Below are 115029 nucleotides of genomic sequence, written 5' to 3'. Positions count from 1 at the left end.
GAGGAGAACTACGGCGCGACGTTTACTCTCGACGTGCCGGTCGACGGCCGGATCCGGAGGTCGTGATCATCGCTAGTGCCCCTTCTCCAGAGCAATATGACCGCCACCAGACCGGCCACGCTAGGTAGCACGCCGACGAGCCCATACAGCGTCGGCAGCAGCCTTCCGTAGCCGTCTTCGGAGCCAACGAGATTGAACAACGCGATGCACGCGGCTAAGACGAAGATTAGTGTGCTGACCGCGCGCGCCCAACGTTTCCCCTTCGTCACCGCCCATGCCATCCATAGCCAGCAGGCGATGCCAATGACGGCGATCGAGAGCAGATAGGTCAGAAGTATCGACTTACTATCAGCCATTTCGACGTGGTTGTAATCGACCGAGTAGGTGGCGATCATGTGCCGCCAGAGAGTGTCGCTTGTTGCCTGGTCGATGATCACCACAGCAGCGGCAGCCGCCGAGAGGGCGAGTCCCACGTACATGGCGAGTACGGCGAGCTGTCGAGCCGAACGAACCGTTCGTTGCGGCGCGAGTGTTGTCATTTGTTTCATCCTTCGGGTCGCGAATTTTCCTGAGGCTCCGGGGCGCCAGCTACAGTCAAGGTCGATGAGCCTTGAAACTTGGTACTTGAGACACCATATCCCAAAGAGGTGAACATGCAAGTGAGTTCTTCGGCCGATGACTCCCGGCAGTCCGGATTCGGGCGTCGCCGGCAGCGGCTGTCCGACGCCGAGACCGAACAACGAATGCTGCGATCCGCGGCCGACGCCGTCGCGGCCACCGGCCTGACGGTGAGCCTCGATCACATTCGCCTCGAAGACGTCATCCGCGACGCGGGCGTCTCGCGCAGCACCGTCTACCGCCGCTGGCCCAACAAAGACCTCTTCTTGGGTGACTTGCTCCTTGACCTCGCGCGCGCCAACGCGCCCAAGTCGGCGACCGGCAGCAAGGAGATCACCGAGCTCGTCCGTCGTAGCGTGCTGGCGAGGCTCGATGCGATCCGATCCCCCATCGATCGTCTACAACTTGCTGCGGAGCTGGTCCGCGATACCGGACAGCAAGACTTCCAGCACATCAACGAGTCTCGCGAATGGCGCACCTACCTCGCCCTGACGGTCACCTTCATCGGCTTGCCGCCGGGCGACCTCCGCGACCAGATCCAGGAAGTGCTCGCCGAGTCCGAACGCGCATTCACCGCGCGCATCGCCGCTAGCCACCGGACCATAGCGGACCTGCTCGGGTTGCGGCTACGCGCCGGCATCGACGTAACGTTCGAAACGGTCGGGCATTTGGCCAACGCGATGATGCGCGGGCTAATCGTAAAAGCACTTGCCACGCCGAGCATCGCCACCGAACGCGTCGCGGGCGACCTGTACGGCGCAACTGGGGACTGGTCCTTAGCGTCGTTGGGGCTGATCAGCGTCGTGATGACCTACCTCGAGCCAGACCCTGATGTGACGTGGGACGACAAACGGGTCACGCAGCTGCGTCAGCAGCTCGAGGAGACGGACGACCTGTTCGAGTAATTGCCGACCCGCGAGCGACGGGCCGCCGTTTCGATGTACTTCCGCAGAAAGTGGCGTAAATTTCAGTCCACACGGATACCCGCTCAGGATGGGAGTTGTGTCATGGCTGATGGAAACGGCGACACCGGTTACGCAGACGGTATCGACGGTGTCGATGAGATGGACGCAGTCGGCACACTCACCGGAGAGGATGCGGACGAGCCCTACGAGACGTCGTACTCGCCGCCCGACTACGAACCCAGCGACGCAAAATTCGGCATGACCCACAGCGAAGAGCTTGCGGGCGAAGGCCTCGAACGCAAACTGTCGCGCGAGTTACCCGATCTGTGCGAGACCGACGCCGCGGACGACGTACAGGACAGCCGAGCCGGCCGTCTCGTCGCGCCCGATGGAGGAATGGGCGAGGACACCACTCCCGAGGAATTGGCCTGGGACGCAGGCATTGCCGGCGCCGCGGCCAGTGCGGAAGAAGCCGCCGTGCACATCGTGAGCGATCCCGATCGGCCGTACGACGATGAAGACACGGAGAATCCGTACGACGACACGCTTGAGCGCGCATAGGGGCCGACGACCTTGACCGCACGCCTGGACGACCTCCGCACCAGCATCCACGACGGATTGAGCACCATCCGCGGCGAGCTTGCAGCACTCGTCGCGATTCGCTCGATCGCCGATCCGCGACAGGCACCACCAGAGGAGTGTCGTCGTGCCGCAGAATGGGTGCGAGATGCCTTTCAGAGCGCGGGAGTCGGACAGATCGAACTCATCGACACTTCCGACGGCAGCACCGCGGTCGTCGGGCATCAACCGGGGCCTACTGGTACGCCGACGGTTTTGCTCTACAGCCACTACGACGTACAGCCCGCAGGTGACGAGAGCCTCTGGGCCAGCCCGCCTTTTGAACTCAGCGAGCGCGACGGTCGATGGTACGGCCGGGGCGCCGCGGACTGCAAAGGCAACATCGCCATGCATCTGCTCGCGCTGCGCGCGCTCGGAGAATTTCCGGTCGGCGTTCGGGTTGTGTCCGAGGGTTCAGAGGAGATGGGCGGCGGCGGCCTGGAAGACCTCGTCCGGCAGCGGCCAGAGCTGTTCGAGGCGGATGTCATCCTCATCGCGGACACCGGCAACTCGGCCATCGGTACGCCGACCGTCACTACCTCCCTGCGCGGGATTGCCAACCTCGTCGTGCATCTCGAGACGATGACCGGTGAGATCCATTCCGGCATGTACGGCGGACCAGCGCCGGACGCATTGGCCGCGATGGTGCAACTGCTGTCCACGCTGCGCAACGAGGACGGTGACACCGCCGTCGACGGCCTGGATTCCCATCAGATATGGGATGGCGTGGACTACCCGGAAGCACAGTTCCGCGCGGACGCGGGCGTGCTGGACGGCGTCGATCTGGTCGGTGCAGGTTCCGTCGCAGACCGTGTATGGGCACGGCCCGCCGCGACCGTGCTTGGCATCGATTGCCCACCTGTAGTCGGATCTGCCGCCGCGATACAGCCCCGCGCATCGGCGCGGATCAACCTGCGGGTGCCTCCCGGGATGGATCCGCAGGCGGCACTAGATGCGTTGAGCGCGCATCTAAAGAGCCACGCGCCGTGGGGCGCGCGTGTCACCGTCGAACCCGAAGCGATCGGCGCGCCGTTCTCCGCACGCACCAGCGGTCCGGCGTACGCCACGCTGGGTGGGGCGATGGAAGCGGCGTACGGGAAGCAAATGGTGACCGCCGGGCAGGGCGGTTCGATTCCGCTGTGCAACGTGCTTGCTGACCAGTTCCCTGAAGCGGAGATCGCGCTCATCGGCGTCGAGGAGCCGACATGCCGGATCCACGCCCCCAATGAGAGCGTGGATCCGGGCGAGATCGAAAACCTCGCGGTTGCCGAGGCGTTGTTTCTCGAACAACTCGGCGCCTAGGTCCGGCCTTAAGCGCGCTTAGGCATCGACGCTCTGACCGGCGCGCTCGGCCTCGAGCTTCTTCATCTCTTCCTTGACGAGCGCTTCGTGACGCTCCTCGTCCTCGCGTGCCTTCTTCGGACTCCATCGACCGGCCATCACAAAGACGAACGGGAGGAACAGCACCTGCGCACCTACGCAGATCCACCACCAAACCCGCCACTGCTGCGCAGTGTCCTTGGCCGCCTGCGTCACCTTGGCGCCGTTATCGGCCAGATACTTCGCGTCCGCAGCGGGGATCGGGTCGGTGCCCAGTTTCTGGAGACGGGCGACCGCTTCGGCCGGGTCCTTGGCGAGTTTCGCCTCGATGATCTGCTTGACTGCGGCCGCTCCGGCTGCCGGATCGGTCGGATCCTTCTGCAGTGCGGCAAGCGTGTCGGGCGCGATCGCTCCGGCAGTCGCGACCTGATCGGGGTACTGCGCGACAATCGCGGACACTTTCGAGTCCTGATCGACCAGTACCGCGGTCGCGGGTACGGCGAAGATAAATCCGACCAGCGACAAGGTGACGACGATCCGCACGATCCAGCCCCACACCGCGAGCCCGGTGGCGGTCGCCGCGGGGTTGTGCTTCTCGATCGTCTCGGTGAAGCTCGCCATCCACGCGGTGTATGCCAACCCGCCACCCGCAGAGATGAAGATCATCAGCACGGCGAACGTGTAGTACGACGTATTCGGCTCAACCGCCTTCTCTGCAAAGATCGCCGCCCCCACGAGGCTGACCACGCATCCGATGATCATGAACGGTTTGCGGACTCGGAACTTGTCGGAGATGAACCCGGCAGCGACAAGTGCAATCGCGTTGCTGATCCAGTACCAGTTCGCTAGCCCGTTCGCCTTCGCACTGGAGTAACCGAAGATCGTCACGAAGTAGATCACGAAGAAGCCGACGGCGATGTAGTAGAACATCAGGAAGATGGCGATCGCGAACGCCGAACCGACGATGTCGAGGTGCATCATCTGCCGCCAGTGGCCTTGTGCTGCCTTCTCGGTGTCGATGTTCTTCGCCCGCGCCTCGATCAGCATCTTGTCTTGCATGCTGACCATGAGCTGATCGCGAAGCGCCGGCGAGAGCTCACGAAGCGCGAAGATCGCGATGACCGCGACGACGAGTCCAATGCCACCACAGAGGTAGAACTGGAACTGCCAGTCCGGGTGCGACACGAGAGTGTGGCTCGAGATCTCCGTAACAAGAAGACTGCCAAGCACCGGACCAAGGGTCCAGAACCCCATCGCAGATGCCCGCCCGAGCTGCGGTGAGAAGTCCCGGATGAGCGCCGGCGTGGCGACCAGGATGATTCCCTCGACGATGCTCAGGATCCCGAAGAAGATGAAGTACCACGCCGTGTTGGGCGCATTCGGCAGAGCGAACGCGATGAGAACGCCGGTGACCACGAGACCGAAGGCCACCAGATTGGCGCGGCCCCAGCGATCGGCGAGACCCGCAACCAAGGACGCGAACGCGCCAAGCAGGTTACCGATAACCGAGACCATGACGAACTGGGTAAAGGTCATTCCGAAGCCGGCGATGATCTGAGTCGCGACGGCGCCACCGATATACAACTCGTAGTAGAGGATCACGGTCGCGAGGACCGTGATGGCTAAGTAAATGTAACGCCGGCCGTTGGACGGGTAGCTGTGTAAACGGCGATCCCACAGCGTCTGGATGCCACGCGCCGGTGTGTCGGCGGGCTTCGGCCGCCCTGGCGCGACGACCTTCGGGTCTCTCGCATCGAGGGCTACATCGCCGATGACGCGAGGTCCCTCTCCTGCCGAGCTAATTGTCTGATCACTCATTCGTTGCAATTGGCCTTTCCGGTATACCGATCTGGCTTCTGCTAGCAGTTCTGGGCTGTATTTGGCAGGCCGGACCGCTAGTGTGGCATCGGACACGGTGAGTTTGTTTTCTGACACTAACGACCAATGGGGGTGCGCAGCGGTGACGAGATCGGCCACGAAATTGACAGATTCGGCCACAAGTGTCTTAGAGTCTGTCCGCGGCCCGAGCAGCGTCGCGCTCATGCACCGACTGGCCGTGCGGCGTGGCATCGACGGCGCCCGATGCCTCGACGTAGCCGGCATAGATGCAGCGACGTTGGTCGACCCAAACGGCCTGATCACGATGCGTCAGGAGCTTGCATTCATCGCAGAAATGCTCCAGGCGGTCGACGCACCAGCAGAATTCGGTCTTGAAGTCGGATCTCGCTACCGGCTGACGATCTACGGCGTGTGGGGCCTCGCGATCATCTCCAGCGCCACGGTCCGCGAGTCAATCAACGTGGCCAATCAGTTCATCGACCTCACATACGCATGCACCCGCGTGCAACATCGAGTCGGTGGGTCCAAACTCTTCATCGAGTACGGCGACTTCGACGTACCGGAGAACGTACGTCAGTTCGTCCTCGCTCGTGATATCGCCGGCGCGCACGTCATCTGGGCCGAGTCGTTCGACCCCGTCCAGATCGACCGATGCGAACTCCGACTTCCGCGGCCGGCCGATACCGCGCCGTACGAACGCATATTTGGAGTCTTGCCCGAGTTCGATTCTTCATACACTCGTTTTACTTTTGATGGCCGGTGCCTCGACATTCGCTTGCCCTCCGCAAGCCCGCTTACCGCCGAACAAAGCCTCATGAAATGCCTGGACACGCAGATGCGACTGCGTGCCCGGCGCACTGTCGCCGGCCGCGTCCGCGAGGAGCTTCAGGGCAACCATTACAACCAGTCTCAGGAACGCGTCGCCGCCGCGCTCAACCTCAGCGTCCGGACGCTTCGTCGGCAACTCGCCGACGAAGGCACGAGTTTTCGGCTGGTCGGCGAAGAAGTGCGCATGCGGCAGGCCGAGCAGTACCTCGCCGCCGGTCTGTCCGTGCAACAAGTGTCCAACCGAGTCGGGTACGGCGATCCGTCGAGCTTCATCAGGGCTTTCATCCGCCGAAACGGTGACTCGCCGCGGCGCTGGACGCGGTCGCATGAGGATCGGCACGTCGACGCATAGGCGCCGAGGCGAGGTAGGCCGCTCGAGCTCGGCGCTCGAACAGCACGACCCAGCAACCCGAGCGCCGTAGGAACAAGTGCGTCGGGATCTGCAACGCGACCACGGTGCCGATCGTGACCGCTATGTCCAGCACCGGCACCGTCGCGACTGCGAGAGTGTAGGAGAAGTAGATCCGCAGTCCGGCATCGACCAGGCCGAGAATCCCCCACATAGCAGTGATCTGGCGCCAGGCCCGCCGGAAGCGGGGGCGCTCCACCCACAGCCGGTCCATGGCGGGGGCCAGCTGCGGCATCAACGTGCGAGTGACCTCGAAGGAGATCGGCGTACCACGCCACACCGTGACAAGCACCCAGATGCCCAGCGGGGCGCTGACCAATGCGTTGCGCACGAGCAGGTCACGGGGGCTCCCCGCGAGGAGTGAGGCGATCAATGACAACACCATCGCGGCGAGGACCAACATGCCAAAGGCATCCGTCCGACGAGTGCGCGCCAGGCTGTATAGCGCGCTGCCGAGCGGCGGGACCATCCCTACGATGAGCGCGACCATGTCGCTCACGCCGCCGGCGCGCAGTCCGTAGAACAAGACCAGCGGGGCGGCGATGTCGATCAGGATTCCACGGCACCGCTTGATGATTGATTGCATGCCAACGACTATCGCGCAGATCGCTTGCGTCCCACATCGGTCGCACGTCTCGCGGCAGCGCGCCGAAAGGCGCGTCGCTACCTACTTTGGTATGACTCGGGATAACGACCTTCAGCGGCAATACTTCGGGCACACCGAAGTGCTAACGCCGCTGCCAATCTGAGCGGCTGCGTCGCCCGGACCCAACGTGCTGCCGGGCGTGCTACGGTCGATTTCCCGAGTACGCCTGGAGGTTCGGAAATGACGATGACACCGGGCGCAGCGCCCTGGAAACTCGACGAGATCAACCTGTCGGACCAGGAATTCTGGGCCCTACCGTGGTCGCGCAAGATCGAGGCAATGAAGCTCTTACGCAGCGAGGCACCGTTCGCGTTCTTTGAGGAGCCGGAGCCACTTCTCGGCACCGAAGCCGGGCCGGGCTACTACGCGATCACCCGCCACCAGGACATCATTGAGATGAGTCGACATACCGAGACCTACAGCTCTGGCCAAGGGGCGACTTCGATTCTTGACTTGCCCGTTGAGATGCTTGAGTTCTACGGCTCGATGATCAACATGGACGATCCGCGGCACGCGAAGATCCGCCGGATCGTCTCCCGCGCATTTACCCCTAAGATGCTTGGTCGGGTCTATGACGACATCGCCGAGGTCGTGGCCGAGCTCGTTGGCACAATTGCGGTCGAGCCGTCGGGAACGGTCAACATCGTCGAACGACTCTCGAGCCCGTTTCCGCTGACCATCATCATGCGGATGATGGGCATCCCCAAGGACAAATACGACGTATGCCTGCAGATGACCAACATCATCCTGTCTGGCGGCGACCCCGAGTTCATGCCACCCGACGCTGAGAACCCAATTGGCATCTTTCTCGAGGCGGGCGCCACGCTGGCAGGCATCATGCACGAACTCGCCGCCGAACGCCGCGGAACGCCTACCGACGATCTGACATCCGCACTCGTGAATGGCTCGGTCGACGGTGAGCAGCTGACCGACGACGAGCTCGCGTCGTTCTTCATCCTGTTAGTCGTCGCCGGCAACGACACGACGCGCACCGCAATCTCGCACGCGATTTTGGCCCTCACCAAGAATCCCGACCAGAAAAAGATCTGGATGGACGACGTCGACGGCATCACACCGACCGCTGTCGAGGAAATCGTGCGCTACGCCAGCCCGGTGCAATGGATGCGGCGCACGCTCACTCACGACGTTGAGTACCGCGGCCACGCCTTCAAGGAGGGCGACAAGGTCCTCATGTTCTACGGCGCCGCCAACCGCGACACCGAAGTCTTCGAAGACCCGGATACCTTCGACCTGCGCCGCAGCCCCAACCCGCACCTGGGATTCGGCGGCCCCGGCCCGCACTTCTGCCTCGGCTCAAGCCTCGCCAAACGTGAATTGGGCATCGTGTTTCAGGAGCTCTTCAGGCAATTGCCCGATCTTGAGGTCGAGGGGGAGCCCGAGATGCTCGTCTCGTCGTTCATCAACGGCATCAAACGGATGAACGTCCGGTTCACGCCAACTGCGTGAACGCCGCAGCGCCGCATTCATAGCGACGCTTCGTAGCCGCACTACCTATTTTGGGTGTGACCGCGGCCAACTATCTTTCCCACGCCGTCAACCCAAACCGGGCACCCGTCGTCTTAGCGGGTATATCGGTTGATGTTGGTAGCGGCGAAAGGAAGTGCCAGCGATGAGGCTCAGCATGAAGGGCGGTCGGCGGCCAGCGGAGTGGACCATCGGGCTCGTCGCAGCGACGGTGCTGTTGACGGCGTGCACTAGTGGCGGCGGCAGTTCGCAACGCGATACGCCCGCCAGCGGCGAATCGTCGACCGCCACAGCGACAACGAAGTCGACGCCGGAAACCTCTTCGACGCCGAACATCGCTGCCGGGGCAGGCACCTCGACGGAGGCACCCTCAAGCACGGCAACGGCACGGGCGCCAGGCTCCTCGGGCAACACCTCGACGGTGACCCCTGCGACCACTGCGGCAACGATGGCTAACCCATCACCAGCATGCGGATCGATGACGCCGCAGCAGGCGGCACAGACCGCCGCCGAGAAACTTCCCCGACCCTTCAGCGACCCCACCATGAGCTACGTGAAATGGGACCCGTCTACCGCCACGACGGACGGATACAACCCGTGCGCCACCCTCGGCTGGATCGTCATGCCAATCGAGGGCGGTACCGCGTCGTCGCCGTACGCCATCGCGCTGTTCCATATGGGTAAGTACATCGGCCGTGCGACCGCGAAGTCATACGGGTTCTTTCCGACTGTGACTCGGGTGGACGACGCCACGATCTCGGTGACGTACCACTGGCCACGGCAGAACGAGACAAACGCCGAGGCGAGCGGTACCAGCCTCGCTCAGTTCCACTTCGACACCGCCAGCGGCACCGTGAAGATGACGGGCAACGCACCGGCAAATTAACCTACTTTGGTCGGTATCGGAGCGGTGACCGCCTGACATACGTTGCTCTGGTGACACATCCGCATCGGTCGCAAGCGACGTATCGACTCCTCAGTCTCGGTGTCGTCATCGCAGTTGCCATACAGGTGGCCCTCACCGCTTTCGGCCAACTCAGCGCGACGCCAGCGATCTCGACGACCGCGCTGGTTCTGGATATCGTGGTCGGTGTCGCTGGATGCGCGGCCATGCCATTCGTCGTACGTCTGCTGCGGGTGCCGATGTATCTCGTCGCGGCCCTGTCTATGGTCGCACCCACCGGCACGCCACCCGCGGCCGTGACGGTAGTGATCGCCGGCCGCACACAGCCGTTTCGGGTCGCGCTAGGAATAACGGTCACGAGTTTCGTCGCACATTTACTGCGCTGGATCTGGTTTCCAATCACCGCACTGCCTTTCGGGTGGTGGGTCGTAATCGATTTCGCCGCGAATGCCGCGTTGCTCGGTTGGGGCGCCAACGGTCGCTGGCGCGCGGAGGTGCTGGCGTCGTACCGGGAGCGGGCGCACCGCGCCGAGACCGACGGCGCCCGCCGGGTAGCCGAAGCCCAGAGCCTCGAACGTTCGCGCATTACGCGCGAGATCCACGACGTACTCGGGCATCGGCTTTCGTTGGTCGCGACGTACGCCGGGGCGCTGGAGTTTCGCCCGGATGCCTCGCCTGAACAAGTTGCACAGGCGGCCGCCGTCGTACGCGCGGGCCTGCATCAGGCGCTCGAGGAACTGCGCGAAGTCATCCGAGTCGCCAACGACGAATCCTCATCGTGGCGACCGCAACCAACCCTCGCCGATATCGACCAACTCGTCGCCGAGGCACGCAACGCCGGTGATGACATCGCCTCCAGGATCACCGTCGCCACGGGAGCACCTACCGGATTGGGGCGTACGGCGTACCGCATCGTGCAGGAGGCGCTCACGAATGCCCGCAAGCACGCCTCCGGAGAACCGGTCGAGGTCGTCGTCGAGGGCGGCCCCGAGAGCGGTCTCGAGGTGACCGTGCGCAACCCGCTGCCGCCCCGCCCGGACACCACTCCCCCTGGCGTCGGACTCATCGGGCTGGCCGAACGGGTCGGACTCGCAGGGGGCACATTTCGTCACGGCATCGGCACGGACGGCAACTTCGAGTTACAGGCATCGCTACCCTGGCCTGGTGAACAGACCGTTGCGAATACTGATCGTTGACGACGACGCGCTGGTCCGCGCCGGCCTGAAGATGATGCTTGACGGCGCCGACGGCATCAGCGTGTCCGAGGCAAGCGACGGGGAGGAAGTGCCAGCGGCCGTGGACAAGAACGACCCGTCCGTCGTACTCATGGATATCCGGATGCCGCGGATGAACGGGATCGCCGCACTACGTCGGCTCCGCGAGCGGGACCGGTCGCCGAAGGTGATCATGCTGACCACGTTCGACACCGACGAGCACATCATGCAGGCGCTGCGTGCCGGCGCCGACGGCTTCCTCCTGAAGGACACGCCTCCGCGTGAGATCGTGGAGGCCATCGTCCGGGTCGCGCGTGGCGAGTCGATCCTCTCGCCCACCGTCACCCGCCGGCTGATGGACAAGGTCGCCGACGGCGCGTCGACGTACGAACGCGCATCAGAGGCCATCGCAAGCCTCAGTCCGCGCGAACGCGAAGTCGTCGTCGCGATCGGGCGCGGCCTCAGCAACGCGGAGATCGCGGCCGAGCTCTACCTCAGTATCGCCACGATCAAGGCACACGTCTCACACATTCTGACTCGGCTAACCCTCGACAACCGCACTCAGCTTGCTCTGCTCGCCCACGACGCCGAGCTGTTGTAGCTGCGAACTAATTCAGCACGCGCGCAAGCACGAGACCGGTAGGGATACTGACAAGAAGTACGACGACGACGAACCAGTAGCAATACCGGAGCAATTTCAGGCCGGCGGACCCGCGCGCCCCCAGCATGAAGTAGACAAGCGCGACGATGAGTGCGATCCCGCCGACATCAACGAGCCAGGGCATCTCAAGGACGGTCCCGATCAGGACGCCGGCGTTACCAAGATTGAACAAGACCAGCTCGGCGATAGTCACTGACCAGCGCGGCGGACGTTCGGCTAGCAGCGCCTGACCCGCGCCGAGGCAGAGCTGCGCGACACCCACCACGAGCACGAGGTAGGCGACCGCCCACGCGATGTGTCGGGTAGGTGCAGAGGCGGTGGCCGCCGACAGCAATCCGCCCGCGAGAACGCCCAGCACCCCGACTACGAGAATGGGAGATGCTGTCGATAGCTCGCGTCGGGTCACGCGACCCATTCTATGAGGATCGACCAGATCGCTTAGGTGAAGCAGATTGACTCACCATTGAGTCGATCTGTTACACCTAAGCGAACCGCACTACCGCGAACCGTCGTCGTACGCGCGGATAAGCGTTAGGTTGGGTGAGACCGCTCGTCCCCGTGCAAGCAATGAAGAGGAACGGCTCTATGAAGACACAGATGACCGACATGCTCGACATCGAGATTCCGCTGGCCGCGTTCAGCCACTGCCGCGACGTCGTCGCCGCCGTGACCAACGCCGGCGGAATCGGCGTACTCGGGGCCACCGCCTTTACGCCGGACCAGCTTGAGCTGGAGCTGCGATGGCTTGACGAGCACACCGGCGGCCGGCCGTACGGCGTGGACCTGCTCGCCCCGGCGAAGTTGTCGTTCACCGACGAGACCCCCGAACAGCTGCTCGCCATGGTGCCGGCACAGCACATCGCATTTATGCAGGACATGCTGCACAAGTACGGCGTACTGGACAGCGCTGACGACTACACGCTCAACCCGTCCACGCCGTCGGTCGCGCCGGACCAAGTCAGCGCCGCGCTCGAAGTCGCCTTCAAACACCCGATCAAGCTCATCGCCAACGCGCTGGGCGTACCGCCTCAGGAGATGATCGACCTAGGTAAAAAGAACGGCGTACCGGTTGCCGCGCTGGTCGGGAAGGTCCGGCATGCCGAGAAACAGCAAGAACGCGGCGTGGACCTGATCGTCGCGCAGGGTTATGAGGCAGGCGGTCACACCGGCGAAATCGCGACCATGGTGCTGACTCCCGAGGTCGTCGATGCCGTGAGCCCCACGCCCGTTCTAGCCGCCGGAGGTATCGCCACAGGACGCCAGTTCGCGGCGGCCTTGGCGCTCGGCGCGGCGGGCGCGTGGACCGGCTCGGTGTGGCTGACTACGGATGAGGCCGAGACCGATCCAGTGGTCAAGCAGAAGTTCCTCGATGCCGGTTCTTCGGACACCGAGCGTTCGCGCGCGCGAACCGGAAAGCCTGCGCGGCAATTGATCACGGCGTACCACGAGGCATGGGCCAGCAGCAACAATCCCGACCCGCTACCGATGCCCCTGCAGGGCGTGCTCGTCAACCAAGCGTGGGGCCGCATCGCTGCTGCGTCGACGAAGGGCGTACCCGGCGCGGCCGAACTCGACTCCTACTTCGTCGGGCAGGTCGTCGGTCTCATGCGGCAGGCGCAGCCAGCCCGCGAAGTCGTGCGCAACTTCATGGACGGCCTCGTCGAGGCGTACTCCGGCCTACAAGAGCAGCTTGAGGGCTAGCTCTACAGAACTCAGGTAGTACACGGAGCCGATGTTGGTTACGGTCGACGTACGCGACCCTTAGGAGCCCCATCTTGAAGATCGATCTGCTCGTCACGAACGCCAACATCCTCACCATGGACGACAACCAACCGACCGCCTCGAGTGTCGGCGTACTCGGTGGCCGGATCGTCGCGGTCGGACCGGACACCGAAGGGCTCGACGCGCGCCGTACGGTCGACCTCGGTGGAAAGACCCTGGTCCCTGGCTTTCACGACGCCCACAATCACATGGTCGGCTATGGGATGGCGCTCGACGAGATCGACCTGAGGGCGCCAGCGGTCAACTCCCTCGACGAGCTCTACGACGCGGTCGCAGCGCGCGCTGCCGACACCCCAGCAGGATCATGGATCGTCGGTTCCGGCTACGACCAGAACAAGCTAGGCGCGCAGCATCCGCACCGCGACGTGCTCGACCGGATCGCGCCGGACCATCTCGTCTGGCTGAAGCACACCTCCGGGCACATGTGCGTGGTAAACGGCAAGGTCCTCGACTCGGTCGACCTGGACTCGGTGCCGCCGGGCGGCGCTATTGTCCGCGACTCCTCCGGCGTACCGACCGGACTCCTGCAAGAACAAGCACAGGGTCTCGTCCGAACCCTGGTATTTCCCTATTCTCAAGCGACTCTGGTCGACACGATCTCTCGCGCATCTGCCGTCTATGCCACCCAAGGACTCGTCGGCCTCACCGAGGCCGGGATCGGCGGCGGATGGGTCGGCAACAGCACCGTCGAGTTTGCGGCGTACCAGGCGGCCCGGGACAGCGGCGCTTTGCTGCAACGTACGACGCTCATGATCGTCTCGGATTCGCTGCATCCGCTAGATCGCAATGTCGAGGACGGTCCGGCGTACGGCCTCGAGCTCGGGATCCGGACTGGTCTTGGCGACGACCGTCTGCGGATCGGCGCTATGAAGGTCTTCTCGGACGGTTCGCTCATCGGGCACACCGCCGCGATGTGCCACGACTTCAGCAACGACCCGGGGAATGTCGGCTTCCTACAGGACGAGGTCGACCACATGCGCTCGGTGATTACCGGTGCGCATCTCGCCGGTTGGCAGGTCGCGACCCACGCGATCGGCGACAAGGCGGTCGGCACCGTATTGGATATCTACGAAGAGGTGCTGTCCAAGTATCCCCGCGCCAACCACCGGCACCGGATCGAGCACACCGGCGTCTGCCCACCGGCCGACGTCGAGCGGATCGCCCGCCTGGGCGTGATTCCAGTGCCACAGGGGCGCTTCATCGAGGAACTCGGCGACGGGATGGCAGATGCGCTCGGTCCCGAACGCACCGAGTGGTGCTACCGGTTCAAGGGATTCCTCGACGCTGGAATCACCGTGCCGGGTAGCTCGGACCGCCCCGTCGTACAGGGCGCTCCCCTGCTCGGAATGCAGTCGATGGTCACTCGGCGTACTCGCTCGGGAGCTGTATTCGGTGCGGCAGAGCGGGTTTCAGCCCTCGAGGCTCTGCGGTGCTACACGATGGGATCGGCGTACGCCTCGTTCCGGGAGGACTCGACGGGCAGCATCACACCGGGCAAGCTCGCCGACTTCGTCGTACTGGCAGAGGACCCGACCGCGATCGATCCCGAAGGCATCGGGTCGATCGACGTACTCGCCACTGTCATCGGCGGCGACACCGTATACGGCAGCCTCTAGCTCACCGCGTTGAGTGACGCCCGGAACTGATCGACCATCCACGCCATCTCGTCGTCGGTCATCACGAACGGCGGCGACACCTGCAGCGCGCTCCCGTCACCGATCTTGCGGGTAATGACGCCGCGCTCAAGGAGATCTGCTTCCATGCGCGCGCCGAGCTGCGGGGAGGACACCACCACCCCACCGATAAGCCCTACGCCAGAACGGATCTGTACGACGTCCGGGTGATCGTCAAGGCTGTTGAGCGCTTCAGCGAGTGGCTTCTCGAGATCGGTGACGCGCTGCAGCAGCCCGTCGTTTTCGAGAATGTCGAGGTTAGCCATCGCCGCCGCGCAGCAGCTCGCATGGCCCGAATAGGTCATCCCGTGCTTGAAGGGAATCTCACTGCCGTCATCCCAGAACGGCGCGCCGACCTTGGGCGAGATGACGACACCACCTAGAGGCAGGTAGCCAGAGGTGACGCCCTTGGCGAAGGTGATCATGTCGGGGTCGAGGTTAAAGCGTTCGGAGGCAAACCACGTGCCGGTGCGACCGAAACCGGTGATGACCTCGTCGGCGACGAAGAGAATGTCGTGCTGGCGACACAACTCGCGCACCTTGGTCAGATACTCCTGACCCGGGAAGATCGCACCGCCGGCGCCGATGATGGGCTCGCAGAAGAACGCCGCAATGAGCTCGGGACCTGTGTTCGCGAAGACCTTCTCTACGTCGGACCAGTCGGTTGCCGACGCTCTGATGATGTCCGGATCGAGGTCGCCGTACCCGGCCCGGTTGCCTTCCATCCAACCGAGCGCGGTGCCGAATCCGTGCAGCCCGTGGTAGGCGTTTTCACGTGAGACGATGACTCGCTTTTCGGGGCGGCCGGTCGCGGTGAAGTAGCGACGCGCGAGCTTGGCGGCCGTGTCAATCGCGTCGCTGCCACCGGACACCAGGAAGACCGATGCGTCCGGGCCCATCGGCGCCAGCCCGACGATCCGCTCGCAGACGTCTTTCGCCATCGGGTTGGCGAAGGCGCCGAAGGTGTGGAACGTTTCGAGCTCATCCATCTGTTTGCTCACCGCTTCGGTGACTGCCCGCTGCCCGTGCCCGATGTTGGCATACCAGAGCCCTGCCGTCGCGTCGAACAGTTTCGTGCCGTTGTCGGTCCATACATGCGATCCCTCGCCCCGGACAAGGACTATCTCGGAATTCTTCACGGTGGACATCAGTGCCTGCGGGTGCCAAAACTTCGTCGTCATGCATCTCACTCTTGCACGACGCGCAGTACCGCGGCAGCAATGGTCTCTCCGACCCACTTTTCGAAGGCGTCAAGCGTGTAGGTCGCGCGTTCGACAAGCAGTTCATACATGTCCGGGCTGGCAATAGCCCAGGCGGAATCGACGGCGACCGGCCGGGCAACGCGAAGGTCACGATCGGAGACCGATTGAAGGAGGATGTCGAACGTGCCGCGACGCAGCATCTGCAGCTGTTGCCAGTCCGCGGCGATCTCGGGGTCCACGGCGGCCGCATCCCGGTAGAGCCGCCACGCTGGACCGCTGCGTTCGGCGACCGCTCGGAACAGGTGAGCGATCTGACTGACGACTTCGCGCGGGTGGCCAGGGCTTATGGCGCCGGAGAAATCGACTCGCTCCGTCCCCGGCGCTATCGCGGACTCCAGATACGCGCGAAACAGCGCTGACTTGCTGCCCCAGCTGGAGTAGATCGATTGCACGGTGACACCCGCGCGTGCGGCGATCCGCGCGACGGTTGCGGCGACGTACCCGACCTCGGTGAATTCCTCTTCAGCAGCAGCGAGGACACGAGCACGGGTCCGCTGACGCACGACCGCGCCCACCTTTTTTTGTCTGCTCACTGCCATAGACACCACGGTACCCGATGAGTTAGAGTGTCATTCTAAAGCACCACGCGGGGGGACGAGGGCACCAAATGTCACGGGAGTTGGATCGACCGTGGCATCGGCCGGGCGCAGTGGGATATGCGCTCGGCCGGGTGCGAGGAATCGTGCGACCATCGGTGAAGGTGTCGCAGGCACCCACAGAAACGTTCGTAAAAGACACGAGCGTCGAGGTGCCCATGCGCGACGGGGTCATACTGCGCGTCAACCTCTATCGCCCCGCAGGTCGCGGGCCATTCCCGGTGATCCTGTGCGCCCATCCCTACGGTAAAGACGCCCTACCGAAGCGTCGCGGTCGCCGGTGGGCATTCAGTGCGCAATATCGAATCATGCGTCAGCCATCAGAGGTAGCGTTCTCGGATCAGACGGGCTGGGAGGCCCCCGACCCCGCGTGGTGGACGGCCCGTGGGTACGCCGTCGTAAACGCCGACCTTCGAGGCGCCGGCGTCTCTGACGGCGTCGGTTCAACTATGTCGGACGACGAGGGCGAGGACGTGTACAGCCTGATCGAGTGGGCCGGTACCCAGTCGTGGTCAACCGGCTCTGTCGGAATGCTCGGCGTCTCGTATCTCGCAATATCGCAGTACAAGGCGGCGGCGCTGCGTCCGCCACATCTGCGTGCCATCTGCCCGTGGGAGGGCCTCACCGACGCTTACCGCGACCTATTCTCACCGGGCGGAATCAGCGAGCGCGGGTTCTCATCGATCTGGCTGGCGGGCCTCAAGCGCAAGACCCGCAACGCGGTCGATCTTCGCGCCGAGCGCAACGCTCGCCCATTGCGCGATGAGTGGTGGCGCTCGCTCGCCCCGCGACTGAGCGAAATCCAGGTACCGATGCTGGTGTGCACGAGCTTCTCCGATGGCAACCTGCACACCGTCGGCTCGTTTCGCGCCTTCGAACAGGCCGGCTCGTCTGACCGCTTCGCGTACACCCATCGGGCGGGCAAATGGCAGACTTTTTACAGTAACGATGCGAAGGCGGTGCAACTCGCCTTCTTCGATCGCTATCTACGGGATCTTGACGTCCCACCACCGCCACGCGTGCGGCTTGAGGTTCGTGCGAGCAGAGACGAGATCGTCGAGGTGCGCAGCGAACACGAGTGGCCGCTGGCCCGGACCCACTGGCGTTCGCTCTATCTTGGGGACGGCGGAACGCTGAGTGACACTCCATCCGACCGTGCTGGCGAGATCAGCTTCGCTACCCGCAAGGACGCGGCGGCCTTCACCTTCATTGTGCCCAGGGATATCGAACTCACCGGACCGATGAACCTCCTGCTCTGGGTATCAGTCGTCGGCGCCGACGACGCGAGCTTGTTTGTCGGGGCCGAAAAATGGGACCACAACACATGGGTGCCTTTCGAGGGGTCCTACGGTTACGGCCGGGACCGCATCGCGCTCGGCTGGCAGAAGCTGTCACTCCGCGAACTCGATCCCGCGTCCTCCAAGCCACATCGTCCCGAGCATTTGTTCACGACGCCTCAACTCCTGCGGCCCGGCGAGATCGTCCCGTGTCAGATTCCGCTAGGACCGTCTTCGACACTGTTACGCACTGGAGAGTCCCTCCGGCTTCTCGTTGCCGGGCGCACGATCGCACCGCGTAACCCACTCACCGGGCATTTCCCGGCGCATTACGCGCCGAGCGCCCGGTGTCGCGTCACGCTCCACTGGTCGCCGGCGATGCCCGCCGCGCTCGAGGTGCCAGAGATTCCACCGGGCTGACGCCGCCTCTCGGACGGCATCCCAGGCCGACCTCGGGGACTTTGTGACGGATCGCCGCGGACTTTGTGACGGACCGCGGCGGACTTTGTGACGGATCGCGGGTGATTATGTGACGGATCGCGAGGTGGTGGCGAACTGAGTGCGGTAGAGCTCGGCGTACCGGCCCTCGGCACCGATGAGTTCCTCGTGCGTGCCACGTTCTGCGATCCGGCCGTCCTCGACGACAAGGATCTGGTCGGCGGCCCGAATTGTAGATAGCCGGTGCGCGATCACGATCGCCGTGCGGTCGGCCAGTACGTCGTCCAACGCGGCCTGCACGGCGGCCTCCGACGTACTGTCCAGGTGCGCCGTCGCCTCGTCGAGAATCACCACTCGCTGCTGGGCGAGCAGCAGCCGAGCGATTGTCAGGCGCTGACGCTCGCCGCCGGAGAGGCGATAGCCGCGGTCGCCGACCACCGTGGCCAGCCCGTCGGGCAGTTCCTCGATGACCCGGTCGAGGCGAGCTCGGCGCAGCGACTCCCACAGCATGTCGTCGGTCGCCTTGGGCTGTGCGATCAGCAAGTTGGCGCGGACGGTGTCGTGGAAGAGGTGTCCATCCTGGGTGACCATGCCGACGGTACGACGTATCGATTCGGACTTAAGGTCTCGTACGTCGATCCCCGACAGCTTGATCGAGCCGTCGTCAACGTCGTACAGCCGCGGCAGCAGTTGCGCGATAGTCGACTTGCCGGCACCCGACGTACCGACCAGCGCGATCACCTGCCCGGGAAGCGCCTCGAACGAAATGCCGTGCAAAACCTCGACACCGCCGCGATGATCGAGGGTCGCCACCTCCTCCAGCGACGCGAGCGATACTCGATCCGCTGCGGGATAGGCAAAGTGCACGTCGTTCACCTGGACTGACACTGGACCGCCGGGCATCTCGCGGGCATCCGGCTTGTCCTTGATCAGAGGTTCAAGGTCGAGTACTTCGAAGACCCGCTCAAAGCTGACGAGCGCGCCCATAACGTCGACCCGGGCGTTGGCGAGTGCCGTGAGCGGCGCGTAGAGGCGCGTGAGTAGAAGCGCGAGTGTGACGACGGCGCCTGGCGCAAGGCCGCCGGTCAGCGCGAGGTAGCCGCCCAGTCCGTACACCAACGCGAGCGCCAAGGCAGATACCAACGTCAGCGCCGTCATGAAGACCGACTGCAGCATCGCCGACCGTACGCCGACATCGCGCACCCGGTCGGCCCGCTGCGCGAACCACGTCGATTCCTGACTGGGTTCGCCGTACAACTTGACGAGGGTTGCTCCGGAGGCCGAGAAGCGCTCAGTCATCTGGGTGCCCATCGACGCGTTGTAGTCGGCCGCTTCGCGTTGCAGGCTGGCTAGTTTCGCGCCGATTCGTTTGGCCGGTACGACGAAGATCGGCAGCAGCACGATCGCGATGACCGTGACCAGCCAGGACGTGGCGAGCATGACAATCAACGCGAGGACCAGGGTGACGAAGTTGCTGACGACGCCGGACAATGTGCTGCTGAAGGCGCGCTGGGCGCCGATGACGTCGTTGTTGAGCCGGCTGACCAACGCCCCAGTGCGAGTGCGAGTGAAGAATGCGATCGGCATCCGCTGCACATGGTCGAACACCGCCGTACGCAGCCGGAAGATGAGCCCCTCCCCGATTGTCGAGGACAGCCAGCGGGTCACGATTCCGGTCGCGGCCTCGACTAACGCGATGACGGCGATGAGCACGGCGAGGCCGATGACGACGCCGACCTTCTCGCGCCCAGCAATCGCGTCAATCACTTTGCCGGCCAAGATCGGGGTTGCGACGGTCAGTACAGCCATCACAATGCTCAAGAGCACGAAGCCCAGCAAGCGCTTGCGAAGCGGGCGGGAGAACTCCACGATTCGTCGCAGAATTCCCCTGGAAATCGTGCGCTTGGAACTGTCCGCGGTCATCGCTGAATGCAGCGACATCCACGCGGTGGTTTCCATACTCATCTGACTGGTCCGATCCTTAAGTGTTCTGGGCGCGACGGGTGCCGCCGGGAACCGATTAATGACGGTACGGCTTAAAGCCCACTTCATGCCAAGAGAATTCGGAAGCTGTGACGGACGAGCAGACATTCGTGACGGACGAGCGGACATTCGTGACGGACGAGCGGACATTCGTGACGGACGAGCAGACATTCGTGACGGACGAGCGGACATTGGTGACGGATCAGCGGACATTCGTGACGGATCGCGGGTGAGCAGCGGATCACATCCGAGGCGTTTTACTTGCCCGTAACAGCAATGGCCGCTTCCGGAAACGTCCGAAATACAGACTCCTCTTCGAATCACGCATAGGCGTATGAATCGAGGAGGACCGCAGATGGAGCTGACCGCAGGTCACATATGGGTAATGGTGGCGTCGGCGTTCGTGCTGCTCATGACGCCAGGGGTGGCATTCTTCTACGGCGGAATGACCCGAGCGAAATCCACCCTCAACATGATGATGATGAGTTTCGTGGCGATCGGCATCGTGGGCGTCGTTTGGGTTCTCTGGGGCTACTCAATGAGCACCGGCGACGGTGTGGTGCAGCTGTTCGGCAACCCTGGCAACTCGTTCGGGATGAGCAACATCATCGGCACAGATAGCCTGATCACTGCTGGTTACGGCGCGACGTTCGCGATCATCACGGTGGCGCTGATCAGCGGGGCCATCGCGGACCGCGCGAAATTCTCCGCGTGGTGCGTCTTCGTGCCGATCTGGGTCACGGTCGTCTACTGCCCGTTGGCCTTCATGGTCTGGGGCGGCGGCCTGCTCGGACCCGATGGCGCGATCGGCAAGGCGGTCGGGACCGCGATCGACTTTGCCGGAGGCACCGTCGTACATATCAACGCCGGAATTGCGGGCTTGATCCTCGCACTCATCATCGGCAAACGCCGCGGATTCGGCACCGATCCGAACCATCGCCCGCACAACGTGCCCTATGCGATGCTCGGCGCGGCGTTGCTGTGGTTCGGATGGTTCGGCTTCAACGGCGGTGCTGCCAGCAGCGCGGAGCAGGGTGGCCTGATCTGGATCAACACGATGGTCGCCCCCGCTGCCGCGATGCTCGCCTGGATCATCGTCGAGCGCATCCGTGACGGACGACCGACCTCCCTCGGTGCGGCCTCCGGGGTCGTGGCCGGCCTGGTCGCCATTACTCCTGCCTGCGCGAACGTTAGCCCGCTCGGGGCCATCGCGATCGGCATTCTGTCCGGAATTGGTTCCTGCATCGCTATTGGCTGGAAGTTCAAGCTTGGGTACGACGACTCACTCGACGTCGTCGGCGTACACCTCGTCTCGGGTGTGATCGGCACCCTGGCAATCGGCTTCTTCGCCCTGCAAGAGAAAGGCGCCGGTGGCGGCCTCTTCTACGGCGGCGGGTTCGCGCAGTTGTGGAGCCAGTTCGTGGCGTGTGTCTTCTCGATCGTCTTCAGCGGCGTACTGACCTTCATCATCGGCTACGCGATCCACAAGACCATCGGATTCCGGGTATCGGTCGAGGACGAGGAGCGCGGAGTGGACCTGTCCGAGCACGCCGAGACGGCGTACGTCTTCACCGGCGTCAACACCGGCGGCCGGTTCGACAGTCACCACTCGTTGACTCACAAACCAGCGCAGGTCAAAGAGTCGGCGTCCGTCTAGTCCTCTGGACGGCCGAACGGTCGGTGCGTGCGGGCTGTGGTGGGCCGCATGCACCGGCCGTCTTTGCATGGGTGACCGATCAGGAGAGGTGATGCACCTCTTGCAGACCGTAGACCGGCGTCGGAATCCCTTCGAGCCGCGCCTTGAGCTGTAGCGCAAGGTAAAGCGAGTAGTAGCGCGACTGATGGAGGTTGCCGCCATGAAACCACAGCGCCTCTTGCTGAGTCGGCTTCCACATATTGCGCTGCTCGCCCTCCCACGGACCCGGGTCCTTGATCGTGTCCGAGCCGAGGCCCCAAACCTTGCCGACCTTGTCGGCGACCTCCTGCGAGATAAGCTCCGCGGCGAGCCCGTTCATTGACTGATAGCCGGTCGCGTAGACGACAAGGTCCGCCGGAAGCTCGCGACCGTCGGACAGTACGACGGAATGCTCGGTCAGCCGGTCAACCGCGACGTTGCTGACGAGCTTGATATCACCGTTCGCGACGAGCTCCCCGGCGCCGACGTCGATGTAGTAGCCCGAACCGCGCCGCAGGTACTTCATGAACAGCCCCGATCCGTCTTCACCGAAGTCGAGCATGAACCCGGCCTTCTCAAGTCGGTCGTAGTAGTCACGGTCGCGTTCGCGGATCGCGTCGTACACCGGGATCTGCGACTGATGCATGATCCGGTACGGCAGCGAGGCGAAGATCGTGTCCGCCTTGTGTGTATCGACGCCCGCGGCAACGGCCCGTTCGGAGTAGAGGTCACCGAGCGCGAGGTCCATTAGCGAGTCCGAACGCACGATATGCGTCGAGGACCGCTGGACCATGGTGACGTCGGCATCGTGTTCCCACAATGCCGCACATACGTCGTGCGCCGAGTTGTTGGAGCCGATGACCACGGCCTTCTTGCCCTCGTAACCGTCCGGTCCTGGATGCTGCGACGAATGGTGCTGATCGCCTTTAAACTCATCCATGCCTGGGAATTTGGGGATGTTGGGCTTCCCAGAGACACCGAGCGCAAGCACCAGCTGCTTAGGCCGCAATGTGATGGTCTTGCCCTCGCGTACGACGTTGACGACCCACTCGCCGGCAGCCTCGTCGTACCGGGCATCTGTGCAGGTGGTGCCGCCCCAGTAGTTGAGCTCCATAACCTTCGTGTACATCTCCAGCCAGTCACCGATCTTGTCTTTCGGCGAGAAGATCGGCCAGTTCTCGGGAAACTTGAGGTAGGGAAGGTGGTCGTACCAGACCGGGTCATGCAGAGACAGCGACTTGTAGCGCCGGCGCCAGGAGTCTCCGGCACGCGCGTTGCGCTCGACGATGATGGTCGGTACGCCGAGCTGCCGCATCCGCGCGCCGAGCCCGATCCCGCCTTGCCCACCACCGACGATGACGCAGTACGGCTGCACGCTGTGGCCAAGTTGCGCAGCCTCTTGCTCACGTTTCTCCAGCCACGTCGTACGTTGCTTGTCCGCGCCGTGCTCTGCGCCTTTGATCCGCCGGTCAAATGCGGGCTCCTCGAATCCCTTGAGCTCGTCGAGGGTGGTCAACAAGGTGAAACAAGCGCCGTCCTGTAGCCGAACATGGCCGCTCCCCCGGCCAACGGCGGTATCGAAGGTGATCCAGCCTTCGACTACGCCGTCGGCCTCGGTCGCCGGTTCGCGCTGGCCGAAGTTACTCGGCGTGATGTGCGCGAGCTGCGCGTCAAGCATGTCCTTGATCTCGGCGGGGCCTTCCATGGTTTTGATGTTCCAGGTGAATGACACAAGGTCCCGCCAATAGCTCTCGGAGAGAAACAGCGCCGAGGCCCCGGCCGCGTCACCGGCGCTCAACCTGTCCTCGAACTTTCGCAGCCACGCGGACACTTGGTCGCTGGCCGTCGTACCGGATTCGGTGTGCTCTGCAGTCTGGGTCATGACCCCTCCAAGCGATGCTGTCGCCTAGCCCGGTCCAGTAGCGCCCGCCCCGAGTGGGTGAGGTAATCCCCGAGCCCTTATGAGCCGATCCAATCCGACGCCACCAAGATGGTCAATAGGCTGCCAAGCCCGTCTAAACGCGGGCGGACGTCGGCACCGAGTACGCGCCGGCGTCGATGTCCTCGATGAGGGTCGGTCCGGTCGGTGTCCAGCCAAGAAGCTGCTGGGTCGCAAGGCTAGTCGCGGGCGCGTCCATCGAGAAGAATCCTCCGATCCACCCGAAGTGATCCTGTGCGCTATCGAGCGGGATCGATCGGACCGGCAGGTCGCACACACGACCTATCGCCTCGGCAATATCGCGAGTTCGGACACCGGTCTCGGCCACAACATGCAGAATCGCGCCAGCGGGGGCCTTCTCGAGTCCGAGCGAGACGAGTCGGGCCGCATCCGACCGATGTACGGCCGGCCATCGGTTGGTCCCCTCACCGGGATATGCCGAGACACCCCGCTCGCGGGCGACCGCGGCTATGGCGGCGATGAACCCGTGGTCACCCATGCCATGCACGGTTGGCGCAAACCGCAGACTCACGGTGCGTACGCCGCGATCGGCGTATTCGAGGGCGAGATTTTCGCTGCCGCCGCGCGGTGACTCTGGACCGTGGTACGGCGAGAGGTCACTCTCGGTCGCCGGCCCGCTCTGGTTGAGTCCGGCCACGCCCGAGGCGAGCAGAAACGGACGATCTGTGCCCACCAGCGCATCGCCGATGGTCTGGACGGCCGCGCGTTCGGCGGCGTTCGAGATGGCCGGGTTGGAAAAGTCGTGTTTGTTGGCGAGATGAAGTACGGCGTCGGCGCCCTCGGCGCCGGCGCGGATGCTGTCAAGGTCGTCGAGGTCACCTCGACGTACGGTGACGCCTTTCGCCTCGAGCGCCGCGGCGGACGCATCGGACCTGGCGAGGCCGGCGACCTGATGTCCCGCGGCGAGTAGTTCATCGACGGCGGCGGCGCCGATCCATCCGGAGGCTCCGGTAACAAAAACAAGCATGAGGGTGATCTCCTTTACCGACCATCAGTCGGTCGAGTCGTGATGTCTGAGACTGACGTCAGTCACAGACATCACGGTACACCGCCACGGCAGTCACTGTCATCACCTAGAATCGTGAATATGGCGAGATGGGAACCGGGCACTCCAGAGCGCCTGCAGACGGCGGCGCTCGAGCTATTCGCCGCGCAGGGTTTCGAACAGACGACGGCCGCACAGATCGCGCGGTCTGTCGGCCTCACCGAGCGCACGTTCTTCCGCCATTTCAGCGACAAACGCGAAGCGCTGTTCTACGGACAGGACCTGTTCGCCCAGGCGTTCCTCGATGGAGTCGCCGAAGCGCCACCGGACGCGGCCCCGCTCGACATCGTCGCCGCAGCCCTTCGGTCGGCGGCAACATTGTTTCCGGACGAGCGCCGTACTCGCTCGCGCATACGGCAGTCCGTGATCGAGCAGAACCCCGCGCTCCAGGAACGCGAACGGCACAAGATGTCGGGAATCGCCACGACGATCGCCGACGCCTTGCGCGCACGCGCCATCACCGATCCCGCGGCGACGCTTGCGGCCGAATCGGGCGCGACAGTGTTCGGAATAGCGTTCACCCAGTGGCTCGTCGAGGGCGAGAAACGGTCTCTCGCCGACATCACGGCGGACGTGCTTCGCGAGCTACGTAACCTGAGCGGCGTGCCGACTACGTCGCCAAGCGTCTCGTAGCACGGCGGCTAGCCGAACTGGAACGAACGCTTGGACAGGCCGTACCAGTAGCCCTCGATGGTGCTGTGCGCGCCGAGCTTCAGCTCGGAGGCGGCGCCGAGGCTCACGAATAGCGGCGCGAAATGCTCGGTCCGAGGGTGCGCGAGTTGCGCGGCCGGCGCGACATCCAGGAAGTTGAGCGCAGAGTCGACGTCCATCCGCTCCACCACCTCGTCCGCCCAGTGGTCGAATTCCTTGGTCCAGCCCTCGGCCCAACCGGTGGTGTCGCCGAACCGTGCGCGCTGCAAATTGTGCGTCGTAAAGCCCGACCCGATGATCAATACGCCCTCATCGCGTAGCGGCGCGAGCTTGCGGCCGACCTCGAATAGCTCCTGTGGGTCGAGAGACGGCATGGAGATCTGAAGGACAGGCACATCGGCGTTCGGGAACATCTCGACGAGCGGCACATACGCGCCGTGGTCGAGGCCTCGCGCGGGATCCTGGTGCACGGGGTTACCCGGTCGGCTCAACAACTTCGACACCTGGGAGGCGAGTGCCGGCGCGCCGGGAGCGGGGTACTTCACGTCGTAATAATGCTGAGGAAAGCCCCAGAAGTCATAGGTCAGGGGCACCGTCTCGGTGGCGCCGACGGTCAGCGGCGCGGACTCCCAGTGCGCCGAAACGATCAGGATCGCGCTTGGACGGGCGATGTCGGCACTCCAACCGGCAAGCTGCTTGGTCCAAACCTCGTCATCGGCGAGGGGCGGCGCACCGTGAGACAGATAGAGGATGGGAGGCAGGGACTCGCTACTGGTCATGACTCGACGATACGCTCCTTTTAGTTGATTGTTCAAATATTTAGAATTGGCTCCTTGTCTCGCGATTCTCTTCCTTGACGCGGCACAAAAGCGCGACAGCGCGGAGTTTGCCGCGACAAGGTCCGCGAGATCGACGGGGCCCGAGCCTGCGACAAGAAGGGCCGCGGCGGGTGTGGTGTCGCACGAGAGTCGGCGGCCGGCGAGCCGATACCGGGGCTACTTTGCCTAGCCGGAGATGCCCATCGCGGCGGCAAAGGCGGTGAGCTCGCGGCGTACGTCGCTACCTGATGGCTGATAGGCGAGTTCGGTCACGCCGCGCTCGGCCAGCCGACCCACTCGCTTGCGCACCTCGTCCGGCGTACCGGTCATCGTCAGCTTCGGTGTCCGGTACTCGCTCTTGCTGATGACCGACTCGTCGAGCGCGTTGGTGCGCATCATGTGGCCGTCGTGGATGGCGAGGTGACGCTCCGGCTGTGGCACCTGCTCGGCGGCGCGACGCCATTCGGCGCCGCCGGGCAGCTGGTCAACGGCCTCGCCGCCATGCTCATACGCGTAGTGATAATTGACCATCAGTCCCCCGCCGTAGGCATCGACGGCGCGCGCGGAGTCTGCGGACTCGCCCTCGTCCAGAACGGTGCCGTTGGCGAGCATGGCGCGCCAGGTCAACGACTCCGGCACCGGCGCGGTCGGCTTGCCGAACACGCCATCCCCAAGCTCCGCGGCGATCGCGAGACCCTTCGCGCCTTCCCCGGCAATGAGGATCGGTACGTCGATCGGGCGGACCGGGGCCGACTGCTCGTCGTGCAGCATCCGGATGGTTTTGCCTTCCCACTGCGCATCGTCGCCGCGCAGCAACGCGCGCAGCACCCGGACGTAGTCGGCGACCTCGGCCCATTTCATGCTGCGCTGACCGAAGACCATCCGGCCGGTGAAGCCGGTGCCGACCGCGACGACGGTGCGACCCGGCGCGTAGGCCTCCAGGCCGGCGATCGCGGCTGCGTTGGTCATCGGGTGCCGCATGCTGGGCACCAGTACGCCGGGGCCGAGTTCGATCGTGCTGGTCCGGTGCGCCGCCAGCCCGAGAATCATCCACACATCTGGATAAAGACCAGGCGAGTCGTAGCACCAGGCACGCTTGTAGCCGAGTTGCTCGGCCAGCGCGACGTGGTCGGGAGTCTCAAGGGACGTGGCGAAGGCGCAGGAAATATCCATTGAGACTCCAGGGTTTTAGGGAAGGCCAGCGTGCGGTACGTCGACTGTAACGACCTCGATCGCACCGCTCGTCGCTTGGGAGGCGACCGCCTCGCGGGAGTCCGGGGCAGTCACGATAAATAGATCGCGCCCCTCCAGACCGCCGAGCATGCAGGCAAAAGTCTTCTCGTTGGTCTCGACGCGATCGGTGATCTCGCCTCCTTCGATGACGCGCACACAGTGCGCCTCGCCCGGGTTGGCCACCCAGATCCCGCCGTCGGCATCGAGGCAAATACCGTCCGGCGCGACATTGTCTGACGCCAAGTCGGCCCAGACGCGCCGATTCGAAAGATCGCCATCGGTAGATACGTCGTACGCCGTCAGCCTTCGTCCATACGTTTCCGCGACGATCAGCGCGCTCCCGTCAGGCGTGATCACCGCGCCGTTGGGAAATTTCAGGCCGTCCGTCGCCACCGACACGCTGCCGTCGGGATCGACCCTGGCCATCACCGTGCCGGGCACGCCCGGCTCACCGAACAGGGCCTCGCGCCCGTACTGCTCCTTGAGAGCGTCGAGGTTGCAGCCGAAGTTTCCGACGTACGCCCGGCCCTGGTCGTCGACAACCATGTCGTTGCCGTGCGACGGGAAAACGTCCGTCAGGTCGGCGTACGGCGCGAGGACCGAGCCGTCCCAGGTGACGAGCTTGCGGTCCTTGCGCGCGACGATGAGTAGTCGTCCGTCCGGCAGCCAGCCAAGACCCGCGGGCTGACCCGGGACTTCGACAATTCGTTCGTCCACGCCATCGAGGTCGATCGCGTGGACGGCACCGTCGTAGAAGTCGCTGTACCAAAGCCGATCGTCGTACCACCGTGGGCACTCGCCAAAGTGCAGGCCTTTACGCAGGACACGAGTAGTCGCGGTCAAGGTGTCACCAATCTGTAGTTATGCCGGGGGTTGTCATGCGCGGGCGAAACGGGCCTCGCTGCGCGCCTTGGCCTTGGCGCGCTCTTCCTCGCGGTCCTTGGGCTGGGTCGTCGCGACCAGCGAGTCAAGCAATCGCTGGGTGGCGGCCGCGATTTCAGCGACCGCCACGTCGTACGCCGCCGCGTTGGCCTGCGACGGCTTGGCCGATCCGCCGATCTTGCGAACGTATTGAAGCGCGGCCGACTGGACCTCGTCTTTGGTCGCCGGTGGCTCAAAATTGTGGAGAGTACGAATATTGCGGCACATGCCATCGACACTAAGCCCACGGATAGCAATCCCGCCACCATCGGCGGCCAACTCGACCGGCCTGCAACCGGACAGCCGTTATCCGCCGCCTGGTCAAATGGGCACATCCGCGGGGCGTTCGGGATCGACCTACCCGAGGGGCTGGCGAACGCCGTATTTGATGGTCCCACCAGCCATGTTCTCATCGAACAGAGCGAGCATGCCGTCTGAGATTGCGTCAGGCTCCCGCACAACGGGCAGGCCGCCTCAGCGCTCGCTGTCCAGGTTGGACATCAACGCCTCCGGATACCGGGTTCCCGCAACGGCATCAGCGGGTACGGCGGAGTCGATCTCCGCCAACTCCTGCGCGCTCAGCGTGACGGCTACCGCCTTGATCGCCGGCTGCACTCGTGACACCTGCTTCATACCGACCAGCGGCAGGACGTCGTTGCCCTGGGCGGCGACCCACGCGATCGCGAGTTGGGCCACACTGATCCCGCGCCGAGCAGCGATCGGGTGGAGGCGAGCGATCAGATCGAGGTTGTGGTCCAGGTTCTCCCCCTGGAAGCGCGGCCACGCTGCGTGGAGATCATCTGCCCCGGATTGCTGCTTGGACGAGCCGATGAGCCCGCGGGAGAGCACGCCGTACGCCGTGACGCCGATTCCGAGCTCACGACACGTGTCGAGAATGTCGTGCTCGATGTCGCGACTGAGCAAGGAGTATTCGATCTGCAGGTCGCTGATCGGATGTACCGCTGCCGCGCGTCGGATCGTCTCTGATCCGACCTCCGACAGGCCGATGTGGCGGACATACCCCCGCTGGACTTGCGCGGCGATCGCACCGACGGTCTCCTCGATCGGCACGTCCGGATCGAGTCGCCCAGGCCGGTAGATGTCGACATGATCTACACCGAGCCTGGTGAGTGTGTAGCCGAGCGAGTTCGCCACGGCCGCCGGTCGTCCGTCGAATCCAGTGAAACCACCCCCGGGTTCGCGCATCCCACCGAACTTGACGCTGAGCACGTACTCGTCGCGGGCACGATCCCGAAGGGCGCGCCCGAGCAGCATCTCGTTGTGTCCAAAGCCGTAGAAGTCGCCGGTGTCGATGAGTGTGACGCCAGAGTCCAGTGCAGCGTGCACGGTGCGGATGCTCTCGTCGTCGTCCGGCGTTCCGTACGCGCCCGACATGCCCATCGCTCCAAGGCCGACTGCAGCCACCGTGGGTCCGGTCCTACCGAGTTTCTTCGTTGTGATTGTCATGCCTCCACCGTGGTCCATCCGGGACGGCTCTGCTAGGCACGAACGCTCCGAGGGACTGGCAGTCCCTGGCTGATTCGCCTTTCGTGCGGCATCGTGGAGGACATGGATCGAATTGCCCTTGCCGACCTGTTGCGCAGCCGCCGCGAACGCCTCGGTCCGGCCGACGTCGGGCTGCCGCCGGGTCTCCGGCGTCGTACGCCGGGGCTCAGGCGCGACGAGGTGGCGGCGCTCGCCTCGATCTCTACCGACTACTACGCCCGCCTCGAGCAACGGCGCGGCCCACACCCGTCGCCCGGCGTACTCAGCGCTCTGGCCCGAGCGCTGCGTATGACGCAGGACGAGCGTGACCACCTGTTCCACCTCGCCGACCAGGCCCCTCCTGCACGACACAGCACCGGCGCCCACGTCAGTCCCGGCGTGCTCTATCTGCTCGACCGTCTCGACGACACACCGGCATTCGTGGTCGACGATCTGAGCCGGGTCGTTGTACAGAACCGGATGTCGAAATTGGTCTCCGGCGATCAGGAGCAGCTAATCGGGCGGGAGCGCAGCCACGTGTGGCGCTGGTTCACCGATGACGCCGGGCGAGTCCGGGTGCCCGAAGACGACTGGGACACACATTCGCGGGTGCACGTTGCGGATCTACGCGCCACGGTCGGGCACCGCGGTGACGATCCGGACGTATCCGCACTCGTCGCGGACCTGCTAGAGGCGAGCCCGGAATTCGCGATGCTGTGGGCGCAGCACGAGGTCGCTGTCCGGCGCTCTGACCACAAGCGGATGCTTCACCCGGAGGTTGGCCTGCTCGACCTGCTGTGCGAGCACCTGACCAGTAGCATCGACGGCTTGACCCTGGTGCTGCTGCACCCGAACCCTGGCAGCGACTGCCGCGAGAAACTCGACCTTCTTGCGGTGGTGGGCACGCAGGACCTGCAGAGCGAGAACGCCGACCACCGCCGCTGACCACTCTGCCCTGCTAGCGCGGGCACAGGCCGCCGTCGACGTGAATCCCCTGGACCTGGATCATCGCGGCGGCATCAGTGGCGAGGTACTCCACGAGGTTGGCGGCTACCGCAGTTGGTCTCGACGGCGTTTGAGATAACTGGTCTCGGCGGCGTTGCCCGCCAGCTCGATGGCTTTGTCATATGCCTTGCGCGACTCCGAGCTGCGGCCCAGCCTGCGCAGAAGGTCAGCGCGGGTGACGTGGTAAGGGCGATACCCGGTCAGCCTCGCCGCAAGACCGTCGACCGTCGCCAGCGCGACTTCCGGCCCGTCGAGCTCGGCGACCGCGATAGCCCGGTTCAGGGCGATGACCGGCGAGGGATCGAGACCGACGAGTTGGTCGTAAAGCGCGACGACCTGCGACCAATCGGTCTCGCGCACGTCACGGGCGGAGGTGTGCACGGCGTTGATCGCGGCGAGGATTTGGTAGCGACCCGGCTTGGCCCCGGCGGCGGCCGCAACGAGCCGCTCACGCACCAGCCGATGCCCCTCCGCGATCAGCGTGGCGTCCCATGCGCCGCGGTCCTGCTCGTTAAGGATGACAAGTTCGCCACCCGCCGAGACGCGAGCCGCCCGGCGACTCTCGGTGAGGAGCATCAGTGCCAGCAGCCCGGTCACCTCGCCGTCCTCGGGCAGGAGTGCATGGACAAGGCGCGCGAGCCGGATCGCCTCGGCGGTCAGGTCGTGGCGCACGGGAGCGGGGTCGGGGCCGGTCGTCAGGTACCCCTCGTTGAAGACGAGGTACAGGACCGCAAGGACGCCGGAGACGCGGGCCGGGAGATCATCCGCCGATGGCATCCGGTACGGAATCCGCGCCGCCTTGATCTTGGCCTTTGCCCGCGTGATCCGCTGCTCCATCGCGGCCTCGCGCACCAGGAAGGCGGCGGCGATCTCGGGCACCGTCAGGCCACCGACCATGCGGAGCGTCAGCGCCACTCGGGTCTCCAGCGCGAGCGCCGGGTGACAGCAGGTGAAGATCAGCCGGAGCCGATCGTCGTCGATGGCGCCGAGCGGTTCGGGTGCCTCATCGCCGTACATCAGCCGAGCCGCTTTCTGCTTGTCGTCGCGCTTGTTTTCGCGCCGAATCCTGTCGATGGCTTTGCGATGGGCGGTGGTGGTCAGCCAGGCACCAGGGTTGGGCGGCACACCGTCGACTGGCCATCGTTCGACGGCGGTCGCGAACGCTTCGGCCGCCGACTCCTCGGCGAGGTCGAGGTCGCCGAGGCGCCTGGTCAGGGCGGCGACCACCCGACCCCACTCCTCGTGATGCGCCCGGGTAATCGCCTCCTCGACATCGCTCACTGGAAGGGACGCACCTCGATCTTCCGATCGCAGATCTTCGACGCCTCGGTCGCAAGCCTGAGCGCAACATCCAGATCGGGGGCCTCCCATATCCAGACGCCGGCAAGGTACTCCTTCGATTCCACGAACGGCCCGTCGCTGACCACGGCCTGCTCGCCCCGGTTATCGATGACGGTGGCCGCGGTGGTGTCTGCAAGCCCGCCCGCAAAAACCCAGTAGCCCTCGGCGATCAGTCGCTCGTTGAACGCGCTGATCAAAGGCTGCCTGTCCGTGCTGCCGGGCTCGCTCTTGTCGTCGATCACAGAAACTAGGTACTGCATCTGAAGATCATCTCCCTTGGTGCCTTCGCGCCGCCTCGGGTGGGCGGCTTCACTCCTTCTACGAACACGATCGCGCCGATCCGACACTGCCTACCGGATTTCTTCAAAAGAACTTCTGAGCCTCCTGCCACGTCAGTCTTCTCCTGGTACCTCCTATGGAGCCAGTCCGGCCCATGGAGCATCAGCGTCAGCATCGCGAGCGGGGAGATCGGCCGCCGACTCGGACCGGCAGATGTTCATCGCGCTTCCATCGTGGGTTCATTCTGCGTCTGCAGTCCCTGGTAGTCGGGCCGATAAGTTTCCTCACGTTGCCCACACGAGGAGTCTTGATGTCAGAGCTGCATGAACGCCGAGCGCTACTTCCACTGCTGTCGGCTCACCCGCCGCGCCGCTCGGCATTGACCTGCCGGATGCGCTGTGGAGACGCATGCTCGCATGACATCCCCAACGCCTCTGACAACCCATACTTCGGCGACGTACTAGCCTCCGCGGTCTCCCGGCGCGGACTGCTGAAGGCGGGCGTCGTGCTCGCCGCAGCCGGGGCCGTCTCGGCGGCCATTGGCGCCGATCCCGTCGCCGCCGCGCCGAATCCGAACTCGACCAAGAAAGCCGCCAAAGGTCTGCGGTTTACGCCGGTCGCCCCCAACACGGCCGACGCGGTCACGATCCCCGAGGGCTACACCCAGCAGGTGGTCATGCGTTGGGGCGACGCGCTTTTCTCCGACGCGCCCGCGTTCGATCTGCACAACCAAACGGCGGCCGCTCAGCAGCGCCAGTTCGGATACAACAACGACTACGTCGGGTTGCTCCCGGTCGACAAGAAGACGCAGCTCATGCTCGTCAACCACGAATACACCGACGAATACATCATGTTTCCCGGTTACGACGCGCAAAACCCGACTAAGGAGCAGATCGAGATCGCGTGGGCCGCTCACGGACTGTCGGTCGTCGCCGTATCGACCCAGAAGAAAGGCGGGCAGCTGACTCCGGTCGTCGATCACCCCCTCAACCGCCGCCTGCACACCACGACCGAGTTCATGCTCGACGGGCCAGCGAGCGGCGCCGATCTGCTGAAGACCTCCGCCGACCCGACCGGTACGACGGTGCTCGGCACCCTCAACAATTGCTCCGGAGGTCTCACACCGTGGGGCACCTGGCTCACCGCCCAGGAGAACTTCAACCAGTACTTCGCGAACGCCGGAACCGTGACCGACCCGGTGACCGCCGCGCGGCTCAGCCGGTACGGCGTCTCCGGCGGCGCGTCCGAGCGCAAGTGGGAAAGGTTTGACCCACGGTTCGACCTCGCGAAGGAGCCCAACGAGGTCAACCGTGCCGGTTGGATAGTGGAGGTCGATCCCTACGATCCGACGTCCACGCCGAAGTTGCACACCGCACTGGGCCGCTTCAAACACGAGGCCGCGCAGCCGCGCATCACCGGCGACGGCCGCGTCGCGGTCTACATGGGCGACGACGAACGGTTCGACTACTTCTACAAGTTCATCTCCAAGGGGAAGTTCGATTCGTCCGGTACGCCGAAAGCCCGCGCGCACAACATGACGCTCCTCGAAGACGGCACGCTGTACGTCGCCCGATTCACCGGCAACTCCCCGGCGTCCGAAATCGACGGCACGGGAAAGCTGCCCTCTGACGGCGCGTTCGACGGCTCCGGCGAATGGATCGCGCTGGCCAGCGGGACCACGTCGTACGTCGAGGGCATGAGCGCCGAGGAGGTCTACCTCTTCACGCGGCTCGCCGGCGACAAGGTCGGCGCGACCAAGATGGACCGGCCGGAGGACATCGAGCCGAGTCCGGTCACCGGCACGGTGTACATCGCGCTGACCAATAACACTCAGCGCGGCACGGCCGGTAAGCCGGCCGCGGACGAGGTCAATCCGCGCAACGTGAACAAAAGCGGGCACATCGTCGAGGTCATGGAGTCTGGAAACGACTCTGGCGCCGGCACCTTCGGGTGGCGGATCTTCCTCGTATGCGGCGATCCTGCGGATCCGAGCACGTACTTCGCTGGCTTCGACAAATCCCAGGTCTCACCGATCTCGTGCCCGGACAATGTCACCTTCGACGAGCACGGCAACCTGTGGATCTCGACGGACGGCAATGTGCTCGGCTACCACGACGGGCTGTTCGGCGTCGCCACCTCGGGAAAGTATCGCGGGCAGGTGCGCCAGTTCCTGACCGTTCCGATCGGTGCGGAGACGTGCGGCCCGTGGGTGACCGAGGACCGCGTGCTGGTCGCTGTGCAACACCCGGGGGAGACGGACGACGCGACGTTCGAGTCGCCGACCTCGCACTGGCCAGATGGTGGCTCCTCGGTTCCGCGGCCGGCGGTCGTCGCGGTGTGGCGCGACGGCAAGAGCGGCAAGACCGGCCAGTAGCCGACCCTAGCGCAGATATAGGCCACCATCGATATGTAGGCGTTGGCCTTGGATCATCGATGCGCCTTCGGTGGCGAGGAACTCCACCAGGTTGGCGACGTCGTCGACCTCGACTCCGCGACCACTCGGGTTGGCCGCGGCTGCGGCCGCGAGTCGGTCGTCCGCGCCGGTCGCGAACATCGACCGAAACGCCTCAGTGTCCATCGGGCCGGCCGACACGGAGTTGATCCGGATGCCCTTCGGCGCGAGCTCAACTGCCAGGTATCGAACCAGTGCTTCGGCCATCGCCTTGGGCGCGCCGAGTGCGGCGTAGTCCGGCACCGCGGCGACACTCCCCTTGCTCGTCAGGAAGACGATGCTGCTGCCGCGAGTGAGCAACGGTAGTGCCGCCTGCGTTAGATAGAGCAGCGCGCTGGCGTTGACCTCGGTGGCGGCCGCGAACTGCGCCGGATCCATGGTCAATGTCGGACCGGTGATCGACTTGACCGCGCCGTGTACGACGAGGTCGAGCCGGTCGGTGGTCTCGGCGACAACGTCGATCACTTGGCGGCAGCCCTGCGGCGTACCGACGTCGACCTTGATCAGCACCGACCGCGCGTTGTGCGCGGTCACCTCGTCCGCGGTCTGCCGCGCGCTCTGTTCGTCGGAGTGGTAGTTGATGAAGATCGTGTTGCCGGGCACGGCAAATCGCAACGCGATGGCACGGCCGATCCCCTTGCTGCCGCCGGTGATCAGGATGTTCATACAGACTGCCCGGGCGTGACGACGTCGTCACCCATCGCGACCGTCATGCTCACCTCGAACTCCTCGATCATCGAACCGGCGTCCTCACGCAGCGCCGTCCACTGCTCGGACTCGGTACTCGCGTCGAAGTCGGCCTTGTTGTCGAAGATCATCTCGGCGACGCGGAAGTACGCCGGGGCACCCCCTTCGAGGCCGTCCGGCGTCCGGGTCGTCACCAAAGTCTTGATGTGCGGAACCTTCGCCGCCAACGGGCCGTGGATCTGGGTGTAATGGTCCTCGAAGGCGTCGGCATCTTCCGACTTCGGGGCCGACCAAAATGCGTAAAGCTTGTACACGTGAGACCTCCATAGGGCTAAAAGTGTCCAAACAGCAGGCTTTTCGATACCTCGGGCCCGCAGGCCGAGCGTAACCAGCGGCGGCCTCGCACGACAAGGTCCGGTCAGTGCGGCAGGTACGACGGTTGGATTCCGCCCTCAGCCGTGCAAGTCTTGTGCGATGGGGACCAAAACGGACGTCTGTATCAGCGGGGGCGGGCCGGCCGGCATGATGCTTGGCCTGCTTCTGGCACGACAAGGCGTGGACGTGACCGTCCTGGAAAAGCATGCGGACTTCCTGCGCGATTTTCGTGGCGACACGGTTCACCCGTCCACACTCAATGTGCTCGATCAGCTTGGGCTCGCGCCGGCCCTCGGAGCGGCTCCGCATCGCGATGTCGATGAGATGCGGGCGACCTTTGCCGACGGCACGTTTCGACTCGCCGATTTCAGTCGGCTGCCCGGCCCCCACCCCTACATCCGCTTCATGCCGCAGTGGGACTTCCTCGACGTGCTCGCCGATGCCGCCGAGAAGCTACCCAACTTTCACCTGCGGCGTAAGCACAAGGTGACCGACATACGTCGCACGAATGGAGTCGTCACCGGCGTAAACGCGCTGAGCCCTGAGGGCCCACTCGAGGTAACTGCCCGGCTCACCGTGGCCGCCGACGGTCGCGACTCCACGGTCCGGGATCGATCCGGGCTCGCTTCGACGTCCTACGGCGCACCGATGGACGTCCTCTGGTTCCGATTGAGCCGCCGACCCGCCGACGCTGAAGGTCTCGACATGCATGTCGGGCCGCGGCGCCTCATGCTGGCCATCGACCGTGACAGCTACTGGCAGATCGCCTTCGTCGTACCCAAGGGTGGCACGCAAAAGGCCCAAGAGGCCGGCATCGAACGGTTGCGGCAGTCGGTGGCCACGCTCGCCCCGGGCCTGGCCGACCGAGTCGCGGAGCTGAAGAGCTGGGATGACGTCAGTTCGCTCACCGTGCGACTCGAACGGTTGGCTCGCTGGCACACACCCGGCCTGCTGTGCATCGGGGACGCCGCCCACGCGATGTCGCCAATCGGTGGGGTTGGAATCAACCTGGCCGTGCAAGATGCGGTGTGCGCCGCACGGCTGCTGCGGAGCCCGCTGCAACAGCACATTTTGAGCAGCGACATACTCGCGGCGATACAGAAGCGTCGCACTTTTCCAACGATCGGTACGCAGTTTGCCCAGCGCACCGCCCAACGGTTGCTCGTCGAACGCATCCTGGCAAGTGATCAGCCGGTCAACGCGCCACGGCCGTTGCGCATCCTCGATCGTTCTCCGCGACTTCAAACCCTGGCCGCTCGGGCGATCGGAATCGGACTACGCCCCGAGCAGCTTTCCTAGCTCCTGCCCAAACGAGTCGCCCGGCGCTCACGACATCAGCATCGAGGCAAGGCGCCGCGCGACGGCCGGCGGACTCGCGCCGGGGCGGCCACTGTCGAGCACGCTCAGCACGACGTGGTCAGCGCCGGCGTCATGATGAGCACGAAGTCGGGCGGTGATGCTGTCGTCGTCGCCCCACGCCACCAACCCGTCCACCAGTCGGTCGCTGAGGTCGGCGATGTCGGCGTCGGCGTAGCCCATTCGGCGGAAGTTTGCGGCGTACCCGCCGACCGTCGTGAGGAAGCGCAACGGCTCACGGGCCGCCCGGCGGGCACGATCTGAGTCCGTGTCCGCGACCAGCATCTGGTGGACGGCGAGGGTAGCCGAATCGCCCAGCAACGCTCGTGCCCGCCGGGTGTCCTCTGGCGTCACCAACAGCGTGATTGCGCCGGCAAATCGTTGTCGGGCGAGTTCAAGCTTGCGCGGGCCGAGGGCCGCAAGCATCCGCCGCTCGGTGACAACCGGAGGGTCGGCGGCATCGAGACGGTCCGCGGCCTCGCTCAGCGCGCGCAGTGCCCCGCGCGCGATCTGCTGCGGTCCGCCCAACCCGATCATGAGCCGACCCCGGGTTTCCTCCTCAGACTCGGCGTAGATCTGAATCACGTCGTCGGGCGAGTGCGCATCCAACGAGATGATGCCCGGCACAACGGCAGCTCTGGTGGTGGCCCGCAATATCTCGGTGAGCGGATCAAGGCTGGCGAGCTCGCCGCCGGCAACCCAGAGGGCCGAGTAACCGTTGCTCTCAAGCTCGGCGGCGCGGTCGAGGTGACCCGGGCCGAGCGCGAGACGTATGCCGAACTGTCCAAGTGGAGTGGTGGTCATTGCGTTATCTCCGTCCGTCGAATGCATTGTGATCGACCGTAGGAGCTCAAGCGCCCTTGAGATCAAGCGCTGGGACGGCCGTAGGTTCCAGATCACAGCCGAGACCGATTGCACTATAGTCTGATTAGTGCAACACTGCACTTTATGAGTGATAGTGCAAATGAGCGGGACGGTCTGCGAGATGCGCGGCGGCGCGAGACCCGCCGACGGATCGTCGACGCCGCCCTTCGCCTGACGGCAGAGCACGGGTTTGACGGGTTCACCATCGACGAACTGGCCGTTGCCGCTGGCATATCCCGGCGGACGTTCTTCAACTATTTCCCGGCGAAGGAGGATGCGCTGTTCGGCGGACCGGATACGCCTTCGGACCGACTGCAACAGCGCTTCGTCGCCGGCAAACCTAGTGGACGGCTCATGGATGACCTCGTGACGCTCTTCCGAGACAGCACTCCCACTCGCAATATCGACCCCGCGCAGATTCGGCTCTTTCGCAAGGTGATGGAGACCGAGCACAACCTGATCCCGATGTTCCGCAAGCGGTTCGCCGATGGCGCCGACAAGCTCATCGAGCTCATCTGCGAGCGGGAGTCCCTCGATCACCCGACGCCACGGGCGCAAATGGCCGTCGACATCCTCGGGTCGCTGATCGGCCGCACTTTCCAGCAGTTCGCCGCTGACGACAACACCGCCGACTTCGATGACCTGCTCACCGAGAATCTCCGCGAGACGAGCGCACTTCTCGCCTAGCCCGCGCCTCCACCGCCCCAACCTCAAAGGACCTCGCATGACCTCCACCCTCACGGCTCCGCCAAAGAGCTCCCCGATGCTGCTGGACAAACGCCGCATCTGGGTCATCTTCTCGGCATTGCTCGCCGGCATGCTGCTGGCCAGCCTCGACCAGACGATCGTCTCCACCGCCCTACCAACCATCGTCGGCAAGCTCGGTGGCGTCGAACATCAGGCATGGGTCACCACGGCGTACCTACTGGCCACCACGCTAGTGATGCCGATCTACGGCAAGCTCGGCGACATACTCGGCCGCCGGCGCCTGTTTCTCTTCGCGATCGCGATCTTCACCCTCGGCTCGGCCGGCGCCGCCTTCTCAGGCAGCTTCTGGGCGTTTATCGCCTCGCGTGCCGTCCAGGGTCTTGGCGGTGGCGGGATGATGATCCTGTCGCAGGCGATCATCGCCGACATCGTTCCGGCGAAAGACCGCGGCAAATACATGGGTCCGCTCGGGGCACTGTTCGGGATTTCCGCGGTCGCCGGTCCGCTGCTCGGTGGCCTGTTCGTCGACCACCTGACCTGGGAGTGGTGCTTCTACATCAATCTGCCGATCGGCCTGATCGCCTTCGCCGTCGCCTACTTCGCGCTGAAACTGCCGAACAAGCGCCCCGAGCGCAAGATCGACTTCGCCGGGATCGTCGCCCTTTCCCTGGCCACCACCGGTTTGATCTTCTTCACCGACTTCGGCGGCAACGCCACCTTCGGGTGGGGCAGCCCCATCACGTGGTTGATCTTCGCCGGGATGGCGGTTGCGGCAATCGCATTCGTCGCGATCGAACGCCGCGCCGACGACCCCGTCATGCCGCTGTCGCTGTTCCGCAGCCGAATCTTCGTCAATGCCACGGCCATCGGGTTTGTCCTCGGCCTGGGAATGTTCGCTGCCCTTGCGTTCCTGCCGACGTTCCTCCAGATGTCCTCTGGCGCCTCGGCCGCCGCATCCGGGCTACTGATGCTGCCGCTGATGGGTGGCCTGATGATCACCGCGATCGGTAGCGGCATCGCGATCAGCAAAACCGGGAAATACCGCATCTATCCCATCGTCGGATCCGCGCTGACGGCCGGCGCGCTCGTGTGGATGACGACCTTAGCCGCGAGTACGCCGATCTGGCTGGTCTGCGTCATGATGTTCATCTTCGGCCTGGGCCTCGGCTGCATCATGCAGGTGATCGTGCTGATCGTGCAGAACTCCGTGCCGCCGCAGGATATCGGCGCGGCGACGAGCACCAACAACTACTTCCGGGAGGTAGGCGCGTCGCTCGGCGTGGCGATCTTCGGGTCGATCTTCACCACGAAGCTGGCCAGCAATCTGCAGGGCGTGTTCACGGCGGCCGGCGCGTCACCCGAGCAGGCCGGCAAAGCGAGCGCATCGCTTGACCCATCGGTCATGAACAGCCTGCCGGGTCCGGTCCGTGACGGCATCGTCACGGCGTACGCCGACTCGCTCGCGCCGGTGTTCTGGTATCTGCTGCCGTTCATGGTGATCGCTCTGATCCTGGCGTTCTTCATCAAGCAGATTCCGTTGTCTGACGTATCGGGAATGGTCGCCCGCGGCGAGGCCGTGACATCACTACCCGAGCCCGACGCGCAGCCCGAGGAAATCTCACCCGCAGAGGCGCTGATCAACGAGCGGCCTGAGGATCCGCGGCTACTCGCCGCTAGTGAACCACGCGGCTAAGAACACGTTTAACGTCCGGCAAAGTGGTCGTCATGACGACCACTTTGCCGGACGCCAGCGGAACTGGGGCTCAGTCGTAGTCGCTGCCGGCGTCGGTGAACCGGGAGAACCGTCCCTGGAAGATCGTCAGCGCGTCGCCGGTCGGGCCGTTACGGTGCTTGGCCACGATCAGGTCCGCCTCGCCGGCCCGGTCGGTGTCGGGGTCGTTGACCTCGGGGCGGTTGATCAGGATCGCAACGTCGCAGTCCTGCTCGATCGCGCCCGACTCACGAAGGTCGGACAGCATCGGCTTCTTGTCGGTGCGCTGCTCGGGGCCACGGTTGAGCTGGCTGAGCGCGATCACGGGTACCTCGAGCTCCTTGGAGAGGAGCTTGAGCGCCCGGGAGAACTCGCTGACTTCCTGCTGGCGCGACTCCACCCGCTTGCCAGAGGTCATCAGCTGCAGGTAGTCCACCACGATCAGCTGGATGTCCGCGGTCTGCTTCAACCGTCGCGCCTTCGCCCTGATCTCCATCATCGTGAGGTTGGGCGAGTCGTCGATATAGATCGGCACCTCGGCGAGCTCGCCGCTGCGGCGCACTAGTCGGGACCAGTCGTCGTCGTTGAGGTTGCCGGACCGGATCGAGCCCAGCTCTATGCTGGCCTCGGCCGAGAACAGTCGCATCGCGATCTCGGACTTGCTCATCTCGAGCGAGAAGATCACCGAGGCCATGTGGTGCTTGACCGAGCAGGAACGGACGAAGTCGAGCGCCAGCGTCGACTTGCCCATGCCGGGGCGGGCCGCGATCACGATCATCTGACCGGGGAAAAGTCCCTGGATAATGCTGTCCAAGGACCGGAAGCCGGTCGGTACGCCGCCCTTGCCCGCGCCACTGCCGATCATGTCGATCTCGTCGAGCGTCGGCTGCACGATCTCCTCGAACAAGACGTAGTCCTCGCCCTGCCGGCGCTCGGTCACGTCGTAGACGGCCGCCTGCGCACGGTCGACGACCTGCTCGATGTCCGACGGCCCCTCAAGCTCGCCGGTGGCCGCGCCGTAACCCATCTGCACGATCCGGGTGCCGGCCTCGACCAGCCGGCGCAAGATCGCTTGCTGGGCGACAATCTCGGCGTAGTACGAGGCGTTCGCCGCGGTCGGAACCAGGTTGATCAGCGTGTGCAGATACGGCGCGCCGCCGATCCGCAGCAGCTGGCCCCGCTTCGTCAGCTCGGCGTTGACGGTGACCGCGTCGGCCGGTTCGCCTCGCGCATAGAGATCGATGATCGCTTCGTGGATGAGCTGATGCGCCGGACGGTAATGATCTTCTGGGCGCAGTACGCCGATCACATCGGCGATAGCATCCTTGGATAGCAGCATGCCGCCGAGCACCGACTGTTCGGCGGCGACATCTTGCGGCGGCGTCCTGTCTAACGAGGCCGGCGCGTGGCCGGACCCTTCGTAGGCCTCTTGTGAAAGCGCGCTCATCGCCGCCGTGTCCTCCTGCTTATCTCGAACTGCTCACCGCGAACCAGCAGCTGTTTCGGTCTCAGACCACCACTGAGTCCAGTAAACGGAGACCCACTGACAATTTCGGCAATTCTGGCAATCTCGGTAAATCCTGATCCTGCGTTTCGACTCGCTCACGCGTTAACCCGCCGCCGCGACGGCCCGCCCTGCAAAGCCCGTCGCAACGATGCCAGAGGGCGGATCGCGCATCAACTCTGCATGTGCACAGACCTGTGGACAGACTGTGGGCGACGCGCCACAAGCTTGTGCCCATCGCTGTGGACAACTCTGTGCATATCAGTGACTTACATCAATCTCGAGACGCTGACCTGGCCCTTAGCGATCTGCGCGTTGTGGACAAGAATTTGTTTTAAGAAATTCTTCCGTGCCGGGACCGGTGGACAGCGAAGATTCCAGCTGTTGCATACTGCGACATCCACCTGTGCCGATACGCGAGCTTCGGGTCGCCAACCGCGTATCGATCGGCATGAATTTCCGATCGCGATTCTTCAAAGTTCGCTAACGGATGGCGGTAGATCGGCGGTCAAGTCTCGCATTTCCCGCTATGCTTCGCAGGTTTGTACACGGGGACCACACGTGCGATGGGGCGCACTCAATGAACGGATCATCATGTCGGCCAAAGAGACACTTGAGGGATCGCCCGGCTCAGCACGCAGCGCCACCGCGCCAGACGGGTCGCCCGAGATAAAGCACCGGCTCCCCTATCGGACACTCATCGCGGCGAGCGCCGGTAACGCGGTCGAGTGGTACGACTGGACCGTTTATGCAACATTTTCAATATATTTTGCAACGCAGATCTTCGATGAGAAGAACGTCACGCTAGCGTTCATCGGCACCTTCGCGACCTACGCGTTGGCCTTCTTCTTTCGCCCGCTCGGCGGTTACCTGATCGGTCGGTACGCCGACCTACACGGCCGCAAGAACTCGATGATGCTGACGATCGGGCTGATGGCCGGCGGTTCGATGATGATCGCCATCCTGCCGACTTTTGCCGTCGCCGGATGGTTAGCACCGATCCTGCTGCTGATCGCGCGCGTCGCGCAGGGCATGTCTCTCGGCGGCGAGGTATCCAACGCTTCGGCGTACCTCGGCGAGATCGCACCGCCCAAGCGCCGCGGCCGTTACTCGTCGTTCTTCTATATCTCGACCGGTTCGGCGGTCCTGCTCGCCTCGTTATTGGGTGCGCTGATGGCCAACACGCTGTCCGACGACGCCCTGAACACCTGGGGCTGGCGAGTGCCGTTCGTCGTCGGTGGTCTGCTTGGGCTTATCGGGCTCTGGCTGCGCCGCGACATGGCCGAGTCCGCGCACTTTGAGGCGAAGAAGGAGGCCGCGAAGGCGACCAAGGGCCCGCTGATGCGTACCGTGCGCGAACACCCGAAGCAGGTCATGCAACTTATCGGATTCACGTTGCTGTCGACGCTCTGCTACTACACGATGTTCTCGGCGCTCACACCGTTCGCGGTCAAGTCCCGTGGCGCCGATGCGGGGGACGTGTTTTGGGCGCTGTCGATCGCGACCGCGTTGTTCGTCGCACTTCAATATCCGTTCGGTGCGCTGTCCGACCGGTTCGGCCGAAAGCCGCAGTTGCTTTTCTGGGCGGCGGCGTACGCGATCGTCATCGTGCCTCTGTCGACGCTCATCGGTCCGAGCTTCGGCAAGCTCCTCGTCGTCTTCTGCGTCGGTCTCGGGCTGTACGCGATCTTCAGCTCACTGGCACCGGCCATCATGAGTGAGCTGTTCCCGACCGAGCTGCGCGCGCTAGGCATTGGGGCCTGGTACAACATCACGGTCGCGACTTTCGGAGGCACGGCGCCGCTAGTGATCGACCTGCTGAGCAATGCCGGGCACGCTAACTGGTTCTTCTGGTACGTCGCGATCGCCGCGGTCATCGCGTTCTGCACGATCCTGACGCTGCGTGAGACGAACGGCGAAGAGCTGACGTAGCTGTTCTGCACCATGCGGGTGCGCATGACCTGACGCGCCACCTCCCGCGGCGCCCCGAGACTCGGGCGGCGCCTGGAACCAGACCGGCAGCCTCACCGCGCAGCGGTGCGCTCGCGCCCGAGCGGGACCACCATCGGCGTACCGGTGACCGGGTCTGGCGCGACAATGCACGGTAGGCCGAACACCTCGTGCACCAACTCGGCCGTGACAACCTCGGCCGGAGTCCCCTCGGCGACGACGTGCCCGTCCTTCATCGCGATGATGTGGGTGGCGAACCTGGCCGCGTGGTTGAGGTCGTGCAGTACGGCGACCAGGGTATTGCCCGCTCGATGAAGATCGCTGAACAGCTCCATCAGCTCCATTTGGTACGCGATATCGAGGAACGTCGTCGGCTCGTCGAGCAGCAGCAAGGGCGTTTGTTGAGCAAGCACCATGGCGACCCAGACCCGCTGGCGCTGCCCCCCAGACAGTTCGTCGACGAGCCGTGCCGACAAGTTGGTGACCCCGGTGGACTCCATCGCGTCAAGCACGGCCGCTTCGTCCTTGTTGCTCCACTGCCGGATCATCTTCTGGTGCGGATAGCGACCGCGGGCGACCAGGTCGCCGACCGTGATCCCGTCCGGCGCGATCGATGACTGAGGGAGCAGCCCGAGCCGGCGTGCGACCTCTTTTGGTTTGTACGACGAGATCGCCTTGCCATCGAGCACGACGTCGCCGGCCGACGGTTTGAGCAGCCGCGAAAGTGCGCGCAGGAGGGTCGACTTGCCACACGCGTTAGGGCCGACGATCACTGTGAACGAGTCGTCCGGGATCTGCACCGAGAGCCTCTCGGAGATCACCCGTTTGTCGTAGCCGATCGTGAGCTCCCGGGCGCTTAACCGGGTGTCGCGATCTTCCTCGATGCCCGGCACCGCGGGGTCGCGGGTCTCGATCATGGTCATAGATACCTCCGGAAGGTGAGAAAACGCCTCATCCGCGTCGCCGTGCTTCGTGGATGAGGAGCCAGATCAGGTAGATGCCACCGATGCACACCGTGACCACGCCGACCGGAACGGTCCGCAGCAGGTGCTGGGCAATGTAGTCGGCGGCCACGAGCAGGAAGGCGCCGGTGAACGCCGCGGGAGCAAGCGTGACGCCTGCACTTCGGGTGAGACGTCGGGCAATCTGCGGCGCGGCGAGCGCAACAAACGCAATCGGGCCGGCCGCGGCGGTGACGCTGGCGGTCAGGCCGACGCCCACCAGGACCAGTCCGAGTCGGGTCGGTTCGGCCGAAAGCCCGAGCGCCCGGGAAGCGTCGTCGCCAAGCTCGAGCTGATGCATCGGACGGGCCATCAGGCTCGCGCAGGCAAGAAGTACGACGACCACGATGATCGCGGGAAAAGCCTGTGTCCAGCCAATGCCGTTGAGTGAGCCGGCGCCCCAGGCGGCGCCGGTCATTGCGACCTCGAGGTCGGCGGTGAGCAGCAGCCAGGTGTTGAGCGATGTGAGCATCGCAGAGATGGCGATGCCCACAATGATCAGCCGGAATCCCTGCACGCCTCGCTTGTAGGCAAGCAGGTAGACCACGCCGGCGGTAGCGATGCCACCGACCAGTGCGCCGGCCGCCATCTGCATGTAACTACCGCCGACGAAGATGATCACGATCAGCGCGCCGGTGTAGGCGCCGGTCGAGAAGCCGATGACGTCGGGCGAGCCAAGCGGATTACGCGTGAGTGTCTGGAAGATCGCGCCGGCGACGCCGAGCGCGGCGCCGAAGATGATCGCGGCCAGCACCCGAGGCAGCCGCCATTCGACGACGACGATGTGGGTGAATCCAGTCTCCTGGCCGGTGAGCGCCCCGATCACTTCACGGACGGTCAGCGGGTAGTCACCCGTCGCGAGTGCGAACAGACCCATCGCCACCATCACCGCGGCCAGCAGTCCGCAGACGACGAGGACCCGCAGATCGAAGCGCATCGATAGTCTGCCGCGCTTAATGCGCACGGTACGACGACCGAAGTCGACCTTTGATACCGGCGGCGCGTCCGACTCGGCGTGGGTGTCCAGAGCCGTCATAGCCCACTCGCCTTCCGTCGGCGAATCAGCACGATGAGTACCGGCGCACCGATGAACGCCGTCACGACGCCGACGGGCAGCTCACTCGGCCGCATGACGATCCGTCCGACCACATCCGAGACCAGTAGCAAGATGGGTGCGAACACAACGGTGTAGAGCATGATCCAGCGTTGGTCCGGCCCCACGATCCAGCGGGCTACGTGCGGAACCATCAGCCCGACGAACCCGATCGGTCCGGCGATCGCCGTCGCCCCACCGGCCAACAGCGTGACCGCGACGATCACAATTACCCGGGTCCGAAACACGCTGGTGCCGAGCGATGCGGCCAGGTCGTCACCGAGGGCGACGGCGTTCAGCGGTCGGGCAACCGAAAACGCGAGCAATAGTCCGATTGCTATTAGCGGCAGCACCGGGGCGATGGTCTCGAGGGAGCGGCCGGTGATTGAGCCGGCGTTCCAGGTGCGCATCTTGTCGAATGCCTGCGGGTCGAGCAGGACCAGTCCCGAGGTGATCCCCGTGAGTACGGCGCCGAGCGCGACGCCGGCGAGCGTAAGCCGGACCGGGCTGGCAGCTCCACGGCCGGCCGAGCCGATGATGTAGACGGCCACGGTGACCACGAGCGCACCGACGAAGGCCAGCCACATGTAGCCACCCACCGACCCGACACCGAGCGCGCCAATTCCGATGACTACGAAGAACGCCGCGCCGGCATTCACGCCAAGGATCCCCGGGTCGGCAAGCGGGTTGCGGGTCATCGCCTGGATCAGTGCGCCGGATACGCCGAGAGAGGCGCCCACCGCAATCCCGACCAGCGTGCGGGGCACCCGAAGGTCCCAGATGATGACGGATGCATCGCCACTGGACGACCCGAAAATCGCGTCCCAGACGGTGCCGAGCGGGATCGCTTTCGACCCAACCGCAATGCTGACCAGCGATACCAACGCGAGCGCGGCGAGCGCGATGAGGAGACCGATCAAGCGCCGCGAGTTAGTGCCCGCCACTCCTGCTGGCCGGCGCTGATCCGCAGTCGCGCTCGTCGCCGGAGTCGACACGAGCGCCGCGAAACGAGCGCGGGGGCTCGCCGCGTTCGGAGTCATGGCTTTACCTCGGCTAACCACTCAGAAGATGTGGCATCGCCAGCGGTAGCACCACTCACGACGCAGGACTTCACGACCGTATCAGTTAGGCTAGGCTAACAGTACTATTGTGGGAAGGATCGCGGTCAGTGCTCCCGATGTTCACCAAGCCGAATCCACGAGAGTTGAGCGTCATAATTTCCACGGCGGTGGTCGTGTTAAATTTGCCGCGGTTCTGTCCAAGAGCGTGTCGAGGAGTCAGAGTTGCATGCCGTCCTGATCGGAGCACTGGTACTGGGCACGGCCATCTGGGTCGGCGGCTTCGTGATGATCATCGTGCTGTCCCGAGCGTCCCGCGCGGTGCTGCAAACCGCGGATCGGGTGGCGCTGTTTCGAGGTTTCGGACGCGGATATCTGCCGGTGGCCGGCGTCGCGATGGTCCTGATCGTGCTCCCTGGCGGCGTACTGCTCGGGCAGCGACCGTGGGACGGCCTGGCGACGACTCTCGTCATTCTCGTGGCCTGCACGGCAGCCGCCACCGCCGTCGGCGTGGTGCAGGCCCGCGCCATGACCCGGCTACGGAAGGCCGCGTTGAAGGCGCCGGACGACCTCGACCGGCGGGTACGCCGCGGCGCGCAGCGCGCATTGGTCCTGCGCGCAACGATCGGCGTGCTCACCGTCGCGATGTACGTCGTCGCGATCGCGTGTGCGGTCACGTAATCGTCTCGACAGACCACAACGCCCGGCACTCATGATCTGAGTACCGGGCGTTATGAGGAGCTAAAAACTACTGAGCGGCCAAACTACTGTGCAGCCAAATTACTGTGCGGCCACAACGTTGAGGTTGACCTTGGCGTCGACGCCATCGTGAACCTTGATGACGACTTCGTGCTTGCCGGTCGCCTTAATGTGGCCGGGCAGCTCGACGCGACGCTTGTCGAGGATCGGACCGCCGGCGGCCTTGACCGCGTTGACGACGTCAGCGGCAGTAACCGAGCCGAACAGCCGGCCGCCTTCGCCGGTGCGGGCCTCGAGCGTGACCGACAGCGACTTGAGCGATGCGGCGATCTCCTGTGCGTGGCCGACGTCGCGGACGTGCCGAACTTCCTGCGCACGCTTGATCTGCGCGATCTGCTTCTCGGCGCCCTTGGTGGAGACGATGGCGTCGCCCCGCGGGACGAGGAAGTTGCGGCCGTAGCCGTCGCGGACCTCGACGACGTCGCCCGGCTGGCCGAGCCCGTCGACTTCGTGAGTGAGGATGAGCTTCATGTGTCGTCTCTCCTTAGCGAGCGGTGCTCGTGTAAGGCAGCAAGGCCATCTCGCGGGCGTTCTTGATCGCCTTGGCAAGCTGACGCTGCTGCTGGGAGGACACCCCGGTTACCCGGCGAGCGCGGATCTTCCCGCGGTCGGAGATGAACTTACGAAGCAGGTTGATGTCTTTGTAGTCGATGTATTCGATCTCAGCCGACATGAGCGGATTAGGCTTCTTCTTCGGCTTGCGAATGACTGGTTTAGCCATGAGCGTTGGTACTCCTGAATTTTGTGATGAAAGTTAGAACGGCGGTTCGTCAGAGAACCCGCCGCCGGCGGAAGGCGCGGAGCCCCATGGATCTTCGGACTGGCCACCGCCACCGCCACCGCTGTTGCCACCGAAACCGCTCGAGCCGCGCGAGGCGCGGGTGACCTTTGCGGTGGCGTACTTCAGCGAAGGGCCGATCTCTTCGGCGTCAAGTTCGACGACGGTGCGCTTCTCGCCCTCTTTGGTTTCGTAGGAACGCTGCTTCAGCCGGCCGGTCACGACGACACGGGCCCCCTTTTGAAGGGACTCGGCGACGTTTTCGGCAGCCTGGCGCCAAATGCTGCAGCGCATGAACAGCGCCTCGCCGTCTTTCCATTCGTTCGCGTTCTTGTCGAACATGCGCGGCGTGGAAGCGACGGTGAAGTTAGCGACGGCCGCACCCGACGGGGTGAAGCGAAGCTCAGGGTCGGCGGTGAGATTGCCGACAACGGTGATGATGGTTTCGCCTGCCATGGGAATCCTCTCGAAGATTCATTGCTTGTCGTCACCCGAACGGTGGCTGATCATCGTGGTCGCGCTTAGGTCGTGATTGCTATTAAAGCGACAACGCCTGACAAAGCGCGAACGTTCGGCGTACTGCCTGTGGACGACACGCGAGGTGTGGATAAACCTAGCGGATCTCGGGACGGATGACCTTGGTGCGCATAACCGACTCGTTGATGTTGAGCTGGCGATCAAGCTCCGCGACGGTTTCCGGCGTGCACTGCAGATCGACGACGGCGTAGATGCCGTCGGTGCGCTTGTTGATCTCGTAGGTCAGCCGGCGGCGTCCCCAGATATCAACCTTGTCGACAGTGCCACCGTCAGTCTTCACGATCGACAGGAACTGATCGAGCGATGGGGCGACGGTACGTTCCTCGAGCTCTGGGTCGAGGATGACCATCATTTCGTAATGACGCACGTGTAAACCCACCTCCTCTGGACTAAAACGGCCACGGAGCTTCCGTGGCAGGAGGGTTTTTGCGTCGACCCGCAAACAAATTCGTAAGAGTGTTGTGCGAGCCGTGAGTGCCGGGCACTCAGGAGAGTGCGGCGACAGATAAGAGTACCGCATCGCCAAACCTCCACGGTGCGCCACCGGCCGCCATCTATCCAACACTCAAAGTTACGGTAGCCTAACCTAAATCAATCCCGGGAGACCTTGTGAAACATAGATTCGCGATCGCTGCGGGCGCCGCCATATCCGCGCTTGCGCTGACCCTCACCGCATGCAGTTCCGGCAACGCCGACGAGAAGTCGGCGACGGACCAGACGGCGCAGGGCGACGCATCCTTCCCTGTGACGATCGACTCCGCGCTCGGCTCGGCCACGATCGAGCAGAAACCCGAGCGGGTGGTAACGATCGGGTGGGGCAGCCAGGACGCCGCTCTCGCCCTCGGCGTCGTACCGGTCGGGATGCAGGACTACTCCTCGGACTGCGGCTGCGACGACGGAGTCCTTCCCTGGGACAGCGCCGCGCTGAACGGCAAGAAGCCGACCCTGATCAAGGCCACGTCGAAAGAGATCCCATACGAACAGATCGGCTCGCTGAAGCCGGACGTGATCCTCGCCGTCAACTCGGGGCTGACCGACGAGCAGTACAAGATGCTGAGCGATATCGCGCCGACCGTCGCTTACCCAGACAAGCCGTGGCTCACCTCGTGGCAGGACCAGATCAAGACCGTCGGCAAGGCGCTGGGCCTGACCGACAAGGCCTCGGATCTCGAAACGAAGGCCAATAAGCTCATCGACGACGCGGCGGCAGCGCACCCGGAGTTCAAGGGAAAGACGATCGCCTTCGGCAGTGGAACCGAAGCCGGCAACTACAACTTCTACTACGAGGATGACTCGCGTAACGAGCTACTCAAGCAGCTTGGGTTCACCCCATCGCCAAGTATCGCCAAGCAGAAAAGCAGTGGCGGAGAGTCCTTCGCCAAGAAGGTCAGCATGGAAACTCTCTCCGACGTCAAGACCGACGTACTCGTTGCCTGGTACCTCAACGACGAGCTACAGAGCGAAATCGAGGGGAACCAGCTATTCAAAGACCTCACGGCGGTCAGCACCGATAGTTACGTCCCCATCACCGATCCGCCGATGGTGTACGCGACGAGCGCGGTGACCGTGTTGAGTCTGCCATGGATGCTAGATAAATATCTGCCGTTGCTGACCGAGGCCGCCAACAACGCCGCCTAGCTGGTCAGCTGCTCGACCACGGAGTCGAAAACACCGTCGGCGTACTCACGCATCTCGTCGTCGGTGCGGTCTTGGACCGGGTGCGGCGTGAAGACACGCGCGATCGTGCCGAAGCCGAGAGCGTCAGCCTGGGTCTGGGCCGCCGTCACGAACCCTGTGGTCGCGATCATGACGCCCGGAAGCCCGCGCTGTTCGAGATCACTGATGTCATGCACACTGCACGACGTACAACTGCCTCAATCGGCGAGCGCTTCGACGACCATGTCGCACTGCGTGGAGATCTCGTAACGCAAGTCCGCCGGCGCCGGTTTGGTAAAGGTGGGCTTCTTGTATCGATGTACCTTGGCGCCTACTCCGACGAGCCGCTGCTCGAGTCGGTCGAGGAATATGTCGCCACGTGGTTTAGAAATATCGAGCAGCCCCACGGTCTTTCCGTCGAGCGACCCTGGTCGCTCGACGCGCTGCCGTGCTACCGGCGAGCGTTCGCCAGTGGGATCGAGGATCGTAGTCATCGGACCCGCCCTTCAGAGACTGGCGTCACGCTACCACTTCCCGAGTGACCGGTCGCGATCCAACGGCGCCATTCGCCCAGCCACCGATGACGGCCGAGAAGAGCCCCGCCTCGCCGCCGGCGTACGCGAGCATGAGACCACCCGGTGCGAACTTGTTGATGCGCTTGCCCGCTAGCGACGCGGGAATCCCTTCGGCGATGCCACCGGCACCGGAGATGAGTTCGTCGGTATCGATATCGACATGCGAACGGATTTCCTGCACGACCCGGTCGTAATCCCAGCCGGCGTCCGCGAAGCGACTACCGTGCTCGGGGCTGAGTACGAGGATGGCATCGAAACCTTGGACCAGCTTCGGATGGTGCACCGACCGCAGGCAGACGGCCATCGAGGCCGCGAGCCCCTCGGGATCACGCGTCTTCTGGTCGACGATGCATCGAGGCGCCTCGCCGGCAAAAACGGTGATCGCGTCGACGCCGGGTGCGACGCCGTGATGTTCGGCGAGTGGACCGAACGGCGTATCGGGACGTTCGGCGAAACAAAACGACAGCTTTCCGGGGTTGCCTTGCGTGGCCCGATCGACGCCGCCCGGGCGGCCACCGCCGACGTTGCGGACGACCAGCTGCAGGGCACGACCAATCGTCAGGTTGGCCCGATTGCCCTGTCCGAGTGCGTTGCCCTCGGAGTTCATCCCGATCCGCCGCGTGCCGGGACCGCTGCACACGATCACCGGACCCACCGGCATCGTCGTGGCGAGTACGCCGTGCATATTGAACTCATCGGTGCACACGGCCTCGACCGCGGTCAGCACCCACGGCAGGTACTCCGGCAGACACCCCGCCATGACCGCCGCGATCGCGACCTTCTCGACAGTCACCGGGACGAGATCGGGCGGAATGACGGCGACGACATCCTGCGGGCCTCGCGTCGTACCGGTGAGCATCCGCAGCACACGCTCCTCGGTGGGAGGTACGACGGGGAGGCCATCGGTCCATCCGCGCGAGAAAAGCGCCTCGAACTCATCCTCTTGCTCCGCCAACTCCACGTGGCGCGAGTGCAGGCTCGACCCCTCGAACTTCACGCGGAGCGCGTCGACCAGGTCAGGGTCGACCGACAGCGACCCGCAACCCGGACGGTGTTCTGGTAGGTCCGGTCCGAGTCCGTCGATACCGGCGACCCGCTCCCATTCACTGCGCATCCATCCGACGGTCCGCTCGACCTCGTGGCCGTCCTTGACCCGGATCAGCGTGGGCACCGTCTCGATGTCCAGATGCCAGCTCACCTCAAGCTCGGTGTCGTCGACCGGATCGACGCCGGCCGGAAACTGCAGATCGTCCTGGGTATAGACGGTCAGTGCGACGTCGTCGCGGCCCGTGAGTGACTGCAGCACCGGCTCGACGAGCTGGCAGGTCGCGCACTCCTGCTTCACGATGGCCACTAAACCATTAGGCAGGTCGATCGAGGTGCTCATAAGTCCTCCAACGTTGCAGAAGTACGGCCGCCTAGCACACTAACGGCCAGTCCATTGTGGCGCGCGTTTCTCGAAGAATGCCGAGACGCCTTCGGTGCGGTCCTCGGACGCGTACACCGCCGTACGCGCCTTCTCGGTGAGCGTCCAGCCCAGCTCGTCGTTAGTAGCGACGGATGCGCGGATCGCCTCGAGCGCAAGCTGTACGGCGACCGGTCCGTTCTGACAGATTTTGTCGGCGAGCGCCTTCGCGGCCTCTAGCGCCGTACCGGTCGGCACCACCTGGTTGGCGAAGCCGAGCTCGGCGGCGCGCTGTGCAGAGATCGAGTCACCCGTCAAGATCAGCTCCGTCGCGATGTTGAGGGGAAGGGCACGCGGTCCACGAAAGAGGCCAGCGCATGCCGGGATCAGTCCCCGCTTGACCTCAGGCAGCCCAAATGTTGCCGTCTCCGAGGCAATCACCAGATCGCAGGCCAGCGCGATCTCCATCCCGCCGCCGAGTGCCATGGCCTCGACGGCAGCGATCAGCGGTTTGCGCCGTTGGCGCCGGATGATCGCATATTCGCCGCCGCGTTCGGTGTAGTAGTCACCCTCCGACTTCAGGTCGCTGCCTGCGCTGAAGGCGACGCTGCTGCCGGCGAGTACGCCGGCCCACAGAGCCGAGTCATCCTCAAGCTCGTTGAACGCGACGTCGAGCTGATCGGCCATCGCCCGATCGACCGCGTTGCGTTTCGTGTCGCGTTGCATCGTGATGATGAGGACGTGGCCGTCGCGCTTCGTGGCGACAAGGTCGGCTGGCATCGGCGTACTCCATGGATTGTCGGGTGGTATCTCGTCTGACCGTACCGCCGCGCTCTGTCGATGGACATCGCACTCATCCTCGTGAGGTATGTGCGGCCAGCCGTGAGGTGGCGACCGCCCACGCTTCCGCGATCCGTTCACCGCCGTGGCCTTCGTCCTCGATGACGATAAGTTCACTGCCGCGCCAGGCATTATGCAAGTCCCACGCAGTCTGGACCGGCCCACTGATGTCGCGCCGACCGTGGATGAGTACGCCGGGGATCCCTGCCAGTTTGGACATCGCGCCGATCAACCCGCCCTCTGGCGCGAAGCCGAGGTTGCTCCAATAGTGGGTCACGAGTGTCGCGAAAACCTGACGGAAGGAGGGGTCGTCGTATCGGGAGTCGCGCTGCTTGTTGGCGCCGGCACCGATCTGGATGTGTACCTCCTCCCATCGGCACCACGCCACTGCGGCGGCGCCCCGTACGTCGGGATCGGGATCGGACAACAGTCGCGCATAGGCGTCGACAAGCCTGCCTTTGCCTGGCATGTAACCGATATCGGCCGCCGCCGCGTATCCGGCGAACTCGTCCCAGGCCTCGGGGAAGACCCGACCTACAGTTTCGGTGATCCACTCGACCTCGGCCGCGCTGGTCGTGGTCACCGCGGTGAGCACGATCCCGCGGACCTTGTCCGGATGCGCTTGCGCATAGGCGAGCGCGAGCGTCGACCCCCATGAGGCGCCACTGAGCAGCCACCGGCGTACGCCGAGATGCCTACGCACCGCCTCCATGTCTGCGATCAAGTGCGGCGTGGTGTTTTCGGCGAGGTCGTAGCCGGCTTTGTTGGCCAACGGACGACTGCGCCCGCAGCCGCGCTGATCGAGCGAAATGATCCGATAGAGGGCGGGGTCGAACATCCGCCGGTAGCCGTTACCCGCGCCGCTCCCCGGACCGCCGTGCAGGTAGATCGCCGGAATCCCGTCTGGATTACCGGACTCTTCCCAGTAGATCTCGTGCCCATTGCCTACTGGCAGCATCCCGGTCGCGGTGGGTTCGCATGATGGAAACACGTGGTGAGTCTATGGCTAGTGCGGTGGGAACGGAATTGCAGACAATGGCGGAATTAGCGTTGCCTCCTCGATGCGCCTCCAACTCGGTGGTCATCCTCGCGAGCGCTCGAGGGCTACGACGGGAAGCGCGCGAGCGACCTTAGCTTGATAGTCGGCAAAACCCGGCGCCGTCTGGACGATGCGCTCGAACAGCTGGCGTCGCTCGTCGCCTTCAGTCGGGATCGCGACCGCGGCGTACGTCTCGGTCCCGACTTCCACCCTGACCATCGGGTGCGCAAGGATGTTGCGGTACCACGCCGGGTGCGCCGGGGACCCGCCCGCCGAACCGACGACGAGAAGCCTTGCGCCATCGCGAATGTAGGCCAGCGGAGAGGTCTGCTCCAGGCCGGTCTTTGCGCCGACTGTTGTGAGCAACAACAGGTCGCCGCCCTCGAACGGGCCGCCGACGCGGCCTTCGTTGGCGCGGAACTCTTCGACAACGGGGCGATTGAAGCCGTGGATTCGTGGTGCGGGCGCGGCAAACGGATGTACGGGTTGGGGCATAGAAACTCCTTGAATAAGTGCAAACTTAGGTAATTGCCAGACAGGAAAACGGCATGAATAATGGCGGCTGCGGGCAGCCGATACGTATCAAAAGGTCCGTTGCAGGACGGAGAACCGCGGCTCTCAAGCCGCGACGGAGGCGTCAGATCAGACGCGTGAAGTGTTGACTCACAATGGCCTCCGGAAAATGTGGGCGCCTCCATGAAGCCGCCTAACTACTCGGCGACCGCACGCGACGCGGCTACATTTATACCTACGAACGAGCGAAATCGCAATGACCGCGCCGAAGCCGGCGAGTAGTCTGCATGGCGTGGCGGCTAAACGTGACCAACCGGCACGCGTCGAAGACATCGCAGAGCTAGCATCCGCGATGCCCGGTGTCGCGGTCGAAATTGGGCCGGCGGGCAATGCGATCTATCAGGTGCGCAAGAAGTCCTTCGTGTTTTTCCGTACGCCGCGGCCGGACGCCGTCGACCCGGACACCGGCGAGCGCTACACCGACGTCATCGTCTTCTGGGTCGAGTCCGAGAAGGACAAGCTTGCGCTGGTCCAGGACGAGTCGTCGCCGTACTTCACCACACCACATTTCAACGGGCATCGGTCCGTGCTGTTGCGCGCGAGCCGGATCGGCGAGATCAGCCGCGACGAGCTGGCCGAGCTGATTCAGGATGCCTGGCTTGCCCGCGCGCCGGTCCGCCTAGCCCGCACCTGGCTGGCCGACCACGGCCTCGGCTAGAAGCGCCCGAGAACGCGCATTGATGCTCGCCGCAGGGTGGCGTGACAAGGAGGGACGTGCGCCGGTCCAGGAGCAGCCGGACTCACACGCTCGCCGTACGACGACGCGACCGTTTCCTGTCGGCGCCCGCTAGTAGCCTTGGACAGATGTCAGGCAATAACGTCATCATCGGTGCTCACGTCCTCGACGACGACCCTCTAAGCGAAGGCAAGGAGCGCGACGCCCAGGTCGTCCAGTTCTTCCTCGCCGATCCGCAAGGCTGGAAGGCGCCGAAGCCGCGCGACGACCAGGACGCGCTCGCCAACTCGTGGGACAACGACAAGATCGCGGTTTTCATCCACTCGCCGTACGTCCTCAACCTCGCCTCGACCAACAACCGGATCCGGATTCCGTCACGAAAGATGCTGGCCGCGCATTCGAAAGCTGCGGCGGCGGTCGGCGCGCGCGGCCTCGTCGTACACGGTGGACACGTCACGAAGGACGACGATCCGGCCAAAGGTGTCGACAACTGGCGCAAAGCGTTTGAGGAGGCCGAGAAGCGCGGCGGTTTCGAGGTGCCGATCCTGATCGAAAACACCGCCGGCGGCAGCTACTCCATGGCGCGCACGCTCGATGAGATCGCCCGGCTCTGGGACGTGATCGGCGACTACAAACCCGGGTTTTGCCTCGATACCTGTCACGCTTTCGCGGCCGGGATCGACCTGGTCAGCGCCGTCGAGAAGATCAAGGCCATCACCGGGCGGATTGATCTCGTGCACTGCAACGACTCACGCGACGAGTTCGGCTCCAGCCGCGACCGGCACACGACGATCGGCGAGGGCACCATCGAACCGGAGCAGTTGGTCGAGGTCATCAAGGCAGCGGACTGCCCCGTCGTGTGCGAGACACCGGGCGACAAGCAGGCGCAGGACATCGCCTACCTCCGCGGACATCTCGGCTGAGGACCGGCCGTCAGTGACGGATCGCCGGGATTTAGTGACGGATCGCGAGATATACGTGACGGATCGGTGGGGCGGGAGCTACGGATCGACCGGATGACGAGTACGGCGAGCACGATCACCGCCGCCGCCCGCACCACCAGCGCAAACCCGAGCCACGGATAGTCCACGCCGCTCAGCAGCCGGGTTGTCTTGTTGTGCGCGGCCAGGTCGACGTTCTGGGCGTTGATATTGCGCTGGATAAGCCACAGCATGGTCATCAGCCACACCACCGCCTCGGTCACCTGCCACGGGATCAGCGCCCGCCAGTCCGGGAGGGCAAGCGCCGCCAGCGGCAGCAGATAGAGCGAATACTGAGCGCTCCAGTCCTTGCTGGTCAGCAGGTACGCCGCCACGAGCAGGAACGCAACCTGCGCGAACGTCGGAGCCGTCGGCGCGGTGAGCACCAGCCAGCCGATCGCGACCACCAGTACACCGAGCGACACGATCACCAGGATGTCGAGGGTGCCCGCGCGAAGCAGAGGTCTGTAGGCAAACTGATCCTCACTCGACAGCGCCCGCTGAGCCATGTCCCACAAGCTCGCCGGGTTGGCATCCCGCCCCCAGCCGCCGGCGTATGCCAATCGCCACCCGTCCCATGCGCCGAGCATCACCGGGACGTTGACCACGAGCCAAGTCACGATCGCGACCCCGATCGCGCGCAGCGCCGGACGCCAACTGCCGGTGCGCCAGGCGAGCAGGGCGAGCGCAATCAAAAGCACGATCGGGTAGATCGCCGCGCTGATCGCCAGCCCGAAGAACAGCCCGGCGAGCCTGGATCGTCGTCGTACCCACAACATCACCGCGACCGACGTCAGCGCGACGGCAAAAAGAGTCCAGTCGGTGAACGCCTGCACGAACACCAACGGTGACAGAGCGACCAATGCCGCGTCCCAGACGCGCCGGCCCGCTGTCTTCGCGGTCGCCCATACCGACGCGTAGTAGCACAGCCCAAGGAACAGACATGCCACGACGAAGTAGCCCTCATAGCCGGAGAGCGCACGGCCCTTGTCAAAAATCGACCCCGACAGCGCATTAACCGGTGCGGCGATGGCGTTGGCGATATACATGACGGCGCCGGTCAGCACGGGGGCTTGCACGGCTCCCGGGTACGACGGGTTACTTGGGTCGGCCGGGTGCTCTCCCGGGTTGTAGTCGAAGTACGGCGTGGCGTTGGCGTCGAGCCCGTCGGTGTGCCACAGCGCCGCGACATCGGAGTAGCACATGTGAGTGAGCTGCGTGTTGTTAGTCCACGGATCGTAGGCGCACGGGCGTTCCTTCACCCACGCGAACAGCAGCGTCAGGGTCGCGAAGGCCAGCAGGATCCGCAACGGCGTGAAGAACCGCGCCTTGCCGACCTCGGCGTGTTTGCCCCATGGGCCGCCAATGATCGTGCTCGCCGCGCGGGCAACGGGATCTTCCCAGGTCGGAATCACGCGTGGCGACCTCTCGTGCGGCTCGCTCACACCTGCCGTCCGCCAGCGATCGACTGCATCGAACGCTAGCCCCCAGGGCCGAGGAGGCCGGGAACGAGCTGACCAGGAGGTTTCGTCGGCGGGCTTGCGGGCGGCGTCGACGGCGATGAAGATGACGAAGCCGGCGGTGGCGTGGTCGGAGGAGTCGTCGGGGGCGTAGTCGGGGTGGTCGGCGGCGTGGTCGGAGGAGTCGTCGGGGTAGTCGAACCTGCCGGCGGGCTCGACGGTTCGGTCGACGGGGTCGATCCACCCGAGTTGCCCGAATTACCGGAGTTACCCGAACTACTCGATCCGCCCGAGCTCCCCTTCGTGGCCTTGATGACCGCCTTGTTGGGCAGCTTTTCGACCGGCTTGCCGTCCAGCGCGGCATCCATGTATTGCTGCCAAATCTTCCCTGGGATGCCTGCGCCGTAGATGATCTTGCCGGCCGACGTCAGGATCGGATCCGAGGCGTCGGTACCGATCCAGACTGCCGTGCTGAGCTGCTTCGGCGTGTAGCCGACCATCCAGGCGTCCTTGTTGTTTTCGTCGCCGAGCTGCACGGTCCCGGTCTTCGTGGCGCTCGGACGACCCTTGGCCAGCGAGTCGTGCGAGTAGCTCGCCACGTCGTCGAGCGCGTACGTCACGTCGTTGGCGACGTCCGGCGAAATGACTTGTTTGCCCGCATTCTTGTGCTCGTAGAGAACCTTGCCGGCAGCGTTGGTGATCTTCTGGACCATGTACGGCGCGTTGTAGACCCCGTCATCGGCGAAGGTCGCGAACGCCGACGCCATGTCCTTGACGGTGACCTCGTACTGGCCGATTCCGATACCTGAGGCGACCGTTCCGTCCGTCTCCTGAAGAGTCGGGGTACCGGTGTCGATCCGCTTCGGCGCGATGCCGAGCAGGTGCGCCATCGCGGCCACCTTCGCGCCGCCGAGGTCGTAGGTCAGCCCATAGAACGTCGTGTTGTAGGAGTGCGTGATCGCCGTCTTGAGCGAGCAGGAGCTACAGCCCGAGCCACCAGAGTTGCGCACCGGTTGCGTGCGGTCTGGGAAGTACTGCGGCGACGAGCCGTCGCGCAACGTGCTGTCGGCGTAACCGTTTTCCAGTGCCGTCGCGAGCACGAATGGCTTGAACGACGAGCCAGGCTGGCGATAGCCGCGGCCGGCGTAGTCAAACCCGGTGCCCTGCGAGTTGCCGTAGTACGCGACGATCGCGCCGCTGGTCGGATCGACCGACACCAGAGCGGGGATCAGGTTTTGCGGCTGCCCTTCGAGCTGTTGCTGTACCGCCGCCACCGCTTGGCTCTGGTACGCCGGCGAGATCGTGGTGGTGACCTTGAGACCTTCGCTGTAGACCTTGTCTTCGTCGTACCCCAGTGCGGCCAACTCGTTCTTCACCCGGTTGACGATGACGCCTTCGGGCCCATTCAGCTGGTTGAGCTTGCCCGGTCCGATCGGCAGCACCTGCGGGTACGCCGCCTCTTTGGCCTGCGCCGAGGTGATCCAGCCCTTCTCCTTCAGCCCACTCATCACATAGTCCCACCGCGCCTTCGCGGCCTCGGGATGGTTCTGCGGGTCGTAGCCGGCGGGGCTGCGGATACTCGAGGCCAATACCGCGCCCTCGGAGACAGTCAGTTGTTGGACGGGCTTACCGAAGTACACCTCGGAGGCTGCTTCTATCCCGTACGCGCCACGCCCGAAGTAGATCGTGTTGAGGTAGTAGCCGAGGATCTGGTCCTTGGTGTATTCCTGCTCGAGCTTCACCGACATGATGAGCTCTTTGAACTTGCGACTGAGCGTCTTCGCGTCACTGAGGTAGGCGTTCTTCACGTACTGCTGGGTGATCGTCGAACCACCCGGTGTCTCGCTGGTCGTGAGGTTGAGCCAGACCGCGCGCAGAATCCCGCTCGGCGAGAAGCCGGGGTCGGTGTAGAAGCTGCGGTTTTCGGCGGACAGCACGGCCTTCTGCACGTGATCGGGCACCGCGCTCAGGGGGACGATCGTGCGGTTTTCCTGGCCGAGCCTGGCCATCTCCGTCGTACCGTCGTTGTAGTAGATCGTGGAGACCTGGCTGGTGGACAGGTCCTCGGGGCGCGGCACGTCGATTGCCTTGTACGCGTACCCGATGAGGCCGGCACCGACAAACGTAATGACCGCCAGCGCGAGCACGATGACTCGGGTGATCTTGAAACTGCGGCTGTACGGGCGCTGCGGCTTGCGGAAGGTATTAGCGAACACCGCTACCCCACCACCGTCTCATCCCGAAAATCAACCGCGCTCCTCCCACATTCCTGATTAGCCGACGCTACTTACGAACGCGTCGCTTACCAGTATCCGGGTCTGCCGGTACGCCGGTGACAAAAGACTCGATCAGGTGGTTCCAATCACAAGTCGTACACACCTCAACGACGTACACGCTGAACTCTGACACTCGGGCCGCCATAGATGCAATCTGCCGCGCTGTCTTGGCCTGACCTGATCCAACTTTCCACTGGTCGCCGTACACGTAATGCACCAGCGTGACGTTTTCCACCCGGCACACCGGGCACGGCCGATCGGTCTTGTCACCGTGGTATCTCGCCGCCCGCACCAAGTAGGGATGCGCGTCGCACACCTCGGTCTGGCCCCGCCTGCCGGCGCGCAGGTCGGCCAACGCGGCGCGGCGCTGGAAGGTGTAGTCGACAAATGCCCGTTGGATCACCCAACCAGGGTACTGCGCATGCCTTGCCGGCGACTTTGATCCGGGTTAACGCCTAGAGTTCCGAGCATGGGTTCGCGCATTTTTCGGTGGTTCGACCGGCACACCTGGGCTGGCGACGCCGTACTCGCAACCATTTTGATCGTCCCGATCGTCGGTGCTTACCTGTTCGCCGCGGGCAGCGGTACATCGTGGGCGGCGCCGCTGATGTCCTTTCTGATGCTCGCGCCGCTGTATTTCCGGCGCCGGTTTCCGGCGTACGTCGTCATCGCCACCGTCATCGTGTGCTTGATCTCGGTGGCGTTCTGGCACGAGCAGACGGCGTTCGATCCGCTGGCGTCGATCATCGCCGTACCGATCGTCGTCCACGCCGCAGTGAAGTACGGGCCGCGTCCGCTGTGGTGGTTTTCGCTCGGCGCCGGCCTCGTCGGATCGATCCTCGCGCCGCTGTACGCATGGCGTAACGCCGATCCACTCAACGGCATCGCGTGTTTCGCCGTCGTACTGGTCGCCTTCCTGGTCGGCCTGCACCAGCGGACGAAGCGCGAGACCCACCTCGCCGAGGTCGCCTCGCTCGCCGAACGCAACCGACTGATGGAGGTCGAGCGCGAGCAGTCGACCACGATCGCGGTCGCCCGTGAACGCGCCCAGCTCGCCGCCGAGACTCACGACATCATCGCGCACACCCTGGCCGTCATCGTCAGTCAAGCCGACGGCGCGGTGATGGCCGTCGAGAAGCGTCCGGAGGTTGCCGCGACCGTGCTCGCACAGATCGCCGACACCAGCCGCGACGCGCTCGGTGAGATCCGCGGTCGGGTCGCGGCGTTGCGCGCCAGCGCTTCGGACCCGAGCGCCGACCTTCATCCGACACGGTCACTCGCCGACCTCGACTCCATGATTGCCAAGGTGCGCGCGACCGGGCTCGTGATCGACGTACGCCGGACCGGGCAGCTCGAGCTCGCGCCTCTCGGCCTACAGCTTGCGACCTACCGGATCGTGCAGGAGGCGCTGACCAACGTCATCAAGCATGCGGGACCGTCCGCCGCCGTGACGATCTGCCTTGAGGTGGCGGGCGACGTACTTTCGGTACGCGTCGACGACGATGGGCGCGGCTCCGCCGCAGCGAGTAACGCTCCGGGTAACGACGGTCTGGGCAACGGGATTACCGGCATGCGTGAGCGTGCCCAGCAGTACGGCGCGACGCTGCGGGCCGGTCCGCGGGTCGGTGGCGGCTTTAGTGTGTCGGCGGTGTTCCCGCTGACCCGAACAGGAGTTGATAGATGAGCATCGGCGTACTACTGGTCGACGACCAGGCGCTTGTCCGCGGCGGGCTGGCTATGGTCATCGAATCGCAAGACGATATGCGAGTCGTCGGCGAAGTCGGAGACGGCGAGGCGGTCGTCGCACAACTTCGTCGCGTGCCGGCCGACGTCGTGTTGATGGACATCCGGATGCCGCGCGTCGACGGGATCTCCGCGACCGAGCAGGTGCTAGAGGAGTTCGGCGACCGCGCGCCCAAGGTGCTGATCCTAACGACGTTTGACACCGACGAGCATTTACACGCGGCACTGCGCGCCGGCGCCGCGGGGTTCATCCTCAAAGGGGCGCCTGCTTACGTAGCGTGTCGGGCTAGGACTTGTTGGCCTTCTCGGCGTGCTCGTCGTACATCTTCATCACCAATGCCGCATGCGTAGCTCCGGCACCGGCACGCAACGCCGCCGCGATGAGGCCGGTCTCGGCGACCTCTTGCTTCGTCGCACCGACCTTGACGGCATTGGCCGTGTGCGCATCGAGGCAGTAAGGGCACTGGGTCACGTGCGCTGCCGCGAGTGCAATCAATTCGCGGTACTTGCGCGGGATAGCGCCGTCCTCAATGCCCACGATGTTGTCCAGCGCGAGCCACGCCGCGAACTCGCGCGGAGCGTTCTCCTTGAGGTCCTTGAGATGCTTCATGTCCGAGTGATCGTGATAAGCAGTCATGCCGTGACTCTACGACCGTGGTCGTACCCACGACCAGGCCGGATCAGACTCTCGTCGTACGCCGTACCCACAAGGTCGAGACGTCGCTCCGATGTGCCCGACCTGGACGTTTTCCTAGCCTCGTAAGAGTTCGACGAAAACCTACGACGTAAGGAAATTTCACCATGCCGAGCGAGGCACGCGCCCTGCAAGATCCCCCTCAAGCCCCGATCGGCGGCCGGACGCTGGCGGCGGTCAGCGCCCGCGATGTGAGCAAGGTGTACGGCGACGGTCAGGGCCGCGTCGTAGCCGTCGACAACGTCAGCATCGCCTTCGGTCAGGGCTCCTTTACCGCGATCATGGGTCCGTCCGGTTCAGGCAAGTCGACGCTGATGCATTGCTTGGCTGGCCTGGACACCGTCGACCAGGGCTCAATCGAGATCGGTGGCCGCGAGATCACGACGCTGCGCGACCGCCAGGTCACCGAGCTGCGCCGCGACCACATCGGCTTCATCTTCCAGTCCTTCAACCTGCTGCCCACCCTCACCGCTCGGCAGAACATCGTGCTGCCGATCGAACTGGCCGGCAAGAAGATCGACAAGTCACGGCTCGACTTCGCCGCGCGCCGGCTTGGCATCGAAGGACGGCTCGATCACCTGCCCAGCCAGTTGTCAGGCGGCCAACAGCAGCGAGTCGCGATCGCGCGGGCCCTGATCACGTCGCCGGACGTCATCTTCGCCGACGAACCCACTGGCGCGCTCGACACCAGGTCCGGGCAGAACCTCCTCGACATTCTGCGCACGGCCTCCCGCGAGGGCGGACAAACCATCGTGATGGTCACACACGACCCGATCGCTGCGACGTACGCCGACCGCGTGGTGTTGCTGTCCGATGGCCAGCTGGTCGGCCAGATCGAGAAGCCGACGTCCGACGACGTACTCGACGCGATGCGCGGACTGGGGGCATGAGCATGCTCAAAACAGCCTGGGCCGAGCTCAAACATCGACCGACGCGGCTGGTCGCCGTACTCGTCGCGATTGCCATCGGAACCGCTTTTGCCTCGGCGGCCGCGGTCTTCGGCTCCACCGCCGGCGCCGCTATCGAACGCGCCGTCGCTCAACCGCTGGCGCCAGCGGATGTCGTGGTCAGCATGGAAACCGACGATCCGGCTGCCGTCGACAAGGCAGGTCAGGCTCTGCGCGATGACCCGTCCGTGAGCGCGTCGGCGATGATCGGGTTGGGCTTCTTCGACATCGTGGATGACAGCGCGGCCACGATGCGGGTAGAAAGCGACCCTGGAGCCGCAAGCTTGCGCACCACCGAACTGTCGGCGGGCGCGTGGCCCAAGGACGCAGCGCAGGTCACGCTCGACCCGGGCACGGCGAAAGCCCGCGGGTTGCACGTCGGCGACCAGTTCGCGATCAAGCCGTATGGCGAGGGCGCGGCGCCCATCACGCTGAAGGTCGTCGGCATCACCAAAGCGGATTCGGGACTGCTCGCGGCCGATCGAGGTACGTCGTATGTCACCGCGGCCTTCTTCCTCGACAACCACGAGCTGACTACGACGAAGTACATCGCGCAGCTGGCGGACGGGGCGTCGGCCGACGCGGCGGTCACCCATCTGAAGACGCAACTCGGCTCGGACGCGACCGTCGTGACCGGTGACACCGCGCGGCAGGACGCCGTACAGCAGGCCTCGGGAGGAACCACGGTCATCTCGACGATCCTCGGGGTGTTCGCCGCGATCGCGCTGGCCGTCGCCGCGATCGTCATCGCTAACACGTTCACAATCCTGCTCACTCAGCGTCGTCAACAAATCGCACTACAGCGGCTAGTTGGCGCGACAAGTGCGCAGGTACGCCGCCAGGTGCTGATCGAAGCGACCGCGATCGGCGTGGTCGGCTCGGTGCTCGGCACCGGTCTCGGCGTCGGCATTGCGGTCATTGGCGCACACCTCACCGGGCTCACGGACGCTGGGATCCGGCTCTCACCTCTCGGTCTCGGCTTCGCGCTCGTCGTGGGAGTCGTCGTGACCGTGCTGGCTGCCCTAGCCCCTTCCGCCCGAATCATGGGTATCGCGCCCATCGCGGCGCTGCGCCCGGTCGAGGCTTCGGTCGGCGGCAAGCAGCTGAGCACCACCCGCAAGGTCGTCTCGTTCGTCCTCACGATCCTCGGCCTCGTGCCGCTGTTATTGGGCGCTTGGACGGGTCAACTGGTGATCGCGACCGGCGGCGGAATAGTGACCGTCATCGGGATTCTCCTTGGTGCGCAGCTGATAGTTGCACCGATGACTCGCCTGCTGGGTGGACCGTTCCGCGCGTCGGGTACACCGGGCAAGATGGCGGTGGCCAATGTCCTGCGCCATCCCGCCCGCGCCACCAGCACCGCTACCGCACTGATCGTCGGTGTGGGGCTCATCGTCACGCTTCAGGTCGCTGCCGCGTCGGCACGCGCGACCGTGCTCCAGCAGGTCGACATGTCCGGCGACGAGCGCAAGTCGCTGAGCAGCGTTCTCGACGTTATGACCACGGTTGCGTCGTCGATGCTGGCGGTCGCCGCCGTCATCGCGGTCGTCGGTATCGCCAATACGCTCGCCCTGTCGGTCATCGAGCGCACCCGCGAGTCGGGTCTGATGCGCGCACTTGGCCTGCAGCGCAGTCAGATGCGCGGCATGCTCATGGCCGAAGGACTGCTCCTGGCACTGGTCGGTACGACGATCGGCGTCGTACTCGGTATCGGCTTCGGGCTGGCCGGGGCTGCGTCCGCCGTTCAAGAACTCGGCCTGGTCGTGGCTATCCCGTGGCTGCAGATGGGTGTGGTCGTCGTACTGGCGCTGGCCGGCGGCGTACTGGCCTCGGTCATGCCGGCCCGCAAGGCGGCCCGCGTCGCTCCGGTCACCGCGCTCGCCACCGCTTAACCGTGATCTAGGCGAGGTCGATGAGTATGCGTGAGCGCGAGGCCTGACTGCGTCGCCAGCGGCTTACTTCGCACTTCTCCCGTTGTAGTCAATGGCAACACCTAACCAAAAGGACAGCTGCTCATCACTCGTAATCGATTCGGCCGATACCGAGATCCAACCGGGTCCCATCGTCCTGCCGGTCCCCATCTCCGCCTGCGACGCTCCAGGCAAACGGGTCAGTTCGTCGTGCCGTTCGGCATCGACACGGACCAGCAGGGCACCGCGTTTCCGTGCGCTGGCGACCATCTTGTTCCTAACCATGAACGACCGGCCGCCGAACATCGGTACCTCTCGTGTCGACGACTCATCGGCGAGCAGTGCGCGCAGACGTTCGACCAGATCAGACTGCGGGGCGTACTGGTTACGCATCGGCAGGCGGGCCGAAGGAGAGGCGGTCGAAGATGAGAACGCTTTCGGTGATCTTCCCGTCGTGGACAGTGAAACACTCGGCGGCCGGCGCCGTACTAGTCGCCGCGGTCTGTGGGTAGTAAAACAGCGCCACGCGGTCCCCGTCATTAAATTGAGCGATGTCGGACAGACCGGTCAGGGCAGGCGCAAAACCAGCGATGAACTGGCGGTAGGCCTCTTTGCCGCTGAGGTCAACTCCCGGTGCGCGGCAGGTGATGTTGTCGGCGACCCGGTTCATGGCCCGATCGATGTCTCCGGTGGTCCACGCCCGGTGATAGTCCTGCACGATGTCGTATGCGGTTGTCTGCGCCATGAAGTGCTCCTTCGTTGACAGTCATTGGCTGCGGCTTCAGCCGCGGATCGGTCGCCAGTGGTCGGGGCCGGCGTCTCCACCTGATGCCGCAGTGCGCAGCCGTTGCAGGAAGTGCTGCCAGCCGTCGGTGTGGCCCTCCACCTCGGTCTCGGGAAGGTCTGAGTGGGTCAAGTGGACTCGCGTGCCGCATTCGATGGCGGTGAGCCGGAACTCGACCGTGGAGGCGCCCGCCGGTAGATCAGCATTTCCAGCGATTCCCCATGAGACGATCACGCGCGTGGGTGGCTCGACGTACAAATATCGGCCCCTGATCGGGTAACCGGCGATGTCGACAGCAAAGCCTCCACCGGGGCGCGGATCGAGTTCGGCGTACTGGCCCATCCAGGCCGTCATTCCTGCCTCAGTGGTCAGATACTCGAAGACCGCAGCCGGGGGCGCGTCGATGTCGATCGAACTCGTGTAGTCAGCCATGACGGCCCAGTTCCCGCGATTCGACCGCGGCCTTGAGGGCCGAAAGCTTCGTGGGCCAAAAATCGTCCAAGTACGAACGCACCGCTGCCAATCCGTCGGCTTTGACGGCGTACAAGTGACGCGTTCCTTCGCGGGTGCTCGCGGCCAGTCCGGCAGCGCGCAGTACGCCGAGATGATGCGATGTCGTCTGTTGCGACAGTCCGACCCGCTCGGCGATGAAGCCCACCGCACGCGGTTCAACACGGATTGCGGCGAGGATCTTGCGCCGGTTCGCATCGGCCAGCGCACGCAGGTCGAGGTCGAGGTCGAGGTCGAGGTCGGCGCCGGCGGCTGGTTCAGCGCTCATCACTATCCCCTCGGTCGGCTAGCGCAACCTTATCACAAGCGCCCACTTGTACTCATGTTCATGAGTACAAGTGATTCGAAGAGTTTCGTGACGGACGGCGGGACATTCGTGACGGACGGCGGGACATTCGCGACGGACGGCGGGACATTCGTGACGGACGGCGGGACATTCGCGACGGACGGCGGGACATTCGCGACGGACGAGCGGACTTTCGTGACGGATCGCCGGGGTTAGGTCGGTGCGCCTTCCGGAGCCTCGGCGGGCGCGGCCGTCACGACCTCCGCTTTCGTCGTATCGCGCGCGGCGTGCCTGCCGGACGTGACGCGGAAGACCACCGCGATCAGCGACATGACACCGATCGCCGTTGCGACCGAGCCGACGGACTCGCCCGCGAAAGGTACGGCGAGCGCGCCGACCGCGAACTGCGTGAGGCCCTGCAACGCCGACGCGGACCCTGCGCGCTTGCCGTGGTTCTGCATCGCGATCGCGATCCCGTTTGGCGAGCCGAAGCCGTGCGAGGAAGTCGTGAGGAAGAAACCGGGCAGGACCAGCCACAGCGGGTGGGACGGCAGCAGCGCCGCGGCGGCAAGAAGCAACGTCGAGGCGACGACGCCACCGATCGCGATCGTCTGCCGTTGCGTCGGGGTCCAGAATCTCGTGAGCCGGTTGAGCTGGCTGAAGATGATGAAACCGGTCCCGTTGCACGCGAAGAACACGGCGTACTGGACCGGGGTGAAGCCGTAAATGTCCTGCAGGATGAACGACGAGCCTGAGATGTAGACGAAGACGGTTCCGCAGACAAATGCGACCGCCCCTGCTCCGTATCGCCATGAGGGGTCTTTGAGGATCGCCTTGAAGTCATTGAGGATCGGCGCGGCACCGCCGCTGCGCCGATTATCGACATGCAGCGTCTCGGGCAAGAAGAGCGCCCCGGCGAGCATGCAGGCCGCAATAATCGACAGTACGACGAAGATGCCGCGCCAGTTGGTGATCTGGGTGAGCAGGCCGCCCGCGAGCGGCGCCGCGATGGGCGCAAGACCGAGCAGCATCATCACGGTCGTGAGCATCTTGACCATCTGCTCGCCCACGCAACGGTCACGAATCACCGCGCGCGCGATCACAACGCCGGCACCCCCGCCGAGGCCCTGAAGAAACCGGAAAGCGATCAATAGCCAGATGTTTGGCGCGACAACACAGGCCGCCGAGAACACCATGAACAGCGAGATCCCGATCATCAGCGGCTTGCGGCGACCGAATGCATCACTGAAGATGCCGGTGACCAGTTGGCCGCACGCCAGGCCGACCATGCACGCAGTCAGCGAAAGCTGCGCCTGCGACGCGCCAATACCCAAGTCGTTGGCGAGCTGCGGCAACGCCGGCAAGTAGAGGTCGAGCGCGAACGGACCGACGGCCGACAACGCCCCTAAGAGCGCAATGACGGCTAAAGGCATGTGGTGATTGTTTCGCACTACTAACAACCACCGGGCCCCGGGTAGTAGTTAGATCGACGGAGCGGTTTTGGCGGGGGTCTTCTTGAGCTCCTTCAGTACGAGGTCGATCGCGAAATCGAGCTGTACGTCGTTGCGGGCCACCAGATCCTGCGGCGCGACCGGCACCTCGATGTCCGGGTCGACGCCGTAGTTCTCGACCGACCAGCCGAACTTCTCAAACCAGAACGCGTAACGCGGCTGCGTCACCGACGTACCGTCGACGAGCGAGTAGCGACCGTCGATGCCGACGACACCGCCCCAGGTGCGGGTGCCGATGACCGGGCCGAGCCCGAGAGAGCGGATCGCGGCGGTAACGATGTCGCCGTCCGATCCGGCGTGCATGTCGGTGACTGCGACCATCGGACCGCGGCGCGCGTCGACCGGGTACGAGTACGGCTCGTAGCCGCGGCTGATGTCCCAACCCACGATCGTGCGGGCCAGCTTCTCGATGATCAACTGCGAGGTGTGCCCGCCGCGGTTGCCTCGTACGTCGACGACGACAGCGTCCCGGCCAATCTCGGTGCGCAGGTCGCGGTGCAGTTGCGCCCAACCGGCCGACACCATGTCCGGCACGTGCAGGTAGCCGACCTTGCCGCCGGTCTTGTCGTGCACGTAGCGGCGCCGGTCGTTGACCCAGTCTTGGTAGCGGAGGCTGAACTCCTCGCCAATCGGCGTGACGACTACACGCCTCGGGCGCGCTCCCCTGCCCTTGGGTTGCAGCGTGATTTCCACCGGCTTGCCGGCCATCCCCAGCAACAGAGACGCCGGCGATACGTCGATCGCCGTCGGGCGACCCGCGACTTCGGTAATCGCATCACCCGGTTTCGCGCCGACACCGGCGGCCAGCAACGGCGAGCGCGCGTAGCGCGCCGAGGACTCTCCCGGGACGATCCGGTCGATCACCCATTTGCCTGCCCGGTAGGAGATGTCGGCGCCGAGTAGGCCTTGCCGGCGTACCGGGTCGGACATCGTGGCGCGAGGCGTGACGTAGGCGTGCGACGAGCCGAGCTCGCCCTGCAGCTCCCAGATGAGGTCGACGAGCTCGTCGTGCGAGCCGAGCCGTTCCAGCAGCGGCTGGTATCGGTCGAACGCGCCCTGCCAGTCGACGCCGCCCATGTCGGCACGCCAGTAGTTGTCGCGCATCAGCCGCCAGGCCTCGGCGTACATCTGGGCCCACTGCTTCTTGGGGTCGATCTGCACCCGGGCCCGGCTGAGGTCGACCTCAAGGTTGTCGGGGCTGTCAGCCTCGACCTTGCGGTTGCTCGGTTGCACTCGCAGTCCCTGGTCGGCGTACACGACAATGCGCGCGCCGTCGCCGGTGACGGCCACCGAGTCAACCGCATCGAGCAGTGTCTGCACCTTGCCGGTAGCAAGATCGAGATGCTGCAATGAGGGTCGCGCCGGCTCGTCCGTGACCGGCGCCAAGTCCTCACCAAGCTCGCCAGTCAGCGGATAGCTCATCCAAATCGCGCCACCCTGGACGCTTTGCAGATAACCATTGCGCCCGGCCTCGACCGGGAACGGCACGATCCGTTGGTCCAGCCCGTCGACGTCGACCGTGGTCTGCGGGATCTTGACCGCGTCCGTCGTATCGGCCTTCGCCACGTGGGTGGTCTTGCGCGGCGCGGCGACGGTCGACTCGGAGTCGTCGACCTCGTCGGTCTCGGGGTCCAGCGCCCGTCCGCCGACGCGGGCGTCGAACGGCGACGGCGTATCGGCCGCGAGTGGCACCAGATATGGCCGGCAACCACCGGGAAACGACAGGTCGAAGACGTACGAGTCGTAGATCGGGTCGAAGCTGCGGTAGGACAAGAACGCCAGATGCTTGCCGTCGCTGGTAAAAGTCGGCGAGAAGTCGTTGAACCGTGGCGCGGTGACGTCGATCGGTGTTGCCCGCGGCGTACCGAGCTGCACCAGCCTGATCTGGGCCAGCGACTCCCCACCGGGATGCGACCAGGCGAGCCACCGCGAGTCCGGCGAGAATGCGAGGTCACCGAGGTCGCCGTTCACGCTCTTGGCGATCTCCTTGGGCCGCACGGCTCGCGATATCTTGGCCGGTACGTCGATGGCCAGCAGGCGACCGTCGTGGCTGGCGACCGCGAGCCGCTTGCCGTCAGGAGAACCGACGAGCTCGGTCACCCGGCCGAGCTGTCCGGCTCGCACCAGCGTCTTGGGAGACTCGTCCGCTCCCGCGTCGACGATCTGCAACGCATCGTCGCCGTCCGCGTCCGTCACCCACACCACGCGGGCGCCGTCGCCGAGCACGATCGGTCGGCGTCGGCGTACGTCGGAGCCTTCGGCCAGCACCCGCGCAGGACCGTCCCGGTGCGGCAGCCAATGCACCGAACCGCGGGCCGCCACAACGGAGGCGCGGCCGGTCTTGTCGGGGCTGATGTCCGAGACGACGCCGCCGAGGTCGAGTACGACGGGCTGCGTCGACGAGCGCGCGCCACCGAGTCGTACGTCGATCTCCACTGGTACGACGCTCTCATCCAGCGACGGCAGCCTCCACAGCGAACCGCCGGCGACGTAGACGATCTGGGTGCCGTCACTGCTGGCATGCCGGGCGTAGAAGTCGTGGTTGGTGTGCCGCACCAGCTGCGCGCTCTTGGCCGTGCCGCGTTGCAGTGGGGCACTGTAGATCTGGCCGCGGTCCTCGTGATCGGAGACGAAACCGATGCGTTGCGCGCGCCCGGTTTTCGTCCACAGCGGGCTGACGAGACTGGACGGCAGGTCCTCGAAAATCCGGGTGAACTGCCCGTCCCCCTTCGAGTCCAGCCACAACTGCGCCGCCGTACCGCCGCGATAGCGCTTCCACCATGCCGGTTCCACGGTCGTCGAGCTGGACAGTAGCGCGCCTTTGTCTGGCCCGAGAGCAATGTCGTGCGCCCAGCCGTACGGCAGCGGCCGCGACGGCGTGCCATCGACGGGTACGGCGTACGCGAAGATTCGGGAGCGATCGGCCTCGCCCTTTGTTGACAAGACGAGGATCTCGCTGTCCGACAGCCAACCACGCACAACCGTGCGGTCCTGTCCCCAGTAGGTAAGCCTGGTCGCGCTGCCGCCATCGATCGACTGGACGTAAACCTCCTGCGCGCCATCGCGAAGCGGGGTCCAGGCGACCTTCGTGCCGTCCGGGGAGATACGCGGTGACCGGATCGGGGTCTGCTCGGCGGTCAGCCGATAGGCACGCCCACCGGAGGTGTCGGTGAGCCAGAGATCGTCTTCCGCGACGAAGACGACGCGGTCGTTGCTGATATGGGGAAATCGAAGATACGAGTCGGTAGCCATGATCGACAGATGCTATCGCCTCGGCCGCAGGTCGCTCAGTGGTCGCCCGGCCAACAAGCCCAACCCAGTACATATGTGACGTTACGCAGCAAGGAACTCCGGAGAACGATGCGGACTGGCACATTTGTACGATTTACTTTGGTTGGGCCCGCACCACCCGAGCAGTCCAGAGCCGTGTTCCCGTGACCGGCGTTCTACTTCTTTTTCTTCTTGCCGCGCTTTTTCTTGCCGGACTTGCCAGACTTCTCCGGCTTGCCAGACTTGCCGGGCTTGCCCACTTTGTCTGCCTTCGCCTGCTTCTGTGTCTTGCCCGGTTTGTCCGATGCCGGCACCTTCACCTTGGGCGCATCGCACTCGGCCGGCGCGATCTCGGCCGGCGCGATCTCGGAGGGCGCGATCTCGGTCGGGCGAGACCTAATCGGCACGCCGTCGATATCCGCATGGCGCGGAGTGGGCGATCGACGCACCGGTCTTGGCATCTGCGCAGGCGGCTGCGCGACAGGCTCGGCCGGGATCAGGCCCGACACGGCCTGCCGCACCTGCGGAGTAAAGCGATAGAACACGAAGGTCGACGTCTTGTGCGCGGTGAGTACGCCGGCATCGCGCAGCACCTTCAGATGGTGGCTGATCGTCGGCTGAGACAGCGCAAACTGGTCGACGATGTGGCCGGCACTCACCTGCCCCTCGGGCGCCGCAGCCACAATCGAAACGATTTGGAGTCGGACGGCATTAGCCAGTGCTTTGAAGATAACGACGTCCCTGGCGGCCTGCGCATCGGATCGAAGCGGTGAGGTCATTGCCTTATTCCAACACAGCACGCGCACTATTCATAGAAAACGAACAGTGCGCGTGCCATGTATGAGGTGCGAATTACTTCTGAAGCGGGCTCTTGTAGTCCTTCGCTTCGGGAGCAGCCGCGAGGTCAGCCACGACCTTCATCCCGCCGGGCGCGGCCGGATCCATCATCTCGATGTACGTCGAGGTGGTCGAGGGCTTGCCTGACTTGGAGTAGTCCAGCGGCGCCGTGATCCCCTCGGTGTCGACCTTGACCTTGGTCGAGAGATCGACCAGGTGTGCGCGGGTCATGTCCTTGTCCTTGCAGCCCTGTTCCAGGACCGCCTGAAGAACGAGCCCGAACGCGTAGCCGGTGTTGACGTGGTCCTCGGGCGGCTCGGTGAAATCGGCCTCGTACGCCGCGTTGATCTTGGTCACCAAAGGCACATCTGCGCCGTACGGCGCAATACCGACCGAGCGGTAGTAGTTGCCAAGGGCAGGAACCGCGGGCGTATTGACGAGCTTCGGGGACCAGGTGGGGTTGCTACCGAGAAGCGGCAGCGCGCCCATGCCCTGAGCCGCCATCTGAGTCGCAGCCGAGCTGAGCTGATTGCCGGTGGAGGTCATGATGACCGCATCGACGTTCTGGCTCTTGAGTTGCGTGACCGCGGCGGACATGTCGTTGTCACCGGAACCGATCTTGACCGGGACGATCGTCTGGTTGTGCTTCTTTGCGTAGTACGACGAGCCGTTGAACCCGCTTGTCCCGTATTCACCTTCGATGTAGATGTGGCCGAACTTCTGGCCATCCTTAATCAGGCCCTGCTTCTGGAGGTAGGACAGCCCGTTGATGATCTCGACGTCGTAGGTCGGACCGACCATCATCATGCCCGGGATGTCGAGGTTGGTCGCCGCCTGAGTGGCCGGAATCGTCACCATCTTGTCGCTGACCAGGCTGTCCTTGAGCGCGGCAACCACCGGCGACCCGATGATCTGAATCATGGCCGCCACCTTGCCGCTCATCGCGGCGTACAGCGGCACGGCCTTGTCGGCGGCGTAACCGGTGTCCTTGGTCTCGATCTTGATCTGCCGGCCACAGATTCCACCTGCGGCGTTGAGCTCTTTGGCCCAGATCTCGTGACCGGCGGAGATCGCAAGCCCGATGTCTTTGAATACACCGGAGGTGTCGGTCAAGTTGCCAAGCGTAATGGTGTCATCTGTGATGCCGAAGTCGGTCTTAAGACCGCCCGAGCCCGTTTTGGCCTCCCCAGAGTTACCGCCCTTGGTGCTACACCCGGCGAAGGCTAGCGAGCACGCGACCATACCGGTCACGAGCACCCGAACTTTTGTCCCCATACTGACGTTCCCCATCCATTGGTCTACTGTCTTTACGCGTGCCCTACGGCACACTTACGTCAAATTAACCGAAGAATGTAGAATATATCTAGGGTGTATTGAACCAGTGTGTTTTCGTCGCCAAAACGAGACACGCTCGTGACCACCATGCGGGCACGCGTGCGCCACGCGCCCATTCCGCTCACCAGTTGCAGGATCTGCCAGACGAGACCGTCAGAGAGTGCTGACCAGCCCGCCGTCGCAGCGCATCGCGATGCCGTTGACGTACGACGCCTGCGCGCTGCACAGGAATGCGCCGACCGCGCCGAACTCGGCAGGATCGCCATACCGTCCGGTCGGGATGGATTTGGCGCCGGCGGCACGGATCTGTTCGACCGACTTACCACTCTGCTCGGCTGCATTGTTGTCGAGGGAGATCAGCCGGTCGGTGGCGATCCGCCCCGGCAACAACATGTTGACGGTGATGCCCTCCGCGGCGACCTCGTTGGACAACGCCTTGAGGTAACCGGCCAGCGCCATCCGGCCGACGTTCGACAGCGCCAGTCCGGTGATCGGCGCGACGACGCCGCTGGACGCGATCGACAGGATCCGGCCCCACTTTTGCTCACGCATGTGCGGTAGCGCGGCTTCGATGAGGCTCTGCTGCACCAGCATCAAGGAGGTGAAAGCGATGGTCAGGTCTTCTGCGTCGACCTTGCTCGCGGTACCGGGCCGCGGGCCGGGCCCGTTGAGCACGAGGATGTCGATCTGACCCACCTCGGTGACCGCCGCGTCATACAGCTTGCGCGCGCCATCGACGCTGCTCAGGTCGGCCTCGATGCCGACGCAGCCGGGGTACGCCGCCGCCTCAGCAGCCGCGGTCTCGCCGCGCCGGCCGCTGAACACGACCTGGGCGCCATCCGCGGCGAGCGCTCGTGCCGTTGCCGCGCCGAGTCCGCCGGTCGAGGCACACACCAGTGCCGTTTTCCCCTTGATTCCAAGATCCATGACCGCTGCTCCTTCGTGGGATTCACGTGAAGTTCGACAATCCGGGATCTTTTTTTCGTGATAGCCGGATCCGGATGTCGATACCGTGCGTCACTGTATCGGTGGCCGACCCCAAGCGGCTGCGCACGCCCCCTCACGACGAAACGGATTTACATGGCTGGCATCGGCATCATCCTGGTCCTTTATGGCTTTGGATCGGCAATCCTTTACTCCTTCGACTACACGTTCTCGCTCACCGAGTTCCTGTACGACGCTCAGCCGGTCGCCGGGATCATCATCGGGATCGTTGGCGTAGGACTCATCGTCGGCGGCATGATGATGGAGAAGCAGAAGAAGGCCAAGAAGGCCGCGCTCGAGGACGCACACCGTACCCAGCAGCCTTACGGTCAGCAGCAGTACGGTCAGCAGCAGTACGGCGCACCGCAGCAAGGCCAGCCCGGATTCGGGGCACCGCAGGGACAGCCGGGCTTCGCCGCGCAGCAGCCTCCCCAGTTCGGTCAGCCGGGCGCGCCTCAGCAGGGTGCTCAGCCGCCGGCTCCAGGCCAGCGTCCGCAGTCACCGGGAACTCCGCCTCAGTTTGGTCAGCAGCAGTCCTAGTTCGCCAGCGCTCTAACCCACGGGCAGCGTTGGTCGTTTTTTGAAGACCCAACCGCGCATGAGCACAAACCGCGCTACCGTCGCCAGTCCGTTTGCGACCGTCAGTATGCCGACCTCGACAATCGGACTCGGTGCCGGATCGAAGCGGTGCAACAGGAACAACGCGGCGCTGGTGATCGCCCAGCCCACCATGAACACGCCAAGTCCCTGGAGCTGGTGGCGTCCGGCTGACACGCGGCCCCGGACCCCGAACGTAAACCGCCGGTTGAGTGCGGTATTGCCGATCGCAGTGATGAGCAACGCACTGAAGTTGGCGACTTGCGAGGACTCAAACGACTTCATCGCAAGGAATATGAACGCATACGCGATAGTGCTGAGTACGCCGATACCCGCGAACTTCACCAACTGACCGACGATCCCGCTGGACGGTGGCTGCGCTGTAATCGGCGGGCTGAAATCCTCACGGATCCGTTGTAGCGCACCGGCATCGCGTCGTAGCGACCGCTGCATGCGCGCGATCCCTTTGAGGTCTTCGATCGCAGTCGACCGGATATGCACCGTCGATTCTGGATCATCGATCCAGTCGACGGGCACCTCGTGAATGCGCATCCCAGACCGTTCGGCGAGCACCAGCAGCTCGGTGTCGAAGAACCATGCGGTGTCCTTGACCAGGGGTAACAGCGCCGCGGCCGCATCCCGCCGGATCGCCTTGAACCCGCACTGAGCGTCGCTGAAATGTACGCCGAGCGTCCGGCGAAGGATGAAGTTGTACGAGCGCGAGATGAGTTCGCGTTTGGGGCCGCGCACGACGTTTGAGGTGCCGGCGAGCCTGGTCCCGATGGCGATTTGCGAGTGACCCGACAGCAGCGGGGCCACTAGCGCGGGAAGCGCATTCAGCCCTGTCGAGAGGTCGACGTCCATGTAGACCTGTACGGCGGCGTTCGATTGCGACCAGACCGCACGAAGAGCTCGGCCACGACCCTTCGCATCGAGGTGATACGCCGACACTTCAGCGAACTCCTCCGCGAGGGCGGTGGCGATCTGCCAGGTGTCGTCAGTGCTTGCGTTATCGGCAACGGTGATCCGGAACGAGTGCGCGAGATTGCTCGTGGCGTAGTCGTGCAGTCGGCGTACGGCGGCAGCGAGGTCCTTCTGCTCGTTGTACACCGGGATTACCAGATCGAGATCGACAACCGCGGTGGGGGTGTCAAGGGCCAAGGAAGCATTAACTGGTTGCGTCGTCATAGTTCGTATCATGCTCCGTCAACCTGAACTGAACCTTTAATCGACCTGTCCGGATGTCGTAGTGTGTCGTCGCGTGGTCAGCGCGGCTTCGTCAGATCGTAGATCTCGATGCCGCCGACGAACTGCAGCGTGAAGGTGTCGCGCACCCATTTGGTGATGATGGCGCTCGCGCGGCTTCCGCCGACCTGGCCGCCGCCAGCACTTCCACCCAGGGGCGGACCATCGGCAAACCATCGGATATCGCCGTGGGCGACGTACTCCTTGAACTGTGCAACCGTCGGATAGGGATCACTGCCGTTGAAGCCGCCAATTGCCATCACCGGTCGATCCAGCGCGAGCTGGTAGCCGGCCGCCCGTTGGGCACCGACCGTGGCCACCAACCAGCGCGCCTCTCCGCCCTGCTTGAGGTATGCCACCAGTTCCGGTGCCGGCTTCGATGCGAACAACAGCCCGCCGGCGTGCTTCGGCAACTGCCCCTTGACTGCCCGGTCCTTGGTACGCAGGGTGTGCATCGGCCCCGACTTCGTGGGCATTGGGCCGGCCGCAACAATCGAGCCCATGTAACCGCTACTGACGGTGTTGCCAACAAACGCCACCGGACCGGCGAGCGCAAGAACCGCGGCCAGCGCAACCAGCACTCGCCCAGGCCGCCGACCGGCCGTCGGTACGACGAAAATCCCGACGGCCACGACAAGTAGCCCGACCAGGACGACCCAACGCAGCGGCGGCAAGAAATAGGCCGACCGCTGCAGAAACACAAACGATGTACCGGCGGTCGCTGCGATGGTGAGCGCTACGGTGAGCCGGACCGCCCGCCGTTCCCGGTGTCGGTACGCCGCCGCGGCTCCGATCCCCACCAGGGCCGCGATAGCGGGCGCCAAGGCGATCGTGTAGTACTCGTGAAAGATGCCCTGCATATAGCTGAACACGACGCCGGTCACGAGCAGCCAGCCGCCCCAGACGAGATAGCCGGCACGCGCGATATCGGTGCGCGGCGCATGCCGGGTCGCCCACAGACCCGCCACCAACGCGACGAGCGCCGCGATGAGGAACCAGCCGATCTGTCCGCCTAGTTTCGGCCCCCACATTCGCAGCAGGCCGAAGTCGCCCCAGCTCCGGTGCGTCGACAGGTGCACGCTGCCAGTCTCGTCGCCGGTCAGCCGGCCGAATCCGTTATAGCCGAATGTGAGCTCGAGGATCGAGTTGGTCTGTGATCCGCCGACGAACGGACGGTCGCCGGCCGGCACCAGGCTGACGGTCAGGATCCACCAGCCGGCGGCGACGATCATCGCGCCGGCGGCGGCTAACAGATGCAACACGCGGCGCGACAACGCCGTACTGCCGGCGACGAGATAAGCGACTGCGAACGCCGGGATGACCAGCAATGCCTGCAGGAGTTTCGTGAGAAACGCAAATCCCAGGATTATCCCGACGATGCACATCCACGCGAGGGCCGTGCGCGGCCAGCGCCGGTTCGGCACCGCCTCACTGTCGATCGCGCGCATCGTCGCGTACGCGCCGCAGGTCATCAGAAACGTAAGCAGCGCGTCCGGATTGTTGAACCGGAACATCAACGCCGCGATCGGCGTCACTGCAAGAACGATGCCCGCGGCGAACGCGGCCGGGGCACCGTACCAGCGACGTACCGCGGCGTACAGTACGGCGACGGTCGCGACGCCCAGCAGCGCCTGCGGCACGAGCAGGCTCCAGGAGCTGAGCCCGAACAACCGGACCGACGCATCACCGATCCACAGCGCCGCAGGCGGCTTGTCGACGGTGATACCGCCGGCAAAGTCGAACCCGCCGTAGAAGGCTGCCTTCCACGAATGCGACCCGGCCTGTACCGCGGCCGCGTAAAACGGATTGGCCCAAACTGACTGGCTGAGGTTGTAGACATAAAGTACCAAGGTGCCAAGCAGGAGGGCACCTAACGCGGGACGCTCCCAGCGCGGCCGCCTGTCTAGCGCTTCGCCACGCCTTGTATCCACGTGGCAACCTTACGGTTGCTTACCTAAGCAGAAACTGTTGCGGTTGCCCTTGACTCAGAGCGCCGCCGTTAGGTCATAGACCGTGGCGCCGCCGACGGTCTGCGCAGTGAAGCTCTTCGCAACCCAACTTGCGATCTGCGACGCGGCGCTGCTCCCGCCGTCCTGCGCGCGACCGCCACCCATGCCACCGCCGATGAAGTAGTGGATCTTGCCGGCGGCGACGTATGCCTTGAACTGCGCGAGCGTCGGCGACGGGTCGCTGCCGTTGAACCCGCCGATCGCCATCACTGGGTCCCCGGTCGCGAGCTGATAGCCCGCCGAACTTTGCGATCCGACGGTCGCGGCAACCCAGGTGTAGGAGTCGGCGCTCTTCTGCAGCAACGCGGTGATCTCGCTGCCAACCGAACCGGCGTCGAGCAACCCGCCTGCCCCGCGGCTTATACGGCCCTGAGCGGTCCCGGTGCCAGGCATCGGGAACGTGCCCTGCGTCGGACGGCCTTGTCCACCTGGCATTCCTTGTCCGCCAGGTCGGCCGCCGCCGGGGCCTCCCTGGCCGCCGATGCTCGGCCCGGCCGACACGATCGAACCGCTGTGACCGGTCGCGACGGTAGAGCCGGTGTACGCCGCCGGCCCGGCAAGTGCCGAGACGATCGCCAGCGCGGCAACGGCGATCACTAGCTTGCGCGGCAGCACGAAGGTCACGACCAGTGCCGCAGTCGCGACCGCCCCGGACGCCACCACGACCCAACGCAGCCAAGGCAGGAAGTCCAAGCTGCGGCCGAGCAACACGAATGACCACGCAGACGTGACCACCATCGTCGCCGCAAGCACGGCTCGGGCCCACCAGCGTTCTCGCCTCGACCACAGTGCCGCCGTACCCATGCCGACCAGAGCCGCGACTGCCGGAGCGAGCGCGACGGTGTAATACGCGTGGAAGATGCCCGCCATAAAGCTGAATACGAGCCCGGTGACCAGCAGCCAGCCGCCCCAGATGATGTAGCCGGTACGTCGTTGGTCGGTTCGCTTCGCGTTCCAGGCCAGCACCACACCGGCCACCAGCAGGATCAGCGCAGCCGGAAGCAGCCAGGAGACCTGGCCACCCATCTCGCTGTTGAACATCCGACCGATGCCGGTCGCGCCCCAGCCGCCGCCGGCGCCTCCCCCGCCACCGCCGACGCTGCCGGTCTCGTTTCCGGTGAGCCGGCCGAACCCGTTGTAGCCCAACGCCAGCTCAAGGACCGAATTGTCCTGCGAACCGCCTATATAGGGGCGATCGGCCGCCGGCACCAAGCTGACGATCGCGATCCACCAACCCGCGCCGATGACCAAACCACTGCCAGCGACGAACAGATCTCTGACCCGCCGCCAGAACGATGTCGGCGCCGCGACCAGGTAGGCGATCGCCAAGGCCGGTACGACGAGCAAGACCTGAAGCATCTTGGTGAGGAACCCCAGCCCGATGAGCAGACCGACCACGAACATCAGCCGCCAGCTGGCCTTCTCGATCGCTCGCACAGTGACATATACGGCGGCGATCATGACCAGCACGAGCATTGCATCGGGGTTGTTGAACCGGAACATCAGCGCCGCAACCGGCGTCAACGCCAGCGTCAGCCCGGCGAGCAGTCCGGCGCCGGCGCCGTACCAGCGACGCACCGTCAGGTAGAGCAGCCCGACCGATGCAACGCCCATCAACGCTTGCGGAACAAGAATGCTCCATGAACTGAGTCCGAAGATGCGCACCGAGATCGCCATAGCCCACAGCGACGCCGGCGTCTTGTCGACCGTTATGGAGTTGGCCGCGTCGGAGCTTCCGTAGAAGAACGCCTTCCACGACTGCGATCCAGCCTGTACGGCGGCGGAGTAAAACGAGTTGGCGTAACCCGAAGCGCTGAGCCCGTATATGAACAGCACCGCCGTACCCAACAGCAGCGCCAGCAGGCTCGGGCGCACCCACGCTGGGTCGTCGGGGCGGCCGCGGACAAGGCTGCGATACCACGGCGAACGACCGACACCTTCTGGCGCAGCGGACGGTGAATCCGGCTCGGTCGTCGGGGCTACCAGCGTTACTGCCATGGGGAGTCTCCAAGGGATAATCGGCTAACTCCTCCAGGCTGTCAGCCGGCTCTAGTAGCCCTCGGTGCCCTCACTGAGAGCGACCTGTGATTGCCCGGCGGTGCTACTGGTCAGCGATGCTATTGATCGGGTCCCGATGCCGACATCGGCGGCACGCCAACCGGAATGGTGATCATGAATCGGGTGGACCCCTGCGCGCTTTGCACCTCCACACGACCGCCGTGTGAAGCGACAATCGCGGAGACGATAGCGAGGCCGAGGCCGGTGCTGCTGCCGTTGCCCCGAGAGCGCGACGAGTCGCCGCGGGCGAAGCGGTCGAAGACATTCGGCAACAGTTCCGGCGAGATCCCGGGACCATCATCGGCGACGGTCATTATCGCGCTGCCGTCCCGGGACTCCACGGACGTTGTCACCGTCGTACCCGCCGGCGTGTGTGTGCGTGCGTTTGCCAGCAAATTCGCCAGCACTTGGTGCATCCGCAGTGCGTCGCCGGTTATCTCAACCGGGTCGTCAGGTATCTCCAACAGCCAGTTGTGGTCCGGCCCGGCGGCGTGCGCATCGCCGACGGCGTCGATCACGATCGCTGATAGATCCACCGTCTCGTGGGCGAGCGGCCGACCAGAATCGAGGCGTACCAGCAGAAGTAAATCCTCGACAAGGGTTGTCATCCGCGCACCTTCGGACTCGACTCGACCGATCGCATGCGCGACCTCGGCGGGAATCGGTTCGGGACTGCGTCGGGTCAGCTCGGCGTACCCGCGGATCGCGGCCAGCGGCGTGCGCAGCTCATGGCTGGCATCGGCGATGAACGTGCGCAGCCTCATCTCGCTGCGGTGCCGCGCATCGAATGCGTGCTGCATGTGACCGAGCATCTGATTGAGGGCCGCGCCGACCTGTCCAACCTCGGTGCGCCCGTCCGCGTCGTGCGGCGGCACACGTTCTGCGAGCAACACCTGCCCTTCGTGCAGCGGCATTTCGCTGACTCGGCGTGCGGTCGCGGTGATCCGGCGAAGTGGCCGTAGCGACCAGCCGACCACTCCGGCACCAGCCAGTGCCGCGATGATCAGGACACTGCCGGCGACCGCAAGCTCGACAATGACCAGGCGTCGTACTGTCGCCTCCGACCCTGACATCGGGATCCCGGTGATTCTGACGTCGTTGCCCGTCTGCACGGCGATCACTCGGTAGTCTCCGAGCCCGCCGAGATGCACCGTCCGGATCTTGCCATCGGCCTTTACGGCGTTCAGCTGGTCGAGCGCCGATCCGGGGATCGGGCCCGGATTGCCGCGCGAATCGAGTACGGCGGCGGAGATCAGTCTGCCGTCACGTTTTAACGCGCCGACAGTGCCCTCGGCCTGGCCCGGCTGCAGAAGGAACTCCGGACCATTTTGGTGCCCGCCCGGGTCATTGGCATTGTCCGGCGGCAGGATGACCACCCGGATCGACCGGTCCGAAGCCGACTGCACCGATTGGTCGACACGGGCGACCAGAAACTGGTGCAGGATGATCGGCGTCGCAGTCCCGATGATGACGATCGCAATCGCGAGCAGGCCGGTCAGCCCGACGACCAGCCTCTTGCGCAGCGTCCACGGCCGGCCGCGACGGACCCTTGAGACCTCCGGCGGCGGTGGGACTGGTGGAGGTGCTACCGGGCCTGGCTGCGCCACGGCTTACTTACTCTGCTGGCTTCAAGACGTAACCGGCGCCGCGCATCGTATGGATCATCGGGGCTCGCCCGGCGTCGATTTTCTTACGCAGGTATGAGATGTATAGCTCGACGACATTCGCCTGACCCCCGAAGTCATAGTTCCAGACTCGGTCCAGGATCTGCGCCTTGCTCAATACTCGCTTGCGGTTGCGCATGAGGTAGCGCAGCAGCTCAAACTCTGTCGCGGTCAGGTTGATTTCCTTACCGGCGCGGCGGACCTCCCGACTGTCCTCGTCGAGCGTCAGGTCACCGACGACAATCAGCGAGTCAGACTCCGCCGCGGCCATGGTCGAGCGACGCAGCAACGCGCGCAGCCGGGCCACTACCTCCTCGAGGCTGAACGGTTTGGTGACGTAGTCATCACCGCCCGCAGTCAGCCCGGCGATTCGGTCCTCAACAGCGTCCTTCGCGGTCAGGAACAGGACCGGGACGGTGGGGCTGTCCGCGCGCATCTGGCGTAGCACCTCAAGCCCGTCCAGGTCGGGCAGCATGATGTCGAGCACGACCGCGTCCGGCCGGAACTTGCGCGCGAGCGCGATGGAGCTTCGACCGTCCGGGGCGCTCTTGACGTCCCAACCTTCATAGCGCAGGGCCATGGACAGCAGCTCGGACAGTGTCTGCTCGTCGTCTACGACGAGCACTCTGGGCGGTTCCCCGTCCGGACGGCGCAGCTCGGCTCGCGACGCACTACTACTCATACTCATGCAACGAGTATCCAGCCATCTGCTGAGTAACAGTTGGCGATTTCCTGTGAATTTTCTATGTTGTCATTCCCTTTGGGACTTTGAAATCCCGTGAACGCCATATTGTGACCACGGTCTCACCGCAGTACAGTTGTCATCGAAGTTTTTAACCTCGCGTCGCGACGGTTGCTTCGCAAGCTTTACAGATACGTCAGGAAGTCCCCCAGATGACGTCAACAATCGCTTCCCAGGCTGTCACCACCACCAACCGGCATGCGCTAGACCCACTGAGCACCGAAGAGGTCGCGGTCGCCGCCCAGACGTTGCGTTCGGAGCGTGAACTCACCGCTTCGGTCCGCTTCGTCTCGATCGCCCTCCAGGAACCGACGAAGTCCCAACTTGCAGGCGCGGATGGATCCACGGTCCGACGGCAGGCATTCGTCGTACTCTACGACCGCGAAACCCACCACACCATCGAATCAGTTGTCTCGCTCGATCCTGCGGCTGTCGAGTCCTGGCGCGAGCTCGACGGCGTACAACCTAGCGTGATGCTCGAAGAGTTCTTCGCTGCTGAGGACTTAGTGCGGGCCGACCCACGGTGGCAGGAGGCGGTACGTAAGCGCGGCGTCACCGATTTCAGTCTCGCCATGCTCGACCCATGGGCCACCGGATACAGCCCGGATACCGACGCCGGACGACGTCTACTTCGGCCGCTGACGTTTATCCGCACCAGCCCGGACGACAACGGATACGCGCGTCCGGTCGAAGGCCTCCTCGCCGTCGTTGATATGGACCGCCGCGAGGTCATCGAGGTGACCGACCACGGGGTGGTCCCGCTGCCGCCACGACCCGGAAACTACACACCGGAGCTAATGACCAAACCGGACAATTGGCCCGACTTCGATGCGCTCCGTTCGGATGTCAAACCGCTGGAGATCACTCAGCCCGAAGGGGCAAGCTTTACCGTCGATGGGCACTTGGTGAACTGGCAGAAGTGGCAGCTAGTCGTCGGCTTCACCCCGCGCGAAGGTCTAGTGCTACACACAATCGGTTACCACGACAAAGGGCGATTGCGTTCGGTGATCCATCGCGCATCGATGTCCGAGATGTACATCCCCTACGGCGACCCCGCACCCACGCACCGTTTCAAGAACGTCTTCGACGAGGGCGAGTACGGCATCGGATTCCTGCTCAACCCGCTCGAGCTCGGCTGCGACTGCCTCGGCGAGATCTACTACTTCGACGCGGTCGTTAACGACAATGACGGCAACCCCCTTACGATCCCGAACGCAATCTGCATGCACGAAGAAGACGTCGGAGCCGCGTGGAAGCACACCGACTACCGCACCGAGAAGGTAGAGGTGCGGCGCTCCCGGCGGCTGGTCATCTCCTGCTACGCCACCGTCGGAAACTACGAGTACGGGTTCTTCTGGTACCTCTATACGGACGGCAACATCGAGTTCGAGGCCAAAGCCACCGGCGTCATCTCCGCTGGCGCACTAGCGGACGGCGTACGCCCAGAATACGGAACCCTCGTTGCGCCCAACCTTTACGGACCCAACCATCAGCACTTCTTCAACGTCCGTCTCGACATGGCTATCGACGGCTCCAACAACTCCGTCTACGAGGTCGACTCGGAGGCCGTTCCAATGGGCCCCGGCAACGAGACCGGAAACGCCTGGCGGACCCGCAAGACTCTCATCGCTACCGAAAGCGACTCGGGGCGGATGATCGACCCGCTCAAGGCCCGCTATTGGAAGATCACAAACCCGGACGTCCAGAATGGCGTCGGTGATCCGGTCGGCTACAAGCTGATGCCGGGTGAGAACACGGTGCCGATGGCCGGTGAGGGTACGCAGACCGCGGCACGTGGCGGTTTTGCTTACAAGCACCTCTGGGTCACCCCCTACGACCCCACTCAGCGATACGCCGGCGGGGACTACCCCAACCAGCACGCGGGCGGTGACGGCCTTCCCTCATATATCACCGAGGGTCGCTCCACGGAGAACACCGATGTCGTCGTCTGGTACACCTTCTGCTCGCACCACATCGTGAGGCCCGAGGACTGGCCGGTGATGCCCACCATGAAATTGGGCTTCCATCTCAAACCAGAGGGCTTCTTCGACGGTAACCCGGCGTTAGATCTCCCGCCGAGCATGCCAGCCTGCCACGATGCCGATCACGCGGGTAACGAAGACCTCCAGTGAGCGCACACTCGATTACCGAGGGCCCGCCGGACCCCGAAATCGATACCGATATCACGCACGCCGGGCTGGCAAGCAAGTCGATGGGCGGGGTCGAGGTATTCGCCCAGTCGCTGGCGGGCATCGCGCCCAGCGCGGTCATGGCTACCGGTCCGGCACTCGTTGTCCTGTCCGCCGGTCACGGCACTTGGCTGTCCTACGGCCTCGCGATGATCACCGTCGTACTCATCGGCCTGTGCATCGTCCAGTTCGGCAACCGGATCGCCTCCACCGGGTCGCTCTACAGTTACGTGGCGCATAGCCTCGGCGCGACCGGCGCCTTCATTGCCGGCTGGGCCCTGGCCATCGGGTACGTCTTCATCGCGATGATCGGTATCGTCGGGACCGCCGTCTACGGGTCCAGCTTCTTAGCAGCGTTCGGCATACACGCGGAGTCGCGACCCGCTCAGCTCGTGATCTTTGTAATTGCCGCCGTTGCGGCAATTGGGTTGGCGGTCGCCGGCATCAAGCTCTCCACCCGCTTCGGGCTAGTGCTGGAAATCTTCTCTATTGGGGCGATTCTTGTCCTGCTTGTAGTGACCCTGTTCCGCACCGGCGTCGCCGATTCCGCGCAGACTAGCCTGACCGGCACGAGCAGCAACGGGATCACCTTCGGCGTGGTGCTTGCCGTGCTCGGCTTCGTCGGGTTCGAGAGTTCGGCGGCCCTGGGCGCCGAGGCCCGCGACCCACATCGTGCGATCCCACGCGCGGTGCTCTTCTCGGCCATCGCGGTCGGCGTGATGTACGTATTCTCCGCGTACGTCACCGTGAAGGGCCTCAGCGTGGCGGGATTGTCCAAAAGTGCCGCGCCGATGGACGACCTGGCAGTCGTGGCCCACGTGAGCGGTTTCCGCTACGTCATCGACCTGGGCGTCACGATGTCGTTCTTCGCGGTAACGATCGCGAGCGTCAACGCGGCGTCACGGATCTTCTACACCATGGCGCACGAGCGGGTCATGCCCGCGGCACTGGCCAAGACCCATCCTCGCCACCGCACCCCGCACATCGCACTCATGATGCTGCTGCCGCCGGTACTGCTCGTGCCGGTGATCATGCTGCTATCCGGGACGACTCCGTTAGACATTTACGCATACACGGGCACTATCGGCACTTTCGGTTACCTCACTGCCTACCTGTTGATGGCGATCGGAATGCCAATTTTCATGACCCGTCACGGCGCTATGCGCGCCTACCACGTCGTGATTGCCGTGGCCGCTACGGCCGCCATCGTCTACGTGGTTTACAAAAATCTCGTACCGATTCCACCGTCGCCGTACAACATCCTGCCCTACATCTACATCGGGCTGCTCATACTGGGGGTCCTTTGGTATCTCGTGGTGCGTTGGCGGACACCCGAGCGCGCTCGTTTGGTCGGCACCTTCGAAGAGGATCTCGATTAGCGCCGGGCGAGGATATTTTCCGCGCGCAAGATGACCGGCCGGTCGATCATCTTGCCGTCCACCTTCACCGCGCCTTCGGTGGCGCCGTTGACTGCCACGAGCACCTGCGTCGCCCAGGCGACCTCCTCGGCTGTCGGCGCGAACGCCTGGTGCACAAGGGGAATCTGCCGCGGATGAATGCACAGCTTGCCGCTGAACCCGAGCGACAGTGCGCGAACCGAACGTCGCGAGCACAGCGTGTCGTCATTGATCTCCGGCACCGGGCCGTCAACCGGACCGGGCAGCCCGGCCGCCCGTGACGCGACGACGAGCGCACTGCGCGCGTAGAGCAGCTCGTCCTCGGTGTCCGACCGCACCGTGATGCCGGAGTCGAGCGCAAAGTCGAGGTTGCCGAACAGCAATCGCGTCACGCCGTCCGCGGCGGCGATCAGGGACGCGTTTTGGATCCCCCGCGCCGACTCCACCAGCGGGAGGATCGCGATGCCCGGCGGCAGTGCGGTGACAACGTGAGCGATCACATCCTCGGACTCGGCCTTCGGCAGGACGACTCCGCGCAGACCTGTCGCGCCGCTCAACGCGGCGAGATCGGCCTCGTACCAGGGCGTGCCGACGCTGTTGATCCGTACGACGGCCGCCGTCGTACGGAGTCCTTCGAGGGCAAGATCTCGAGCGCGTTCCTTATCCTCAGGGTTAACTGCGTCTTCAAGGTCGATGATGATCTCGTCGGCACCGGACGCGGCCGCCTTGGCGAAACGCTCGGGCCTGGTGCCCGGCACGAACAGAAAAGTACGCGCGGTCCGCGGGCCTGAGGAGGATGACTGGGTGCTCGGATCATTCATAGTTAGTTATCGTAGGCAGGTGCATCCGCTGCCACCTCGGACCCTCCGGTTGTCGGGACAGTTCGGTTTCGTCGTCTTCGTGCTGATGCTGGTCGGCTACCTCACCCGGTTCGGCCCGCTCCTGAGCGCCGATCAAGCGGTCCTCGATGCCCTCACGCCGTACGCCGTACCGGGTTCGGCTTGGGTGCACACCCAGGAGACCATCAGCACGATCTTCGGCCCGACCACGTTTCGGGGCGTTGCGCTCATTGTCGGCGTCGTCTGCCTCGCGCGTAAGCGATACCGAATCGTGCTTTTTCTCGCGGCCGGCGTCGGCATCGGCGGGCTAATCCTTGCAGTCACCAAACTCATCGTTGACCGACCGCGTCCCAACGAGGCGGCCGTCTCGGCGTTCAGTTCGTCGTTCCCGTCCGGGCACGCGCTTGGCGTAACGGTCGGCGTCATGTCGCTGCTGCTGCTCATCTGGCCGATCGCCTCCACCATGTGGCGCGCGATTGCCACCACCGCCGGGACCGTTGTCATCCTGGCTGTCGGCTTTTCGCGTCTGGCGCTCGCCGTACACCACCTGAGTGATGTGCTCGCCGGTTTCGGGCTCGGTCTTGCCTGGGTCGTGCTGGTTTACACGCTCACGGCACCGAGGTTAGATCTCGGCGTACGGCGGGCGATAGACCGTCAAGGCGCGATAGTCGACTCGAAGTGACAGCCGATCCGCCTCCTCACCGAGCTCGCCATCTCGCGCGAGTGATACCGCACCGTCCAGGATCTCCATTTCGAACTCGGGCGCATCGATCTCGTGATAGCGCTTGTTGCGACTGAGCTGGCCGGTCAGCAGCGACCCCACGACCTTCGCCAACGAGAAGGCGGTCGCGCCCTGCAGGATGCGAACGTCGAGTAATCCGTCTGCAAGCCTGGTACGAAGCGACGGCGCGAATCCGCGCGGTTCGTAGAGGCTGTTGCCGATGAACAGCAGCTGCATTTCGAACTCTTTGCCGTCGTAGCGGACTCGCGAAGTCGGGTCGCTACGCATCACGCGGAATCCGGCGAGCGCGGCGGCGAGCGGCTTACCGATCCGCTTCTCGTACTTCTCGCGGATCCGCACGAACTCCGGATAAGACCCGGCGCTGGCCGTATTGAGGAACGCCTTGTCGTTGAGGTAGGCGACGTCGACCTTGGTCGCCGTGCCCTGCGACACAGCGTCGACGACATCGTCGACCTCCCCGACACCGAGGTCGCCGGCGAAGTGGTTGAACGTGCCGCCCGGGAATACCGCGAGTGGTACGTCATGCTTCATCGCGGCAACCGCCGCGGCGCAGACCGTGCCGTCGCCGCCGGCGATGCCGAGGACGTCGCCGCGGGCGGCCGCCTTGTCGAGAATCTCTTCGACGTCGTCGTCCTTTTCGAGCCGGACCACCTCGGCCTTGGGCAGTTTCTGCTTGATCTCATCGATGACCTCGCCGCCGCGTCCGCTCCCGGACGCCGGGTTGGCAACGACGACTAAGCCCGCACCGTCGGCGCGCCGCGGCAGCTCGACCTGCAGCGGCTCGGAACGACCGGGTGGTGGGACGCGCACCGGCGGAATGAGCTTGGCGCCCAGTACCGCTAATCCGGCACCGATCGCAAAACCGCCGATCACATCGGAGGGGTAGTGCGCGCCGGTCGCGACGCGCGAGAATCCGACGGCGCCTCCGAGCGCTGCTAGGCCCAGGCCGATCGGCGCGCTTTCCATCCCCGCGCCGATCGCGAACGCCGCTGCGCTGGCCGAGTGGCCGGATGGGAACGAATGCGAGGTCGGCATTCGCTTGGCCAGCCGAGCGAGCGGCACTCCCTCAGTCAGGGGTCGCTTCCGCGCCCTCACACGTTTCGCGATCTGGTTGGTCACCAGACTCGACACCGCGAGCGTACCGATGCCACGCGCCGCCGCACGATTGGTCACCCGGCTACGAGACAGCCGCATGCCAGCGGCGATCGCCATCCACAGCAGCGAATAGTCCGCGGCCCGCGAGACCTTGGGCATCACCGAGTCGAGGACCGGGCTGTCAGTCCGGGCCACGGCCGAGAACACTTCACGGTCGAGAGTACTGACAGTGCGTGTAACGCGGCGCCAGTCCGTCTTGTTCATCAACGACGTACCCAAATCATCGGGCGACCTCGGGAAGCTCGTAGCTGTCGAACTTCGAACGCAGGTCCTTCTTCGAGAATTTCCCGACGCTGGTCTTCGGCACCTCGTCGATGAATTCGAGCGCGTCCGGCATCCACCATTTCGCGATTTGAGGGGCAAGGAACTCAAGGATCTCGGCCTTCTTCGCGTCCGACTGCTCGACCCCTGGCTTGAGTACGACGCAGGCCAGCGGCCGCTCGGTCCACTTGGGGTGCGGGATCGCGACGATCGCCGCCTCGGCGACATCCGGATGACCCATGATGATGTTTTCCACGTCGACCGATGAGATCCATTCACCGCCGGACTTCACCAGGTCCTTGGTGCGATCGATCAGCCGCAGTACGCCGTACTGCGAGATCGCCGCTATGTCGCCGGTCTTCATCCATCCATCTTCGGTCGTGAGCTCCACGCCCGCATCCGGCTTGTAGTAGTCGGCGGCAATCCACGGGCCGCGCACCTGCAACTCGCCGTTCGCCTCGTCGTCCCACGGCAGCGCGGTCGTCGTATCGGGCTCAACGATTCGCGCCTGTACGCCGGCGACGATCGTGCCCGCTTTGGCGTGAATCTTGACCTTCTCGTCAGGACTCTTGCCTTGATCGCGGTGATCGACATTGGAGATGCTCGCGACCGGCGAGGTCTCGGTCATGCCCCAGCCGCAGATCATCTCGATACCGAGCTTGTCCTCGAAAAACTTGATGACCGACTCCGGGGTAGCAGAACCGCCCGCGGTGATGCGCCGTAGCGAAGAGAAGTCGTAGTCGTCGATGATCGGAGCAATGCCCTGCCAGATCGTCGGCACACCCATCGCAAAGGTGGCTTTTTCGTCCTGGATCAGGCCGGCCAGGTTGGCCGGCGACATGTCCGATCCGGGGAAGATGAGCTCGGCGCCGCACATCGGTGCGGCGTACGGCGTACCCCACGCGTTGGCGTGAAACATCGGCACGATCACCAGCACACGGTCGTTGTTGTCCAACCCGATCGTCGTCGTAGAGGTGACCGCCATGGAGTGCAGCCACGTCGACCGGTGTGAGTACAGCACGCCCTTGGGATTGCCCGTCGTACCGGACGTGTAACACATCGACGATGCCTGGTTTTCGTCATCGATGTGGAACTGCGCGGGAGCCGCACCGTCCAGAAGCGTTTCGTAGTCGCTGAACCGAGGGTCGTTGGGGACCTCCGGGCCGCTGCCGTCGTCGATGACCACGACGTGCTTGACGGTCGTGAGCTGGTCGAGGATCGGCAGGAACAACGGCAGCAGCGAGCGGTCGACGAAGATCGCCTCGTCCTCGGCGTGGTTGACGACGTACACCAACTGCTCGGGAAACAGCCGGATGTTGAGTGTGTGCAGGACTCGTCCACTGCACGGCGCGGCGAAGTAGAGCTCAAGGTGTCGGTAGTGGTTCCAGCAGAAGCTGCCCACCCGCGCGTCCGCGCTCAGGCCGAGGTTGTCCAGGACCGTGCCGAGCTGGCGAGTCCGTTTCGCCCAGTCGCCGTACGTATAGCGGTGTGGATTGGGCCCACCCGTGATGATCGCGTGGTCCGGAAACATCCGTTCGGCGCGCTCGAAGATGTCCACCAACGTCAACTGTGACTGCTGCATTGTTCCTTGCATTGCGACCTCTCCCCAAAGGATCTAACTCACGCCGAAATCTCACATCGAGCACGCACTGGCCCCGATATGAGCGGTTTTGAAACTAGTGTGGCTCACTCTGCCCTACCAGTGCACGCTTAGGTTCGATTCAGGTGAACCGTAATGGTCTAGTGACCAACCGAGGGCGGGTATGTTCAGTCTATGAGACCTACCTCCCCGGTCGCCCTGCTTGCGGCGTATGCCGACGACCCTGAGCGCATCTTCGCCACCTTCGAGAACGACAAGCAAAAGACCTCCACGGTCACCTACGCGGCGGAGTTGGATCGGGTACGCCGAGCGGCATCGGTGCTGGCCAACGCGGGTGTATCGCACGGCAAAAGAGTTCACCTGCACATGGAGAACTGCCAAGAGTTCCTGGACCTGTGGTTCGCGTGCAACCTCCTCGGGGCCATCATGGTGCCCACCAACCCGCTGTCCAGCCCGGCCGAACTGACGCACTTCATCGGCGACTCGGGCGCGATGCTCAGCGTCGTACAGACCAACCTTGAGTCGAACGTACGTAAGGCCGTCGCCGACCTACCGGGTGTCAAGGTCATCAACCTGACCCAGTGGAACAAGAGCCGGATCTCCGCGAAGCCGTTCAAGGGCTTCTTGAAGGCGCTCGGGTCCGACCTGGCCGCGATCCTCTACACGTCCGGTACGACGAGCCTGCCCAAAGGCGTGCTGATCACCAACGAGAACTATCTGGCCGTCGGCCACGCCAGCGCCGCTCACTACGGCATCACCGCCGACGACCGCTGGCTCGTCGTACTTCCGTTCTTCCACGCCAACGCGCAGTACTACTGCACGATGTCGGCGCTCATCAAGGGCGCCTCGATCGCGGTTATGCCCCGCTTTTCGGCGACGTTGTGGGGCGCGCAGGCGGTCCGCCACAAGGCTACGTGTGCGAGCCTTTTCGCCGCACCGATCCGGATGATCCTCGCCAACCCGGAAGGCCCCGACGACCACAAAGCGACTTTGCGGTTCGTCATGTTTGCTCAGAGCATCGGGACGGCACAGGCCGAGGAGTTCGAGCGCCGCTTCGACACCTTGCTGCTGCACGGCTACGGCATGACCGAGACAGTCATCCCGCCGACGCTCAATCCGGTCAGCGACGAGCGCCGCTACGACAGCATGGGCCGGGCACTGCCGGACGTGCAGCTGCGACTTGTCGACGATAAGGGCGACGACGTACCCGATGGCACACCCGGCAACCTACTGGTGCGCGGGGTGATGGGCGAGACGATCGCAGCCGGCTATCTCGGTCGGCGCGAAGCCACCAGCGAGACTTTCGTCGGCGGCTGGCTGCACACCGGCGACGTCGCACGCCGGGACACCGACGGTTTCTACTACTTCGTCGATCGCACCAAGGACATGATCAAACGAGCCGGTGAAAACGTGAGCGCCGGCGAGATCGAACGAGTCGTCAACGATCACCCCTCCGTCTTTGAGTGCGCAGCTGTCGGCGTACCGGATGCAATGCGCGACGAGGCGATCGTGGTCTACGTCGTACCGAATGCCGACACGACGTTCGACGCCGATGCGCTGATGGAGTGGTGCCGCGAGCGGATGTCGAAGTTCAAGGTGCCGCAGGAGTTCGTCGTACTCGAGGAGCTTCCACGCACCAGCGTGGGCAAGATCCGTAAACAAGAACTGCGCGATTCACGCGCTCAGGCTAAGAAGTAAAAAGCGCGCGCAGGCCCGCGGGTATGACTTGATCGATCGGCTCGTCGCCGATCGCGATCACTGCGAGTCGGGACACCTCACCGTCTTGCCACTCGCCATCGTCATAACAGTCGACCCGTGCGCCGGCCAGTTGCACAATGGTTCGCCGCAGCGGATCGTCAACCGAGCGCACAATTCCCTTGGCGCGCACCACACGTTCCGGCATTCTAGTCAGAATCGTCCGTAGCTTCGTCAGTTCCACGGTCCGCCCGGTAGTGCCCGACCAACGCACGTGGTCCGCATGCTCGGTGCGCTCGTCACTACCCCGTCGCAGCAGCGGATCGAGCAGGGTGCCGATCGTCTCGAGACTGCCATCCAGCACCGGTACGCCTGGCGCGACCTCGCGCAGCCACGCACGCACGAGCCTTGCTTCACCCTCGCTTGCCACCTCTTGCTTGGTCAGAAGCAGTACGTCGCCCGCGCGCAGTTGACCGCGCACTGTGTCGGCGCTCCAGCGACCCTCAGCCCGTCGGCGAACATCCGTTACGTCGGCACAGACCACCACGCCGTTACGGCGGAACCCCGGATGATCCGCCCACCGCGCCACAGCCGCGGGATCACCCACTCCGCTGACTTCGACGACGACATGGTCCGGTGCGGGCCGCAGGGCACGGATCTGGTCCATGACCGAGGCCATACCGTCAGATAAATCGCAGCAGATGCACCCGTTCGACAACTCAAGCGTCTTCGCATCGCGTGACTTGATCAAGTCTGCGTCGATATTGATGTCTCCGAAGTCATTGACGATCACGGCAATTCGTACGCCCTCCGCCGAAGCGAGCAGCGAGTTGATCAGTGTCGTCTTACCGGCGCCTAGGTAGCCGCCGACCACGGTCATCGAAACGGGCTTAGCCGGGGACGTCACACACGCGCCCGCCGATCATCGTTCCCCTGATCGTGATGTCGCGTACCTCATCCGGCTCGCACGCCAGCGGATCGCTTTCGAGCACCGCGAAGTCGGCATACTTACCCGCCTCGATACTGCCGACCTCGTGGTCCATCTTCAACATGTACGAGGACCCGACAGTCATCGCTTGCAGCGCCTGCTCAACGCTGATCTTCTCGTGCTCGCCCAGAACTGCGCCCGAGGCGGTCGTTCGGGTGGCAGCGATGGACACAGTCGCGAGTACATCAAGCGGGGTCACAGGCGAGTCGCAATGTAGCGAGATTGGCACACCGGCCCGCAACGCCGTCGCGGTAGCGTTCATCCGATGCGCCCGGTCCGGTCCGAGTATCCGATCGCGATGTTCATCGCCCCAGTAGTAGATGTGGTTGACGAATATGTTCGCGCATACTCCCAGTGCGCTCATCCGTCGGTACTGCGCGGGAGTCGACAGCTGAGAATGCGTAGCGGTGTGGCGGTGATCGAGCCGCGGGTGGTGTTCGAACGCTGCCTCCACCGCGTCGAGGAACAGCTCCGTTGATTCGTCACCGTTGGTATGCGCATGCACGAGAAGGCCGGCGCGATGGAACATTTCGAACTGCTCAGAGAAGATCTCCGGCGGCACGACCCAGATTCCGTTGCGCCCGTCGGGCAGGTAGCCGGGTTCCTGCAACCGGGCAGTGAATCCCTGGATCGACCCGTCGAGCACAAACTTCACGTGACCGAACCGCAGTTTCGCGCTATTTGTGGCACGCAGGTCCAGCAGTCGCTGCACGGCTTCCGGACTGCTGCCTTGACCGTTCGCGAGGTGGAAGATCGACGTGCGAATCGGGAACGCTTCGTCGTCGACGATTCGGCGCATCGCATCGATCATCGCATCGCTCATCAGGCTGCGATTCGCCAAATCAACCGCCGTCGTAACGCCATGATTGCGCGCATCGGCGCCGAAGCTACGTAGCGCGTCATCCATCCCGCTGACACCGGGCATCATCGCCGGGACGCTCTTGACGAGGGCCATTGCCGGTGACTCCTGCAATTCGCCAGTCGGATTCCCAGCGGCATCCTTCGCGACACCCTCGACCGACGTGTCGGCCGTGATGTTGTCCGCCGTCAGCACGGCGCTGTTGACGGTCGCCAGGTGGAAGCTCTGGTGCATCACGAAGATAGGCCGAGTCGATGAAACCTGATCCAGTAAGCGTCGGTCCAACCGTTCACCGGGGAAGAAGATCGGATCCAATCCCCACGCCGTCAGCGGCGCGGTCGGATCGGGCATGGCGGTATGGGCCTCCCGCAGCCTGTCGAGAACCGCCTGCAGTGTGGTGCACCCCGGCCAGCGTTTGCCATCCGGGCTCATCCGCTCCTGATATCCGACGTACGTGTGCTGCCACATCGCGCCGCCGAAGATATGCGTGTGCGCCTCGACGAACCCCGGAAGCAGCACCGCATCGGCGTAGCGGTCGTCTATGCGCGCTTCGCCGTACGCCGCCAACTCCTCCATCGAGCCGACCGCGCGAATCCGATCCCCGCGAACCGCGACCGCCTCGGCCGTCGGTCGGGACGGATCCATCGTGCGGACCAACTTCGCCGGGTAGATAACGAGGTCCTGCTCAGTCACGACGTGCTCCTTCGACACTAGGCACCTTCTATTTCTGCTGCCACCCAGTGACCTGGGGACACCTCACGTAGGTCGACGACCTCGGGCCCTTCGCCCTTCGGCCAGACCGGACTGGGGATCTCGCCGCTGAGCATTTCACGTTTGCCGCGTACCGACGGGTCGGGAACTGGCACGGCGGACAGTAGCCGCCGGGTATACGAATGACACGGATCTTCGAATATGTCTCGCCGGCTACCCAACTCCACCACCTGCCCCAGGTACATCACGGCGACCCGGTGCGCCAACCGCTCGACCACGGCGAGGTCGTGACTGACGAATAGCAACCCGATACCCAACTCGTCCTGTAAGTCCATCATCAAGTTCAGTACCGTCGCCTGTACCGAGACATCGAGCGCGGACACGGCCTCGTCGGCGACGAGCAGTCGCGGATTGAGCGCCAACGCCCGCGCGATGCAGATCCGCTGACGCTGTCCGCCCGAGAATTGATGTGGGAAGCGATTCACCAGGTCGCGCTCTAGCCCGACCAGCTCAAGTAGGTCCCGCACCCGTTCCTGAATCTCGCTTCGCGTGCCACGTTTATGTACGCGCAGCGGTTCTGCAATAGACGCACCGATCGTGGCGCGCGGGTTGAGGCTGGCGTAGGGATCCTGAAAAACCATCTGAAGTGCCGAGCGATACGGGCGCAGCGCACGGCGCGAGAGGTGCGCGATGTCCACCCCATCGAGCAGGATCTGACCACTATCGGGCGTGAGTAGGCGCATCGCAAGTTGCGCCAACGTCGTCTTGCCGCAACCGCTCTCGCCGACCAGGGCGAGGGTTTCACCCCGGCATATCGACAGAGACACATCTTCGACGGCGTGCACCTTCATTCCGCTGGGCAGCGGAAATCGTTTGACCAGGTTGCGGATCTCCAGCAGATTCTCGCCTGCCCCGACCGAGTCACTGCCGCTGGCGACGGCCGCCTCGGCTAACGCGCGGTTCACAGCGCCGCTCCGCTGACCACGAAGCGTTCGGGCTTGGTCTTGCCGCTCATGCTGCCTAGCCGTGGCACAGCGGCGAGCAGATCTTTGGTATACGCCTCTTGCGGGTTGCTGAATATGTCCATTACGGAAGCTTCCTCAACAAACTTCGAACGGCGCATGACTAGCACCCGGTCGGCGACCTCAGCGACAACGCCCATGTCATGGGTGATGAAAATGACCGCCGCCCCGATCCGGTCGCGCAGGTCCAGTATCAGCGACAGAATTTGCGCCTGGATCGTCACGTCTAGGGCGGTCGTGGGTTCGTCGGCGATGATGATCCGCGGCTCGCAGGCCAATGCCATCGCGATCATCACTCGTTGGCGCATTCCTCCGGACAATTCATGCGGATACTGTCGTATCCGCCGTGCTGCTTCCGGAATCCGGACCATGTCCATCAGCTCGAGGCAGCGATCGTGCGCGGCTTTCGCGCTCGCCGGTCGATGAGTCGTGATTGCCTCGATGATCTGGTTGCCGACGGTATAGAGCGGGTTGAGGCACGTCAGTGGCTCCTGAAAGATCATCGAGATCGCATTGCCGCGGACTCGGCGAAGTTGGCTTTCACTCGTCCGGCACAGGTCGATGACCGACCCATCCGGCTGCCGAAGATTAATTTCGCCGCTGATGATCTTTCCAGTCGTGGAGAGCTCGATCAGCCGCATGATGGACATCGCCGTAACGCTCTTGCCCGAGCCGGACTCGCCCACGATCGCGAGGATCTCGCCCGCACCGAGGGTAAAGCTCAAGTCATCCACGGCGACGGAGTCCCCAAATTTCACGGTGAGGCCCCGCACGTCGAGCAGTGGTTGTTCGCTCATCGGTCCCGTCCCTTCGGGTTCAATGCGTCGTTGAGGCCATCTCCGATAAGACTGACACTGAGAACGGAGAAGAAAATCGCCAGCCCGGGGAAGACGACGGGCCACCAGGCGACCAGGATCTGGTCACGGTTGTCGCCCAGCATCAGTCCCCAACTCAGCGTGTTCGGGTTGGTCGCGCCGATAAAGCTCAGGCCCGCTTCTAGCAGCATCGAGATTCCGATGATCAACGTGGTGTAGACCAACGCCGGGGGCAGCGCATTAGGCAACACCAAGCGCAGCATGATGCGCAGATCTCTCGCACCGATGGACTTCGCGGCCTTCACATACTCCAACTGCCGTATCCGCAGGAACTCTGCTCGGATCAAGCGCGCCGTCCCGGGCCAAGTCACGATCCCGATCGAGATCGTGATCGTTAGGAAGTTCGGACCAAACAGGCTGACGACCACCAGCGCCAGCAACAATGCGGGAAGTACTTGGAAAAACTCGGTGAAGCGCATCAGTGCCGAATCGGCAAATCCCCCGTAGAAACCGGAAAGCCCGCCTACGACGAGTCCGATCACTGCCGACAGTGCGGCCGCGGCCGCACCCACCAACAGCGTGACCCGCCCGCCGTTGAGGATTCCGGCAAAGATGTCACGCCCCAGCTTGTCGGTGCCCAGCAACGGGGCGCCCGATGCCCCGGGCGCTAGGTGCGTTGGCCCGACCACCGCGAACGGTGAGACCCGGTAGAGCATCGGACCGAAAATCGTCGCCAACACGATAATCAGCAAGATGACCAATCCGGTCACCGCGGACTTGTTTCGCCGAAACACCTGCCATGCCGATACTTGTCGAGCCTGAACCGGTGCGTTGGTGATGTCGATCGGGACCGCGCTCATGATGCCTCACTCTTGACGCTGATGCGTGGATCGATGATCCGGTAGACGATGTCGGTGATCAGGTTCGCGACGATGACTAGTACGGCGCTCATCGCCAGAATTCCCAGCAGCACCGGGGTATCGCGACGGCTAACCGAATCCAGCGCCAACCGCCCGATTCCCGGCCAGTTGAACACCACTTCGATCAGGATTGCGCTGGAGATCAGAGATCCGACCTGCAGCCCCGCGAGGGTCACCAACGGGATCAGCGCATTGCGGAATGCGTGTTTGAAGACGACCTTGCGTGATCGCAGGCCCTTAGCCCACGCGGTCCTGATGTAGTCCGAGCCGAGGACTTCGAGCATGCTCGCCCGCCCGGTGCGGGCATACAACGCGATGTAGATGATCCCTAGCGTGAAGGCGGGGAGTACCAGGTGCCATGCAACGTCCCCGACGACGTTCAGCGCGCCGTCCGGGACGATGATGCTCTGCATACCCGCGGTCGGGAAGAACGGCACCCAAATGGCGAAGATGATCACCAGCATGATTCCAGTCCAGAACGCCGGCGCCGAGAACCCGACCAGTGCCACCACCGTCACGACATACGACATGATGCCGCGTGGTTTCCAGGCGGAGTACAGACCCATCAAGGTGCCGACAAACGCACCGATCAGCAACCCTGTCACAGCGAGCAACAACGTCGCCCCCAACCGCGGCAGAACCAGGTCCATCACCGAACTGTTCATCCAAAAGGAGTACCCGAAGTTTCCATGCAGTACTTGCCAGAGGTAGCTACCAAGCTGCACAAGTAGCGGCTTGTCCAGTCCGAAGTCGTGCCGGATCTGTGCCATCTGAGCGGGCGATGACCCGCCCTGACTCCCGGCGATCGCACCCGCGGCATCACCCGGGGCCAGATGGATCAGCAGGAAGTTGAGCACGATCACCGCGAGTATCAACAAGATCGCCTGCAGTACTCGCGAAGCGATGAATCGCGTCATCGACATACCTCCGTTCGGTTCATCGGCACCGGTCGTGGACTCACGGCTACTTCTTGGTAACGGTCATGTCGAACATCGGGCTCATCAGTCCCCAGATGCCGTTCGGCGCTTTCGACACTGTCTGGTTGTATGCGTTGACGAGCGGTACGTCGGTCATCCAGATGTACGGGATGTCGTCGGTGACAATGTCCTGGAATTGGTCATATAGACCCTTGCGTGTCTTCTCGTCTGTGGCCGATGCGGCCTCGCTCAGGAGCGCATCTGCCTTCGGGTTGCAGTACTGGGCCATATTCGCCCAGACCACACCCGGACGAATGTTGTTGCACAGGAATTGTCGATCTACCCCAATCGACGGGTCGCCCCAGTTGTACTGAGCGTCGACGGTCATGTCGTAGTCGAAGTTGGCGACCTTGTTTGACCAGGTAGGGAAGTCCGGAGCGGTCTCCAGGTTGACCACGATGCCGATCTTGGCGAGATTCTCCTTGACCAGATTCGCGACTCCCTGCTGCGAGTCAGGGATTCCCGGAATGTAGGTCAGCCGCAGTTCAAATCGCTTGCCGGAGCCGTCCTTGGGGTATCCAGCATCGTCGAGGAGGGCGCCTGCCTTCTTCGTGTCGTACGAGTACTTGTCGTTGATCTTCTTGTCGAAGTATGGGCTGCCCGGTGCAATGGGGCCGCGCGCTAGATTCACCGCACCGTCGTAAAGCTGCTTGGAATTACCCTTTACGTCGATTGCCATTCGGATGGCTTCGCGCACCTTCACGTCGCTCAGGTATTTACTCTTGAGGTTGAGGTCGATCTGGCTCATGTAGCCGACACCCTCATAGCCCTTATCGGCCACCGTCACGCCACTGATCTTCTTCAGCTGGTTCGTCGTCGACGGCGAGCTGGATGCGGTCAGGTTAAGCTCGCCGCTTTGCATTCCCAGCACCAGCGAGTTCGCTTCGGGAAAGAACTGATAGATCACGTTGTTGACTTTGACGCGGTCCTTCATGAAGAAGTCGTCGAACTTCTTCAGCACCAGCTTGCTGCCTTTGTCGTAGCTAACCAGTTTGTACGGTCCAGAACCGACCACGTCTGACAGATTCAGCGGCGAGTTCGTCCAGTTGTCGACCTTCTCGTATATGTGCTTCGGCATGACCGGAAGAAACAGTGGCGACATCGCGATCATGATGGCCGGCGACGGGCTCGAAAGATGAATGACAACGGTCTGCGGATCGGGAGTGTCCACCGATGTGACCTTGCCGAACAACTGCTCACCAAACGGATGGTGCGCCTTGACTAGCCCGATCGAGAACGCGACATCCTCTGAGGTGATGGGCGTCTCGTCGTGGAATTTCGCGTCCTTGACCAGATGCAGAGTGAGTTGCTTCTTGTCATCGGTAAATTCCCATGACTTCGCCAGGTATGGTTTCGGGTCGAAACTGTCGTCGTAGTACACCGGGCTGGCAAACAACTGCGCACCCGGCAGTGCGGTCGCGAAACCCGACTGCACGGCTGGGATGAGCGTGCGGGGAACCTGCGTGGTTCCGATGATCACCGTGTCGCTGGCACTGGGGCTCCCGGCTCCACCGCCGCTACCGCACGCGGTTGCCAACAGCGTCACGATCGCAATGAGTACGACGGTAATACGACGTTTAACCATGAAGTTAGCCGTTTCTTCTCGGAGTCGGGGTGACCGGGGACGGGCTCCGACCCGCGGCGTCATCGCCTACGTAGCCGCTGGGGCTCGGATCGGTTCTCAGAGAGTGGCAGGGTCCATCTGGTTAGTACAGAGCCAGAAATAGCGTGATGTAGCAGTCCAGATTCGACGTTAATGTTCGATAACCGAAAATTTCAGTCGACTCTCCACAGGTATCTCGCCCCTGCTAAGGCAAAACGTCAAAGAAATCGCGATGCGCGGGCGCCGATGACCAACCACGCGGGATGCGTGCCTATACCGAATCGTTACCTGCCAGCAGGTCGAGCGCCGTTAGCTGGTCACCCGTCTGCGACAATCCGGTACGCGGCCGCCAACTCGCGGATGCCGCCGGGGATCTGGCGTAGTGGAATCGCGGCAAACCCAAGGCGAAGATGTCGCAGCGGTGCCTGCGGCTCGGCCCAGTGTTCGGCCGGCGGCTCAAGCAATACTCCGTGCACTCGCGCGTGCACCGCCACCTGTCGCCAGTCGATGCGGTCCGGTGCGCGCATCCACAGGCTGGTCCCGCCGGGGGGATAGTTGCCGGTCCAGCCAAGCTGATCCTCCAACTCGGACTGTAGGAGGCTCCATCGCTTGGAAAGCTCTGCGCGATGCGCGGCCAGGGCTCGAGCGTAGTCACCATTTCGGATGAAAATTGCGAGCGCTCTCTGCATGAGGCCCGGGGCTTGCCGAATCGTCAGACGCAATCGATCACGCATAGCAGCGATCAGACGGGCGTCCGCTACAACGAAACCGACGCGCAGTCCCGGCGCTATGAACTTCGAAAACGTGCCCAGGTAGATCGTGCGCCCGGTTCCGTCGAGAGAGGCGAGGGCAGGGCTCGGGGCTCCGCGGTACCGCAGCTCGCTGTCGTAGTCATCCTCCACGATCGTGAAGTCCTCGGCGTCAGCTGCTTCGAGGAGTTCGATTCGTCGCTCGACGCTCATCGTTACGTTGGTGGGGTGCTGATGACTGGGGGTTACATACACCAGATCCGCGCCGTTCAGGTTCTCGTTGACGACGAGACCGGCACCGTCCACTCGCCCAGCACGCACGGTCGCGCCATGGGACCCAAGTATCTGGCGCGCGTCGGGGTAGCCGGGATCTTCGACAATCGCCTGGGTACCCGGGCCGGTCAGAAGGTCCGCGATCATCGACAGTGCGTGTTGACTGCCCAGCGTGATCAGCACCTGGTCCGGGTTGCAGTCCACACCACGGATGGCCGCGATACGTCCACAGATCTGCTCCGCCAGTAACGGGTCGTCGCCGCCGTGCTCCGCCGTGCTCCAAACCAGGTGGTCTGCATCGAGCGCATCGCGCAGCGCCCGCAGCCAGGCCGACCGAGGAAACATGCGCGGGTCGGACTGTCCTGTGATGAACGGGTACGGCGCGTGCCACCAGGAGGGCTCTGACCCGGTCCTGGTGGCAGTTCGGACCGCTGGAAGCAGTTTGTCCCAGCGGTCCGGCGCTGTGCCGTCTGCGGAACTTGTTGACCCCGTCGGAATCCGCAGTAGTTCGGGATTGACAAACAGCCCACTGCGCGGGCGAGACTCGACGTAGCCCTGAGCAACGAGAAGATCCAACGCGGCAACGACCGTCGACCTCGACACGCCTAGCTGTGCGGCCAGCAACCGTGAGCTGGGCAGCCGACCCGCGGGACCTAGCGTCCGGGAGATGATCTGGCGTTCGATAATCCGCTGCACCTGGTGCACCAACGACTCCGCTGATGTGCGTCCCATCCTGGCCCCTCCGGTCTGGCCTGTTAACTGGGCACCATTCTGGTACTTCACAAGCCAGATGCAAGAGTGTCAGACTCACCTGACAATTACCTCACCGGCAACGGCATCGACCAAACCCACGAGATCGGAGCACCTGGCATGACCACGCAACGCCAGAGTGTCTTCGGACGTTCGCGGGATGCCGCCATCCTCATTAGATTCGCCTTCCCGTGACCGCGCTGCTGATTACGTCCTTCTGCGTCGCGGCCTTTTCCGCCGCTGCGCAGGCTCTGACCGGGTTCGGATTTGCGCTACTCGGCGTCCCACTGCTGGCCCTAGCGGTTGACGCACACACCGCCGTTGTCGCGATTACGACCGTGGAACTCGCACTCACTGCCGTGATTGCGATCCGCGAGTGGTCGCATGTCCAATGGCGGTCCGTCATTGTCGTTACGTTGGCCAGTTTCGTCGGGATCCCGATCGGTCTGTATGTCCTAGCCACCTTTGACGAGCACCTTCTGAATGCCGTCATCGCGGTGGTCGTGCTGGTCTTCGCCGCGATCATCGCATTCGGATTGACAGTTCCTCGCGGCCCACGCACCGAGATCGTCGCAGGTGTATCGAGCGGCGTTCTGCTGGCCTCGACCGGAATGAATGGACCACCTCTCGTTGCGGCGTTTCAGGCGATGGGGCTCTCGCCGAGAAGCTTCCGAGCGACGCTACAGGCGGCGTTCACCGTTCAAATCATCATCGTGGTCATCGGTTTCGTACTCACCGACCAATTCACCGGACAAAGCGTCACCGTCGCCGCTACGGCGATTCCCGCGCTCGTCATCGGATGGTTCCTTGGTGACAAGCTATTTCACCGTCTGACGGGACCGCATTTCCGACGACTCGTACTCGGCACCCTGGTCGTGAGCGGCGTTCTGACCCTTATTAGGGCCTTTGCGGGCTAACCACCACGGCGGAATCCGCCCTCCGAGTTGATCACTTGACCGACCACCCAGCGACCCTCGTCGGAGACTAGCCACGCAATGAGGCGCGCAGGATCGTCAGGTTCGCCGTACCGCCCCTGCGGGAACGCCGCTCGCACCCGCGCCAGGTCCTCATCACCCCGGTCAGCCGTCGACGGATCTAAGTAACCGGTGTTCACGGGGCCCGGATTTATCGCATTCAAAAGGATGTTCCGGCTCACCAATTCGTCCGCGACAGTAGGAAGTACGCCGACGAGCGCCGCCTTTGCCGCGGCGTACGCCACTTCACCAGGCATCGGGCCGAGCTGCTGTCCCGAGGTCATCCAGACAACCCGGCCGCCATCACGCCCATCGTGCTGCCGGGCAAAGTGTTGGGTAAGCAGCAAAGTGGCGCGCGCATCGACCTGCCAATGGCCGTCAAGCTGACCTGCGTCGAGGTCGAGCAATCCGCCATCCTCACCGCTCCTGGCCTGGTTGCAGATCAGGATGTCCACGTGCCCGAACGACTCGACCGCGGACTCGATAACCGCGCTGACCGCCGACGGCTGTGCGAGGTCGGCGCTCAGATCCGCGATCCGGCCTGGCGAATTCCGCGCCAGTTCAGCGACGACCTCGCCGACGTCGTCAGATCCCCACGGCTGCGCGTCGTCGTGGGCCGCGTAGTGGGTGATGAAGACGTCCGCGCCCATCGCAGCCAACCGCGTTGCGACCGCGAACCCGATCCCGCGGCGCCTGCTTACGCCGGTGACCACAGCGACTCGCCCGCGCAGTGACTCGGTCATGTTCGCCCGCTAGCTGGTCGACGTCAACTAGATGCCGCGACTCATCCGTTCGGCCATATCGGCCGGTACGCCGAAGGGCCGAGTGCGTTCGAGTAGCAACGCGGTCTCGCGCGGCACCGAGACGCCAGATGCGACCAGCCTCTTGTTGATTCGGTTACTGTACGGCGAGTTCTTGGCGATTTCGGCAGCCAGATCGGCGACCGTTTGATCGAGCTCGGAAGCGGGCACGGCACGGTCGACGAGGCCAATCTCGGCCGCGTCAGCACCGGAAATCCGCCGGCTGGTAAACATCAGTTCCTTGGCCTTAGAGCGCCCGACTCGCTCCGGCAGCCGGACCGACATGCCCCAAATCGGCACCAGACCCCACTGTCCGTGAGTGTCGCCGATCTTCGCGTCGGAAGCGGCGACCAGGATGTCGCACGCGAGCGCGAGCTCAAGACCGCCGGTGAAGCAGTGCCCCTGGATGCGGCAGATTGTCGGCTGCGGCAGGGCTTCGAGGAGGTCAACGGTTTCGGACTGTTCGTACTTCCCTGGTTCGGCGGCTTTGCGCTCCGAGATGCCGCCGAGATCGTTTCCTGCGCAGAACGACCGACCGGCACCAGTAAGCACGACGACCCGCACGTCATCGTCCTCGGCAAGGTCCTCGAGATGTTCGCGGAGCTGTTCGAAGACCGCCGGCGTGAGAGCGTTGAGCTTCTCGGGCCGGTTGAGGCTCAGCGTGGTAACAAAGTCTTCATCGGTCCTGACAACGAGATCCATGATCGCTCCTGCCGTAATGATGGTGGAAGATCAGGCATGGACTGCCGTGCCTGATCTTCCACCATCATTACAGAAGCGTCGCGCCGAAGTGCATGCGCTAGTTCTTGTCGATCCGCACGTCCCCGGAGTCGGCCTTCGCGATCAGTGGCCGCGCGGATCCGTTGTCGACCGGGATGTCGACTGCGGTACTTCCACTGCTGGCCGAGGCCTGCACGTCGTACGGCGTGAGACCCGGAACGGTCAGGTAAATCGAACCCGACGAGGCGCTCACGCTGATGTTGTCTGCATCCTTAGTCAGGTCTACCCGGATATCTCCGCTGTCGGCATGCGCAGTGAAGACCTTTGCGCGGATACCGCTGGCGCGGATATTGCCGGAGTTGGCCTTGGTGTCGACGTTGCCGTCGATATCGGTCAGCGTGACGTCACCGGAGTCCGCGGACACCTCGACAGCACCCTCGATCCCCGTCAGCCGCACGTCACCCGAATTCGCCTTCGCGACGACGTCACCGTGGACTCCACGCAAGTCCAGATCACCGCTTGATGTCTGTGCATCGACCTTGATGTCCGGCGAGACATAGATTCGATAGTCGATATTGCAGTTCGACGTACCGGCGCATTCGTCGCCGATCTTGAGTACGCCGTCGGTCAACACGCTCGTCGAGTGGGGTTCGTCCGACGAAGTGCCGGACCAATGCATCGACCGCTCTACGCGGGCACCGTCAACCGAATCGTCGGCGATGATCTGTATATCGGACGAGCTCACATTTGAGACCGTCAACGCCGAGATCGCGCCGGGATAGTTCTTGGAGTCCGAGCCTGTACGCAATGACACCAGCAAATACATCTGGAGCAACGCTCCTGCAATGGCGAGCACGGTAAGGACCGAGCCGGCGATGATCCAACCGCGCCTAGTCTCCGGTGATGGATTGTCGGCCGCGCGCACGTCCGGGTCGTAGTCATGTCTATACATAGTGGTTGTCACGATCGCGCGCCTTTCGAGGCCGCAAGAAACTGCAGGACCGCCACGACGCGGCGGTGCGGACTTTCCGTCTGAGACATGTCGAGCTTGGTGAAGATGGCGTTGACGTGCTTTGCTACCGCGCTCTCACTGACCACAAGTGCCTCGGCGATTCCGCCGTTGGACCGGCCCTCGGCCATCAGCTCGAGTACGTCGCGCTCGCGTGGTGTCAGGGCCTCCAGCGGATCACCGGACCGACGGATCAGCAGTTGCGCCACGACCTCGGGGTCAAGCGCCGTACCGCCCGCAGCCACTCGGCGCAACGCGACAATGAAGTCCTCGACGTCCGCAACCCGGTCCTTGAGCAGATAGCCGACCGCCTTCGTCGTACCGCTCAGGAGATCTGTCGCGTAGCGCTCTTCGACGTACTGCGACAGGATCAGCAGGGCGACATCCGGCCAGGTCGAGCGTACGACTAGGGCGGCGCGGATCCCCTCGTCGGTAAATGATGGCGGCATCCGTACGTCGACCAGCGCGAGGTCCGGAGCATGTTGTTCGACCGCCCGCAGCAGGTCTTCGGCGTTGTCGACCGCCTCGACGACCTCGATGTCGGCGACGCTGAGCAGCCGGATGAGCCCCTCACGTAGCAGGGTCGAGTCTTCGGCGATTACGACGCGCACGGTAGCTCCGCGAGAATATGGGTCGGTCCCCCGACCGGTGAGTCGATCAGTAAATGTCCATCTACAGCGTCGATTCGCTGTTTGAGGCCATCCAGACCGCTGCCCTTGGCATGATCCGCGCCGCCGACCCCGTCGTCGGTGACGCGCAGTGACAGCCACTCTCCGTCCGAGGTGACGACGACCTGTACGACGTTGGCGCGGGCATGCTTAATCACGTTGGTCAGCGCCTCGGAGATCACGAAGTAGGCGACCGCCTCGATCGTGCGGGCCGGGCGCATAGGTAGGTCGACGTCGAGTTGGATCGGGATCGGGGACCTCGCGACGATGCCCGAGAGTGCGGCGTCCAGACCGCGGTCATCGAGCACCGCCGGGTGCAGGCCGCGCACCAGCATTCGCAGCTCGACGAGGGCCTGCTTGGCCTCGTCGTGTGCGTCGTCGAGCGCTTTTCTGGCCGGCATGGGCAGGTCCTTGAAGGTTGCCTTCGCGATACCAAGGTTCATCGCGAGAGACGTCAGCCGTTGCTGAGTGCCGTCATGCAGGTCGCGCTCTATGCGGCGGCGTTCGGCATCGGCGGCGTCGACGACGCCGGCGCGACTCTTGGAGAGCGTTTCTACCTTTTCGCTCAACGCGCGGTTACGGCTCGGGCCGAGTAACGCGATCGCCAGAATTCCATCCATACATGCCATCGCGCGGGCCACCCACGGGGTGAGGATGAACGCAACGATGCCGATGACGGTGAAGGTGATGCGGATCGCGAGGGCTTCCGGCACCCACGGAGTTTGATCCAGGCCGGCCATGCTCAGAGACCAGGTCGTGGCAAAGACGGTCGCGCACAGGACCGACATCGCGATCCAGGCAACGAGGAGGTTGGTCATCACGAAGTTCAGCAGACCGACGAGCGTGTGGTACGTCAGTTGCCGCCACGTCGACCTGCTCTTCAACCGAACGAGGGTGCCTTTGACGAATGAGTAGTGGGTGTCGGGGCGTCGCGCCGCTGGGATGCGCAGGCCAATGAGCGATGCGAGACGTGAGCGATGCACATACGTGAGTCCGTCGTTGAGCCACCACAAGATCACCAGCAGGATGAGCGATGGGATAACCAGCGGGGCGAGACCGAACGACAGCGGTAGGAGCACGACGATCGTGACAAACGTCGGGAAGCCGATCAAGCCGGCCAAGACCGTCGACAAAATCGCCGCGCCTCCAGGGATTGCGCGATATCGCGCAACGGGAGGGGCATCGCCGGCCGAGCGGCGTACCTGCTGGGTAAAAGTCGTGGTCACGCTGACTACGGTAGCCGCCGGCACGAGCTGCCGCGATGTCGCGAACATCCGTGTTGATGGTGGTGTTATCTACAGGACGTGCCTTGGCTCATTCCTCGTCGGGTAACCAGTTCCCGTGCAGCCCGAGCGGGACCCGCACAGGGATCCGCACTCGGGCCACCGGCCCCGACGCAGGGTCGGCAGCGGGCACTAATAGGAACCAGCTCTCCGATCCATTTGGCTCAGTAGCGAACGTCATCCACCATCCGTGATCGGGATCGGGGTCCCCCGGCCGCGCCGCAAAGGTCGGCTCACCGAGCAGGAGGTCGTCCGCGGTCCATTGCAGCATCGTCCCGTCACTCGGCCGGTACCAGCGGATGGCGTCCCCCGTGCCGTGCGGCAGCTCCCGTCGTCCAGTCTCGGCGGCGACCGCGATCCAGTCATGCTCCTGTCCCATCCGCCGGTCGTCGATCCGCGGGAACTCGATCGAGGCCTCGTCCACGGTGGCCCGGGTGACGTTTCCGGCGCCGGGATCGATGGTGGCGCGTATAAGTGACGTCGTTTTCGGCAGCGTCGACAACCCCATGCCGGGGTGGTCGTACTGCACGTAGTCGACCACTAGTCGGCCATCGTCGAGGTCGAATGCATTCGCCGTGTGCCACAGCCAGAACGCCTCGTCGGACACCCAGCGCACCGCCCCGCCGTCGCGGGGGATGATCGCGATGCGCGTGCCTAGCTCCGGTCGCCAGGAAAGTGGCGACCCGCCGCTCATCATTGCGGCTACGTCAATCAGCAACGGCGCGAGAAACAGCACGACGGCGGTGCTGGTCAGTGCCATGTCGTGGATCATGAACGACGTGTCCACGCCGGACACGGGCGTCGGCGCACGTACCACTCCGCCGTCGGGACCGAGCACCGACCACGTGAGGTACGGAGGCTCCTCCATGTAGCAGAAGACAAACATCTCGCCGGTTACCGGATCGATCTTCGGGTGCGCCGTTATGCCCAGCGGGATCGCCCCATCGAATAGTTCACGACCGACGGTCCGCACGTCCGGACTCAAGCAGAACGGGTTCGCGGATTCGGCAAGGGCGAGGATGCGACCCGCGTGCCGCACGATGTTGACGTCCGGGATGTCCCGGGTGACATAGGCGAGATCGGGACCGACGTCGGCGGGGTCGGGCAGCCCACCCCCACTCATGATCCCGGGCCACAGCGCCCGACCCCGCTGTTCCTCAAGGTCCATCGCCGGCGTTCGGACGAACCGATTCGAGTACGCCGCCGTGCCATCGGCGATCTGCATCCGGTGCACCATGCCGTCGCCGTCGATCGGGTAGAGGTACGAGCCGAGCGGGGTGAAACGCGGGTTCGGGCCGTTGCGCACATACATCCCGTTCAGCTCGACGGGAAGCTCGCCGATTACGGTCAGCCCCGGCAATTCGACCTCGTCGACGACCGGCTCGAAGGCACCGCTCAGGTGAGGATCCGCGGCCGCGTCCACAAGTCCGAGCGCGGGGCGGTCATGGGCAGGCAGCGCGTTCATGCCGACCGCCCCGCTTCAAGTGCCTCGGTGCTCTCGGCCTCCGCTCTGGCGACACCCCGGGCACGCTCGGGGTAGGAGATCGTCAACTTCACCAACGCGATATAGATGACGATCGGGATCACCCAGTTCAGCAGAAGGTCGAGGTAGCCGTCGGTGAGGTCGACGTCGGCCCGTTGAAGCGCGACCAACACGACGGAGAGCAGTCCAATCGCCAACAGCCCCGCACCCCAGGCAGTCGACAGCACCCGGTTGACCCGCCCGAAAGTCGGCGAACTCCAGTACTGCTTCGGAACGCTCTGACGGGCGAACTCCTCGGTAAAGGGCCGGATCGGCACCATCGCCAGGATGAACACACCAAGGACGACCGCGACCAGAGCAGCCGACCAGGTGACCAGCCAGCGCCCGACGCCGGATCCGCCGAGGAAGTCCAGCCCAGCGATCACCACGAAGATGACCACGGATGCGCCGTTAAGTACGGCCGAGCCTTTGTTCTTGCCACCGGTTGCCGCGAAAAATGCGGTCAGCGCCAGGGCAACGACCGACGCCCAACCGATGGCGTGGGAGAAATCGCGCTCACTGAGAATGTCGAATGCGATGAACGGCAGAAAGCCGATCACGACGGCGATGGGATTCATACGGACAACCCTGGCGTCTTTCGCGGCAGGAGACATCTGCCAAGTGGCCTATATCTAGAGGGAGTCCGTCGCCAACGCTTCCGATGCCATCGCGGTGGCCACGTCCACCCGCGACCGAAGGTCGAGCTTGCCCAGGATATGTGAGACATGCACCTGCACCGTGCGCGGAGACAGGTACAGGCGGGTACCGATCTCGGGGTTCGTGAGACCTTCCCGGACGAGCCCGGCGACCCGCCGCTCGGTCGCGGTCAGGCTCGCCGGACCGGTCCGAGCGGGCCGATGTCGCTCGCGAGAGCCGCGGCGTACCCCCAAGGACCGGGTTCGCGCAAGCAGCCGATCCCGGTCGGTCACAGCCCCCATTCGGTCATAGATCGCCAGGGCATCCTCCATGCGATCTCGAGCCCGCTGTAACTGCGATGCTGTGGCCGCCGCGCACGCCGCCTCCTCCAGCGCGTAGCCGGCGACCGTGGTGAAGCCGTAATTGGTTGCGCTCGTCGCGGCGGTCTCGAGGAGGTCGACGTCGCCACCGCTCATGCCCATCACGAGGTCCACGCTGTGGGCGAAGGCTGGCGATCCGGAATAGTCCAGAGCGGAGATCTCCTCGGCCACCCGCTCACACAGCCCAGGTGCCCACCCGATCAGACCAACACGACACACGTCCGGCGCGATCTGCAGCATCCAGATCGGGCCGCCGGCGGGCGCCGCGGCCCAGAGGTCACGGGCGAACACCGCGGCAGCTTCGGTATCTCCCGAGGCTTCCAGTGCGGCCAATGCTCCCCAGCCGGGATCGTCCGAGCCAAACTGCAACGGCAACCTTCGGGAGCTGAAGTGTCGCAGCCTGTCCTGCGCGGCGCGGATGTTGCCGCGATGCGCGTCCATGTATGCCACCTGTCCGATGGCGATCGAGATCCAACCACTGCCGGACTCTTCGGCGAGCTCCAGCCCGGACGTGTATTCGGCTAGCGCGTCGTTCCAATCGCCTGCGGTGAAGGCGATTCCCGCGGCTACGAAGCAGTGGTACGCCGAGAGCCAGCTGGCACCAAGCTCCTGCGACCGGCGCCGCGTGTCCAACACTGCCTGCCGGGCGGGCTCGACTCCGCGGGCGAACAGGTCGAAGAAGGGCGGCCATACCAGCGCCGAGGTCTGTGCCTGCCGTCCCTCGTCGTCCAGCTGAAGCGCGAACTGTTGCTCGATCAGTGCGCTGGCTTCGAGCGATCGGCCGTCCAGGTGAGCGGCACAGCTCAGCGAGACCAGCGCTTGGGCTTGAGCGTTGCGGTCGTCGCTCGCGACTAACGCCGGCATACTCGCGGAGATGTCAGCGGCCGCCGCCTGCCAGTCACCGTTCAGGATCCTGACCCAAGCGTGGACCTGTTCGAGCTGGTGGCGCGTCTCCAGCGGCAGATCGGGTGCGGCAAGCGGCCCCTCGATCGTGCGCAGGGCGGCGGCGGTTTGTGCCGCGTCGACCTGGGATTGAATGAGAAGCCTGAACAGCTCGGCTTGCGCCCTGGGGTCGGTGGTGGCCGGCAGCTGCGCTTGCACTACGTCGACTGCCTGTCGCATCTGCCCGGACAGGAACAACGCTCGCGCCTGCTGAGCGACCGCGGTTCCGGCATGATCCGTTGCCGCCGCGTAGGTCGGGATCTCGGCGAGCAGCTCGGCCGCCACGGCAGGTGCGAAGTCGGTCGATTCGCGGGCCGCCTCCCATAACGCTGGCTCGATCGCCGAGTCAGCCGTCGCGTCTGCTCCGGCCGCCGCCCGCAAGAGGTGCCGCGCGACCAGCGCTGGGCTGGATCCGCTGGCCCGCAGCAATTCCGCGGCTCGTTTGTGCAGCGCCCGCCGGGCGGGTTCATCGATCAACTCATATGCCGCATCCCGATACACGTCGTGGCTGACGCCAATCAGGTCGGTGTCCGAACCCGACGACCCGATCACCAACCCGCTCCGCCGCAGCCGTTCCAGCATGGGTCGAAGTGCCTCGACGGAGGTAAACATTAGATCGGCGATGTCGGCCAGGCTGGCCGGCGTCGCGAGTACGGCCAACGCGCTCAGCAGTTCCAACCCGGACTCGTCGTCCATTTGCCGCAACAGGTCCCGCACCAGCGGGCCGAGCTCAGCCGTCGGCGATACAGCGTCATCAGAAAGGTCGAGGCTGTCGCGGCCGACCGGACGCAGCGCGCGTCGCGACTCCAGGCTTCTAAACAGTTCCTTGATGAAGAGCGGATTCCCGCCGGTCGCGTCGAACGCTCGCATCAGGTTCGCCGCCGGCCAGCGACCCACCAGGGAATGGACCAGGGTCCTTATAAGTTTCGGGTCCATCGGGCCGACTTGGATGCAGAGATCAGTCTGCTGCAGTATCACGTCAACCTGCTCGCGGGACGGCTGAGTGCGCGCCGCCAGCAAGACTGCCAACGGCAGATTCCCCGCTGCCCAGACCAGACGACGCAAGGCGCGCAGTGACGCTGCATCGACCTGATGGACGTCGTCGATCCAGACCAGCACGGGGCCACCGGCACACATGGAGTCCACGCGGGTGAACACGAACTCGGTGGGATCCTCTCCCCGCGGCGGATCGCCGACGAGATCATTGATGACCGCGAAACTCTTGCGGCGGCGAGCCGGGTCGCCGACCGCGGTCAGCACCTGCGCCGGCGACGACCTAGCCTGATCGACGAACTCGGATGCCAAATACGACTTGCCGATGCCGGCCGGTCCTGTGAGCGCCACCGATGCGCCAGCCCTTGACGACCCATTGATGACTGGCAGCAGAATCTCCCGCAACCGGTGATCGATCTCGTTCCGGGACAACTCTTCGGGGCCACCGACTGCGGGGCGACCAATCTGGGGGCCGCCATCGGAGCCTGTCACCGGTCCGCTCGGGAGTAGATCCGCCTGCCGCGCCGCCCATGCGACGTACGACAGCGCATAGGCATGTCGCGAACTGTTGTCACTGTCCTAATCTGGCACACCTGGAATTGACATGCAATCTCTGACTTTCGCGCTCACCAGCCAGATCCGATCTATATCAGAAAACCGCCGGTCCGACGTTGTGATCACCGCGAGTGGCGCGATGTCTGCCCTATCTACCCCGGCAAGATGTACAACGACTGGCAGGGTCGACGACCCATCCGGACGACCGATCGATGCGGTCCGAATGATCCGCGATGACATCAAAAGTCGCGTTCGCAGATCTTGTCGACAAGGTCGTCGCGCCTGGCCATCCGCGCTCAGTACCCGTGTCCAGCGAACCAAAACCATTGCCACATAGACGAAAAAGGGCCGAACGCGGCCCGCGGAAAGTGTCGGTAGGTCGGGCTAGCGTCGAGGCCAGAAGACCCATCCACCGCGGTGTCGAGAACCGGTGCCGCGGCAATCCGAACAGGAGCCACCCATGCCTACCGGACCCGAGTACGCCGCACCCGAACGGTCCACCGAGCCCAGCCAGCCCGACGCGGTCGTCGAAGCTGACCCGAATGACCGGCTGCGTGATGCCGTCGATGCGGCCACCGGCCACACCGAACCCGACCATGACCACGACCACGGGGACGAGGGTGACCAGGATGAGCGGAGGGCGCTACCGACGTTCCTGACCCCTATCGAGGACCCTGAAGCGACCTACGACT

At 64.2% G+C, this 115029-nt stretch carries 104 protein-coding genes; 34 read left to right on the top strand and 70 right to left on the bottom strand.

Annotated elements, in window-relative coordinates; translation table 11 throughout:
• Positions 1-8: 8 nt before the first annotated feature.
• Complete coding sequence (locus tag CLV47_RS12130) at positions 9-539, bottom strand: hypothetical protein (protein ID WP_146135374.1); 531 nt, start codon at positions 537-539, stop codon at positions 9-11.
• A 120-nt stretch (positions 540-659) separates the two neighbouring features.
• On the opposite strand from CLV47_RS12130, the gene CLV47_RS12125 reads away from it, so the two are divergent.
• The 3 genes from CLV47_RS12125 (at position 660) to CLV47_RS12115 (ending at position 3443) form a co-directional block, all read left to right on the top strand.
• Positions 660-1523 (top strand): TetR/AcrR family transcriptional regulator, encoded by an 864-nt coding sequence (locus CLV47_RS12125; protein WP_202862540.1) that lies wholly within the window; start codon positions 660-662, stop codon positions 1521-1523.
• 102 nt (positions 1524-1625) lie between these two features.
• Positions 1626-2084, top strand: a complete 459-nt coding sequence (locus CLV47_RS12120; RefSeq protein ID WP_177557530.1) for a DUF5709 domain-containing protein — start codon at positions 1626-1628, stop codon at positions 2082-2084.
• A gap of 12 nt (positions 2085-2096) precedes the next feature.
• Positions 2097-3443: a dipeptidase gene (locus tag CLV47_RS12115; protein WP_106349311.1), complete on the top strand. Its 1347-nt coding sequence runs from the start codon at positions 2097-2099 to the stop codon at positions 3441-3443.
• Between the two features lie 18 nt (positions 3444-3461).
• On the opposite strand, the gene CLV47_RS12110 is transcribed toward CLV47_RS12115, so the two are convergent.
• Complete coding sequence (locus CLV47_RS12110) at positions 3462-5279, bottom strand: MFS transporter (protein ID WP_106349360.1); 1818 nt, start codon at positions 5277-5279, stop codon at positions 3462-3464.
• Positions 5280-5502: 223 nt separating this feature from the next.
• Between CLV47_RS12110 and CLV47_RS12105 the strand changes: the two genes are divergently transcribed.
• Positions 5503-6480 carry an AraC family transcriptional regulator gene (locus CLV47_RS12105; protein WP_106349310.1) on the top strand — a complete coding sequence of 326 codons (978 nt, stop codon included), beginning with the start codon at positions 5503-5505 and terminating at the stop codon, positions 6478-6480.
• Here CLV47_RS12105 and CLV47_RS12100 read toward each other — a convergent pair.
• Positions 6410-7123 carry a VC0807 family protein gene (locus tag CLV47_RS12100; RefSeq protein WP_106349309.1) on the bottom strand — a complete coding sequence of 238 codons (714 nt, stop codon included), beginning with the start codon at positions 7121-7123 and terminating at the stop codon, positions 6410-6412. The genes CLV47_RS12105 and CLV47_RS12100 overlap by 71 nt on opposite strands.
• Positions 7124-7363: 240 nt before the next feature.
• Here CLV47_RS12100 and CLV47_RS12095 point away from each other — a divergent pair, with 240 nt between their 5' ends.
• Positions 7364-8650 (top strand): cytochrome P450, encoded by a 1287-nt coding sequence (locus CLV47_RS12095; RefSeq protein WP_106349308.1) that lies wholly within the window; start codon positions 7364-7366, stop codon positions 8648-8650.
• An 87-nt stretch (positions 8651-8737) separates the two neighbouring features.
• Here CLV47_RS12095 and CLV47_RS12090 read toward each other — a convergent pair whose 3' ends face one another.
• The gene (locus tag CLV47_RS12090; protein ID WP_106349307.1) at positions 8738-9106 is read right to left on the bottom strand and encodes a hypothetical protein; all 369 of its coding nucleotides are present in this window, start codon (positions 9104-9106) and stop codon (positions 8738-8740) included.
• A 40-nt stretch (positions 9107-9146) separates the two neighbouring features.
• On the opposite strand from CLV47_RS12090, the gene CLV47_RS12085 reads away from it, so the two are divergent.
• From CLV47_RS12085 to CLV47_RS12075, 3 genes are read left to right on the top strand one after another with little or no spacing between them, the layout of a single operon-like run.
• On the top strand, positions 9147-9554 hold the full coding sequence (locus CLV47_RS12085; RefSeq protein ID WP_202862539.1) for an LppP/LprE family lipoprotein: 408 nt from the start codon (positions 9147-9149) through the stop codon (positions 9552-9554).
• A gap of 50 nt (positions 9555-9604) precedes the next feature.
• Positions 9605-10768: a sensor histidine kinase gene (locus tag CLV47_RS12080; protein ID WP_106349305.1), complete on the top strand. Its 1164-nt coding sequence runs from the start codon at positions 9605-9607 to the stop codon at positions 10766-10768.
• Positions 10737-11387: a response regulator gene (locus CLV47_RS12075; protein WP_106349304.1), complete on the top strand. Its 651-nt coding sequence runs from the start codon at positions 10737-10739 to the stop codon at positions 11385-11387. The genes CLV47_RS12080 and CLV47_RS12075 overlap by 32 nt, the downstream gene beginning before the upstream one ends.
• A 7-nt stretch (positions 11388-11394) precedes the next feature.
• Here the strand turns inward: CLV47_RS12075 and CLV47_RS12070 are convergent, their stop codons facing one another.
• On the bottom strand, positions 11395-11853 hold the full coding sequence (locus CLV47_RS12070; RefSeq protein WP_146135373.1) for a hypothetical protein: 459 nt from the start codon (positions 11851-11853) through the stop codon (positions 11395-11397).
• Between the two features lie 179 nt (positions 11854-12032).
• Here CLV47_RS12070 and CLV47_RS12065 point away from each other — a divergent pair, with 179 nt between their 5' ends.
• Positions 12033-13148: an NAD(P)H-dependent flavin oxidoreductase gene (locus CLV47_RS12065; RefSeq protein WP_106349302.1), complete on the top strand. Its 1116-nt coding sequence runs from the start codon at positions 12033-12035 to the stop codon at positions 13146-13148.
• 74 nt (positions 13149-13222) lie between these two features.
• Positions 13223-14845 carry an amidohydrolase gene (locus CLV47_RS12060; protein ID WP_202862538.1) on the top strand — a complete coding sequence of 541 codons (1623 nt, stop codon included), beginning with the start codon at positions 13223-13225 and terminating at the stop codon, positions 14843-14845.
• Here CLV47_RS12060 and CLV47_RS12055 read toward each other — a convergent pair.
• Both CLV47_RS12055 and CLV47_RS12050 read right to left on the bottom strand, forming a co-directional pair.
• Positions 14842-16083 carry an aminotransferase family protein gene (locus CLV47_RS12055; protein WP_106349301.1) on the bottom strand — a complete coding sequence of 414 codons (1242 nt, stop codon included), beginning with the start codon at positions 16081-16083 and terminating at the stop codon, positions 14842-14844. The genes CLV47_RS12060 and CLV47_RS12055 overlap by 4 nt on opposite strands.
• Positions 16084-16088: 5 nt before the next feature.
• Positions 16089-16697: a TetR/AcrR family transcriptional regulator gene (locus CLV47_RS12050; protein ID WP_170111052.1), complete on the bottom strand. Its 609-nt coding sequence runs from the start codon at positions 16695-16697 to the stop codon at positions 16089-16091.
• A 74-nt stretch (positions 16698-16771) separates the two neighbouring features.
• On the opposite strand from CLV47_RS12050, the gene CLV47_RS12045 reads away from it, so the two are divergent.
• Positions 16772-18457 (top strand): CocE/NonD family hydrolase, encoded by a 1686-nt coding sequence (locus CLV47_RS12045; protein WP_106349299.1) that lies wholly within the window; start codon positions 16772-16774, stop codon positions 18455-18457.
• A gap of 105 nt (positions 18458-18562) precedes the next feature.
• On the opposite strand, the gene CLV47_RS12040 is transcribed toward CLV47_RS12045, so the two are convergent.
• Positions 18563-20440: an ABC transporter ATP-binding protein gene (locus CLV47_RS12040; protein ID WP_106349298.1), complete on the bottom strand. Its 1878-nt coding sequence runs from the start codon at positions 20438-20440 to the stop codon at positions 18563-18565.
• 373 nt (positions 20441-20813) lie between these two features.
• Between CLV47_RS12040 and CLV47_RS12035 the strand changes: the two genes are divergently transcribed.
• On the top strand, positions 20814-22115 hold the full coding sequence (locus CLV47_RS12035; RefSeq protein ID WP_106349297.1) for an ammonium transporter: 1302 nt from the start codon (positions 20814-20816) through the stop codon (positions 22113-22115).
• Positions 22116-22194: 79 nt separating this feature from the next.
• Here CLV47_RS12035 and CLV47_RS12030 read toward each other — a convergent pair whose 3' ends face one another.
• The gene (locus CLV47_RS12030; protein ID WP_106349296.1) at positions 22195-24015 is read right to left on the bottom strand and encodes a flavin-containing monooxygenase; all 1821 of its coding nucleotides are present in this window, start codon (positions 24013-24015) and stop codon (positions 22195-22197) included.
• A gap of 133 nt (positions 24016-24148) precedes the next feature.
• The gene (locus CLV47_RS12025; RefSeq protein WP_106349295.1) at positions 24149-25060 is read right to left on the bottom strand and encodes an SDR family oxidoreductase; all 912 of its coding nucleotides are present in this window, start codon (positions 25058-25060) and stop codon (positions 24149-24151) included.
• Between the two features lie 120 nt (positions 25061-25180).
• On the opposite strand from CLV47_RS12025, the gene CLV47_RS12020 reads away from it, so the two are divergent.
• On the top strand, positions 25181-25771 hold the full coding sequence (locus tag CLV47_RS12020; RefSeq protein ID WP_106349294.1) for a TetR/AcrR family transcriptional regulator: 591 nt from the start codon (positions 25181-25183) through the stop codon (positions 25769-25771).
• Between the two features lie 8 nt (positions 25772-25779).
• Here CLV47_RS12020 and CLV47_RS12015 read toward each other — a convergent pair whose 3' ends face one another.
• From CLV47_RS12015 to CLV47_RS11995, 5 genes are all read right to left on the bottom strand, one after another.
• A complete protein-coding gene (locus tag CLV47_RS12015; RefSeq protein ID WP_106349293.1) occupies positions 25780-26568 on the bottom strand; it encodes a dioxygenase family protein in 789 nt (262 codons plus the stop codon).
• Between the two features lie 225 nt (positions 26569-26793).
• Positions 26794-27780, bottom strand: a complete 987-nt coding sequence (locus CLV47_RS12010; protein WP_106349292.1) for an LLM class flavin-dependent oxidoreductase — start codon at positions 27778-27780, stop codon at positions 26794-26796.
• 15 nt (positions 27781-27795) lie between these two features.
• Positions 27796-28683, bottom strand: a complete 888-nt coding sequence (locus CLV47_RS12005) for an SMP-30/gluconolactonase/LRE family protein (protein WP_106349291.1) — start codon at positions 28681-28683, stop codon at positions 27796-27798.
• Positions 28684-28716: 33 nt separating this feature from the next.
• Positions 28717-28989, bottom strand: a complete 273-nt coding sequence (locus CLV47_RS12000; RefSeq protein ID WP_106349290.1) for a DUF2277 domain-containing protein — start codon at positions 28987-28989, stop codon at positions 28717-28719.
• Positions 28990-29235: 246 nt separating this feature from the next.
• Positions 29236-30228 carry an aldo/keto reductase gene (locus CLV47_RS11995; RefSeq protein WP_106349358.1) on the bottom strand — a complete coding sequence of 331 codons (993 nt, stop codon included), beginning with the start codon at positions 30226-30228 and terminating at the stop codon, positions 29236-29238.
• 102 nt (positions 30229-30330) lie between these two features.
• Here CLV47_RS11995 and CLV47_RS11990 point away from each other — a divergent pair, with 102 nt between their 5' ends.
• Positions 30331-31191, top strand: coding sequence for a helix-turn-helix transcriptional regulator (locus CLV47_RS11990; RefSeq protein WP_106349289.1), 861 nt, complete (start codon positions 30331-30333; stop codon positions 31189-31191).
• A gap of 105 nt (positions 31192-31296) precedes the next feature.
• Here CLV47_RS11990 and CLV47_RS11985 read toward each other — a convergent pair whose 3' ends face one another.
• Together CLV47_RS11985 and CLV47_RS11980 are read right to left on the bottom strand one after the other, a co-directional pair.
• Entirely contained in the window at positions 31297-32532 is a 1236-nt protein-coding gene (locus CLV47_RS11985) for an RNA polymerase sigma factor (RefSeq protein ID WP_106349288.1), read from the bottom strand.
• Positions 32529-32852 (bottom strand): YciI family protein, encoded by a 324-nt coding sequence (locus CLV47_RS11980; protein ID WP_106349287.1) that lies wholly within the window; start codon positions 32850-32852, stop codon positions 32529-32531. The genes CLV47_RS11985 and CLV47_RS11980 overlap by 4 nt, the downstream gene beginning before the upstream one ends.
• A 329-nt stretch (positions 32853-33181) precedes the next feature.
• Here CLV47_RS11980 and CLV47_RS11970 point away from each other — a divergent pair, with 329 nt between their 5' ends.
• A complete protein-coding gene (locus CLV47_RS11970; RefSeq protein ID WP_106349285.1) occupies positions 33182-35245 on the top strand; it encodes a PhoX family protein in 2064 nt (687 codons plus the stop codon).
• A 6-nt stretch (positions 35246-35251) separates the two neighbouring features.
• Here CLV47_RS11970 and CLV47_RS11965 read toward each other — a convergent pair whose 3' ends face one another.
• Positions 35252-35989, bottom strand: a complete 738-nt coding sequence (locus CLV47_RS11965) for an SDR family oxidoreductase (RefSeq protein ID WP_106349284.1) — start codon at positions 35987-35989, stop codon at positions 35252-35254.
• Positions 35986-36324, bottom strand: coding sequence for an EthD family reductase (locus CLV47_RS11960; RefSeq protein ID WP_170111051.1), 339 nt, complete (start codon positions 36322-36324; stop codon positions 35986-35988). Before CLV47_RS11960 ends, CLV47_RS11965 begins: the two co-directional genes overlap by 4 nt.
• A gap of 160 nt (positions 36325-36484) precedes the next feature.
• On the opposite strand from CLV47_RS11960, the gene CLV47_RS11955 reads away from it, so the two are divergent.
• Complete coding sequence (locus tag CLV47_RS11955) at positions 36485-37684, top strand: FAD-dependent oxidoreductase (protein ID WP_106349282.1); 1200 nt, start codon at positions 36485-36487, stop codon at positions 37682-37684.
• Between the two features lie 27 nt (positions 37685-37711).
• Here the strand turns inward: CLV47_RS11955 and CLV47_RS11950 are convergent, their stop codons facing one another.
• Positions 37712-38545 carry a TIGR03620 family F420-dependent LLM class oxidoreductase gene (locus CLV47_RS11950; RefSeq protein WP_106349281.1) on the bottom strand — a complete coding sequence of 278 codons (834 nt, stop codon included), beginning with the start codon at positions 38543-38545 and terminating at the stop codon, positions 37712-37714.
• A gap of 144 nt (positions 38546-38689) precedes the next feature.
• On the opposite strand from CLV47_RS11950, the gene CLV47_RS11945 reads away from it, so the two are divergent.
• Together CLV47_RS11945 and CLV47_RS11940 are read left to right on the top strand one after the other, a co-directional pair.
• Complete coding sequence (locus tag CLV47_RS11945) at positions 38690-39292, top strand: TetR/AcrR family transcriptional regulator (RefSeq protein ID WP_106349280.1); 603 nt, start codon at positions 38690-38692, stop codon at positions 39290-39292.
• 37 nt (positions 39293-39329) lie between these two features.
• Complete coding sequence (locus CLV47_RS11940) at positions 39330-41006, top strand: MDR family MFS transporter (protein WP_106349279.1); 1677 nt, start codon at positions 39330-39332, stop codon at positions 41004-41006.
• Between the two features lie 70 nt (positions 41007-41076).
• Here the strand turns inward: CLV47_RS11940 and dnaB are convergent, their stop codons facing one another.
• On the bottom strand, positions 41077-42471 hold the full coding sequence (gene dnaB, locus CLV47_RS11935) for a replicative DNA helicase (RefSeq protein WP_106349278.1): 1395 nt from the start codon (positions 42469-42471) through the stop codon (positions 41077-41079).
• A 651-nt stretch (positions 42472-43122) separates the two neighbouring features.
• Here dnaB and CLV47_RS11930 point away from each other — a divergent pair.
• On the top strand, positions 43123-44460 hold the full coding sequence (locus CLV47_RS11930; RefSeq protein WP_106349357.1) for an MFS transporter: 1338 nt from the start codon (positions 43123-43125) through the stop codon (positions 44458-44460).
• A gap of 92 nt (positions 44461-44552) precedes the next feature.
• Here CLV47_RS11930 and CLV47_RS11925 read toward each other — a convergent pair whose 3' ends face one another.
• The 3 genes from CLV47_RS11925 to CLV47_RS11915 are packed head-to-tail and all read right to left on the bottom strand — an operon-like array spanning position 44553 to position 47612.
• Positions 44553-45401, bottom strand: coding sequence for an ABC transporter ATP-binding protein (locus CLV47_RS11925; protein WP_106349277.1), 849 nt, complete (start codon positions 45399-45401; stop codon positions 44553-44555).
• Positions 45402-45429: 28 nt separating this feature from the next.
• Positions 45430-46515 (bottom strand): FecCD family ABC transporter permease, encoded by a 1086-nt coding sequence (locus tag CLV47_RS11920; protein WP_106349276.1) that lies wholly within the window; start codon positions 46513-46515, stop codon positions 45430-45432.
• The gene (locus tag CLV47_RS11915; RefSeq protein ID WP_106349275.1) at positions 46512-47612 is read right to left on the bottom strand and encodes an iron chelate uptake ABC transporter family permease subunit; all 1101 of its coding nucleotides are present in this window, start codon (positions 47610-47612) and stop codon (positions 46512-46514) included. The genes CLV47_RS11920 and CLV47_RS11915 overlap by 4 nt, the downstream gene beginning before the upstream one ends.
• A 243-nt stretch (positions 47613-47855) precedes the next feature.
• Here CLV47_RS11915 and CLV47_RS11910 point away from each other — a divergent pair, with 243 nt between their 5' ends.
• A complete protein-coding gene (locus tag CLV47_RS11910; RefSeq protein ID WP_202862535.1) occupies positions 47856-48311 on the top strand; it encodes a hypothetical protein in 456 nt (151 codons plus the stop codon).
• 99 nt (positions 48312-48410) lie between these two features.
• On the opposite strand, the gene rplI is transcribed toward CLV47_RS11910, so the two are convergent.
• From rplI to rpsF, 4 genes are all read right to left on the bottom strand, one after another.
• A complete protein-coding gene (rplI, locus tag CLV47_RS11905; protein WP_106349273.1) occupies positions 48411-48860 on the bottom strand; it encodes a 50S ribosomal protein L9 in 450 nt (149 codons plus the stop codon).
• Between the two features lie 13 nt (positions 48861-48873).
• Entirely contained in the window at positions 48874-49110 is a 237-nt protein-coding gene (gene rpsR / locus CLV47_RS11900; RefSeq protein WP_106349272.1) for a 30S ribosomal protein S18, read from the bottom strand.
• Between the two features lie 33 nt (positions 49111-49143).
• A complete protein-coding gene (locus CLV47_RS11895; protein WP_106349271.1) occupies positions 49144-49623 on the bottom strand; it encodes a single-stranded DNA-binding protein in 480 nt (159 codons plus the stop codon).
• Positions 49624-49780: 157 nt separating this feature from the next.
• Complete coding sequence (gene rpsF / locus CLV47_RS11890; protein ID WP_106349270.1) at positions 49781-50071, bottom strand: 30S ribosomal protein S6; 291 nt, start codon at positions 50069-50071, stop codon at positions 49781-49783.
• Positions 50072-50313: 242 nt separating this feature from the next.
• Between rpsF and CLV47_RS11885 the strand changes: the two genes are divergently transcribed.
• Positions 50314-51342, top strand: coding sequence for an iron-siderophore ABC transporter substrate-binding protein (locus CLV47_RS11885; protein WP_106349269.1), 1029 nt, complete (start codon positions 50314-50316; stop codon positions 51340-51342).
• On the opposite strand, the gene CLV47_RS22660 is transcribed toward CLV47_RS11885, so the two are convergent.
• From CLV47_RS22660 to CLV47_RS11855, 5 genes are all read right to left on the bottom strand, one after another.
• Positions 51339-51854 (bottom strand): UGSC family (seleno)protein, encoded by a 516-nt coding sequence (locus CLV47_RS22660; protein WP_273701426.1) that lies wholly within the window; start codon positions 51852-51854, stop codon positions 51339-51341. The two genes, CLV47_RS11885 and CLV47_RS22660, sit on opposite strands and share 4 nt — an antisense overlap.
• A 25-nt stretch (positions 51855-51879) precedes the next feature.
• Positions 51880-53322 (bottom strand): thioredoxin family protein, encoded by a 1443-nt coding sequence (locus CLV47_RS11870; protein WP_106349266.1) that lies wholly within the window; start codon positions 53320-53322, stop codon positions 51880-51882.
• A 39-nt stretch (positions 53323-53361) separates the two neighbouring features.
• The gene (locus tag CLV47_RS11865; protein WP_106349265.1) at positions 53362-54120 is read right to left on the bottom strand and encodes an enoyl-CoA hydratase-related protein; all 759 of its coding nucleotides are present in this window, start codon (positions 54118-54120) and stop codon (positions 53362-53364) included.
• Positions 54121-54193: 73 nt separating this feature from the next.
• Positions 54194-55171 (bottom strand): prolyl aminopeptidase, encoded by a 978-nt coding sequence (gene pip / locus CLV47_RS11860; protein ID WP_106349264.1) that lies wholly within the window; start codon positions 55169-55171, stop codon positions 54194-54196.
• Positions 55172-55261: 90 nt separating this feature from the next.
• A complete protein-coding gene (locus tag CLV47_RS11855) occupies positions 55262-55714 on the bottom strand; it encodes a nitroreductase family deazaflavin-dependent oxidoreductase (RefSeq protein WP_106349263.1) in 453 nt (150 codons plus the stop codon).
• A 310-nt stretch (positions 55715-56024) separates the two neighbouring features.
• On the opposite strand from CLV47_RS11855, the gene CLV47_RS11850 reads away from it, so the two are divergent.
• Together CLV47_RS11850 and CLV47_RS11845 are read left to right on the top strand one after the other, a co-directional pair.
• Positions 56025-56450 (top strand): MmcQ/YjbR family DNA-binding protein, encoded by a 426-nt coding sequence (locus CLV47_RS11850; protein WP_238145409.1) that lies wholly within the window; start codon positions 56025-56027, stop codon positions 56448-56450.
• Positions 56451-56596: 146 nt separating this feature from the next.
• Positions 56597-57391: a deoxyribonuclease IV gene (locus tag CLV47_RS11845; protein WP_106349261.1), complete on the top strand. Its 795-nt coding sequence runs from the start codon at positions 56597-56599 to the stop codon at positions 57389-57391.
• Here the strand turns inward: CLV47_RS11845 and CLV47_RS11840 are convergent.
• From CLV47_RS11840 to CLV47_RS11830, 3 genes are all read right to left on the bottom strand, one after another.
• Positions 57367-58863, bottom strand: coding sequence for a glycosyltransferase family 87 protein (locus CLV47_RS11840; RefSeq protein WP_146135372.1), 1497 nt, complete (start codon positions 58861-58863; stop codon positions 57367-57369). The two genes, CLV47_RS11845 and CLV47_RS11840, sit on opposite strands and share 25 nt — an antisense overlap.
• A 65-nt stretch (positions 58864-58928) precedes the next feature.
• Positions 58929-61124 (bottom strand): transglycosylase domain-containing protein, encoded by a 2196-nt coding sequence (locus CLV47_RS11835; RefSeq protein ID WP_106349259.1) that lies wholly within the window; start codon positions 61122-61124, stop codon positions 58929-58931.
• Between the two features lie 67 nt (positions 61125-61191).
• The gene (locus CLV47_RS11830) at positions 61192-61587 is read right to left on the bottom strand and encodes a DUF5318 family protein (RefSeq protein ID WP_106349258.1); all 396 of its coding nucleotides are present in this window, start codon (positions 61585-61587) and stop codon (positions 61192-61194) included.
• 66 nt (positions 61588-61653) lie between these two features.
• Between CLV47_RS11830 and CLV47_RS11825 the strand changes: the two genes are divergently transcribed.
• A complete protein-coding gene (locus CLV47_RS11825; RefSeq protein ID WP_106349257.1) occupies positions 61654-62868 on the top strand; it encodes a sensor histidine kinase in 1215 nt (404 codons plus the stop codon).
• Positions 62865-63278 (top strand): response regulator, encoded by a 414-nt coding sequence (locus tag CLV47_RS11820; RefSeq protein ID WP_106349256.1) that lies wholly within the window; start codon positions 62865-62867, stop codon positions 63276-63278. The genes CLV47_RS11825 and CLV47_RS11820 overlap by 4 nt, the downstream gene beginning before the upstream one ends.
• On the opposite strand, the gene CLV47_RS11815 is transcribed toward CLV47_RS11820, so the two are convergent.
• Complete coding sequence (locus CLV47_RS11815; protein WP_106349255.1) at positions 63214-63564, bottom strand: carboxymuconolactone decarboxylase family protein; 351 nt, start codon at positions 63562-63564, stop codon at positions 63214-63216. The genes CLV47_RS11820 and CLV47_RS11815 overlap by 65 nt on opposite strands.
• Before the next feature lie 164 nt (positions 63565-63728).
• Between CLV47_RS11815 and CLV47_RS11810 the strand changes: the two genes are divergently transcribed.
• Complete coding sequence (locus CLV47_RS11810; RefSeq protein ID WP_106349254.1) at positions 63729-64511, top strand: ABC transporter ATP-binding protein; 783 nt, start codon at positions 63729-63731, stop codon at positions 64509-64511.
• Entirely contained in the window at positions 64508-66460 is a 1953-nt protein-coding gene (locus tag CLV47_RS11805; RefSeq protein WP_106349253.1) for an FtsX-like permease family protein, read from the top strand. The genes CLV47_RS11810 and CLV47_RS11805 overlap by 4 nt, the downstream gene beginning before the upstream one ends.
• 63 nt (positions 66461-66523) lie before the next feature.
• Here the strand turns inward: CLV47_RS11805 and CLV47_RS11800 are convergent, their stop codons facing one another.
• From CLV47_RS11800 to CLV47_RS11755, 9 genes are all read right to left on the bottom strand, one after another.
• Positions 66524-66871: a TfoX/Sxy family protein gene (locus CLV47_RS11800; protein WP_106349252.1), complete on the bottom strand. Its 348-nt coding sequence runs from the start codon at positions 66869-66871 to the stop codon at positions 66524-66526.
• Positions 66864-67223, bottom strand: a complete 360-nt coding sequence (locus CLV47_RS11795) for a nuclear transport factor 2 family protein (protein ID WP_106349251.1) — start codon at positions 67221-67223, stop codon at positions 66864-66866. Before CLV47_RS11795 ends, CLV47_RS11800 begins: the two co-directional genes overlap by 8 nt.
• A gap of 36 nt (positions 67224-67259) precedes the next feature.
• Positions 67260-67694, bottom strand: coding sequence for an SRPBCC family protein (locus tag CLV47_RS11790; RefSeq protein WP_106349250.1), 435 nt, complete (start codon positions 67692-67694; stop codon positions 67260-67262).
• Positions 67687-68040, bottom strand: coding sequence for an ArsR/SmtB family transcription factor (locus CLV47_RS11785; protein WP_106349249.1), 354 nt, complete (start codon positions 68038-68040; stop codon positions 67687-67689). Before CLV47_RS11785 ends, CLV47_RS11790 begins: the two co-directional genes overlap by 8 nt.
• Before the next feature lie 230 nt (positions 68041-68270).
• Positions 68271-69491, bottom strand: coding sequence for a multidrug effflux MFS transporter (locus tag CLV47_RS11775; RefSeq protein ID WP_106349247.1), 1221 nt, complete (start codon positions 69489-69491; stop codon positions 68271-68273).
• Positions 69492-69539: 48 nt separating this feature from the next.
• Entirely contained in the window at positions 69540-72821 is a 3282-nt protein-coding gene (locus CLV47_RS11770; protein ID WP_106349246.1) for a S41 family peptidase, read from the bottom strand.
• 194 nt (positions 72822-73015) lie between these two features.
• Positions 73016-73618 (bottom strand): ArsR/SmtB family transcription factor, encoded by a 603-nt coding sequence (locus tag CLV47_RS11765; protein ID WP_106349245.1) that lies wholly within the window; start codon positions 73616-73618, stop codon positions 73016-73018.
• 73 nt (positions 73619-73691) lie between these two features.
• Positions 73692-74951 (bottom strand): ABC transporter substrate-binding protein, encoded by a 1260-nt coding sequence (locus tag CLV47_RS11760; protein WP_170111050.1) that lies wholly within the window; start codon positions 74949-74951, stop codon positions 73692-73694.
• A 213-nt stretch (positions 74952-75164) separates the two neighbouring features.
• On the bottom strand, positions 75165-75938 hold the full coding sequence (locus tag CLV47_RS11755; RefSeq protein WP_106349243.1) for an SDR family oxidoreductase: 774 nt from the start codon (positions 75936-75938) through the stop codon (positions 75165-75167).
• 153 nt (positions 75939-76091) lie between these two features.
• Between CLV47_RS11755 and CLV47_RS11750 the strand changes: the two genes are divergently transcribed.
• The gene (locus CLV47_RS11750; RefSeq protein WP_106349242.1) at positions 76092-76535 is read left to right on the top strand and encodes a hypothetical protein; all 444 of its coding nucleotides are present in this window, start codon (positions 76092-76094) and stop codon (positions 76533-76535) included.
• A gap of 12 nt (positions 76536-76547) precedes the next feature.
• Here CLV47_RS11750 and CLV47_RS11745 read toward each other — a convergent pair whose 3' ends face one another.
• From CLV47_RS11745 to CLV47_RS11725, 5 genes are all read right to left on the bottom strand, one after another.
• Complete coding sequence (locus tag CLV47_RS11745) at positions 76548-77780, bottom strand: bifunctional glycosyltransferase family 2/GtrA family protein (protein WP_106349241.1); 1233 nt, start codon at positions 77778-77780, stop codon at positions 76548-76550.
• 77 nt (positions 77781-77857) lie between these two features.
• A complete protein-coding gene (locus CLV47_RS11740) occupies positions 77858-79768 on the bottom strand; it encodes an ArnT family glycosyltransferase (protein WP_106349240.1) in 1911 nt (636 codons plus the stop codon).
• Between the two features lie 54 nt (positions 79769-79822).
• Entirely contained in the window at positions 79823-81844 is a 2022-nt protein-coding gene (locus CLV47_RS11735; RefSeq protein WP_106349239.1) for an ArnT family glycosyltransferase, read from the bottom strand.
• Positions 81845-81963: 119 nt separating this feature from the next.
• Positions 81964-83511 carry a sensor histidine kinase gene (locus CLV47_RS11730; RefSeq protein ID WP_106349238.1) on the bottom strand — a complete coding sequence of 516 codons (1548 nt, stop codon included), beginning with the start codon at positions 83509-83511 and terminating at the stop codon, positions 81964-81966.
• 7 nt (positions 83512-83518) lie between these two features.
• Positions 83519-84256, bottom strand: coding sequence for a response regulator transcription factor (locus CLV47_RS11725; RefSeq protein ID WP_106349237.1), 738 nt, complete (start codon positions 84254-84256; stop codon positions 83519-83521).
• Positions 84257-84462: 206 nt separating this feature from the next.
• On the opposite strand from CLV47_RS11725, the gene CLV47_RS11720 reads away from it, so the two are divergent.
• Both CLV47_RS11720 and CLV47_RS11715 read left to right on the top strand, forming a co-directional pair.
• The gene (locus tag CLV47_RS11720; RefSeq protein WP_106349236.1) at positions 84463-86442 is read left to right on the top strand and encodes a primary-amine oxidase; all 1980 of its coding nucleotides are present in this window, start codon (positions 84463-84465) and stop codon (positions 86440-86442) included.
• A complete protein-coding gene (locus CLV47_RS11715) occupies positions 86439-87878 on the top strand; it encodes an APC family permease (RefSeq protein ID WP_106349235.1) in 1440 nt (479 codons plus the stop codon). The genes CLV47_RS11720 and CLV47_RS11715 overlap by 4 nt, the downstream gene beginning before the upstream one ends.
• On the opposite strand, the gene CLV47_RS11710 is transcribed toward CLV47_RS11715, so the two are convergent.
• Entirely contained in the window at positions 87875-88717 is an 843-nt protein-coding gene (locus CLV47_RS11710; RefSeq protein ID WP_106349234.1) for an HpcH/HpaI aldolase/citrate lyase family protein, read from the bottom strand. The two genes, CLV47_RS11715 and CLV47_RS11710, sit on opposite strands and share 4 nt — an antisense overlap.
• A 19-nt stretch (positions 88718-88736) precedes the next feature.
• Here CLV47_RS11710 and CLV47_RS11705 point away from each other — a divergent pair, with 19 nt between their 5' ends.
• Positions 88737-89417 (top strand): phosphatase PAP2 family protein, encoded by a 681-nt coding sequence (locus tag CLV47_RS11705; RefSeq protein WP_170111049.1) that lies wholly within the window; start codon positions 88737-88739, stop codon positions 89415-89417.
• On the opposite strand, the gene CLV47_RS11700 is transcribed toward CLV47_RS11705, so the two are convergent.
• Positions 89358-90767, bottom strand: a complete 1410-nt coding sequence (locus CLV47_RS11700; protein WP_202862533.1) for a bifunctional phosphatase PAP2/diacylglycerol kinase family protein — start codon at positions 90765-90767, stop codon at positions 89358-89360. The genes CLV47_RS11705 and CLV47_RS11700 overlap by 60 nt on opposite strands.
• Before the next feature lie 85 nt (positions 90768-90852).
• Positions 90853-92487, bottom strand: a complete 1635-nt coding sequence (locus CLV47_RS11695) for a long-chain fatty acid--CoA ligase (protein WP_106349233.1) — start codon at positions 92485-92487, stop codon at positions 90853-90855.
• 180 nt (positions 92488-92667) lie between these two features.
• Between CLV47_RS11695 and CLV47_RS11690 the strand changes: the two genes are divergently transcribed.
• Positions 92668-94191: a class I adenylate-forming enzyme family protein gene (locus tag CLV47_RS11690; RefSeq protein ID WP_106349232.1), complete on the top strand. Its 1524-nt coding sequence runs from the start codon at positions 92668-92670 to the stop codon at positions 94189-94191.
• On the opposite strand, the gene CLV47_RS11685 is transcribed toward CLV47_RS11690, so the two are convergent.
• From CLV47_RS11685 to pdxR, 8 genes are all read right to left on the bottom strand, one after another.
• Positions 94181-95068, bottom strand: a complete 888-nt coding sequence (locus CLV47_RS11685) for a CobW family GTP-binding protein (RefSeq protein WP_146135371.1) — start codon at positions 95066-95068, stop codon at positions 94181-94183. The two genes, CLV47_RS11690 and CLV47_RS11685, sit on opposite strands and share 11 nt — an antisense overlap.
• Before the next feature lie 10 nt (positions 95069-95078).
• Complete coding sequence (locus CLV47_RS11680) at positions 95079-96728, bottom strand: amidohydrolase (protein ID WP_202862532.1); 1650 nt, start codon at positions 96726-96728, stop codon at positions 95079-95081.
• Between the two features lie 17 nt (positions 96729-96745).
• A complete protein-coding gene (locus tag CLV47_RS22055; RefSeq protein WP_238145394.1) occupies positions 96746-97711 on the bottom strand; it encodes an ABC transporter ATP-binding protein in 966 nt (321 codons plus the stop codon).
• On the bottom strand, positions 97708-98565 hold the full coding sequence (locus CLV47_RS22050; RefSeq protein WP_170111048.1) for an ATP-binding cassette domain-containing protein: 858 nt from the start codon (positions 98563-98565) through the stop codon (positions 97708-97710). The genes CLV47_RS22055 and CLV47_RS22050 overlap by 4 nt, the downstream gene beginning before the upstream one ends.
• The gene (locus tag CLV47_RS11670; protein WP_106349230.1) at positions 98562-99443 is read right to left on the bottom strand and encodes an ABC transporter permease; all 882 of its coding nucleotides are present in this window, start codon (positions 99441-99443) and stop codon (positions 98562-98564) included. Before CLV47_RS11670 ends, CLV47_RS22050 begins: the two co-directional genes overlap by 4 nt.
• Complete coding sequence (locus CLV47_RS11665) at positions 99440-100420, bottom strand: ABC transporter permease (protein WP_202862531.1); 981 nt, start codon at positions 100418-100420, stop codon at positions 99440-99442. Before CLV47_RS11665 ends, CLV47_RS11670 begins: the two co-directional genes overlap by 4 nt.
• A 46-nt stretch (positions 100421-100466) precedes the next feature.
• Entirely contained in the window at positions 100467-102065 is a 1599-nt protein-coding gene (locus CLV47_RS11660; protein WP_170111047.1) for an ABC transporter substrate-binding protein, read from the bottom strand.
• A 335-nt stretch (positions 102066-102400) separates the two neighbouring features.
• Positions 102401-103837 carry a MocR-like pyridoxine biosynthesis transcription factor PdxR gene (gene pdxR, locus CLV47_RS11655; RefSeq protein ID WP_106349227.1) on the bottom strand — a complete coding sequence of 479 codons (1437 nt, stop codon included), beginning with the start codon at positions 103835-103837 and terminating at the stop codon, positions 102401-102403.
• A gap of 209 nt (positions 103838-104046) precedes the next feature.
• Here pdxR and CLV47_RS11650 point away from each other — a divergent pair, with 209 nt between their 5' ends.
• The gene (locus CLV47_RS11650; protein ID WP_170111046.1) at positions 104047-104772 is read left to right on the top strand and encodes a sulfite exporter TauE/SafE family protein; all 726 of its coding nucleotides are present in this window, start codon (positions 104047-104049) and stop codon (positions 104770-104772) included.
• Here the strand turns inward: CLV47_RS11650 and CLV47_RS11645 are convergent.
• The 8 genes from CLV47_RS11645 to CLV47_RS11610 all read right to left on the bottom strand — a co-directional run bounded on the left by CLV47_RS11645 (position 104769) and on the right by CLV47_RS11610 (position 114274).
• Positions 104769-105572 (bottom strand): SDR family oxidoreductase, encoded by an 804-nt coding sequence (locus CLV47_RS11645; RefSeq protein WP_106349225.1) that lies wholly within the window; start codon positions 105570-105572, stop codon positions 104769-104771. The genes CLV47_RS11650 and CLV47_RS11645 overlap by 4 nt on opposite strands.
• 27 nt (positions 105573-105599) lie before the next feature.
• On the bottom strand, positions 105600-106331 hold the full coding sequence (locus tag CLV47_RS11640; RefSeq protein ID WP_106349224.1) for an enoyl-CoA hydratase/isomerase family protein: 732 nt from the start codon (positions 106329-106331) through the stop codon (positions 105600-105602).
• Positions 106332-106428: 97 nt separating this feature from the next.
• On the bottom strand, positions 106429-107313 hold the full coding sequence (locus tag CLV47_RS11635; protein WP_146135370.1) for a DUF4097 family beta strand repeat-containing protein: 885 nt from the start codon (positions 107311-107313) through the stop codon (positions 106429-106431).
• The gene (locus CLV47_RS11630) at positions 107310-107969 is read right to left on the bottom strand and encodes a response regulator (protein WP_106349222.1); all 660 of its coding nucleotides are present in this window, start codon (positions 107967-107969) and stop codon (positions 107310-107312) included. Before CLV47_RS11630 ends, CLV47_RS11635 begins: the two co-directional genes overlap by 4 nt.
• The gene (locus tag CLV47_RS11625; protein ID WP_170111045.1) at positions 107957-109252 is read right to left on the bottom strand and encodes a sensor histidine kinase; all 1296 of its coding nucleotides are present in this window, start codon (positions 109250-109252) and stop codon (positions 107957-107959) included. Before CLV47_RS11625 ends, CLV47_RS11630 begins: the two co-directional genes overlap by 13 nt.
• A gap of 88 nt (positions 109253-109340) precedes the next feature.
• A complete protein-coding gene (locus tag CLV47_RS11620; RefSeq protein WP_106349220.1) occupies positions 109341-110774 on the bottom strand; it encodes a carotenoid oxygenase family protein in 1434 nt (477 codons plus the stop codon).
• Positions 110771-111409: a DUF3159 domain-containing protein gene (locus tag CLV47_RS11615; protein ID WP_106349219.1), complete on the bottom strand. Its 639-nt coding sequence runs from the start codon at positions 111407-111409 to the stop codon at positions 110771-110773. Before CLV47_RS11615 ends, CLV47_RS11620 begins: the two co-directional genes overlap by 4 nt.
• Positions 111410-111463: 54 nt before the next feature.
• Positions 111464-114274: a LuxR C-terminal-related transcriptional regulator gene (locus tag CLV47_RS11610; protein ID WP_146135369.1), complete on the bottom strand. Its 2811-nt coding sequence runs from the start codon at positions 114272-114274 to the stop codon at positions 111464-111466.
• A gap of 523 nt (positions 114275-114797) precedes the next feature.
• Here CLV47_RS11610 and CLV47_RS11605 point away from each other — a divergent pair.
• Positions 114798-115029, top strand: a 232-nt coding sequence (locus CLV47_RS11605; RefSeq protein ID WP_202862530.1) for a hypothetical protein, incomplete at its 3' end; no start/stop codon positions are given.

Source organism: Antricoccus suffuscus (genome assembly GCF_003003235.1).
GTDB classification, from domain to species: Bacteria; Actinomycetota; Actinomycetes; order Mycobacteriales; family Antricoccaceae; genus Antricoccus; species Antricoccus suffuscus.
Note: the sequence above shows the minus strand (reverse complement) of the source record. Positions and strands in the feature narration are given on the sequence as shown.

What these genes read in the sequence shown, in the direction of transcription:
- CLV47_RS12010 (WP_106349292.1), bottom strand. Translation starts at nt 27,780, where the DNA reads ATGGATATTTCCTGCGCCTTCGCCACGTCCCTTGAGACTCCCGACCAC.
- CLV47_RS11995 (WP_106349358.1), bottom strand. Translation starts at nt 30,228, where the DNA reads ATGACAATCACAACGAAGAAACTCGGTAGGACCGGACCCACGGTGGCT.
- CLV47_RS11990 (WP_106349289.1), top strand. Translation starts at nt 30,331, where the DNA reads ATGGATCGAATTGCCCTTGCCGACCTGTTGCGCAGCCGCCGCGAACGC.
- rplI (WP_106349273.1), bottom strand. Translation starts at nt 48,860, where the DNA reads ATGAAGCTCATCCTCACTCACGAAGTCGACGGGCTCGGCCAGCCGGGC.
- CLV47_RS12015 (WP_106349293.1), bottom strand. Translation starts at nt 26,568, where the DNA reads ATGACCAGTAGCGAGTCCCTGCCTCCCATCCTCTATCTGTCTCACGGT.
- CLV47_RS11790 (WP_106349250.1), bottom strand. Translation starts at nt 67,694, where the DNA reads ATGGCTGACTACACGAGTTCGATCGACATCGACGCGCCCCCGGCTGCG.
- CLV47_RS11920 (WP_106349276.1), bottom strand. Translation starts at nt 46,515, where the DNA reads ATGACGGCTCTGGACACCCACGCCGAGTCGGACGCGCCGCCGGTATCA.
- CLV47_RS22050 (WP_170111048.1), bottom strand. Translation starts at nt 98,565, where the DNA reads ATGAGCGAACAACCACTGCTCGACGTGCGGGGCCTCACCGTGAAATTT.
- CLV47_RS11640 (WP_106349224.1), bottom strand. Translation starts at nt 106,331, where the DNA reads ATGGATCTCGTTGTCAGGACCGATGAAGACTTTGTTACCACGCTGAGC.
- CLV47_RS11970 (WP_106349285.1), top strand. Translation starts at nt 33,182, where the DNA reads ATGTCAGAGCTGCATGAACGCCGAGCGCTACTTCCACTGCTGTCGGCT.
- CLV47_RS11660 (WP_170111047.1), bottom strand. Translation starts at nt 102,065, where the DNA reads ATGGTTAAACGTCGTATTACCGTCGTACTCATTGCGATCGTGACGCTG.
- CLV47_RS11665 (WP_202862531.1), bottom strand. Translation starts at nt 100,420, where the DNA reads ATGACGCGATTCATCGCTTCGCGAGTACTGCAGGCGATCTTGTTGATA.
- CLV47_RS11965 (WP_106349284.1), bottom strand. Translation starts at nt 35,989, where the DNA reads ATGAACATCCTGATCACCGGCGGCAGCAAGGGGATCGGCCGTGCCATC.
- CLV47_RS12085 (WP_202862539.1), top strand. Translation starts at nt 9,147, where the DNA reads ATGACGCCGCAGCAGGCGGCACAGACCGCCGCCGAGAAACTTCCCCGA.
- CLV47_RS11825 (WP_106349257.1), top strand. Translation starts at nt 61,654, where the DNA reads ATGGGTTCGCGCATTTTTCGGTGGTTCGACCGGCACACCTGGGCTGGC.
- CLV47_RS11980 (WP_106349287.1), bottom strand. Translation starts at nt 32,852, where the DNA reads ATGCAGTACCTAGTTTCTGTGATCGACGACAAGAGCGAGCCCGGCAGC.
- CLV47_RS11955 (WP_106349282.1), top strand. Translation starts at nt 36,485, where the DNA reads ATGGGGACCAAAACGGACGTCTGTATCAGCGGGGGCGGGCCGGCCGGC.
- CLV47_RS12055 (WP_106349301.1), bottom strand. Translation starts at nt 16,083, where the DNA reads ATGACGACGAAGTTTTGGCACCCGCAGGCACTGATGTCCACCGTGAAG.
- CLV47_RS11925 (WP_106349277.1), bottom strand. Translation starts at nt 45,401, where the DNA reads ATGACCATGATCGAGACCCGCGACCCCGCGGTGCCGGGCATCGAGGAA.
- CLV47_RS11845 (WP_106349261.1), top strand. Translation starts at nt 56,597, where the DNA reads ATGTCAGGCAATAACGTCATCATCGGTGCTCACGTCCTCGACGACGAC.
- CLV47_RS12105 (WP_106349310.1), top strand. Translation starts at nt 5,503, where the DNA reads ATGCACCGACTGGCCGTGCGGCGTGGCATCGACGGCGCCCGATGCCTC.
- CLV47_RS11785 (WP_106349249.1), bottom strand. Translation starts at nt 68,040, where the DNA reads ATGAGCGCTGAACCAGCCGCCGGCGCCGACCTCGACCTCGACCTCGAC.
- CLV47_RS11795 (WP_106349251.1), bottom strand. Translation starts at nt 67,223, where the DNA reads ATGGCGCAGACAACCGCATACGACATCGTGCAGGACTATCACCGGGCG.
- CLV47_RS11915 (WP_106349275.1), bottom strand. Translation starts at nt 47,612, where the DNA reads ATGACTCCGAACGCGGCGAGCCCCCGCGCTCGTTTCGCGGCGCTCGTG.
- CLV47_RS11615 (WP_106349219.1), bottom strand. Translation starts at nt 111,409, where the DNA reads ATGAATCCCATCGCCGTCGTGATCGGCTTTCTGCCGTTCATCGCATTC.
- CLV47_RS11725 (WP_106349237.1), bottom strand. Translation starts at nt 84,256, where the DNA reads ATGAGTATGAGTAGTAGTGCGTCGCGAGCCGAGCTGCGCCGTCCGGAC.
- pdxR (WP_106349227.1), bottom strand. Translation starts at nt 103,837, where the DNA reads ATGGGACGCACATCAGCGGAGTCGTTGGTGCACCAGGTGCAGCGGATT.
- CLV47_RS12110 (WP_106349360.1), bottom strand. Translation starts at nt 5,279, where the DNA reads ATGAGTGATCAGACAATTAGCTCGGCAGGAGAGGGACCTCGCGTCATC.
- CLV47_RS11755 (WP_106349243.1), bottom strand. Translation starts at nt 75,938, where the DNA reads ATGGATCTTGGAATCAAGGGGAAAACGGCACTGGTGTGTGCCTCGACC.
- CLV47_RS11695 (WP_106349233.1), bottom strand. Translation starts at nt 92,487, where the DNA reads ATGCAAGGAACAATGCAGCAGTCACAGTTGACGTTGGTGGACATCTTC.
- CLV47_RS11720 (WP_106349236.1), top strand. Translation starts at nt 84,463, where the DNA reads ATGACGTCAACAATCGCTTCCCAGGCTGTCACCACCACCAACCGGCAT.
- CLV47_RS11645 (WP_106349225.1), bottom strand. Translation starts at nt 105,572, where the DNA reads ATGACCGAGTCACTGCGCGGGCGAGTCGCTGTGGTCACCGGCGTAAGC.
- CLV47_RS11685 (WP_146135371.1), bottom strand. Translation starts at nt 95,068, where the DNA reads ATGACCGTGGTCGGCGGCTACCTAGGCGCCGGTAAGACGACACTGATC.
- CLV47_RS12120 (WP_177557530.1), top strand. Translation starts at nt 1,626, where the DNA reads ATGGCTGATGGAAACGGCGACACCGGTTACGCAGACGGTATCGACGGT.
- CLV47_RS11770 (WP_106349246.1), bottom strand. Translation starts at nt 72,821, where the DNA reads ATGGCTACCGACTCGTATCTTCGATTTCCCCATATCAGCAACGACCGC.
- dnaB (WP_106349278.1), bottom strand. Translation starts at nt 42,471, where the DNA reads ATGAGCGCGCTTTCACAAGAGGCCTACGAAGGGTCCGGCCACGCGCCG.
- CLV47_RS11945 (WP_106349280.1), top strand. Translation starts at nt 38,690, where the DNA reads ATGAGTGATAGTGCAAATGAGCGGGACGGTCTGCGAGATGCGCGGCGG.
- CLV47_RS11895 (WP_106349271.1), bottom strand. Translation starts at nt 49,623, where the DNA reads ATGGCAGGCGAAACCATCATCACCGTTGTCGGCAATCTCACCGCCGAC.
- CLV47_RS11810 (WP_106349254.1), top strand. Translation starts at nt 63,729, where the DNA reads ATGCCGAGCGAGGCACGCGCCCTGCAAGATCCCCCTCAAGCCCCGATC.
- CLV47_RS11820 (WP_106349256.1), top strand. Translation starts at nt 62,865, where the DNA reads ATGAGCATCGGCGTACTACTGGTCGACGACCAGGCGCTTGTCCGCGGC.
- CLV47_RS12095 (WP_106349308.1), top strand. Translation starts at nt 7,364, where the DNA reads ATGACGATGACACCGGGCGCAGCGCCCTGGAAACTCGACGAGATCAAC.
- CLV47_RS11670 (WP_106349230.1), bottom strand. Translation starts at nt 99,443, where the DNA reads ATGAGCGCGGTCCCGATCGACATCACCAACGCACCGGTTCAGGCTCGA.
- CLV47_RS11800 (WP_106349252.1), bottom strand. Translation starts at nt 66,871, where the DNA reads ATGCGTAACCAGTACGCCCCGCAGTCTGATCTGGTCGAACGTCTGCGC.
- CLV47_RS11745 (WP_106349241.1), bottom strand. Translation starts at nt 77,780, where the DNA reads ATGACGACGCAACCAGTTAATGCTTCCTTGGCCCTTGACACCCCCACC.
- CLV47_RS11950 (WP_106349281.1), bottom strand. Translation starts at nt 38,545, where the DNA reads ATGACCACCACTCCACTTGGACAGTTCGGCATACGTCTCGCGCTCGGC.
- CLV47_RS11765 (WP_106349245.1), bottom strand. Translation starts at nt 73,618, where the DNA reads ATGACCTCACCGCTTCGATCCGATGCGCAGGCCGCCAGGGACGTCGTT.
- CLV47_RS11870 (WP_106349266.1), bottom strand. Translation starts at nt 53,322, where the DNA reads ATGAGCACCTCGATCGACCTGCCTAATGGTTTAGTGGCCATCGTGAAG.
- CLV47_RS11930 (WP_106349357.1), top strand. Translation starts at nt 43,123, where the DNA reads ATGTCGGCCAAAGAGACACTTGAGGGATCGCCCGGCTCAGCACGCAGC.
- rpsR (WP_106349272.1), bottom strand. Translation starts at nt 49,110, where the DNA reads ATGGCTAAACCAGTCATTCGCAAGCCGAAGAAGAAGCCTAATCCGCTC.
- CLV47_RS11690 (WP_106349232.1), top strand. Translation starts at nt 92,668, where the DNA reads ATGAGACCTACCTCCCCGGTCGCCCTGCTTGCGGCGTATGCCGACGAC.
- CLV47_RS11855 (WP_106349263.1), bottom strand. Translation starts at nt 55,714, where the DNA reads ATGCCCCAACCCGTACATCCGTTTGCCGCGCCCGCACCACGAATCCAC.
- CLV47_RS11940 (WP_106349279.1), top strand. Translation starts at nt 39,330, where the DNA reads ATGACCTCCACCCTCACGGCTCCGCCAAAGAGCTCCCCGATGCTGCTG.
- CLV47_RS12065 (WP_106349302.1), top strand. Translation starts at nt 12,033, where the DNA reads ATGAAGACACAGATGACCGACATGCTCGACATCGAGATTCCGCTGGCC.
- CLV47_RS12045 (WP_106349299.1), top strand. Translation starts at nt 16,772, where the DNA reads ATGTCACGGGAGTTGGATCGACCGTGGCATCGGCCGGGCGCAGTGGGA.
- CLV47_RS12130 (WP_146135374.1), bottom strand. Translation starts at nt 539, where the DNA reads ATGACAACACTCGCGCCGCAACGAACGGTTCGTTCGGCTCGACAGCTC.
- CLV47_RS12040 (WP_106349298.1), bottom strand. Translation starts at nt 20,440, where the DNA reads ATGAGTATGGAAACCACCGCGTGGATGTCGCTGCATTCAGCGATGACC.
- CLV47_RS11750 (WP_106349242.1), top strand. Translation starts at nt 76,092, where the DNA reads ATGGCTGGCATCGGCATCATCCTGGTCCTTTATGGCTTTGGATCGGCA.
- CLV47_RS11805 (WP_106349253.1), top strand. Translation starts at nt 64,508, where the DNA reads ATGAGCATGCTCAAAACAGCCTGGGCCGAGCTCAAACATCGACCGACG.
- CLV47_RS11775 (WP_106349247.1), bottom strand. Translation starts at nt 69,491, where the DNA reads ATGCCTTTAGCCGTCATTGCGCTCTTAGGGGCGTTGTCGGCCGTCGGT.
- CLV47_RS11815 (WP_106349255.1), bottom strand. Translation starts at nt 63,564, where the DNA reads ATGACTGCTTATCACGATCACTCGGACATGAAGCATCTCAAGGACCTC.
- CLV47_RS12035 (WP_106349297.1), top strand. Translation starts at nt 20,814, where the DNA reads ATGGAGCTGACCGCAGGTCACATATGGGTAATGGTGGCGTCGGCGTTC.
- CLV47_RS12030 (WP_106349296.1), bottom strand. Translation starts at nt 24,015, where the DNA reads ATGACCCAGACTGCAGAGCACACCGAATCCGGTACGACGGCCAGCGAC.
- CLV47_RS11865 (WP_106349265.1), bottom strand. Translation starts at nt 54,120, where the DNA reads ATGCCAGCCGACCTTGTCGCCACGAAGCGCGACGGCCACGTCCTCATC.
- CLV47_RS12020 (WP_106349294.1), top strand. Translation starts at nt 25,181, where the DNA reads ATGGCGAGATGGGAACCGGGCACTCCAGAGCGCCTGCAGACGGCGGCG.
- CLV47_RS12100 (WP_106349309.1), bottom strand. Translation starts at nt 7,123, where the DNA reads ATGCAATCAATCATCAAGCGGTGCCGTGGAATCCTGATCGACATCGCC.
- CLV47_RS11735 (WP_106349239.1), bottom strand. Translation starts at nt 81,844, where the DNA reads ATGGCAGTAACGCTGGTAGCCCCGACGACCGAGCCGGATTCACCGTCC.
- CLV47_RS11620 (WP_106349220.1), bottom strand. Translation starts at nt 110,774, where the DNA reads ATGAACGCGCTGCCTGCCCATGACCGCCCCGCGCTCGGACTTGTGGAC.
- CLV47_RS12000 (WP_106349290.1), bottom strand. Translation starts at nt 28,989, where the DNA reads ATGTGCCGCAATATTCGTACTCTCCACAATTTTGAGCCACCGGCGACC.
- CLV47_RS11710 (WP_106349234.1), bottom strand. Translation starts at nt 88,717, where the DNA reads ATGAATGATCCGAGCACCCAGTCATCCTCCTCAGGCCCGCGGACCGCG.
- CLV47_RS11760 (WP_170111050.1), bottom strand. Translation starts at nt 74,951, where the DNA reads ATGGGGACAAAAGTTCGGGTGCTCGTGACCGGTATGGTCGCGTGCTCG.
- CLV47_RS12025 (WP_106349295.1), bottom strand. Translation starts at nt 25,060, where the DNA reads ATGCTTGTTTTTGTTACCGGAGCCTCCGGATGGATCGGCGCCGCCGCC.